This is a genomic window from Rhodococcus jostii NBRC 16295, from assembly GCF_001894825.1.
Taxonomy (GTDB): Bacteria; Actinomycetota; Actinomycetes; order Mycobacteriales; family Mycobacteriaceae; genus Rhodococcus_F; species Rhodococcus_F jostii.
On the sequence record NZ_BCWY01000034.1, the window covers coordinates 1 to 91,387 of the forward strand.

The 91,387-nt window shown below is 67.5% G+C and carries 82 protein-coding genes; 29 read left to right on the forward strand and 53 right to left on the reverse strand.

Features of this window, described 5'->3' with window-relative positions; all coding sequences use genetic code 11:
- Positions 1-86 precede the first annotated feature (86 nt).
- The 8 genes from RJ1_RS21845 to RJ1_RS21880 form a co-directional block, all read right to left on the reverse strand.
- A complete protein-coding gene (locus RJ1_RS21845) occupies positions 87-2,495 on the reverse strand; it encodes a CaiB/BaiF CoA transferase family protein (RefSeq protein WP_073363880.1) in 2,409 nt (802 codons plus the stop codon).
- Positions 2,496-2,544: 49 nt separating this feature from the next.
- Positions 2,545-3,996: an aldehyde dehydrogenase gene (locus RJ1_RS21850; protein WP_073363882.1), complete on the reverse strand. Its 1,452-nt coding sequence runs from the start codon at positions 3,994-3,996 to the stop codon at positions 2,545-2,547.
- Positions 3,997-4,024: 28 nt separating this feature from the next.
- Positions 4,025-5,209: a thiolase C-terminal domain-containing protein gene (locus RJ1_RS21855; protein WP_073363884.1), complete on the reverse strand. Its 1,185-nt coding sequence runs from the start codon at positions 5,207-5,209 to the stop codon at positions 4,025-4,027.
- Positions 5,206-5,637, reverse strand: coding sequence for a Zn-ribbon domain-containing OB-fold protein (locus RJ1_RS21860; protein ID WP_073363886.1), 432 nt, complete (start codon positions 5,635-5,637; stop codon positions 5,206-5,208). The genes RJ1_RS21855 and RJ1_RS21860 overlap by 4 nt, the downstream gene beginning before the upstream one ends.
- On the reverse strand, positions 5,634-5,951 hold the full coding sequence (locus RJ1_RS21865; protein ID WP_073363887.1) for a hypothetical protein: 318 nt from the start codon (positions 5,949-5,951) through the stop codon (positions 5,634-5,636). Before RJ1_RS21865 ends, RJ1_RS21860 begins: the two co-directional genes overlap by 4 nt.
- 86 nt (positions 5,952-6,037) lie before the next feature.
- Positions 6,038-7,525, reverse strand: coding sequence for an acetyl-CoA acetyltransferase (locus RJ1_RS21870; protein WP_073363889.1), 1,488 nt, complete (start codon positions 7,523-7,525; stop codon positions 6,038-6,040).
- Positions 7,522-8,559, reverse strand: coding sequence for an LLM class F420-dependent oxidoreductase (locus tag RJ1_RS21875; protein WP_073363890.1), 1,038 nt, complete (start codon positions 8,557-8,559; stop codon positions 7,522-7,524). Before RJ1_RS21875 ends, RJ1_RS21870 begins: the two co-directional genes overlap by 4 nt.
- Before the next feature lie 44 nt (positions 8,560-8,603).
- Positions 8,604-9,413 (reverse strand): enoyl-CoA hydratase-related protein, encoded by an 810-nt coding sequence (locus RJ1_RS21880; RefSeq protein ID WP_073363892.1) that lies wholly within the window; start codon positions 9,411-9,413, stop codon positions 8,604-8,606.
- Positions 9,414-9,547: 134 nt separating this feature from the next.
- Between RJ1_RS21880 and RJ1_RS21885 the strand changes: the two genes are divergently transcribed.
- Positions 9,548-10,363 (forward strand): glucose 1-dehydrogenase, encoded by an 816-nt coding sequence (locus RJ1_RS21885; protein WP_073363893.1) that lies wholly within the window; start codon positions 9,548-9,550, stop codon positions 10,361-10,363.
- Positions 10,364-10,428: 65 nt separating this feature from the next.
- Here the strand turns inward: RJ1_RS21885 and RJ1_RS21890 are convergent, their stop codons facing one another.
- From RJ1_RS21890 to RJ1_RS21945, 12 genes are all read right to left on the reverse strand, one after another.
- Positions 10,429-11,172, reverse strand: coding sequence for an SDR family oxidoreductase (locus RJ1_RS21890; protein WP_073364022.1), 744 nt, complete (start codon positions 11,170-11,172; stop codon positions 10,429-10,431).
- 5 nt (positions 11,173-11,177) lie between these two features.
- Positions 11,178-12,701, reverse strand: coding sequence for a class I adenylate-forming enzyme family protein (locus RJ1_RS21895; protein WP_073363895.1), 1,524 nt, complete (start codon positions 12,699-12,701; stop codon positions 11,178-11,180).
- Positions 12,702-12,815: 114 nt separating this feature from the next.
- Positions 12,816-14,966, reverse strand: a complete 2,151-nt coding sequence (locus RJ1_RS21900; protein WP_174695009.1) for a molybdopterin-containing oxidoreductase family protein — start codon at positions 14,964-14,966, stop codon at positions 12,816-12,818.
- A gap of 5 nt (positions 14,967-14,971) precedes the next feature.
- Positions 14,972-16,600, reverse strand: a complete 1,629-nt coding sequence (locus RJ1_RS21905; protein WP_073363899.1) for an FAD-dependent oxidoreductase — start codon at positions 16,598-16,600, stop codon at positions 14,972-14,974.
- Positions 16,600-18,837 (reverse strand): molybdopterin-dependent oxidoreductase, encoded by a 2,238-nt coding sequence (locus tag RJ1_RS21910; protein WP_073363902.1) that lies wholly within the window; start codon positions 18,835-18,837, stop codon positions 16,600-16,602. The genes RJ1_RS21905 and RJ1_RS21910 overlap by 1 nt, the downstream gene beginning before the upstream one ends.
- A complete protein-coding gene (locus RJ1_RS21915) occupies positions 18,837-20,966 on the reverse strand; it encodes a molybdopterin-containing oxidoreductase family protein (protein ID WP_073363904.1) in 2,130 nt (709 codons plus the stop codon). The genes RJ1_RS21910 and RJ1_RS21915 overlap by 1 nt, the downstream gene beginning before the upstream one ends.
- Positions 20,967-20,970: 4 nt before the next feature.
- Positions 20,971-22,377, reverse strand: coding sequence for an MFS transporter (locus RJ1_RS21920; protein ID WP_073364025.1), 1,407 nt, complete (start codon positions 22,375-22,377; stop codon positions 20,971-20,973).
- 40 nt (positions 22,378-22,417) lie between these two features.
- On the reverse strand, positions 22,418-23,959 hold the full coding sequence (locus RJ1_RS21925; RefSeq protein WP_073363907.1) for a class I adenylate-forming enzyme family protein: 1,542 nt from the start codon (positions 23,957-23,959) through the stop codon (positions 22,418-22,420).
- 261 nt (positions 23,960-24,220) lie between these two features.
- Positions 24,221-25,471, reverse strand: coding sequence for a CaiB/BaiF CoA transferase family protein (locus RJ1_RS21930; RefSeq protein ID WP_073363909.1), 1,251 nt, complete (start codon positions 25,469-25,471; stop codon positions 24,221-24,223).
- Complete coding sequence (locus RJ1_RS21935; protein ID WP_073363910.1) at positions 25,468-26,139, reverse strand: PaaI family thioesterase; 672 nt, start codon at positions 26,137-26,139, stop codon at positions 25,468-25,470. The genes RJ1_RS21930 and RJ1_RS21935 overlap by 4 nt, the downstream gene beginning before the upstream one ends.
- Before the next feature lie 41 nt (positions 26,140-26,180).
- On the reverse strand, positions 26,181-26,942 hold the full coding sequence (locus tag RJ1_RS21940) for an enoyl-CoA hydratase/isomerase family protein (RefSeq protein WP_073363912.1): 762 nt from the start codon (positions 26,940-26,942) through the stop codon (positions 26,181-26,183).
- Positions 26,939-28,120, reverse strand: a complete 1,182-nt coding sequence (locus RJ1_RS21945) for an aromatic ring-hydroxylating oxygenase subunit alpha (protein ID WP_073363914.1) — start codon at positions 28,118-28,120, stop codon at positions 26,939-26,941. Before RJ1_RS21945 ends, RJ1_RS21940 begins: the two co-directional genes overlap by 4 nt.
- A gap of 71 nt (positions 28,121-28,191) precedes the next feature.
- On the opposite strand from RJ1_RS21945, the gene RJ1_RS21950 reads away from it, so the two are divergent.
- Entirely contained in the window at positions 28,192-28,794 is a 603-nt protein-coding gene (locus RJ1_RS21950; protein ID WP_073363916.1) for a TetR/AcrR family transcriptional regulator, read from the forward strand.
- A 121-nt stretch (positions 28,795-28,915) separates the two neighbouring features.
- Here RJ1_RS21950 and RJ1_RS21955 read toward each other — a convergent pair whose 3' ends face one another.
- From RJ1_RS21955 to RJ1_RS22005, 11 genes are all read right to left on the reverse strand, one after another.
- A complete protein-coding gene (locus RJ1_RS21955; protein ID WP_073363920.1) occupies positions 28,916-29,518 on the reverse strand; it encodes a TetR/AcrR family transcriptional regulator in 603 nt (200 codons plus the stop codon).
- Positions 29,519-29,701: 183 nt separating this feature from the next.
- Positions 29,702-30,931 (reverse strand): cytochrome P450, encoded by a 1,230-nt coding sequence (locus tag RJ1_RS21960; RefSeq protein WP_073363923.1) that lies wholly within the window; start codon positions 30,929-30,931, stop codon positions 29,702-29,704.
- A 6-nt stretch (positions 30,932-30,937) separates the two neighbouring features.
- Positions 30,938-31,171 (reverse strand): ferredoxin, encoded by a 234-nt coding sequence (locus RJ1_RS21965; RefSeq protein ID WP_073364027.1) that lies wholly within the window; start codon positions 31,169-31,171, stop codon positions 30,938-30,940.
- A gap of 15 nt (positions 31,172-31,186) precedes the next feature.
- Positions 31,187-32,059, reverse strand: coding sequence for an SDR family NAD(P)-dependent oxidoreductase (locus RJ1_RS21970; RefSeq protein WP_073363924.1), 873 nt, complete (start codon positions 32,057-32,059; stop codon positions 31,187-31,189).
- A 228-nt stretch (positions 32,060-32,287) separates the two neighbouring features.
- Entirely contained in the window at positions 32,288-33,985 is a 1,698-nt protein-coding gene (locus RJ1_RS21975) for an FAD-dependent oxidoreductase (protein WP_073363926.1), read from the reverse strand.
- A gap of 207 nt (positions 33,986-34,192) precedes the next feature.
- Positions 34,193-35,224, reverse strand: a complete 1,032-nt coding sequence (locus RJ1_RS21980; RefSeq protein ID WP_073363928.1) for an alpha/beta fold hydrolase — start codon at positions 35,222-35,224, stop codon at positions 34,193-34,195.
- Between the two features lie 17 nt (positions 35,225-35,241).
- Positions 35,242-36,012 (reverse strand): MerR family transcriptional regulator, encoded by a 771-nt coding sequence (locus RJ1_RS21985; RefSeq protein WP_073363930.1) that lies wholly within the window; start codon positions 36,010-36,012, stop codon positions 35,242-35,244.
- Positions 36,013-36,175: 163 nt separating this feature from the next.
- Entirely contained in the window at positions 36,176-36,469 is a 294-nt protein-coding gene (locus RJ1_RS21990) for a DUF2516 family protein (RefSeq protein ID WP_012689027.1), read from the reverse strand.
- A gap of 72 nt (positions 36,470-36,541) precedes the next feature.
- The gene (tadA, locus tag RJ1_RS21995; RefSeq protein WP_073363931.1) at positions 36,542-37,366 is read right to left on the reverse strand and encodes a major lipid droplet protein TadA; all 825 of its coding nucleotides are present in this window, start codon (positions 37,364-37,366) and stop codon (positions 36,542-36,544) included.
- Positions 37,359-37,865 (reverse strand): helix-turn-helix domain-containing protein, encoded by a 507-nt coding sequence (locus RJ1_RS22000; protein ID WP_005261063.1) that lies wholly within the window; start codon positions 37,863-37,865, stop codon positions 37,359-37,361. Before RJ1_RS22000 ends, tadA begins: the two co-directional genes overlap by 8 nt.
- A gap of 104 nt (positions 37,866-37,969) precedes the next feature.
- Positions 37,970-39,241, reverse strand: a complete 1,272-nt coding sequence (locus RJ1_RS22005) for a DUF445 domain-containing protein (protein WP_083400723.1) — start codon at positions 39,239-39,241, stop codon at positions 37,970-37,972.
- A 144-nt stretch (positions 39,242-39,385) separates the two neighbouring features.
- Between RJ1_RS22005 and RJ1_RS22010 the strand changes: the two genes are divergently transcribed.
- Both RJ1_RS22010 and RJ1_RS22015 read left to right on the forward strand, forming a co-directional pair.
- Complete coding sequence (locus RJ1_RS22010; protein ID WP_073363935.1) at positions 39,386-40,120, forward strand: TetR/AcrR family transcriptional regulator; 735 nt, start codon at positions 39,386-39,388, stop codon at positions 40,118-40,120.
- A 48-nt stretch (positions 40,121-40,168) separates the two neighbouring features.
- Complete coding sequence (locus RJ1_RS22015) at positions 40,169-40,477, forward strand: DUF4873 domain-containing protein (RefSeq protein WP_073363937.1); 309 nt, start codon at positions 40,169-40,171, stop codon at positions 40,475-40,477.
- Here RJ1_RS22015 and RJ1_RS22020 read toward each other — a convergent pair.
- Positions 40,464-41,939, reverse strand: coding sequence for a flavin-containing monooxygenase (locus RJ1_RS22020; RefSeq protein WP_073363940.1), 1,476 nt, complete (start codon positions 41,937-41,939; stop codon positions 40,464-40,466). The two genes, RJ1_RS22015 and RJ1_RS22020, sit on opposite strands and share 14 nt — an antisense overlap.
- 35 nt (positions 41,940-41,974) lie before the next feature.
- On the opposite strand from RJ1_RS22020, the gene RJ1_RS22025 reads away from it, so the two are divergent.
- Positions 41,975-42,835, forward strand: a complete 861-nt coding sequence (locus RJ1_RS22025; protein ID WP_073363942.1) for a PPK2 family polyphosphate kinase — start codon at positions 41,975-41,977, stop codon at positions 42,833-42,835.
- 20 nt (positions 42,836-42,855) lie between these two features.
- On the opposite strand, the gene RJ1_RS22030 is transcribed toward RJ1_RS22025, so the two are convergent.
- Positions 42,856-43,086, reverse strand: a complete 231-nt coding sequence (locus tag RJ1_RS22030; protein ID WP_016882734.1) for a hypothetical protein — start codon at positions 43,084-43,086, stop codon at positions 42,856-42,858.
- 97 nt (positions 43,087-43,183) lie between these two features.
- Between RJ1_RS22030 and RJ1_RS22035 the strand changes: the two genes are divergently transcribed.
- From RJ1_RS22035 to RJ1_RS22040, 3 genes are all read left to right on the forward strand, one after another.
- Entirely contained in the window at positions 43,184-43,741 is a 558-nt protein-coding gene (locus RJ1_RS22035; protein ID WP_073363945.1) for a DUF2231 domain-containing protein, read from the forward strand.
- A 16-nt stretch (positions 43,742-43,757) separates the two neighbouring features.
- Positions 43,758-43,913, forward strand: a complete 156-nt coding sequence (locus RJ1_RS46805) for a DUF6131 family protein (RefSeq protein ID WP_162850336.1) — start codon at positions 43,758-43,760, stop codon at positions 43,911-43,913.
- Between the two features lie 185 nt (positions 43,914-44,098).
- The gene (locus RJ1_RS22040) at positions 44,099-45,313 is read left to right on the forward strand and encodes a glycosyltransferase (RefSeq protein WP_073363947.1); all 1,215 of its coding nucleotides are present in this window, start codon (positions 44,099-44,101) and stop codon (positions 45,311-45,313) included.
- A gap of 22 nt (positions 45,314-45,335) precedes the next feature.
- Here the strand turns inward: RJ1_RS22040 and RJ1_RS22045 are convergent, their stop codons facing one another.
- Entirely contained in the window at positions 45,336-45,647 is a 312-nt protein-coding gene (locus RJ1_RS22045) for an STAS domain-containing protein (RefSeq protein ID WP_338049566.1), read from the reverse strand.
- A 355-nt stretch (positions 45,648-46,002) separates the two neighbouring features.
- Positions 46,003-46,770, reverse strand: a complete 768-nt coding sequence (locus RJ1_RS22050; protein WP_073363949.1) for a GAF and ANTAR domain-containing protein — start codon at positions 46,768-46,770, stop codon at positions 46,003-46,005.
- Positions 46,771-46,988: 218 nt separating this feature from the next.
- On the opposite strand from RJ1_RS22050, the gene RJ1_RS22055 reads away from it, so the two are divergent.
- Positions 46,989-47,423 carry an ATP-binding protein gene (locus tag RJ1_RS22055; protein ID WP_073363951.1) on the forward strand — a complete coding sequence of 145 codons (435 nt, stop codon included), beginning with the start codon at positions 46,989-46,991 and terminating at the stop codon, positions 47,421-47,423.
- Positions 47,420-48,217: an RNA polymerase sigma factor SigF gene (locus tag RJ1_RS22060; protein ID WP_073363953.1), complete on the forward strand. Its 798-nt coding sequence runs from the start codon at positions 47,420-47,422 to the stop codon at positions 48,215-48,217. The genes RJ1_RS22055 and RJ1_RS22060 overlap by 4 nt, the downstream gene beginning before the upstream one ends.
- A 1-nt stretch (position 48,218) precedes the next feature.
- Here the strand turns inward: RJ1_RS22060 and RJ1_RS22065 are convergent, their stop codons facing one another.
- The 4 genes from RJ1_RS22065 to aceA form a co-directional block, all read right to left on the reverse strand.
- Complete coding sequence (locus tag RJ1_RS22065) at positions 48,219-49,259, reverse strand: NAD(P)-dependent alcohol dehydrogenase (RefSeq protein ID WP_073363955.1); 1,041 nt, start codon at positions 49,257-49,259, stop codon at positions 48,219-48,221.
- A gap of 96 nt (positions 49,260-49,355) precedes the next feature.
- A complete protein-coding gene (metE, locus tag RJ1_RS22070) occupies positions 49,356-51,650 on the reverse strand; it encodes a 5-methyltetrahydropteroyltriglutamate--homocysteine S-methyltransferase (protein ID WP_073363957.1) in 2,295 nt (764 codons plus the stop codon).
- Between the two features lie 123 nt (positions 51,651-51,773).
- Positions 51,774-52,670, reverse strand: coding sequence for a 3-hydroxybutyryl-CoA dehydrogenase (locus tag RJ1_RS22075; protein WP_005261077.1), 897 nt, complete (start codon positions 52,668-52,670; stop codon positions 51,774-51,776).
- A gap of 120 nt (positions 52,671-52,790) precedes the next feature.
- Complete coding sequence (gene aceA / locus RJ1_RS22080) at positions 52,791-54,080, reverse strand: isocitrate lyase (protein WP_073363959.1); 1,290 nt, start codon at positions 54,078-54,080, stop codon at positions 52,791-52,793.
- A gap of 400 nt (positions 54,081-54,480) precedes the next feature.
- Between aceA and RJ1_RS22090 the strand changes: the two genes are divergently transcribed.
- From RJ1_RS22090 to atzF, 14 genes are all read left to right on the forward strand, one after another.
- A complete protein-coding gene (locus tag RJ1_RS22090) occupies positions 54,481-54,771 on the forward strand; it encodes an FmdB family zinc ribbon protein (protein ID WP_073363961.1) in 291 nt (96 codons plus the stop codon).
- A gap of 21 nt (positions 54,772-54,792) precedes the next feature.
- Positions 54,793-56,052 (forward strand): formamidase, encoded by a 1,260-nt coding sequence (gene fmdA / locus RJ1_RS22095; RefSeq protein WP_073363963.1) that lies wholly within the window; start codon positions 54,793-54,795, stop codon positions 56,050-56,052.
- Positions 56,053-56,207: 155 nt separating this feature from the next.
- Complete coding sequence (gene ramB, locus RJ1_RS22100; protein WP_005251841.1) at positions 56,208-57,620, forward strand: acetate metabolism transcriptional regulator RamB; 1,413 nt, start codon at positions 56,208-56,210, stop codon at positions 57,618-57,620.
- Between the two features lie 270 nt (positions 57,621-57,890).
- Positions 57,891-59,144, forward strand: a complete 1,254-nt coding sequence (urtA, locus tag RJ1_RS22105; RefSeq protein ID WP_073363965.1) for an urea ABC transporter substrate-binding protein — start codon at positions 57,891-57,893, stop codon at positions 59,142-59,144.
- 44 nt (positions 59,145-59,188) lie between these two features.
- The gene (gene urtB / locus RJ1_RS22110) at positions 59,189-60,073 is read left to right on the forward strand and encodes an urea ABC transporter permease subunit UrtB (protein WP_073363967.1); all 885 of its coding nucleotides are present in this window, start codon (positions 59,189-59,191) and stop codon (positions 60,071-60,073) included.
- A complete protein-coding gene (urtC, locus tag RJ1_RS22115; RefSeq protein WP_073363969.1) occupies positions 60,070-61,188 on the forward strand; it encodes an urea ABC transporter permease subunit UrtC in 1,119 nt (372 codons plus the stop codon). Before urtB ends, urtC begins: the two co-directional genes overlap by 4 nt.
- The gene (gene urtD / locus RJ1_RS22120) at positions 61,185-62,030 is read left to right on the forward strand and encodes an urea ABC transporter ATP-binding protein UrtD (RefSeq protein WP_073363971.1); all 846 of its coding nucleotides are present in this window, start codon (positions 61,185-61,187) and stop codon (positions 62,028-62,030) included. Before urtC ends, urtD begins: the two co-directional genes overlap by 4 nt.
- A complete protein-coding gene (gene urtE / locus RJ1_RS22125; RefSeq protein ID WP_073363973.1) occupies positions 62,017-62,730 on the forward strand; it encodes an urea ABC transporter ATP-binding subunit UrtE in 714 nt (237 codons plus the stop codon). The genes urtD and urtE overlap by 14 nt, the downstream gene beginning before the upstream one ends.
- A complete protein-coding gene (locus tag RJ1_RS22130) occupies positions 62,730-63,428 on the forward strand; it encodes a GntR family transcriptional regulator (RefSeq protein WP_073363976.1) in 699 nt (232 codons plus the stop codon). Before urtE ends, RJ1_RS22130 begins: the two co-directional genes overlap by 1 nt.
- Positions 63,429-63,527: 99 nt before the next feature.
- Entirely contained in the window at positions 63,528-64,364 is an 837-nt protein-coding gene (locus RJ1_RS22135; protein ID WP_073363978.1) for an SDR family NAD(P)-dependent oxidoreductase, read from the forward strand.
- Positions 64,361-64,894, forward strand: a complete 534-nt coding sequence (locus tag RJ1_RS22140; protein WP_073363980.1) for a carboxymuconolactone decarboxylase family protein — start codon at positions 64,361-64,363, stop codon at positions 64,892-64,894. Before RJ1_RS22135 ends, RJ1_RS22140 begins: the two co-directional genes overlap by 4 nt.
- Positions 64,895-64,927: 33 nt before the next feature.
- Positions 64,928-66,367: a short-chain fatty acid transporter gene (locus tag RJ1_RS22145; protein ID WP_073363982.1), complete on the forward strand. Its 1,440-nt coding sequence runs from the start codon at positions 64,928-64,930 to the stop codon at positions 66,365-66,367.
- A 92-nt stretch (positions 66,368-66,459) separates the two neighbouring features.
- Positions 66,460-70,110, forward strand: coding sequence for an urea carboxylase (uca, locus tag RJ1_RS22150; RefSeq protein ID WP_073363984.1), 3,651 nt, complete (start codon positions 66,460-66,462; stop codon positions 70,108-70,110).
- A complete protein-coding gene (gene atzF, locus RJ1_RS22155) occupies positions 70,110-71,855 on the forward strand; it encodes an allophanate hydrolase (protein ID WP_073363986.1) in 1,746 nt (581 codons plus the stop codon). The genes uca and atzF overlap by 1 nt, the downstream gene beginning before the upstream one ends.
- 21 nt (positions 71,856-71,876) lie before the next feature.
- Here atzF and RJ1_RS22160 read toward each other — a convergent pair whose 3' ends face one another.
- Positions 71,877-72,725, reverse strand: coding sequence for an SDR family oxidoreductase (locus RJ1_RS22160; RefSeq protein ID WP_073363988.1), 849 nt, complete (start codon positions 72,723-72,725; stop codon positions 71,877-71,879).
- Between the two features lie 123 nt (positions 72,726-72,848).
- Between RJ1_RS22160 and RJ1_RS22165 the strand changes: the two genes are divergently transcribed.
- Positions 72,849-73,259 carry a winged helix-turn-helix transcriptional regulator gene (locus RJ1_RS22165; protein WP_073363991.1) on the forward strand — a complete coding sequence of 137 codons (411 nt, stop codon included), beginning with the start codon at positions 72,849-72,851 and terminating at the stop codon, positions 73,257-73,259.
- Here the strand turns inward: RJ1_RS22165 and RJ1_RS22170 are convergent.
- A complete protein-coding gene (locus RJ1_RS22170; RefSeq protein WP_073363993.1) occupies positions 73,252-73,701 on the reverse strand; it encodes a DUF5709 domain-containing protein in 450 nt (149 codons plus the stop codon). The genes RJ1_RS22165 and RJ1_RS22170 overlap by 8 nt on opposite strands.
- Before the next feature lie 112 nt (positions 73,702-73,813).
- Complete coding sequence (gene lpdA / locus RJ1_RS22175) at positions 73,814-75,226, reverse strand: dihydrolipoyl dehydrogenase (protein ID WP_073363995.1); 1,413 nt, start codon at positions 75,224-75,226, stop codon at positions 73,814-73,816.
- A gap of 123 nt (positions 75,227-75,349) precedes the next feature.
- Here lpdA and RJ1_RS22180 point away from each other — a divergent pair, with 123 nt between their 5' ends.
- Positions 75,350-77,371, forward strand: coding sequence for a prolyl oligopeptidase family serine peptidase (locus RJ1_RS22180; protein WP_073363997.1), 2,022 nt, complete (start codon positions 75,350-75,352; stop codon positions 77,369-77,371).
- A 39-nt stretch (positions 77,372-77,410) separates the two neighbouring features.
- Here the strand turns inward: RJ1_RS22180 and RJ1_RS22185 are convergent, their stop codons facing one another.
- The 3 genes from RJ1_RS22185 to ppk2 form a co-directional block, all read right to left on the reverse strand.
- Positions 77,411-78,244 (reverse strand): alpha/beta hydrolase family protein, encoded by an 834-nt coding sequence (locus RJ1_RS22185; protein WP_174695010.1) that lies wholly within the window; start codon positions 78,242-78,244, stop codon positions 77,411-77,413.
- 73 nt (positions 78,245-78,317) lie between these two features.
- The gene (locus RJ1_RS22190) at positions 78,318-79,361 is read right to left on the reverse strand and encodes an alpha/beta hydrolase (RefSeq protein ID WP_073363999.1); all 1,044 of its coding nucleotides are present in this window, start codon (positions 79,359-79,361) and stop codon (positions 78,318-78,320) included.
- 322 nt (positions 79,362-79,683) lie between these two features.
- Positions 79,684-80,613: a polyphosphate kinase 2 gene (ppk2, locus tag RJ1_RS22195; RefSeq protein ID WP_073364001.1), complete on the reverse strand. Its 930-nt coding sequence runs from the start codon at positions 80,611-80,613 to the stop codon at positions 79,684-79,686.
- A 150-nt stretch (positions 80,614-80,763) separates the two neighbouring features.
- On the opposite strand from ppk2, the gene RJ1_RS22200 reads away from it, so the two are divergent.
- Positions 80,764-80,970, forward strand: a complete 207-nt coding sequence (locus tag RJ1_RS22200) for a PspC domain-containing protein (RefSeq protein WP_073364003.1) — start codon at positions 80,764-80,766, stop codon at positions 80,968-80,970.
- Positions 80,971-81,488: 518 nt separating this feature from the next.
- On the opposite strand, the gene RJ1_RS22205 is transcribed toward RJ1_RS22200, so the two are convergent.
- The 6 genes from RJ1_RS22205 to RJ1_RS22230 all read right to left on the reverse strand — a co-directional run bounded on the left by RJ1_RS22205 (position 81,489) and on the right by RJ1_RS22230 (position 87,939).
- Entirely contained in the window at positions 81,489-82,478 is a 990-nt protein-coding gene (locus RJ1_RS22205) for an alpha/beta hydrolase (RefSeq protein WP_073364005.1), read from the reverse strand.
- Positions 82,479-82,753: 275 nt separating this feature from the next.
- Complete coding sequence (groL, locus tag RJ1_RS22210; RefSeq protein ID WP_073364007.1) at positions 82,754-84,379, reverse strand: chaperonin GroEL; 1,626 nt, start codon at positions 84,377-84,379, stop codon at positions 82,754-82,756.
- A 229-nt stretch (positions 84,380-84,608) separates the two neighbouring features.
- A complete protein-coding gene (locus tag RJ1_RS22215) occupies positions 84,609-85,163 on the reverse strand; it encodes a DUF6764 family protein (protein WP_073364009.1) in 555 nt (184 codons plus the stop codon).
- A 79-nt stretch (positions 85,164-85,242) separates the two neighbouring features.
- Positions 85,243-86,022, reverse strand: a complete 780-nt coding sequence (locus tag RJ1_RS22220) for an HAD-IIA family hydrolase (RefSeq protein WP_073364011.1) — start codon at positions 86,020-86,022, stop codon at positions 85,243-85,245.
- A gap of 9 nt (positions 86,023-86,031) precedes the next feature.
- Positions 86,032-86,925 carry a universal stress protein gene (locus tag RJ1_RS22225; protein ID WP_073364013.1) on the reverse strand — a complete coding sequence of 298 codons (894 nt, stop codon included), beginning with the start codon at positions 86,923-86,925 and terminating at the stop codon, positions 86,032-86,034.
- A 12-nt stretch (positions 86,926-86,937) separates the two neighbouring features.
- The gene (locus RJ1_RS22230) at positions 86,938-87,939 is read right to left on the reverse strand and encodes a zinc-binding alcohol dehydrogenase family protein (protein WP_205415397.1); all 1,002 of its coding nucleotides are present in this window, start codon (positions 87,937-87,939) and stop codon (positions 86,938-86,940) included.
- 146 nt (positions 87,940-88,085) lie between these two features.
- Here RJ1_RS22230 and RJ1_RS22235 point away from each other — a divergent pair, with 146 nt between their 5' ends.
- The gene (locus tag RJ1_RS22235; RefSeq protein ID WP_073364018.1) at positions 88,086-89,249 is read left to right on the forward strand and encodes a PucR family transcriptional regulator; all 1,164 of its coding nucleotides are present in this window, start codon (positions 88,086-88,088) and stop codon (positions 89,247-89,249) included.
- Positions 89,250-89,274: 25 nt separating this feature from the next.
- Positions 89,275-90,591, forward strand: coding sequence for an NAD(P)/FAD-dependent oxidoreductase (locus RJ1_RS22240; protein ID WP_338049598.1), 1,317 nt, complete (start codon positions 89,275-89,277; stop codon positions 90,589-90,591).
- A gap of 5 nt (positions 90,592-90,596) precedes the next feature.
- On the opposite strand, the gene RJ1_RS47830 is transcribed toward RJ1_RS22240, so the two are convergent.
- Together RJ1_RS47830 and RJ1_RS22250 are read right to left on the reverse strand one after the other, a co-directional pair.
- Complete coding sequence (locus RJ1_RS47830; protein WP_240319770.1) at positions 90,597-90,923, reverse strand: alpha/beta fold hydrolase; 327 nt, start codon at positions 90,921-90,923, stop codon at positions 90,597-90,599.
- A gap of 320 nt (positions 90,924-91,243) precedes the next feature.
- A partial coding sequence (locus RJ1_RS22250) for a zinc ribbon domain-containing protein (protein WP_143169560.1) occupies positions 91,244-91,387 on the reverse strand: 144 nt, incomplete at its 5' end.

Sequence of the window (91,387 nt, forward strand, 5' to 3'; positions counted from 1 at the left end):
CGGATCGACACCGAATCACGAATCGACATCGTCCGATCCCTCACCGGCGGTGGGCCGAGACTTCCCTCGGCCCAGCGTCGGTCCCGTTACGCCCCGACCCGCGACGGTTCGGCGGCGGGCGGTTGCAGGATTCCCTCTACCACCAGCCGATCGACGTCGGTGGCGGCCATTCGCAGGACGTCCTCGCAGATCTCCCGACTGTGCTGTCCCGCCACCGGGGCCTGTCGCAGTGGCGGATCGGGGATGGTCGAGAAGTGTGCGACACGGGCCGCCGTCGGCAGCGGTTTGGGAAGCAATTCGTGGTGCGTGACCGTGTAGGCGTCGCGGGCCGCGAGCTGCGGGTCGGTGAGCAGTTCGGGAAGTCGGAGCATCATCCCGGCCGGCACCCCGGCCGCCTGCAACTCCACGACCGCCGCTGCGGGTGAGCGCGTCTGCAACCACTCGCCCAGCACGGCGTCGACGTCGATGCGATTCCGGATCCGCTCGGGCTGGGTGCGGAACGCCGGAACGTCCGCCAGTTCGGGCAGGCCGATCGCGGCGCACAGTCGAACCCAGTCGTCGTCGTCCCGCACCGACACGACGCACCATTCGTCGTCGCCCGCACAGGCGAACACTCCGGAAGGCGCCGCGAAAGGGTCGGAGTTGCCGGGCGCGGACACGGTGCCCGGACGCAGCGATTCGGTCGCGAGTTGGACGCCGAGTTGGACGAGCGCCGTATCCGCCTGAGCCACCTCGAGCGCCGCCCCCGTACCCGTGCGCGTTCGCTGGATCAGCGCAGCGAGCACAGCGATCGCGGTGACGTGGGCAGCGATGTGGTCGGGATAGACAGTCGAACCGTCGCAGAGCAACTCTTCGTTGTCGGGGTACCTCCACAGGGCGGACACCCCACACGCCGCACGAACCAGCGGGCCGTATCCCAGTCGCTTGTTCCACGGTCCGGTACTGCCGAACGCGCTGCTCTCGGACACGATGATGCGTGGGTTGAGCGCGGCGAGTTCGTCGTACGAGAAGCCCATCGACGCCAGGGTTCCGGGCTTGAAATTGGCCAGCACCACATCGGCCTCGACGACGAGGCGACGGAACAACTCCCCGCCCTCCGGGCTGCGCAGATCCAGACCCAGGCTGCGTTTGTTGCGGTGTCCCCAGGCCACGGACGCGGCGAGCGCCGCACCGCGCTTCGACTGGCGGAGCCCGTCGGGGAACTTGGCGTTCTCGACCTTGATGACATCTGCCCCGAAGTCGGCGAACTGCCGGCTGAGTTCGGCGCCGAAGACGATCACGCCCAGATCGAGGACACGAAGGCCTTCGAGAGGGCGCGTGCCCGGCTGCGGTGTCCCGGAGACCTCGCGGGCCTGCGTTTCCCGCCTCGCCTCGGGCAGGGCGTCGTGTTCCCCGACCTGCGGCGCCGGCGTCCTGATTCCGAGGCGTGCGCCGTCGAACGACACGTACCCCGTCGGCACTCGGGCATGTTTCCCGGTGGCGATCTCCACGTCCGCGAGCGCACCGGCCGCGTCGAAGTGTTCGGTGGTCAGTACCTCTCCGAGTGAGAGCACGCCGCCGACCGGAACCCCCCTCGCCGCGCCCTCGGCGACGAGTTGGTCTCGGGTGCGGGTCGCGAAGAGCGCCTCGATGAGGGGATGCAGCGTGCCCGCGGCGGCGAACCGAGCCGGAATGGTGTCGTACTTCGGGTCGGCGAATTCTTCCGGCTCTCCGAGCCAGTGGAACATTCCCCGCCATTGCCGTTTGGCCAGCAGGCAGATGCGCACGTGTCCGTCGGCGCACGGGAACACCGGATAGAAGTTCGAGGCGTCCGGACGCCCGCGCGGAAAGTCGTCCGAACGTCCCGCGGCCGCGGAACCCTGCGTCCCGAATCCCGGATCGAAGCCGTGCACGAGCGCTTCGAACGCCGACAGGTCCACGACCTGGCCGCGTCCGGTACGGATGCGGTCGTAGTAGGCGAGAAGCGCCGACCAGGCGGCATGCATCCCCACGGTCTCCTCCACGAGACCCGCCGGCGGGAGGAGCGGTTCGGCGCCGGGGGCACCCGAGCGGGACAGCACACCACTGAGTGCGTACAGCACCTGCTCCGTGGCTACCCAGTCCCGGTACGGTCCGGTCTGCCCGAACGGGGTGACCGACACGAACACCAGTGACGGTGCGAGAGCGGTCAGTTCGGCCGGGCCCACTCCCCGCGCACTCAGCATGCCCGGAGCGTGCGATTCGACGAGGATGTCGGAATCCACCACCAGTTGCCGGAGCCGGTCCCGGCCGGCGGCATCGTCGAGGTCCACGACGATGCCCCGCTTGTTGGCGTTGCGCAGCGCGAACGGAACGCTGACACCGTCGACCACGGGCTCGGCGCGGCGTGAGCGGGCGCCCCCAGGACCTTCCACCTTCGTCACCTGCGCACCGAGGTCGGCGAGGTACCGGCCACACGACTCGCCGAGGCCGTCGGTGAGGTCCAGCACGCGGACACCGGTCAGCGGTAGCGTCATCGTCTGCTCCGTTCGATCAAGTCTGATAGTCGATGAAAAGCGTGATTGTTCAGCGTGTTCCGAAGTAGACGGACTTCGTGGCGAAGTACGGGTGCAGCCCTTCCGGCCCGAGTTCGCGTCCGAGCCCCGACGACTTGACACCGCCGAACGGCGCATCGAGGTCCAGGGCGTAATGGTTGACACCGACTGTCCCGCTGTGGATGCGGGAGGCCAGGGTGAGCCCGCGATCCTCGTCTGCGGTCCACACCGTGCCGCCCAAACCGTATTCGGAGTCGTTGGCGATCGCGATGGCCTGGTCCTCGTCCTCGTACGGCGTGATCGTCAGGACGGGCCCGAAGATCTCCTCCTGCGCGATGCGGGCCGAGTTGTCCACGTCCACGAACACCGTCGGTTCGACGAACCACCCGAGCGGTTGCGAATCCGGTACTCCCCCACCTGTCGTGATGCGGTAGCCCGCACTGCGCCCGTCCTCGATGTAGCCGAGCACGCGCTCGCGCTGGGCAGCGCTGACCAGCGGCCCGATCGCGGTGGCCTTGTCGAGTGGATCCCCGACGGCGAGGCCCCGGACGGTCTCGGTGACCACGTCCACGACCTCGTCGTACCGGGCACGGGGGGCGAGGATCCGGGTGCTCGCATGACAGGTCTGACCGTTGTTCACCAACGAGACCTCGGCGAGGTTCGACGCGAACACGGACAGGTCGGCGTCGACTGCCACGATCGCAGCGGACTTGCCGCCGAGTTCGAGTGTGACCGGGCGGAGAAGACGACCGCAGACCTCGCCGATGGCTCGTCCTGCCGCCGTCGAACCGGTGAACGCGACCTTGTCGACCCCCGGGTGCTGCACCAGGTATGCGCTCGCCTCGCGGCCCGCGGGCACGATGTTCAGGACGCCCGGAGGCAGCCCCGCCTCCTCCGCCGCGTCCGCGAACGCGAACGCGTCGAGCGCGGTTTCGGGAGCCGCCTTCAGGACCACGGTGCACCCGGCCGCCAGCGCGGGCGCGATCTTCATCGCGGCGAGCGGCTGCGGATAGTTCCACGGCGTGATCGCCGCGACGACACCCACCGGTTCCCGCCGGACCACGGTACGACCGCCGAACGCGCTGGGACGGACGTCCTGATGCGCCGCCTCCCGGACGAGCGCGGCGTAGTAGCGGATCATGGCGGCCGGCCCGAAACCGTTGACACCCGCGGACAGCGAGATCGGCATGCCGTTCTCGCGGGTCACCAGGGTCGCGGTGTCGCGACCACGCTTCTTCAGGGCTGACGCGAATGCGTCGAGAACGTCTGCGCGAGCGCGGTTGTCGAGTTCGCCCCACGGCCCGCGGAGTGCGTCGCGTGCGGCGGAGACGGCGGCGTCGATGTCGGCGGCCGAGGCGACGGCCGAACGTCCGAGCACCTTCTCCGTGGCGGCTTCGACGACGTCGACCGTCGCACCCTCCTGCGGGGCGACCCAACGGCCACCGATGAACAGCGCGTCGCGGTCCACAGTCATGTTGTCCATGTCGATCCTTCTCACAGAGTCGGTGGTGCTACAGGACGTCTTCGTGGGCGAAGAGCGTCGAGCTGACGAGCGGCGCCATCGGACCTCCGATGAACAGCGACGTCTTGGCGTGTGCCACGGGATTGGTCGAGGTTCCCCGGATCTGCCGCACCGCTTCGACCGCGAGGCCCATTCCGTTGACGAACGAGTCGGCGATGTTGCCACCGCTCGTGTTCACGGGGAGCTTGCCCACGCCCGCGGTGAGATTGTCGACGGTGAGGACCTCGCCGGCGGCGGGGCCGGACGGCGCCAGGCCGTGGTCGATGAGGGCCGCGACGGCGGGCCCGCTGAAGTTCTCGTACACCTGGACGACGTCCACGTCGTCGGGTCCGAGACCGGCGGCGGCCCACAGCCGGTCCGCGACGCCGGGCCGGCCCGCGGTGCCCGCGAATCCCGCTGTGGCGTACTGGTCGTCGTTGTCGATGATCGAGGAGTACCCGCCGGGAGCGCCCTGGGCGCCCGCGAGGACATAGGCGGGATCCGGTCGCAGCGACTTCGCCCGGTCGGCGGAGACCAGCACCACCGCGACGGCTCCGTCGCTCTCCCGCGAGCAGTCGTACAGGTGGAACGGCTCGGTGATCAGGCGGGACGACTCGTACGTCGCCTCGTCGAGCGGCTTGCCGTAGCCCTGTGCGGTCGGGTTGTTCTGGGCGTGCCGGTACGCCGCGAGCACCAGGGCACGCATCGTCTCCCGCGGCACTCCGTCGTGCTCGAGCAGTCGTTGTGTCCGCAATGCACATACCTGGGCCGGCGAGCCGACGCCGTGCGCGAGGAAGTGCGGACCGTAGTGGTACTTCGCGTATCCGAGCCGTCCGGTGTCCGCCTGCGCCATGGCGCGATAGACGACGACGCAGTCGGCCTGCCCTGCGGCGATGGCGACAGCGGCATTGTTGATCGCAGCGGCGACCGTTCCGCCGCCACCGCCCCACATCATGTTCGACCAGCGGACGTCGTCGACCCTCAGCGCGCCCCCGATGACCGCACCGTCGTGGCCGCCGCCCGCGTAGGACACGAATCCGTCGAGCTCACGCGGCGAGATGCCGGCGTCGGAGCACGCGGCGAGGATCGCCTCGAGGGTCATCCTCAGTTCGCCCGCCGGGGCCTCGCCGCGGCGGTAGTGCAGTTCGGACACACCGACTACGGCGGCCGCCCCGCGCATGGTGAGTGCACTCATGCCTGCGCTCCTTCCGTGGAACGACGCCAGCGCAGCAGCGGCCAGGTCGCGCCTTCGTCGTGCTCGATGTGCCCGACCACCGGGTCGCCGATGCGGACGGCGTCGGTGTCGGCGCCGGTCAGTATTCCGAGCACCCGGCGGTGCCCGGCCTCGGGAAGTTCCACGAGGACCGTCACGTACGGGACCTGGTCGGCCAGTTCGGTGATGAACGGGTACCAGCTGCGGGACCAGCTGTACACGGTGCCGACGGGCGTCACGGCCTCCCAGTTGGGGTCGAGGGCGTGGCAGGACCCGCAGACCCATTGCGGTCCCCAGATCCATGTCTTGCAGGTGCCACAACGCTGGAGTCGCAGCTCACCTCGGGTGAGCCCGTCCCAGTACGGTTGGTCGAGGCCGTCGGCGGACGGTCCCCACGGTTCGTCCGTCATGCGGGCTGCCCTTCGTCCGCGGGGAAGTTCTCGAGGGCCGCGGCCAGCCACCGGCCGTCGTGACGCTCCCAGATCGATCTGAGGCCGATGACGCCGTTCGGGGTCGTGTACACCGTCTCGCCGATGCGGCGGTCACCGTCGGCCCGGATGTCCTTGATCTCGAACCCGTCGACGTCGCCGCGGGGAACGGTGACGCCGTCGAACACGGCAGGCAGATTCGCCTGCACCATGTCGGCCAGGGCGGCCTTCATGTCTCCGGACACCACGTATCCGACATGCCGTTCATACAGCTCGCGGAAGTCTTCGACAGACATTCGAAACTCCTTTTCTCCGTGAGGCCCTCACGCCTCACGGCGGATGCTCTCATTGCCAATACCTTATGCCGTTAGGTAAACTGGAGTCAATCGTCCGTGAACCGGAATGTGCCGTCGGCTGCGACGGCCACCTCGTCCCGCGCGACGTCGACGCTGATCAGCCGGTCGAGAGCGTCCGCTTCCGTCGTAGCGGCCAGTGTGCGTTCACCGGTCCCGGTCCGCACCGCCGCGAAGCCTCGCTCCGGGGCCCCCTCCCGCCCGTGCACCACGGTCCAGGACTCGATCGAGCCGGTCCCGTCGTAGCTCGTGAGCGCTGCGGTGGTCGGTTGCGCATCGACTTCGGACTGAACGTCCTGACGCCGGAACCCGTTGCTCGGCGGCTCGGTCCGATAGACACCGAACGCGTGCTTGGTGAGGTAACCACCGTTCGCCGTGATCAGCCCGTACGTCCCGGGCGACTCGCGCAGCCGGGTGGACAGCGTGGCGATCGCGTGGGTGCTGTAGTTGTTCCACGGGCCACCCGCGAAGGTGAGGCCGCCGGTCAACGTCAGCGGGCGACCGGGATCGTCGAGCGGCAAGCCCAACTCGGCCGCGGCCACCTGGACGGCCGACGGGAAGCACGAGTACACGTCCACGTGCGCGACGTCGTCCCGACCGATCCCCGACAGTTCCAGCGCCCGGGCCCCGGCGATCCGGATGGCGGGTGACCGGTCGAGCGCATCCCGCTCGGAGATGTCGTACGTGTCGTGCGCCTCGGTTCCGGCGTGCGGGAAGACCCACCGGTCGCGCGAAATCCCGAGGCGGGTGGCGACCTCGACCGAGCAGAGCAGCAGCGCCGCACCCTGCTCCACCATGTTGTTGGAGTTCATCAGCTTGGTGTACGGCCGGCAGATCCACCGATTGTCCTCGGACGGCGTGACGATCTCGTCGGCCGTGTATTCACGGGCGGTCCAGGCATGCGGGTTCGTCGACGCCACCTTGCTGAAACCCGACCAGAGTGCGCCGATCGCCGCACGGTGATCGTCCACCGAGCGTCCCGACGAGATCCGCAGGGCCTGTTCGAACAGGGGGTACACGTACGCCGGCCGGTCGAGGCCGATCCTGGCCTGACCGTCGAAGACCATCGGAACCTCGGGAACCAGGACCTCCGCGGGGGGAACCGAATCCTCCTGCACGGTCCACTCCGGGCGAACGCCGCGAGAGCGCAGCTTCATCCGGGTCCGCCACGACTCGGCACCGCCGACGAGGACCACATCGGCGCGACCCGCCGCGATGTCCTCGGCCGCCCCGTTGACGAGGACCTGCGGGCCGCTGCCGCCGCTGCCGGTGTACCCGGTGTGCCGGACGGCCGCGCCGATGCGTTCGCCGACCAGTGCACCGGGGTCGCGATAACGCCACGACAGCATGCCGATCAACCGGACCGAGTCGACGAGTTCGAGCAGGCGGGACGATCCCGCTTCGGCGGCGGCGGCGCGGGCCGCTGCGACGATGAGATCGACGGGCTCGACTCCCCCGGTCCGCTCGTTGATCTGTCCGCCGCCGACGAGGATCGGGGTTCGCGGATCGAGTGTCACGACATCACCGCCTCGAGGATGCGTTCCCGATTCTCCGGCCTGGGCCAGCCGCCGAGGATCAGCGTCGTCAGACAGGTGGGCTTCCAGCGGTTCACGATGTCCTCACAAATCTTGTCGGCGGGTCCGATCAGCGCGACGTCCTCGACCATCTCGGTCGGAACAGCCTGTGCCGCGAGATCGGGCCGCCCGCGCAGGTACAACTCCTGGATCTCGGCACACGCGTCGGCCCAGCCCATCCGGGTGAAGACGTCGTTGTGGAAGTTGGCGCCTTTCGCGCCCATTCCGCCCGCGTACAGTGCGACGACGGGTTTGATCTTGGCCGCGGCCTTCTCCACGTCGTCGTTCTCGATCAGCCAGCACACGTTCGCGATCTCGAAGTCCGACTGCGCCCGGCGTGCCCCGTCCCGGCCGAACCCCTCGGCCAGCGCGGCGCGGTAGAACTCGTCGCTCTTGGGTGAGAACCACAACGGGGTCCAGCCGTCCGCGATCTCGGCGGCCAGCGCCACGTTCTTCGGCCCCTCGGCCCCGAGGTAGACCGGGATGTCCTCGCGCAGCGGGTGAACGATCGACTTCAGCGGCTTGCCCAGGCCGCTGCCGCCGGCGAGGGGGAGCTGATAGTGCCGCCCCTCGTAGGTCACGGGCTTCTCCCGGGCCCACACCGCGCGCATGATCTCGACGTACTCGCGGGTCCGCTCGAGCGGACGGGGATACGGTTGCCCGTACCAGCCTTCGACCACCTGCGGGCCGGACGCGCCGATACCGACGATCACCCTGCCCCCGCTGAGGTGGTCGACCGTCTGCGCGGCCATGGCCAGGGCGGTCGGCGTCCGCGCCGACATCTGACAGACCGCGGTTCCGAGCTTGATGGTGGAGGTGCGCGAACCCCACCAGGCGAGCGGGGTCAGCGCGTCCGATCCGTAGGTCTCCGCAGTCCAGAAGCTGTCCACGCCGAGCGCCTCGGCTTCGCCGAGCATGCGTTCGACGTTGCGCGGCGGTCCGGATCCCCAATATCCCGCGGCGATACCGACTTTCATCGTCGACCCTCGTTCTTGTCCCGACTCGTCACAGCTGTCACCCTTCAGTGGTTCTGATAGACCGGCGGGCGCTTCTCGAGAAACGAGTGCACGGCTTCGCGGTGGTCCTTGGTCATGGCGGCGAGGATCTGGGTCCGGTTCTCCAGGTCGATGGCGGCGCGCAGGCTCGGAACCTCGAGGTTGGACCACATCACCTCCTTGGTCATCCACACACCGAACGGGCTGTTGCGCGCGATGTTCTCCGCGGTGTCGAGCGCCGCGTCCAGCAGTCGCTCCGCGGGTTCGACCGACGACACGATGCCGACGCGCTCGCACTCGGCGGCGTCGACGGGGCGTCCGGTGAGGAGAATCTCTGCCGCCCTGGAGAATCCGATCATCCGGGGCAGCAACCAGCTGACGCCGATGTCACAGCTGGACTGTCCGCGGTTGATGAACGACGCATGCAGTGCGGCGGTGTCGGCCATCAGCCGGACGTCGGCCATCAGCGCCAACGCCATGCCTCCTCCCGCGGCGGCGCCGTTGATCGCGGCGATCACCGGCGGCCTGGCACCGCGGAACGCCTCGACGAGCGATGCGATGTGCTGCTGGACGCGCATGCCCGCCTGCGCCCTGCCCTCGCCGTCGGCCGCGCCGGGTGGGGTGCCGTAGCCGCGCAGGTCGATGCCTGCGCAGAACGCCCGCCCGTTCCCGGTCAGCACGATCGCGCGGGCCTCGGAGTCGTGGCGGACGTCGGCGAGCACCGCGTGCAGCGCCTCGACGAGTTCGACGTTCATTGCGTTCAGGGCGCCTGCGCGGTTCAGGCGGATCAGCAGAACGCCCGGCCGCGGCCGCTCGGTCAGTATCAGTTCGGACATCCGGGGCCTTCCCCTCGTGTGATTCCGACAGCCTCCACGTCGCAGTGGTGACCGTCGACTTATCAAGCTAATACCTTTAGGTTAATACCTCAAGATCCACAGTTCGAACGGACAGCGAGGAAGGACTCGGCACAATGGCAGAACTGCACGGCAAGGTCGCGGTGGTAACCGGAGGCGCGAGCGGAATCGGGGCTGCGACCTGCGCATTTCTCGCGGAGCGAGGTGCGACGGTGGTGGTCACGGACATCGACGACGAGCGCGGCGAGGCGGTCGCGGCCGCCCTCGGCGAGCACGGCGTCTACCTGCACACCGACGTCACGCGCGAGGAGGACGTCGCGGCCGCGGTCCGCACCGCGACCGAGCGCTTCGGGCGCCTCGACGCGATGGTCAACAACGCCGGGCGGGTCGGCGCCTGGACGTACGTCAGCGACACCACCGTCGACGAGTGGGACTCCTCGTTCGCCGTCCTGGCGCGCAGCGCCTTCCTCGGCACCAAACACGCCGCCCGCGTCATGCGCGAGCAGGGTTTCGGCACCGTGGTCAACGTGTCGTCGGTGGCGGGGGTGCGCACCGGATTCGGCCCGCATCCGTACGGCGCCGCGAAAGCCGCCGTGCTGCAGATGACCCGCAGCGCCGCACGCGAACTCGCGGAGTTCCACGTCCGGGTCAACGCCGTCACCCCGGGTGGGGTCGCCACCCGCATCGTCGGCCACGGCGCCGGGCTGGACGGCGGCGCTCTGGACGCCAGCGTCGACAAGGTGCGGCAGGGACTGGCGTCGTTCCAGCCGATCCCCCGCGCCGGCGAGGGCGAGGACATCGCCGGCGCCATCGCCTACCTGGTGTCCGACGACGCCACCTTCGTGACCGGGCAGAACATCGTCGTCGACGGCGGACTCACCCTCGGCAAGGCCTGGCCCGGCAACTACCGCGCCGAGGCCGACAGGCGCTGACGCACTCGTGCGCGGTTGACGAGTCCTGGGACTCGTCAACCGCGCACGAGCAGCGGAGCTGCCTCTCAGATGCCGACCGGCCCACCGAGCCAGACGCCGACCTCTTCGCCGGAGACGTGCCTGCCGTCCTCGCTGACGAGGAACGACACGGTGGACGCGATCGACTCGGCGGGGATCTTCGGCCAGTGGGCGGCGAGGGTTTCCACCGCGTTCTCGCCGCCGGAGGCGATGATGTCGGTCTCGACGAACCCGGGCATGACGGTGTTGACGGTGATGCCGCGGCGCGCGACCTCCAGGGACATCGAACGGGTCATGCCGACCAGCCCCGCCTTCGCGGCGGAGTAGGCGCTCATCCCCGGTGACGGCCGCCGTCCTCCGGAGGGGCTGCTGACGAACACGACACGTCCCCAGCCGCTGTCGTACATGGCGGGCAGCGCGGCGTGGGTGCAGTAGAAGGCGCCGCTGAGGTTGACGCCGATCACCCGGTCCCAGTCGCTCGGCGACTGCTTCCGGGCCGCGCCCGCGAGGTTCATGCCCGCATTGTTCACCAGCACGGTCGGCGCGCCGAGCTCGGCCGTCGTCGCGGCGATCAACGCCTCGGCCTGCGCAGAGTCGGACACGTCGGCGCGGATCGCCGCCGCCCGGCCACCGCCGGCGACGATCTTGTCCACCACGTCCTGCGCGTCCGCCGCGCTGGACGAGTAGTTGACCGCCACCGCGAACCCGTCGGCCGCCAGCCTTCGCGAGATCGCGGCCCCGATTCCGCGGCCACCGCCCGTCACCACCGCCACTCGGTGTTGCTGCGTCATCGCCGTCACCGCACCTTCGGGTAGGTCTGCGGGACATCGGAATACGCCTCCCGAAGGTCCCGTTTGGAGATCTTGCCGCTGGCCATCCGGGGTAGCGCGGCGTCGACGAAGACGACGTACCGCGGAACCTTGAAGTCGGCGAGATTCTTGTTGCAGTGCGCGACGACGTCCGCCTCGGTGACCCCCGCGACCTTCTTCACGATCGCGGCCGGGGTCTCACCGAACTTGTCGTCGGGCACGCTGATCACCGCGACCTCCTCGACGCCGGGCAACCGGTTGATCACCTGCTCGATCTCCGCGGGCGAGATGTTGAGGCCACCGGAGATGATCATGTCCTTGAGCCGGTCCACGAACGTGAGATAGCCGTTCTCGTCCAGCTTTCCGAGGTCGCCTGTGTGCAGCCAGCCGTCGATCAGCGCGGACCGGGTCGCGTCCTCGTTGCGCCAGTAGCCCGGCATCATGCCCGGACCCCGCAACAGAATCTGACCCACTTCGTCCGGCGCGCAGTCCTTCCCGTCGGCGTCCACGACGCGGATCTTGGTGAAGATGCCGCCGAACCCGCACTTGTCGGGGTGGTCGGACGCCTCCTGCCGGGGCATCGCGGTGGCCGAGCCGCCGATCTCGGTCTGCCCGTAGATCTGCCGCAGCTGGACGCCGCGGGCGAGCCAGGTGCCGACGAGTGCCGCCGGGACCCGGGCGCCACCGACGTGGGCGGTGGTCAGGTGACTCAGGTCCGCGTCCTCGAAGCCGGGCACGCGGGAGATCTGCTCGAACAGGATCGGCGGTCCGGTCAGGGTGGTGGCCCGGCTGTCGATCATCACCCGCAGTGCTGCCTCGGGGTCGAACCCGGGCTGCAGCAGCAGCGTGCCGCCGTGCAGCACGGTGCGGGAGATTCCCCAGATGATGCCGGCCGCGGTGAACAGCGGCAGCACGAGCAGCGGGCGCAGGCGGTTCTGCTCGATCGGCTCCATCAGCGACCACTCGTGCATCTCGCCGGCGATCGTGGCGTGAGTGAACACGACGCCCTTCGGCTTACCGGTGGTGCCGCTGGTGAACACGATCGCGGTGGGCGTGGACTGCTCCGCCACCGGGGTGCGGAAGCGCGCGTGGGTGCCGCCGCGGAGTGGCCGCACGTCCCGCTCGAACTCTGCGATGGCGAAGGTGCCACGCGCCGCGTGCACCTCGTCGAGACGAGAGCGCAGAGCCTCGGCGCAGTACACGACGGTCGGTTCGCAGTCCTCGACCAGGGTGGTCAGCTCACCGGCGAGCATCCGCTGATTGAACGGTGCCGAGATGGCGCCCACCTTCATCGCGCCGAGCGCGGCGACGCACCACTCGAGCGAGTTGACGCCGAGGTAGCTGACCCGGTCCCCGGCCGTGACACCGCGGGCGGCGAGGTCGTGGGCGACGCCGTCCGCCCAGGTGTCGAGGTCGCGGTAGGTCACCACGTCGCCGGCGAAGTCGATCGCCGGCTGGTCGGGGACGGTCCGCGCCCAGTAGGTCAGTGCGTCGATCACGGTTCCGCTCATTGAATACCTCCCAGGAAGTCGCGGCAGGTGGATGCATCCAGGGCTCCGCCGCGCAGGACAAGGAATGCGCGACACACCACGGGTGTCTCACGTCACACTCGATTAACCTAATGACTATTGGTTCTCTCCACAAGGGGAGCTCGTGGTTCGGATTACCTCGACGTTGATCCCGGTGAGCTGCGACTGGTTGCTGAGCGGGTCGTAGCCGTCCGTCCCGGTGGGTGCGAGGCGGTTGACGTTCACACCGGGGTTGCGCCGCGCGACGTCCAGACCTCGGGCCGTGCCCTGACCCCAGCCGTGCGTCATCGCCACGACGCCCGGCCGGAGGGTGTCGTCGCACACCAGCACCGCGTCGACCTCGCCGTGACGATTGCGCACGGTGACGTCGTCGCCCTCGACGAGGTCCCGGCACCGCGCGTCGTCCGGGTTCATCCACAGCGGATTGCTCTGGTGGACCCCCTGTTTGAACACCGGAAGGTTGTGCAGCCAGCTGTTGACCATGTAGTGGGTGCGCCGGGTGATCAGCTTGAGTTGGTCGGCGGGTTCCGCGGCCAGCTCCTCGAGAATGCGTTCGGCGGTCCGGTACGAGCGCTGGAACAGCGCCGGGCAGCAGTCGATCAGACCGTCGTCGTGCTGAACCGCGATGCTGAACACGTGCGAGGGATCGGCCTCCGGCAGCACCGCGGTCTGGCACGGCATCGTCGCGAGGAGATCGATGCTCAGACCCGAGTCCCGCATCACCGCGTCGACCGCGGCGAACGGATTCGGGTCCGGGTCGTCGAGCAGGGTCGGGACGCCCATCTCCTGCTGGATGCGGGACAGGATCCACCAGTCGTCGCGGCGCTCCCCCTTCGCCGGCACGACGGCGGGCGTGTACTGCACGTAGGGCTCCATCGCGACACCCATCGTGTTGAGGAAGTTGACGTCCTCCCGTTCCAGCCAGTCCGTCGCCGGCAGAACGTAGTCCGCCATCTCCCCGGTGACCGTGCGGTACAGATCGACGGTCACGATCAGGTCCAGCTGCTCGAGCGCCCGGCGCAGACGGCCGTCGCCGCCGACCGACAGCAGCGGGTTGCCCGACACCACGATCAGTGCACGGATCGGGTCGTCGGGGTTCTCGATGAACTCCGGGAGGAGCGCGGCGGGCAGGTCACCGCTCACGGTGCGCATCTCTCCGAAGGGCCCGTCGTAGAAGGGATCCTCCCGCTTGCGTTTCGAGCCCTGCACGACATCGGCGACACCGCGGGAGTAGATGTTGCCGCCGCGCCTGCCGAGGTTGCCGGAGAACAGGCTCACCATGGTGAGCATCCAGTAGGCCAGGGCGCCCTGCCGGCCCTGGTTCACACCGGTCGCCATGTAGATACTCGCGCTCGGCGCCGCGCAGAAGTCGTCGGCGACCTGCCGGATCGTGTCGGCGTCGATGCCGGTGACCGCGGCGATCCTGTCGACCGGATACTGCCGGACGAAGTCGAGCAGTTCGTCGACGCGTCGCGCGTGACGTTCCACCTCGGCCCGGTCGTACCCGATCCGGAAGACGATCTCGTGCAGAATCCCGGCGAGGAAGTAGAAGTCGGTGTCCGGCTTGATCAGCAGCACCTCACCGGTCTCCGGCGACGACGACTCGATGCGGCGCGGATTGACGAACAGCACGGTCCCGCCGCGCTTGTTCACGGCGCGGATCTTGGCCATCGGATCCGAGATGTGAATCAGCGTCATGTGCGAGACCTGCGGGTTGCTGCCGAGGCACAGGAAGTAGTCGGTGTGCAGCAGGTCGGGGATCGGATGCGCCATCGACGCGCCGTAGATCGCTTCGCTCGCCGCATATTTGGCCGACGTGTCCTGCGTTCCCGCGCTGAAGCGCATCCGGGTGTCGAAGCCGCGGGCTAGCGTGGCGGCGTTCGCGTAGTAGGCGCCGTTGAACGCCGACGGGTTGCCCTGATAGACGGCGAGGCCGTTGCGGCCGTACCTCCGCCGCACCTCCTGGAGCCTGTCGGCGATCTCACGCGCCGCGACGTCCCACTCGACGGGCTCGAAGACGCCGCGTTCCTCGCTCCGCGGATTCGTCCTCCTCAGAGGCCGGTCGAGCCGGTCCGGATCGTGGTGCACCTGGAGGTAATGCACGCCCTTGTGGCAGGAGAACCCCTGGTGCACGGGATGATCCCGGTCCGGTTGCAGCCCGACCACCTCGCCGTCCCGGACGTCGGCGAGCAGGCCGCACCCCGGCTCGCAGATTCGGCAGAACGTGTGCACCTGGGTCGATTCCATCGGACTCACCGGGCGGCCGCGCCCGCGACGACGGCCGCCTCCCCGGCGTCGACGATCTTGATGCGGGGCCGGCCCGCCTCGCGGCCGCGCTCGCGCTCGAAGCGGTCGATCGCGCGCCAGTCCGCACCACCGAGCGCGTCCGGTCGGCGTTCGCGCACCAGCGCCGCCAGGTCCGCGGAGGCCACGGTCGGTGCGGGGAGCAGTCCCGCGCGGTGATCGGCGAGGAGGACCTCGACGGTCTCCGCCGCGCAGTAGCGATTGGTGCCGATCACCCCGGTCGCGCCGCGCTTGATCCAGCCCGCCACGTAGTGCCCGGCGACGGTCTCCCCGGTGCCCGATTCGACGACGCGGCCCGACACGTTGGCGACGGTTCCGGCGGCCTCGTCGAACGGGAAGCCGGGGATCGGCAGTCCGCGGTACCCGACCGCCCGGAGGACCAGCCCGCACTCGATCCGGTCCACGGTGGCTTCGTCGGTGCCGGTCACGATCAGGGCTGCGGTCCGCCCGTCACCTGTCACCTCCTGCGGGGTGGCGCCGAAGCGCAGCACGATGCGCTTGTTCCCCGGAGTCGGCTCCCGCCGGGAGTAGTCGGCCAGGATCTGCAGCTTGGTCGGCGCGTCCGGACCCGCCGTGACCGGGCCGTCGACGAGGACGTCGATCCCGGGCAGCGAGCCGAGCGCGAGCAGTTCCGGGGTGGTGCACGCCGCGTACTCGGGTCCCCGCCGGCCGAGCACCACCACCTCCTCGATCCGACTGTCGGCCAGGGCGGCGAGGGCGTGATCGGCGATGTCGGTGCGGCGCAGGGTGTCCACGTCGGAGACGAGGATGCGGGCGACGTCGAACGCGACGTTGCCGTTGCCGACCACGACGGCGCGGGATGCGGTCAGGTCGAAGGCGCGATCGGCGTGATCGGGGTGACCGTTGTACCAGGCGACGAACTCCCGGGCGGCGTGGCTGCCCGGCAGGTCCTCGCCGGGGATGCCGAGGCGCCGGTCGCCCGTCGCGCCGGACGCGTGGATCACCGCGTGGTGGTGGGCCAGCACCTCGTCGATCGTCACGTCCCGCCCCACCTCGACGCCGAGATGGAACGTGAAGCCGTCACGCCGCGCGGTGCGGTCGAACACCCGGTCCACCGTCTTCGTGTGCCAGTGGTCGGGCGCGACGCCGAACCGCACGAGCCCGCCGGCCACGGGCAGCCGTTCGAACATGGTGACCTCGGCGGCGATGTCGCGACGGGCCAGCAGTTCCTCGGCGGCGTAGAACGCAGACGGTCCGGATCCGACGATCGCCACCCGCAGCGCCGGGGGGTCGGCGACGCCGGCGGTCGCGAGGGCGAGCGGAAGCGGCTGCACGTGCGCGCCCGGCCCGACGCTGCGTGGATTGCGCTGGAAGTACTCGGCATTGATCTCCCGGTACCGGTCGATGTCGGGGGCGGGCGCGTCGCCGGGGACGATCGCGTCCACGGGGCACACGTCGGAGCAGGCACCGCAGTCGATGCAGACGCCCGGGTCGATGTACAGCATCTCGGTGCGCTGATACTCGCGCTCCGCGGGTGTCGGGTGGATGCAGTCGACCGGGCAGACCGCGACACAGGTCGCGTCATTGCAGCAGTTCTGGGTGACCACGTACGCCATCAGGGATGCTCCTCGCTCGTGCGCGTCACCGTGACCGGGACGCCGTTGAAGATCGGGGACGCCGTCAGCGCCTCGAGGTCGGTGGTGTCGTCCACCAGGGCGTTGTAGTTGCTGCCGGGCACCGATGCCGACCGGGACGTCCGCAGGCCCGGTCCGTCGTGGCCCCACCCGTGCGGCATGCTCGCCACACCGGAACGCAACGTGTCGTCGATCCGCAGTTCGGCCGTGACCGTGGTGACCTTGGACGTGACCGCCACCCGGTCGCCGTCCACCAGGCCGCGCTCGGCCGCGTCGTGTGGGCTGACCAGCAGGGCGCACTGGCCGGTGTCCGGTTGGGGCAGCGCGTTGTGCAGCCACGAGTTCATGCCGCGCCGCTGCCGCCGGTTGATCAGCAGCAGATCCGGGGCTGCCCTCGTGACGCTCGCTCGCAGCCGCGGGAGGTCCGCGGCGATCATCTCCGGCACCAGATCGATCCGCCCGTCCGGGGTGCGCAGCACCTCCGGGACACGCGGTGCCAGCGGCCCGTAGTCGATGCCGTCCGGGTTGTCCTCCAGCAGTGCGAGAGTCAGCCCGTCCAGGTCGAGTCCGAACCGGTCGCCGTAGGGTCCGCTGCGCAGACGCAGGTCCAGCAGTCGCTGGGGGCCGCGGCGGTCGGTCACGGCGGCCAGCGCGTGTCCCTCTTCGCAACCGGCGAGTTTCGCGGCGCGCCGGGCCGCGACGGCGGCCACGTCGTCGTCCATCTCGTCGACCGGACGGTGCGGGGTTCCCTTGGCGATCGCGGCCAGCCGCAGCAGGATCTGCCATTCCGCCCGCTCGCCGTCGGCGAGGTCGAGCAGGGGCGGGGTGTACCGCGCGACGTTCCGGATCTGGAAGTGCGCCAGCGTCACATCGTGGTGGCCCCGGGTCGTCACCGGTGGCGGGGGCAGGATCACGTCGGCGTGCCGGGTGGTCTCGTTGAGATAGCAGTCCACCGACACCATGAAGTCGAGGGCGCCGAGTGCCTCCTCGATCGCGCCGCTGTTGGGCAGGGAGCGGGCCGGGTTCCCGGCGAGGGTGATCAGTGCGCGGGTGCGGCCCGGTCCCGGAGTGAGGATCTCCTCCGCGAAACACACCGCGGGCAACTCCCCCATCGCCTCCGGCAGTCCCCGCACCCGCGAGCGCCACCGGTCGAACATCAGCTTCGGCGGTCTGGTCACCGGCCAGGTGTTCTGCCCACCCGCGGGCGGCAGCGCGAACATCGCACCGCCGGGCCGGTCCAGGTTGCCGGTGACTATGGTGAGTACCTCGACGAGCCAGTTCGCGAGGGTGCCGAACTCCTGCATGCACGTTCCGATCCGCGAATGCGCGACCGCCGCAGGAGCGCCCGCGAACCCGCGGGCCACCGAGCGGATCACGTCGGCGTCGATCCCGCACGCCGCGGCGACGGCGTCGGGGTCGAATTCCGCCGCCATCGCGAGGGCGGCGTCCAGGCCGTCGACCACATCCGGCACCCGCTCGGGCCTGGCCAGACCCTCGGTCGCGATGACGGACAGCACCCCGAGCAGGAACAGGGCGTCGGTCCCGGGCCGGATCGGCACGTGCAGATCCGCGACCTCGGCGGTGCGGGTCCGCACCGGGTCGACCACGACGAGGGTGCCGCCCCGCTCACGCAGCGCCTGCAGGCGGTGGTGCATACCGGGCGCGGTGACGGTGCTGCCGTTGGAGACCATCGGGTTCGAGCCGAGGATCAGCAGGTAGTCGGTGCGGTCGAGGTCGGGCAGGCTCATACCCAGCCCGGTGCCGTACAGCAGCATGTGCGCGAGGTTCTTCGGCCAGGTGTCGACGCTGGCCGGCGAGTAGATGTTCCGGGTGCCGACCGCGCCGATCAGCTCGCCGAGGTAGAACGTCGAATCCAGATGGTGAGCAGCTGGATTGCCGTGGTAGATCGCGCAGCTGCCCGGGTCGCCGGTGACGAACTCCGGTAGCCGGCGCTCGATCTCGGCGAACGCCTCGTCCCAGGTGGCCTCGCGGAATCCGCCGCCCGCGGTGCGCAGCAGCGGTGTCCGGATCCGGTCGGGGTCGTTCTCGATGCGGCCGAGGCCGAGCCCCTTCGCGCAGCTGTGCCCGGCGCTCAAGACGTCGTCGGGGTTCGGCGCGACCCGCACGATGGCGCGGCCGTCGAGTTCGACCAGCAGTCCACAGGTCGACTCGCACAGCGGGCAGATCCGGTGCCCGGCAATCGGTTCTGCGGTGATCATCACACGTCCTGTTCGATTGCGGTGGGCTCGACCGCGACGGGAACCGCGGTCATGGTGGGCATCGCGTTGATCGTCTGGACACCGTCACCGGTTCCGGTGAGCGCGTTCACGTTCACTCCGACGTCGTCGCGCGGGTCGACGCTCCCGAAACAGTGCGTCATCGACACGGTGCCCCGGGCCAGGGTGGCGTCCGCCCGCGCGGTCGCGCGCAGGCGTCCGGACACCGACCGCACGGTCACCGCCTGCCCGTCGGCGATACCCAGGGCGGTGAGGTCGTCCGGGTGCAGGCTCGCCGGGTTGGCGCCACCGGGAACGAGCCCCGGCACGCGGGTGCCGGTGGAGTTGACGGCCTCGCGGATCCGTCGCACCGTCAACAGGAGCGGGAACCGTGTCGCGACAGCCGTGTCCGTCAGTGCTGCGCGCAGTTCGCCGCGCACGTCGTCGGGCATCAGCGCCAGGCGGTGCCCGGCAGCCTCCTCGGTTGCCGGACCCACGACGGCGCCGCTGCGCCCGGCGAGATGTCCGTGCGGGGCGTCGACCAGGTCGGCGAACGGGACGCGTCCCCGCTCGGCCATCATCGCCAGCAGCTGTTCGGAGGTCGGTGGCGCGGCGGGGTCGAGGATGCGGCCGGCGAACTTGACCGGCTGTCCGGAGGCGGCGGCGAGGTCGAGGAAGAACCGCCAGTCGTCGACGACGCCGGGCGGCGCGGTCACGACCGCGGGGGTGTATTGCGCGAACGGGCGTGGGAAGAACGGCTCCATGATCGCGGTGTGGTCGGCGCGCTCGTACATCGTGGTCGGGGCGATCACGTAGTCGGCGAGCCGTGCGGTGTCCGACATGCGCGGGTCGACGCACACCAGCAGGTCCAGTGATCGCAGCGCGCGCAACGCTTTCCCCCGGTCCGGTAGCGCCGCCGCCGGATTTCCGCCGGAGACGATCAGCGCCCGCACCCGGTCGGGGCCGGGTTCGAGGATCTCGTCGGCGAGGATGCCGGACGGCAGTTCGCCGCGGATCGCCCGCACCGCACCGATGCGACTGGCGTACCCACGCTCGTAGGCCCGGGTGGGCGGTGCGACCTCCGCTCGGGCCGGCTGGTGCCGGGTCAGGACGGCGCGGTCGTCGGCCCGCTCCCCTTCGCGCAGGTACCGGCCGCACACCACGTTCAGGGCCGCGACGAGGTGCTCCGCGAGGTTCGAGTGCGGGCCCATGCACAGCCCGGTGCCGCTGGTCGCCATCCCCCGGCTCCCGCCCGCGAACACCCGTGCCGCGTCGCGGATCCGGTCGGCGGGAACACCACAGATCCGCTGCACGACCGCGGGGGTCACGTCGGACACTGCATCGGCGAGCGAGGCCAGGTCGGCGGTGTACCGGCGGCAGAAGTCGGCGTCGTGGAGGTGTTCGGTGAGGACGACGTGGAGGAGGCCGGCGAACAGCACCGCGTCCGTCCCCGGCCGGGGCGCCAGGTGGATGTCGGCCAGGGCCGCGGTCTCGGTGCGTCGCGGGTCGACGACGATCAGCCGCAGGCCCCGCTCCCGCGCCGCCCGCAGGGTGACGGACGGGTTCTGCACCACCGCGCCGTCCCCGTCGCCGCCGTTGCCGGAGACGACGGGGTTGGTGCCCGCCAGCAACCACACGTCTGCGTCCTCGAAGCGTTGCCGTCCGCCCAGATACGCTCCCATCCGTTCGGCGACAACCCATTTCGCGGACTGGTCGATGGTCATCGTGGAGAACAGCTTGTGCGAGCCGGTGCCCCGGAACCAGGCCCGGGCCATCGGCGAGGTGAGTGCGGCGAAGTTCTGCTGCGTCCCCATGAACAGCGCGACCGCATCCGGTCCGTGCCGGTCCACGATGGCGCGCAGCCGGTCCGCGATGTCGGCGGTCGCTCGCGCCACCGGCACCGGCTCATGGGTGCCGGTGGCGGTGCGCCGCATCGAGGTGGTCAGCCGGTCCGGCCCGTGGACGAGGTCGCCGCCGCGACGCCCCTTCGGGCAGGTGTATCCACCGGAGATCGGATGGTGGGCATCGCCGAGCACCCGTGCGATCCGCCCGTCCTCGACATCGAGCAGGACGCCGCACGAGGAGGCGCACAGCCTGCAGAACGAGGTGACCCTCGACGTGACGGATCGCATCGGTTCAGTGCGCCTCGGCCGTGACGGCCGGCGATTCCGCAGCCCCGACGACGGTGCGTCCGCGGAGTCGTTCCCGCACGAACAGCGCACCGAGAGTGAGTACGGCGCAGGCGGTCGGGACGATCATCAGCAGGAAGATCGTGCGAGCGTCCATCCCGGCCGCGATCAGCGCGGCGCCGAGGGTCGGCCCTGCGATGGACCCGATGCGCCCGATTCCCATGGCCCAGCCGATGCCCGTCGAGCGTGCTGCCACCGGGTAGATCGACGCTGCAATGGCGATGATGCCGGCCGAACTGCCGGACATCCCGAATCCCACGATGCAGATCGTGATCAGCAGCAGCGTGGAGTTCGCCAGGACCATCGCGACGGCACCGATGAACAGGGCTCCGAGTGTGTAGCCGGCCATCACCACCGCGTAGGCGGCGTCCGATCCCCGGGACCGGCGCCACGCGGTGCCGACCCGGTCGGTGATCCATCCGATGGACAGCGCGCCTGCCATGCCGCCGAGGTTGAACAGCGCCGCGGCGAGGATCGCATGGGACGCGCTCTGCCCGCCCTGGCTGAACAGCGACGGCATCCACCCGAACAGGAAGTAGATCACCAGGAAGTTGATGACGAACACGACCCACAGCAGGACCGTGTCCAGCGCCCGGCCTCCGGCGAAGAGTTCCCGGATGGGCGATTTGGTGGCCACAGCGGCGTCCACGGTGAACGTCACCGATCCGGTGATGCCCGCCTCCGGGGCGATCGCCGAGAGGATCTTCGCGGCGGCGGCGTGATCGCCCCGGGCCGCGAGGAATTTGCCCGACTCCGGCAGTCCGGCCCACGCCAGCGCCGCCACGATCAGCGGGAGTACACCACCGGCCACGAAGATCGACTGCCAGCCGTAGGCCGGAATCAGTTGCGCGGCAGCGAGTCCGCCGAGGAAGCCGCCGAGCGACATGCCCGCGACGACGATGGTGACCAGGGTGGAGCGGCTGCGCGCGGGGCTGTACTCGCTGGTCAGCGCGATCAGGTTCGGGGTGACGCCACCGAGGCCGATTCCGGCGAGGATGCGCAGCACGATCAGCACACCCATCGACGGCGCGAACGCGGACGCGAGGGTGAACACCGCGAACAGCACGGTGCACAGCAGGATCACCCGGCGCCGGCCCCACCGGTCGGCGACGGGACCGAACAGCAGGCTGCCCACGACCATCGCACCGCTGCTGAGCGCCAGTAGCAGTCCGAACGAGGCCTTGGACAGGCCCCAGTCCTCGGACAGCGCGGGAATCGCGAATCCGATCAGCTGGGCGTCCATGCCGTCGAGGATTGCGAGGGCCAGGCACAACGCGATGGCACGCTTCTGGAGGGCAGACACCGGTGCGGTGTCGATGAGCTGGGAGATGTCGACTTCACGAGTTGGGGCCACGACGTGCATTCCTCTCGGGAGGGGGGAACTGCAAGGGGGGTCAGGCGGGGGCGACGGTGCCGTCGACCGCGAGTGCGTCGGCGGGCACCTCCGGGAAGCGCTGGCGCAGGGACGGCTTGGCGAGTTTGCCGGAGAAGGTGCGCGGCAGGGGCTCGCCCAGCGCGACGGCGTGCTTGGGACGCTTGAACTTCGCGAGGTTCTCGCCGGCGACGTCGGCGATGTCGGCGACGATCTCGGCGGCGGGACGCTCGCTGTGGAACACCACCATCGGCACCTCACCCCATCGGTCGTCCTTGACGCCGATGACCGCGAGGTCGACCAGGCCGGCGATGCCGTGCAGCGCCTTCTCGATCTCGGCGGGGTAGACGTTGAGGCCGCCGGAGATCAGCATGTCCTTGCTGCGATCGACGATCTTCAGGAATCCACCCTCGTCCTGCAGGCCGAGGTCGCCGGTGCGCAGCCACCCCTCTCCGAGGGTCGCCTCGGTGGCCTCGGGCTTGTTCCAGTACTCCCGCAGCACGTGCTCGCCGCGGACGAGGATCTCGCCGACCTCCCCGGCCGGGGTGTCGACTCCCGGATCACCGATCCGGATGTGGGTGCCGACCAGCGGCAGCCCGGCGAAGCCGGGGCGCGACACGGCGTCCTCGTAGGCGAGGGTCGAGACCATGCCGGAGGCCTCGGTCAGGCCGTAGCACTGGGTGAGCGGAATGCCGTGCGAGCGGTAGAAGTCGAGCAGGTCCAGGCTGACCGGCGCGCCACCCGTGCCCGCGAAGGTGAACTTCGCGAGCTTACGGGTGCCGAAGTCGGGCAGCATCGTCATCCGTTCCCAGATCACCGGGACGGTGGTGGTGGCCGTGATCTGCTCGCGCTCGAAGGTGTCGAGGGCGATCTCCGGGTCGTACTCGCGCAGCAGGACCATCGTCGCGCCGGGCACGACGACGAGCTGCATGAAGATCGACAGGATCGAGCCGGTGTACACCAGCGGGGCTGAGCACAGCACCCGGTCCCGGGCCGAGAAGCCGAACGTGATCGACTGCGAGATGCCGGGGGTCATCGCGTTGCGGTGGGTGATCAGGGCGCCCTTCTGCACGCCGGTGGTCCCCGACGTGTAGCAGATGAAGGCGGGGTCGTCGGCGTCGATGGCGACGACGGGGGCGGTCCCGGGGTCGATCAGCCGCTCGTACGGCTGGTGGGCGGTGCCCCCGATCGCGTAGGTCTCGAACTCCGCTTGCTCGGCGGCGACCTCGAGCAGCGACGCGAAGTCGTCCTCGACGATCACCACGCGCGGCGCGGAGTCGACCACCATCGGCGCCAGCTCCTTGGCGGTGAGCCGGAAGTTGAGCGGGACGCTGATGGCGCCGAGCTTCAGCGTCGCGAGGATGAGGTGGGCGAGCTCGGGGCGGTTGAGCATCATCACGGCCACACGATCGCCCTTGCGGACGCCGCGGGCCGCCAGACCGCGGGCGAGCGCATCGGTGATCGCGTCGACCTCCGCCCAGGTCTGCGACGTGTCCCCGAACACGATCGCCTGCTGCTGCGAACGCGTCTTACCCCAGAACCGGGTCAGGTCCGCCAGATTCATCTGTGCTCCTCATGTCATGTGCCGGCTCGCCGGCGTGTGTCCTGTGCCGGCTCGCCGGCGTCTCGTAGCCGAACCCTCCGGCCGCAGCGTCGACGGGTGTGATCACCCTCACTTCGTGCCCGCAAACCTAACAGTTGTAGGCGTCTGGCGCAATGCTCGATTCGAGACCCTCGGCCACCCGGACGAACTGGTTGTCCACACGAAAACGACACCCACACAGCATTTTTCGCGTGGGTGTCGTTTTGTGCGGAATGCGCCCGGTCAGCCGGCGGAAGGTGCCTCGTGCCGAGAGCTTCCCGGGTCGGCCGCCGCGGCGATCCGCGCGGCGTCGTACCGCGCCACCGTCCGCAGCACCTCCGTGGTGTCCGCGCCCACGACCGGCGGCAGCGCGGGCGCGAACTTCTCCCCGGCGACGCGCACCGGGCTGACCACGAACTCGAGCTCACCGACCCCCGGGTAGTCGACCCGGTAGGTGTTCTCCCGCGCCCGGAAGTGCGGGTCGTCGAGCATGTCGGCGACGCTGTTGACCGGTCCGCCCGCGATGCCGTGTTCGAGGAACAGCTGCACCCATTCGGCGCGGGTGCGTTGCGCGAAGATCTCCGTCAGCGCCCGCCACACCAGGTCCGCACGGGCGGGGGCACCGTCGTCCGTGCCGGTGAGGTCGACGCCGATCAGGTCCTCGCGCCCGACCGCGGCCAGGAAGTTGTGCCAGAACTTCTCCACGTGCGACCCGAACAGGATCGCCTCGCCGTCGCTGGTGCGGTAGGCCTCGAGCCGTGGCCAGTCGGGCAGTCGCCCGTCCGGCAGCCAGGTCGGACGGGGAATCGAGCGGTCCTTGTTCAACTCCGCATCCACGAGGTCCGGCATCCACGCGGCGGCGACGTCGATGCCCGCCACCTCGACGTGGCATCCGACACCGGTGGCACCGGCCTTGTGCACCGCGGCGAGCAGGCCCATCGCCCCGTACGCGCCGAGCGCGTACATCGCGATCGGCGGCGTCGTGGACCCCGCCATGCCCTCGGTCGGCGGCTGCGTGGGAGTGTCGACCTCGCGGAGCCCGGCGTACGCATCGAACACCGGGCCACCGGTGCCGAGAACACGGTATGGGCCGTCGGTGCCCATGCCCGACACCGTGCACAGCACGACCTTCGGATTCACCTGTCGCAGTTGCTCATAGCCGATATCCAGCCAGTCGAGATACCCGCCTCGCATGCCCTCGATGACGGCGTCGCACGAGCGCGCGAGGTCGAGGAAGGCCTGCTTGCCCTCGGGGCTGCGCAGGTCGAGTGCGACGGACTTCTTGCCGCGATTCCAGCGCAGATGCATGAACGCCGGCCCGTCCTCGGCTCCGACGGCACGGCTGCCACCGACGCGCACGGGGTCCCCGAGCGGGCCGGATTCGATCTTGATCACGTCTGCACCCAGATCGGCGAGATGCCCGCCGAGCGACGACGGCGCCAGCTGCGCGACCTCGAGAATCCGAACTCCGTCCAACAGCGAGTAGCCACTCACGAACTCTCCTCCGCTCCCCGGCCGATGGCCGAGATATTCTGTGTCTGATCAGGTTTCAATTCGATCCAGAGTCCGTCGACTTCGGCTACCAGGACGTCTCCGTGATACATCGCACCGCGCATGAACCGTTTGCGGCCGTCCTGGCCGGCCAACTCGGCCTCCACGCGCAATTCGACGCCGAGTGGGGCGGGAGCGCGGTAGTCGACGCGCAGGTACGCCGTTCGCGCCCACGGTCTGCCGGAACTGTTGGCGAGGCGCGCGAGAATCTCGTCGAAGATCAGCGGTGTCACGCCACCGTTCATCGCGTACCGCCCGGAATGGAATCTGCCGACGGTGACGTGCCCACGCGCTCTCGTCTCGGTCACCTCGTCGATGTGGAGGGGTGGTGTGACCGTCTGGCCCCGCCCCGGAAGATCCCAGCGTCGGCCGGAGATCTGCTCGTCCTCATCGACCTCGAACTCCGCGAGCCGCGCCGCGAGGTCACGCAGCGTCCGCGCAGCGCGGCCCGCCGCATCCGGGCTCGGGCGGCTGCGGGTGACGGCCTCCTGCACCGAGCGCAGGGCGTCGGCCAACTCCGCGAACTCGTCGAGACTGTCGGCGGTCGGTTCGAACGGGTCGTCCCAGCTGGGACTCCAGATGTCTTCGGGCGCGGCGATAGTGGCGTCCATCCGGACCTCGCTTTCCGTGGAGAGGAGTGGCGACCTGCGGGTCACTGTGCGCGGCTTCCGAAGTACGAGCTGAACATCTCCTCGACCGGACGCGGTCGAAGCGTCGTGCGCGACACGGCGTTCTCCCGGTCGTAGCGGCTCCGCAAACCGTTCCCCGGCCCCTCGAGCAGCAGAGACTTGATCTCGCGCATCGATTCCGGGGGTTGCGCCGCGATCTGTTCGGCCGCCTCGAGTGCGGAACCGAGGACGTCGCCGTCGGCCGCGTACCGGGAGACGAGCCCCATCCGGAAGGCCTCCTCGCCGGACACCGCCCGTGAGGTCATCAGCAGATCGCGGGTCTGTCCCGCGCCGATCAGGGTGTCGAGTACCCAGGTCAGGTTGGCACCGCCGTACTTCGCCGCGGTGACGGTGATGCTGGTGCCGGGACCGCCCACGCGCAGATCCGAACACACCGCCAGCAGGGTGCCGGCGCCGTAGGCCATCCCGTGGACCGCGGCGATGGTGGGTTTGGGGAACGTGAAGTACCTCCACAACAGCTCGTCCCGTTCGAGCATGCTCAGGGCGCCGGTGTCTGGGGTCATCGCGCGGAGTTCCTTCAGGTCGTATCCGGCGGAGAACGCCGCCGGACCGTCTCCCGCCAGCACCACGACCCGAACGGCCGGATCGCCCGCCGCGTCGGCGAGCGCGGCATCGAGTTCTCGTTGCAGCCCGAGCGAGATCGCGTTGTGCACGTCCGGGCGCGCGAGGTCGAGTTGCAACACGCCGGGAGCCGGCGACGAACGACGCAGGTCGCCCGACGTCACCTCACACCGCCGACCGCCGCCTCCTCGCGAGCGACCTCCTCGGCATCCCGGGTGATCATCTTGTGGAAGACCTGACCGGGCAGCTCGTTCCGTCCGTAGATCAGCTCGTCGACCTGGCCGTGTGCCGCGTTGGCCGTGATCGTCTTCGTGACGAACCAGTCCTCGGCGTGGAGTGTCTCCATGAGGAGTTCCCAGTTCTTGTCGAGGATCCGCTTCTCACGCGGGGTCTCGGGCTCCTTCGGGGAGAGGAGCCGAATGGTGCAGTACGACACGTTGGGGTCTTCGGTGTCGGGCACGATCGTCCAGATCTCGAAGTGGTTGGGCTCCGTCACGAGCATCGTGCCGGGGTAGATCGTGTAGTTCGCCAGGGAGTAGTCACGGACGTCGAAGGAGTCCGGATCTGCACCCCGAACCTCGGTGATCGACTTGCGGGCCACGACGATTCGCCACGAGCGGTCGACCAGGTCGTACGCCGTGATGTTTCCCTCGAGGTAGTTGCACACGGTCTTGGTGTGCAACTGGCAGAGGTGGTACGAGTCCTGGACACCGTCGACGGCGATCTTCCAGTTCATGTCGAGTTTCCAGGTCTCCTTCCGCACCTGGAACGACTCGGCCATTCCGGTCGCCGTCACCTCCGCGTCGTGCTTGGCGCCGAGGATCGCGGCGATGTCGAGATCGGCGCCGACCGTCGGAACAACCCAGACCAGGCCGTGCCGCACCTCGCAGGGGAACTCGACGAGCCCGTACTGCGAGCGGTCCATGCCGTCGAAGCCTTCCGCGTGCGGCATTCCCCGCAGATCTCCACCGCGGCCGTACGCCCAGTTGTGATAGGGGCAGCTGAAGATGCGCTTACAACCCGATTCGTCGAACTCCACCTTCGAGCCGCGGTGCCTGCAGACGTTGGAGAAGGCCTTGACGCTGCCGTCCGTCTGCTTCACCACCAGCAGCGGTGTGCCGATCAGCTCGGTCGTGACGAAGTCGCCCGCCTTCTTCAGCTCGTCGACGTGGGCGACGATGTGCGGCAGTCGCCGGACCACCTTGCGTTCACGTTCGGCGAGTTCCGGGTCGTTGAACACCGAGAACGGCACTCGAAGCAGGTCGTCCGCGTAGTCGGTGCTGTTGTTGTCGACGTGTGCGATCAGCCGCTCGGTGAGTGTGATCTTGTCTTCTCGCTCCATACACCGAGAGTGGCACATGAGACATTTGTTGTCTAGCGTCTCATCCAGAATTGTGGCGGTACTGTTTTCTGGTGGCTGCAAGGACTGGAAACGACCCCGCGACCGACGTCCGCTCGACGATCCTCACCGCGGCCGAGTCGTGCTTCGAACGCTTCGGAATCACGAAGACCACGATGGAAGATGTCGCGCGCGCGGCCGACATGTCCCGCGCGACCGTCTACCGGTACTTCTCCGACCGCGAGAGCCTCATCATCGAATCGGTCGCGCGACGCGCGCGGATGAACATGAAGCCGGCGCGTGCCTTCATCGCGAAGTGGCCCACCGTCGAAGAACGGATCGTCGAGGGCATCTGCCACAACGTGAAGAGCGGGCAACGCGACCCGATGGTTCACCTACTCGTCTCCCCGTCGGAGATGACCCTGGCCAACTCACTGCTGACCACCTCGGGCAAAGCCGTCGAACTCACGAGCGAACTGTGGGAGCCGATACTGCGTGAAGCGCAGGAGGCCGGCGAGATACGAGCCGACGCCGACCTGCCCCTGCTGTGCGAGTGGATTTCGGAACTCGAGATCATGTGCATCAGCCAACTCAACGGCGGCACCGGCTCGCTGGAACGATTCCGCGAGAAAATCCGGGCCTTCCTCATACCCTCACTGCTGCCGGCCGGCGACTGAGTCCGCGAGTACGACGCCGCCGGCAGTCGACCCGATCTACGTCCAGACCCCTGACACACGGAGCCTGTGCAGCACTGCAGAAATCAACCGGCAGCCGGTAGCGCCGTGCGCAATGGGGGAACTACGGCAGGAAAGCAGGTAGGACGAATTGCCTCATCATCTGCCGGTGGGCAGGGTCGCTCGGATCCGAATTATCCAGTCGCGGTGCGAGCATCAGCTGCACGAGGGTGATCCAGGAGCATGCTTCGTCCGTGTCGATATCCGCCCTCATCTCGCCGCCCGACTTTGCCTCGTCGAAGATCGGACCCCACAGTTCGGTGGTCAGACTCGTTGCGAGCGGGATCGTCTCGAGCCACGAATCCCCGCCCACGTGTTCCGGACTGACGAGGATGCGCACGATCGGATCGTTGATTCCGTCGTAGACGAGATAGATGAGGCCCTCGATCAGCCTGTCCTCGAACGTCGCGCACTCCATCAGAAATTTCCGGCCGCGTTCGAGGGTCTGGCGCGATCGCCACCGGATCAGCTCGGTGGTGAGCGTCTCGCGGTCCTGGAAATACCGATAGACGGTCGGGCGCGAGACCCCCGCCTCCTTGGCAATGTCTTCCATCGTGGTCTTCGAGATCCCGAAACGAAGAATCATCGTCTGGGCAGCCACGAGTATCTGAGACCGTGCGACATCGGCGTCCTGACTCAGCACCCCGGCGGTCTTCCTTCTTGCCATCCTCGCTCCAGACACCGTCACTTCCGACCGGCCACCCCGACCAGTCGTGATACAAATGACAATACACGTAAGATGTTGCATCGCGGTGTCGGCTACGCCCAGTTCATTACACCAAAAGAGCGAGGCGGGTTGCCCGAAGCCCCACAGGACCACGGACAACCTCCTCGAAGCTCCCAGCCGAACTCAGGACGAGGGCGTGAAGGTGATCGGGAGTCGAATGCAGCCGCGCACCTGGGTCGCGTGCAGGATCGGCGGGTCCTCCGGGACGAGACGGTAATCGGGCAGCCGCTTGTGAATCTCCTCCATGGCCACCGTGAGTTCGATTCGTGCCAAGTGAGACCCGATGCACCGATGCGGCCCGGCGCCGAAGGACAGGTGACGGTTCGGCGAGCGGTCGATCCTCAACTCGTCCGGGTCCTCGAATTCCTCGCCGTCGCGGTTCGCCGAGCAGAGCAGCACGACGAGCTGGTCACCCGCCGCGATCGTGACTCCGCCGATCTCGACGTCCCGTGTCGCTCGCCGGCCCGCGATGACGGCGGCCTCGATCCTCAGGATCTCTTCGACCGCCGCAGGGATGGTGTCGGGATCGTCCACGATCTCCTGCCGCTGCCCCCGATTGTTCGCCAGATGGATGATCCCCCAGGCGAGTGAACCCTGGACCGTGTGCAGACCGGCGATGAGTAGAAGGAAGAACATGCGGTACAGCTCTTCGTCGGTGAGTAGCCGCACCCCGTCCTCCATCTCGATCGGGGTGTTGATGATCTGTGTGGTCAGGCTTTCCGAGGTGATCTCGCCCGAGCGCACTCCAGCCACGATGGCCCCGAAGTAGCCGAAAATCTGGTTGGCCGCATCCTCGCGCGCCTTCGCGGACTCCTCGTCGGTTCCACCGGGAATACCCTGCAGTGCAATGTCCGTCGTAGTGGTGAACATCTCGGCGTCCTCGAGCGGCCAGCCCATGAGCGCCAGGAACACCCGCGTCGGCAGCTCGTGGGCGAACTCCGAGATGAACTCGGCCTCGCCTCGTGCTGCGAAGTCGTCGATCAGCTCGTTGACGACGTTTCGGATCTGGGGCTCGAGTTCCTTCATCCGCTTGGGGCTGAACAACGGTTGCAGGGCCTGCCGGTAGTACGTGTGCTCCGGCGGGTCGAGTTCGATCGGGATGAACTTTCCCTGGCCCGCGTTCACGAGGTTGTTCGGGTAGCTGGAGAACGTGTCCGGATCACGCAAGACCTGGTGGATCTCCTGGTACCGCGTCACGATCCAGTGTCCACCGTGCGCCGTCGAGTACACGACGGGACCGATGGCCCTCAGCGCTGCAGCACGTTCCTGGAACACGTCCTCGGGCATCGCCAATGTCTGGTCGTAGACGTCGAAGTCCACGATGAGCTTGTCGGGTAGATGGGTAGTCGTCACTGCTTCTCAGCCTTCCGAAGTCTGGGGTTCGACGCTCAGCGCGCGCTCCGGGCACATCTCGACGAGGGCACCCAGTTGGTCTCGTAGTTCCTCTGGAACCTGTTCGGCAACGACCACGGGGTAGCCCTGGTCGTCGCTGTCGACTATCTCGGGCGCCGCGCCGTAGCAGAGGCCGTGGCCCGCGCAGGCGGATCGGTCGACCTTCAACGACAGCGCACGGTCCTGCGCATGAATGGTCATGGACGAACGCTCCACTCAGTCGACGGACAGCGTGGGATTCGGAGCGTCCTCTTCGAACATCATCGCCACGCGCGACAGGGTGCCGCCGTCCGTCGCGGGCAGTGTCAGGCCCGAAATGTATGCGGAGTCGTCCGACACGAGGAAGAGTGCGACCTTCGCGTTGTCCACGAGCGACGGCGGACGCTGGAGCTTGAGCGGAATCGGCGAGACACCCGGATCCCACGGCCCCGCGGTCTCCTCATAGGACTGACCGATCACCGGGGTGCCTGGACCCATCAGGAAGTTCGGAGACATTCCGTGCGTGGGGGCGAGGGCATTGACGCGAATCCCGTAGCGCCCGAGATCCAGGCTGAGGCCGCGAACCAGGCCGTTGACACCGGCTTTCGTCGCCGAGTACATCGCGATGCTGTGATAGGCGGCGAAGGACGCCGCGGACGACGTTGCCAGGATGGCGCCGCCGCCGTTGGCGCGCATCGCCGGCACTGCGGCTTTGCAGGAGTACACGACGCCACTGAGGTTGACTCCGAGAACGTGCTGCCAGTCGGCATCCGTGAGGTCCTGGAATTCCACGTGCTCGCCGCCCGCCACCGACGGGACACCGCCCCGGGAGACGACACCCGCGTTGGCCCACATGATGTCGAGCTTGCCGAAGTGCTCGACGGTGGTCTCGACGCTGCGATAGACCGCGGCCTCGTCGCTCACATCGGCGGTGATCGCGATCGCCGTTCCGCCCTGTTGCTCAACCAGTTTCGCGGTCTGCTCGGCCCGGTCGCCGTCTATGTCGACTACCGCCACCTTGGCACCCTCCGAGGCGAACAACTGCGCACCCTGGCGTCCGAGTCCGGATCCACCTCCGGTGATGACGGCGACTTTGTCCTGAAGCTTCATGTGAACTCCTCTGTGATGGTTCGTCGGATGCCGGAGACTCGCGGTGCGTGGGGACATCGTCCAGCGAACTCGGGGCGAGACGGTTTCGATCCTCGACGGCGGGGCTGTCGCCGGTCGAGAGGATCGAGTGCGGGCCGCATCTCCGATCCGAATAAACCTTATACCGTTAGTCTATGAGACGTCAATCACTTTCTTCGACGCGCAGCTACCGGCACACTGCAGGGCTCCTCATGCGGAAGTTACTGCACACGAAGCGATTTCAATAATCGAGGCGGTGTCCACGAGCTTCACTCGCGGCCTGTCCGATTCCCGGCCGAGCCGCCGCTCGTACGCGTCGATCGCTTTCCACCCGGCGTAATCGATGCACTCAGGCCTTCGATGCGCGACGAGTCGGCGGAGCTCCTGACGCCCGGCCCCGGGAGCCGTCAATCGACCGGCATGGAAGTCGTCGACCAGTTTGTCGACCGTCTCTGCTGCGCAGGCCTTGTTGGTTCCGATGACGCCGGAGGGACCACGCTTGATCCACCCGACGGTATACACACCCGGCATCGGTCTACCCGAATCCGGATCCAGCACACGGCCTCCGTCGTTCGGCATCGTGGAGCGTGCACCCGCGACGGGCATACCCGCGACCGGGACACCCCGGTACCCCACCGATCGCAGGACCAGACTGCAGTCGATGTTCTCGACGACACCAGTCGGCACCGCCCTCGAACTCCCCTCCAGGTCCGGAACCAGTTCGTTGCGGACCAGTCGGATCCCCTCCACCCGGCCGTTTCCCAACACTTCGACCGGAGAGAGTAGATAGCGCAACGCAATACGCTTGCCTGCGGGCGTTTGCGGGGTTTTCGCAAACTCTGCAACGATCCTGGCTTTCATCGCTTCGATCGAGCCGGAGTGCCCACCGGGTGACGGCGGCACCGACTCGGCCGGCTCCACTTCGTCCGATTCCACCACGACATTCACGCCGGGGAGGAAACCGAGCGCAAGCAACTCCGGATTCGTGTACGCCGCTTGGGCCGGGCCCCTGCGACCGACGACGACGACTTCCTTGATCCTGCTCTCCGACAACGCCTCCAACGCGTGCGCGGCGATATCGGTCTTCCTCAACTCGGCGGCGCCGGCGACGAGCACTCGCGCCACATCCAGCGCAACATTGCCGTTTCCGATGATCACGGCACGCTCGCCCGACAGGTCGAAGCTGCGGTGCGCGTGATCGGGATGACCGTTGTACCACGCCACGAATTCCGTTGCCGAATGACTTCCGGGCAGCCCCTCGCCGGGAATCTCCAGTGCGCAGTCCGCAGGAGCCCCAACCGCGTAGATCACCGCATCGTGATGCGCGAGCAACTCGTCGTGAGTCAGGTGTGCGCCTACCTCGACATTGAGGTAGAAATCCACGTCCCTCCGCGACGCCGTCTTCTGGAACAGGGAGGCGACCGCTTTGGTCGCCTGATGATCCGGTGCGACACCGAACCGGACCAGCCCGAACGGTGTCGCAAGCTTCTCGAAGACGGAGACTTCCACGGCGGGACCGCTCCGCGACAGCAGGCTCTCCGCCGCGTAGCAACCGGACGGCCCTGACCCGACGATCGCGACTCGCAACAGTGCGCGTTCGGACAACTGGACCGCGGCGGCACCGGGTGGTTCGGCAGCCGGGGCGGGCCGTTCCCTGTTCAGGTAGTACGCCGCGTTGATCTCCTCGTAGCGTGCAGTTTCCGGAGTCAGGTCGTAGTCGGGGAGAATTGCGTCGACGGGACACGCGTCGATACATGCGCCGCAGTCGATGCAGCCGACGGGGTCGATGTACAGCATCTCCGCCCCGCCGTAGCCGGGCTCGTTCGGAGTCGGATGGATGCAATCGACGGGGCATACCGAGACGCAACTCGCGTCGTTGCAGCAGGATTGCGTGACTACGTGAGTCAACGTGGATTCCTATCGCCTAGTGAACGGACGGTGGAGCGCGCACCCCGCTTAACAGTGATACAAATTACGTTAGATGTCACGCTGATATGTGTCAAGCCTCACATTCGAGTCGACCCAGGACATCCCCGTGAACTTCTCGGGTCACGCAAAAAGTCAGGCTCACACGCCGTTGCGTGTGAACCTGACCAGGTCTGTGCAGATGACGGATCAGAGAGTGCGCAGTCGCACGATCTCCTTGTCGAATTCGTCGATGTTCTCGACGGAGCTCATGTGTCCGACGCCGGGGAGGACGATCAGCCGTTCGAGGTGACCGGCCTCGTCCAGGACGCGGGCGAGCTTGCGGGCGTGGACTGGCGGCGTCAGCCGGTCCATCGAGCCGACGAGCACCGTGGTCGGGACGTCGAGGTTGTCGAGCGCCTCGTGGATGTCGAGGCCGCTGAGTGCGGCACCCCAGCCGCCGCGGATGCGCGGCTTGCAGTCCCGGACGATGTTCTCGCAGAACTGGACTTCGGCGCGAGAGGCGTTCGGCGACATCGACACGTACTGGAGCGCGCGGGTCATCACCGGCGACGACACCAACGGGACGGGTGAGCTCAGGACGGCGCGGCCGACGGGCACCGGCACGCGCGGAAAACGATTCGGCAGCGGGATGACGGTGGTCTCGGCGATGAGGCGGTCGCAGGCGGTGCTCGCGAGGAGGACGGCCTTCGCGTACTTCTTCACCTCGTCGGGGTGCCGGCCGGCCCACGCCATGATGCTCATGCCGCCCATGCTGTGACCCACGAGCACGGCCTTCTTGTCTTCGCGCACCGTCGCCTTCAGCACCTCGGACAGGTCGTCGGCGAGAACGTCGGGGCCGAGTGCGAGCGAGCCGACCGAGCTGCGGCCGTGCCCGCGCTGGTCGTAGGTGATCACGCGGTACTCGTCCGCGAGTGCGTTGACCTGCGGGTACCAGTATTCGGTGGAGCAGGTCCAACCATGGCTCAGCACAATGGGATCGCCATCCACCGGACCGTACGCGCGGACGTACAGCGTCGCTCCGTCGTCGGTGAGGATCTCCGTCACGTCCGGGCGCAGAGTCGGGGTGCGCAGCAGCTCGTTCGGGGCCACCTCGGTCGACAACGTCAACCCGCGGGTGGCGCGCTTGTGGCGGATCGTCGCTGCCGCGGCGGCGAGTGCGCCGACTCCGGCTGCGGCGGCGAGTGCCCGGAGGGCGATGGTGCGCGAACTGCTGGTCATTCCTACCCCTGTCCTGTCTAACTTGCTCTGTGGGCGTCTGGGTTCTTCGCCGGATCCGGCGTGTCGCCGAGTTGCCGGGCCGCTCGCTCGAGCGCCTGGGAGATCTGCTCTTCCATCGCCTCCTCGAACAGCGACTGGACGGCGTCGTGTGCGAGAGGTCGCATCCGGTCGACGAGCTGTGCGATGTCCGAGACCGTCGCCTCGTCGAGTTCGAGCGGCTCACCTTCGGCGGCCAGATATCGGTCTGCGACGACACCGACGAACCGCGCCGCGACGTCCGAGAGTCCTTGCCGCACCGCCGCGGTCTGTTCGAGGACGTCCTCGAGCGGGATGCCGGCATCGACGAGGAGCTGCGCCGCCTCGACCAGCCGCGGATTGTTCACCGAATAGTCTTCGCCGGCGGGAACGAGCACGCCGAGTTCGGTGCCGCGGGCGATGTTCGCGTCGGTGGTCTGGGCACCGAACATGCGTCGCAGCTCGGCCACCGTGAGGCGGGCTGCTCGCCGTCGTTTCGTCCATCGAGTGCCCGGGTCGTCGGTTTCCAGGACGTCCTTGACCTGGAGACCGTAGTGGGCGGCGGTGAGGAGCTCACTGATGGTGGCGAACGTGTAGCCGCGATCGAGCATGCGCCCGATGAGGTGCAGCCGGGCGAGATGCGACTCGTTGTACCACCCGGTGCGCCCCTGCTTCCGCGGCGGCGGAAGCAGACCGCGGTCCTGGTAGACGCGCACGTTGCGCACGCTCACCCGCGCCTCGCGTGCGAGGTCGTCGATCCGGAATTCCTTCATCGGACGATGTGCGCCCGTCGGAGCAGCAGCTCACGCGTGTGGACGACGGACATGTCAGCTCCTCGATTGCCTTTTCACCACAATAGCATTGTCACAATGTCCATTGTCATTATCGAGGCATACGAAGTCCACGACTTCGTTGCGGAAGCAGGTGGGAGCCCGACTACCAGCGAGGCCCACGCTGCACGTCGTCGACTCGTGGACGCACGTCGACGAGATACACGCACACGGCGACGACGGCGACGATGCCGAACAACTGGACCGCGGGGAACAGCAGGAGAACGAGGAACGCGACGGCGAGAATGCTCAGCCAGATCGGTTTGCTCAACTTGTCGACAGCGGTGAACGCGTCTTTGCGCTGGCGAGCTGCGTGAAACAGCGCGAACGCCGCACCACCCAGGGCGACGATGCGAATCACCAACAAGATCACCGAGACGACGCCGTCAACTTGAATCACAGCTCCATCCTACGAGGTCGACATGCAAACAGCCCCCGCACCAACGGTGCGGGGGCCGAAAAGCGTGAAGGATCAAGCCTTCTTGACCGGAGCAGCCTTCTTGGCCGGAGCGGCCACCTTCTTGGCCGGAGCGGGAGCTGCCGCAGCCTTGGCCGGAGCAGCCTTCTTGGCCGGAGCAGCGTGCTTGGCCGGGACGGCCTGGTCGGCGCGAGCCTGGACGTCGGCCGCAGTGGCGGTGACGCGATCGGCGGCGTCCTTCGACGCCTCCTCGGCCTGATCACCCAGGTCGAGAACCTTCAGGGCAGCCTCGTCGCCGGCGTCGGCGATGGCCTCGCCGAGGCCCTCGGCGGTGTCGGAGATGCGACCCGAAGCGCGGCCCGCGAGCTTCGCGGCCTGCTCGCCCACGGCGCGCGTCTGACGGGCCACGGTGCCGAGAGCTTCCTCGGTCAGCTCGACGGCGTCACCGAAAGCGGTCTCGGCGCGGCCGATGCCCTCCTCGACGACCGGCTGCTTGCGGATGCGCTCGACCGTGTCCTCGCCACGCTCCGCGAGCGACGTGTACAGGTCGGAGGCGACCTTCAGGTACGCCTCGGCGACCTTGCGCAGCTCGTCCGCGGTGAACTTCTCCCGCAGCTCGGCAAGCTCCTCGGGCAGCTCGGACGGCAGTCCGGCGAGGCGGTCGCGCAGGTTCTCGACGCCCTCGGTGACCTCTTCCTGGAGTCCGGCGATGCGCTCCTTGGCGCCGCCGACACGCTCCTCGACGTCACCCTGGGTGGACTCGGCGCGCGAGCGGACCTGGGCGACGACGTCGGCCACGGCCTGCACCACGACGTCTCCGGCACCTACGGCCGCGTACAGCGAGGTCTTGACGCTGTCGATGGTCTTCTGGTCAGTCATCGGCTTTCTCCTGTTCAACGGTGGGGGGTTCTGGTTCCGGCGTCTGGGAATCAGAACGCTGGTGTTCTTCTGTCCGAAGCTCGGACGTCCGGGATTCGGCCGCTTCCGCCGATTCGTTCTCACGACAGAACGACTCGTAGATCTCGAGCAGCACTTGCTTCTGCCGCTCGGTGATGGCCGTATCCGCGAGCAGAGCGTCACGGAGGGGACCGTGTGGCCGCTGCTCGAGGTAACCCGCCTGGACGTACAGGACCTCCGAAGAGACCCGGAGACCCTTGGCTATCTGCCCAAGCACCTCGGCCGAGGGCTTGCGCAACCCACGCTCGATCTGACTCAGATACGGATTACTGACACCGGCCAGCTGCGCCAGCTGCCGCATCGACACCTGGGCCGCTTCGCGCTGGGCACGAATGAAACCTCCGATGTCGTGAGCGGCGTTGCTGACTACGCGAGCTGCCAGATCTCCTGCACCGGCCGCGTCGCGATCATCGCTTGCCATCAGTCCTCCGTGTTGCTGGGCAGAACCAAGCCTAAAGGAGGGTGCTAGCAATTGCAAGCACTCTGTTAGCACCCAGCTAGCGGGCCTTCATTGTGATCCGGACCTCAGCCGAACAGCAACGTCGAGAACGTGTAGATCAGCAGGCCGGCGATCGAGCCGACCACCGTGCCGTTGATGCGAATGAACTGGAGATCCCGCCCCACCTGGAGCTCGATCTTCTTCGACGCCTCCTCGGCGTCCCAGCGCTCGACGGTGTCGGTGATGATCGCGGTGATCTCGTCCGTGTAATGGACGACGATGTACCGCGTCCCGGCGAGCACCCACCCGTCGACCTTGGTCCTCAGCTCGTGGTCGTCCCGCAGCCGCTCACCGAAGCGCACCACGTTCTCGGCGACCTTAGTGCGCAGCGTGCTGTTCGGGTCGTCGACGGATTCCATGATGAGGCGCTTGGCCACCGTCCACGTCGCGGCGGCGAGGCCGGTCACTTCCTCGCGGCCCATGATCTCGGCCTTGATCTTCTCCGCCTTCTCCATGGTCGCGGGATCGTTCTGCAGGTCGTCGGCGAAGTCGACGAGGAACCGGTTGGCCGCCTGCCGCACCTCGTGCTCCGGATTGGATCGCACCTTCCAGGTGAATTCGACGAGCTCCCGGTGGATCTTCTCGCCGAGCATGGCGTCGACGAACTTGGGCGACCAGGCGGGCGAATCGCGGCTGACGATCCGGTCGATCGTCTCCTGGCTCCCGAGCGCCCACTGGTGCGCCCGCTCGGCGAGCAGATCCAGAATGGGCAGCTGCCGATTCTCGCGCAGGAGTTCACCGAGAACGCGTCCGATCGGCGGCCCCCACTGAGGCTCGGCCAGCCTGCGCACGAGCGTGCTGTCGATGATCTGCTGCACGTCCTCGTCACGCAGGATCTCGACGAAGCCCCGCAGGATAGTGGCCGTCTCGGCGGCGACGCGCGCGGCATGCTTCGGCTGCGCCATCCAGGTGCCCAGCCGCAGCGGGATCTCCGCCGCCTCCACCTTCGCGGACACGACCTCGGGTGCGAGGAAGTTCTGGCCGACGAAGTTGCTCAGACTCGCGCCCAGCTGATCCTTCTTCCGCTTGATGATCGCGGTGTGCGGGATCGGCAATCCCAGGGGATGCCGGAACAGGGCCGTCACCGCGAACCAGTCGGCCAGGGCACCGACCATGCCCGCCTCCGACGCGGCCCGCACGTACCCGACCCACGCCCCAGCGCCGCGCGATTCCTGCCACCGGCACACGAGGTAGACCACGGTGGCGAAGACGAGGAAGCCGGTCGCGACAGTCTTCATCCTGCGAAGGTCGCGGCGCTTCGCATCGTCGTCGAAGGCGGAAAGACTCAGTTGGTCCACAGACGCCATTGTGCCCAAGGTCGGCCCGGAGGCGGCCGTCCAGCAGGGGACGCGCGCCCGCACAGGCGGCGTTGTGCCGTGCGACAACGCCCGAGCACTAAGCTGGCAGGAGATCGCGACACGAAACGGATGTGAAGAGACTCAGTGGCGAACGACGACGTGAAGGATCCTGAGCAGGTGACCGAGTCGATGACGAAGACGGAGAAAGCGGCAAAGCCCGACGGGCGCAAGCGCCGCTGGCGTGAGCACAAGATCGCGCGCCGAGAGGAACTCGTCGACGGAACGATCGCCGCCATCCGCCTGCGTGGACGCGACATCGGGATGGACGAGATCGCGTCGGAGATCGGTGTCTCCAAGACCGTCCTCTACCGCTATTTCGCGGACAAGAGCGACCTGACGAACGCGACCATGGCGCGATACGTGGAGACGACGCTGGCACCGCGGATCTACGAGGCCATCGGCGGCGACCTCGACGATTTCGAGCTGACCCGCGCCACCATCACGGCCTATGTCGAGACGGTGGCGTCGGATCCCGACGTGTATCTCTACATCATGGCCAACGGTTCCGGACCAGGCCGCGACACGGTCGCCGACTCGGAGCGGATGATCGCGGAGGTGCTCTCCACGGTTCTCGGCGAGCGGTTGCGGCAGATGGAGATGGATTCCGGCGGGGCCGTCCCCTGGGCGTACGGAATCGTCGGCGGCGTGCAACTGGCCACGCACTGGTGGATCTCCAACCGGTCGATGTCGGTCGAGGATCTGATCAACTACCTCACGATGATGACCTGGGGTGGCGTCACCGGTATCGCGGCCGTCAACGGCTCGCCTGCGCGGTTCAACGCGATCCCGCACCCGCTGCTTCCGCCCGAGGCCGAATAAGCGCGATCCATTCTTGTGTAACTTTCAGTTACAGGTAAACTTGCCCGTGTGAACGAACACGGGGAAGAAGAAGAGGGCTACCGCGGCCCCGCCGACGTCGTCGTCGGCGACCGTCCCGCCGTGACCGTGCAGGTCCAGCTGGCGGGAAACTTCGAACCCATCAGCGGCCGGTACGTGTGGCACGGCCGCGTCCGCACCCTGACGGACGCCCTCGGTGCAGACACCGACCTGTCGGCAGGCACCGAACTGCAGATCGCCGGCCCGGAAGGCACGGCCACCGCCCGGATCACCGGAGTGGACCTCTGGGGCAGCCACCTCGTCGACGGAGTGACGCCCCCACCCTTCAGCCGGGTGTGAACTCGAACTCCGCCGGATCGACCGAACGCGTCCGCCTCCAATAGCGCACGGTCGAACCCGGCCAGATCGTGCGGTTGACGCCGTGCGAGTCCAGATACCAGCTGACGCACCCGCCGCTGGACCACACACCCTTCGCCAGTTTCCGTTGGATGTCGGCGTTGAAACCGGTCTGCACCGCCTGCCGGACGACCGCGGAATCGGCGCCGCGCCGGTCGACGAGATCCATCAGCCGCAGAACGTAACGAATCTGCGACTCGATCATGAACACCACCGAATTGTGACCGAGCGCGGTGTTGGGGCCGAGGAGGAAGAACACGTTGGGGTACCCCGCGACGGTGATTCCGAGATGGGTGCGGATTCCGTGCTCCTCCCATTCGTCGGCGAGGCACCTGCCGTCGACCCCGGTGAGGCGGACATTGTCGAAGCCGTCGGTGACGTGGAAGCCCGTGGCGTAGATGATCGCGTCGACCGCCCGTTCCCGCCCGTCCCCGGCAACGATGCTGTGCGGCCGAACCTCCGCGATGCCCTCGGTGATCACTTCCGACTTCGGCGAGACCAGCGCCGGGTAGTAGTCACCCGACCCCAGAATTCGCTTGCAGCCGATGCGGTACGACGGCGTCAGCTTGCGGCGCAGTTCGGGATCGGCGACGGTCTTGTTCAGGTTCTTCCGCGCCAGGTTCTCGATCGGTCGCATCAGGCCGGAGTGGCCGTTGAACCCGAGCGCCAACGACTCGTGCAACCAGTAGACGACGGCACGCACCATCCGCCGCGCCAGCGGAACCCGGCCGAACAGGCGCCGCGCCTCCGGCGGAATGTCGAAGTTCACGCGGGGTATCACCCAGGGCGGCGTCCGCTGGTACATCTGCAACTCGGCGACGTCGTCGACGATTTCGGGAACGAACTGGACGGCGCTGGCCCCCGTGCCGATCACCGCGACCCGCTTGCCGCGAAGGTCGTAGTCGTGGTTCCACTGCGCCGAATGGAACGCCGCGCCCCCGAACGTGTCCGCGCCGGGCAGATCGGGGACGTTCGGGATGTGGAGGGCGCCGATCCCGGACACGAGGAACTGTGCCACGTACTCGTCGCCCGACTCGGTGCGCACGTGCCACCGTTGCTCGTCGGCGTCCCAGTACCCGCTCGTCATCGTGCTGCCGAAACGAATGTTGCGCCGCAGGTCGTACTTGTCGGCGAGGCCGCGCAGGTAATCGAAGATCTCCGCCTGACCCGACCACATCTGGGTCCAGTCGGAATTCGGCTCGAACGAGAACGAGTACAGGTGCGAGGGAACGTCACAGGCGCAGCCCGGGTACGTGTTCTCCCGCCAGGTGCCGCCGACCTCGTGCGCCTTCTCCAGCAGGATGAAGTCGTCGCGTCCTCGCTTGCGGAGCTGGATGGCCGTGCCCAGACCGGAAAAGCCCGTCCCGATCACCAGGACACGGCAACGATGCATCCCGCCGCCCATTCCTCCATGTAACGCCCCTGTGGCACTGTTTGTACATGGCAGACGACGCACGCGGATTCTGGAAGACGCCCGCCGCCCTGGCCGTGCGGGCCAACCCGGACCAACCGGTCGCCGAACTCGAGTGCAACGGCACACCCGGATTCGTCGGCGACAAGGCGGACGGGCTCCGGCTCTTCGAGGAACGCGGGGCGGTACTGTCTTCGCTGCAGGAGAAGCTCTACGCCAACGGACGATCCGGCGACCGACGGTCGGTGCTCCTCGTGCTCCAGGGAATGGACACCGCGGGGAAGGGCGGAATGGTCCGCCACGTCATCGGACACGTCGACCCGCAGGGCGTGGATCACGCTGCGTTCGGAGTGCCCACTGCCGAGGAGAAACGGCATCACTTCCTGTGGCGGATCAACCGGGCCCTGCCACGCGGTGGGCAGCTCGGGGTATTCGACCGGTCGCACTACGAGGACGTGCTGGTGGTCCGGGTCCACGACCTCGTGCCCGAAGAGATCTGGACCGGGCGCTACGACGAGATCAACCAATTCGAGAAGGAACTCGTCCTGGCCGGCACGACTCTGGTGAAGGTGGCCATGTTCGTGTCACTCGACGAACAGAAGTCGCGGCTGCGCGAACGGTTGGAACGCCGGGACAAGTACTGGAAGTACAACCCGTCGGACGTCGACGAGCGCCAGCTGTGGCCCGCGTACCAGGAGGCGTATCAGGCGATGCTCGACAAGACGTCGACCGATTACGCGCCGTGGTACGTGGTTCCGTGCGACCGCAAGTGGTACAGCCGGATCGCGGTCACCGAACTGCTGATCGACGCTCTGGAGAAGCTCGACCTCGACTGGCCGACCGCCACTTTCGACATCGATGCGGAGAAGCGGAGGCTCGCGGAATCCTGAGCCTCCCGGAATTGCCGCAGTCAGAAGAGGTGCGGCGTTTCGTGGTGCAGCCTGTGATCGTGACGCACGGCTCCGCCGTACAGCGCCATCGCCCCGGCCAACGCGACCACGCACAGAGATCCGGAGATCACCGCCCAGCCGCCCTGCCCCGAACCTGCGGCGACGAGGAACCCGCCGAGACAGACCACCGACAACAACACGAGAGCGAAGCTGACCCAAGCAGCGAAGAGATTGAGTTTCACGGCACTCACCTCACCTTCGAGAACGTTGGTCCCGACGCTACGCCCGACCTGCACCGACGACAAGGTAGGCCGGTTTTCTTCGCGCCGCCCTGGGTAACCGGAAAACATGAAGCTCGACATCCTGTTCCGGAAAGCGGAATCCGCCGGCTTCCTCGACGGCGGTAGCCGGTTTCTGCAACAGAGGATCCAGGGGGCACTCGGTTCGTCCGACGCGGGCGCGGTGTTGCGCGGATCCTGGCTCGGGCACCCCGTGCATCCCGTTCTCGTCAGCCTCCCGATCGGGGCGTGGGTCGGCGCGACCGTCTTCGATCTGGCATTCCGCGATCACGTCGGCGCACGCAGGCTGATCGGCCTGGGTCTGCTCGCCACTCCCCCGACGTTGGTAACCGGCTGGGCGGACTGGGCCGAGCGCGACACGCGTCAGCGCCGTGTCGGCCTGATCCACGCCGAGGCCAACGCCATCGGGATCACGGCCATGCTCGCGTCCTACCTCCGCCGCAGACACGGAACGGACGCACGCGCCGTCGCCACCAGCACCGCGGGACTCCTCGCGATCGGCATCGGCGGCGCGCTCGGCGGGCATCTGACCTACGCAATGGGCGCAGGAGTCGACGGGGTGCGGGAGGGTCCGACATCGGACTCGCTCCTCACGCCGGTGGGATGAAGAATCGAGGAACGTCATGATCGTGCTCGGACTGATCTTGCTCCTGATCGGATGGCTGACCGGCCTCACGTGGCTGTGGACCATCGGCATCATTCTCGTGGTGATCGGCGCGGTCCTCTGGATTCTCGGCTCCACCGGGCGTGCGGTCGGCGGCAGGCGGCGCTGGTACTAGACACGCCCCGAATCGCAATACCAGCCGGCCGGTGCCACCCGTCCTGTGACAGAGTGCTAGCCGGTCGGTTTACAAACCCGCAGTTCGGGAATCCCCGTGGCATGACCGCCATTCATCGCGAACCGAGACCTCCCGTGTGCGGCGTGCAGCCGATGAGAACGGCTACCGTCGGCACCTCGAGACGATTGAGGATTTCGATGGTCTCGGCCAACGCCAGTCCGCTCGACATCTCGGACGGCGCCGACGTCGGGGGCCAGAGCATTCACCTTGCCGAACTGTCGGCCGCTCTCACCAGGGAGGGGCACGACGTCACCGTCTACACCCGGGCGGAGAGGGACGACGTCCCCGAACGGGTCACGACCTCGGGCGGGTACACCGTCGTGCACGTGCCGGTCGGGCCGGCCCGACGCATGCCGGAAGCCGAGATCCTGCCGCTGATGGGTGCATTCGGCAGCTTCCTGAAGACCGAATGGGAAGCCGAGCGACCCGACATCGTCCACGCCCACTACTGGATGTCGGGGATCGCGACGCAACTCGCCGCTCGCACGCTCGGCATTCCGGTGGTCCAGACGTTCCATGCGCTGGGGGTGGTCGAGCAGAGATTCGAGCACGGGGAGCCGTCGAGCACGCACAGCCGAATTCACTTGGAACAGTTGATCGCCCGCGGAGCAACGCGAGTCGTGGCGACGTGCACGGACGAGGTCTTCGAACTCTCCCACCTCGGCCTGCCCCGCTCGCGCACGTCGGTGGTCCCATCCGGTGTCGACGTCGCCGAGTTCACGCCCGACGGCCGCGCCGACGAGAAGGGCAAGCGCCATCGCCTCGTCATGGTCGGCAGACTGGCGCCGAGCAAGGGCTTCGACACCGCCATCGAGGCGCTCGCCCACTTCCCCGACACCGAACTCGTCATCGCCGGCGGGCCGGCCGCCGACGAGGTCTCCGACGATCCCGAGGCGTCGCGGCTGCTGACGCTGGCCCGTGAAGCGAAGGTGCGCAACCGGGTACAGATCGTGGGGCGTGTGCCGCGAAATGCCATGCCGTCACTGCTGCGTTCCGCAGATGCCGTCGTGTGCACCCCGTGGTACGAGCCGTTCGGCATGGTCCCGCTCGAGGCGATGGCCTGCGGAACCCCGGTGGTGGCGTCCGCCGTCGGCGGTATGCGGGACACGGTGGTCGACGGGATCACGGGACGCTTGATCTCGCCCCGCAACCCGGTCCGCCTGGCCGAGGCCCTGCGGCAGATCTTCGACGACGACGCCCTGCGCACCGGTTACGGTATGGCGGGCTGCGACCGCGCGCGGGCACGCTACTCGTGGGACCGTGTCGCCACCGACACCCTCCGCGCCTACGGGCGCTGCGTGTCGGCGCCTCCGCGCACGAGTCGAACCGGTGCCCACTGAGCGTGGGCACCGGTTCGATCGATCAGGCCGTTCTGCCGTGCCAGGCCCCGAGGGCACTGTCCACGGACGCGAAGCACGGGTAACTCGACTCCTGGCCGGCCGCCCTGAGCAGGCGGTAGACCGGACGGCCGCAGATCATCGCCCACGTCCGCCCGTCCCGGACGTTTCTCGCGTGCACGGTGTCGAGCACCGACAGACCCGCGGTACCGATGAAGTCCACCTTCGACATGTCGAGGATGAACTGCCCCTCCGGCGAAATCTGCGTGCACACGTAGTCGCGGAAGACCGGTGCACTGAACAGGTCGATCTCGCCTCGCACCCCTACCAACACCACCCCGGAACCGAGTCGCTCGGAAGTGAATTCCGCGCTCGCACAGCGTGTCGGAGCGGAACCGACGGCCGAGAGCGTTACTCTCGGCGTGTAACCGGTACCGAACTCCGTGCCCGAACACGCCAGTTCAGGTTCTGGGACCCCTGCACCAACAGACATGGCTCACCCCATCTCGAACATTGAGTAGGGAAGCGGAGCACTTGCAGACAGACCCGACCTCGGACACATGACACTGTCTGCTACGGCAGCGCTTCCCGACATCGGCTGTGTGTTCAACCTCGGTTCGAGACTACTCCCGCCTGTGATGTGTCACAAGGAAATAACAGATACTCGCGACCTCATTTGCCCAGGTGAGCGATTACAAACCGTTACGCACGGGTGCACGCCCGGAAACAGTCGCGACGACACGTTCTGCGACCACGCGCAGTTTGACGTTCTCCCGCTGCGAACGAGCAACGAGAACGTCGAACGCGGTCTCGGCGTCGAGACCGCGCAGCGCCATCACGATTCCCTTCGCCTGGTCGATGACCGCGCGTGTACGCACGGCAATGCGAAGCTGTTCGATCAGATTTCGCGCTTCGCCGTGCCGACGCGCATTGCGCACCGCGACGGCTGCCGCCTCCACGTACAACTCGAGCACGGATTCGTCCATCCGATGGAAGGCGTGCGGCAATACGCCGTACAGAGTCAGCGCGCCGGGCTGCTCCGAGCGGGGCAGCAACGGCACGGACAGATAGCTGTGCACACCGGCCTGTTCGGAACTCGCGGCGTACGCGGGCCACCTCTCGTGCGCTCCCGCGCGGTCGGCCCGCACGGTGTCGGCGGAGCGTGCCGCGTCGAGCGAAGGGCCTTCGCCGAAGCGGTGTTGTAACTCCTGCAGGCGCGCCACCTCGTCCGACGTCGCCGCCGCCGTGACGGGACCCGCCGGCCGGAGAACGGTGACCCCGGCCATCGCCGCACCCGGGAACGCCTGGACTATCTGAAGGCACAGCGTGTGCAGTACGACGTTGGCCTCGTCCTCGGTCTCGAGTAACTCGAGAACCGATTCGAGCGACGCGGTGACGGCGTCGGCGTTCGCGGTGTCGACGTCACTCGTCAACGTGTGCAGGTGAATCTCGTCAGGCATCCCGCTCGTCTCCCGTGACCACCATGCCCTGCGAGGGCCTGAGGAACGCTGATGGTGCCGCCCACACTACTCGGGCAAACGTACTGATCGGACTGGTTTGATCGGCCCTGTTCTGCGGTATTCCACCTGCGGTGTCGCCGGATCGCTACCCTGATTTCTCAGCAGCGCGAGCCGACCCACCGCCCGCGTAAGCCCGGTACGCCCGACCCGGAGGTCTCATGGCCATCGCCAAGACAATCGAACCCGACCAGGATCACACACATCCCGTCGTCGAACTGCGCGTGCGAGCAACGCCCGATCAGCTCTCCGTACTGCGCGCCCTGGCAGCAACCGTTGCCATCCACGAAGACTTCGACCTCGACTCCATCGCCGACATCAAACTGGCCATGGACGAGATCTGTACCCAGCTGATCGTCCGGGCCACACCGGACGCGGTCCTGGTGTGCCGCCTGCAATATCTCGACGGCACACTGCGAGTCGACGTGTCGAGCACCACCACGTCGGTCGACTCTCTCGGCGAGCGTTCGTTCGCCTGGCACGTACTCAACGCCCTGACCGATTCGGTCGATCTGAAACAGGAACGCGATCCCACCACCGCCGGGTTCGTGACCACCATGGAATTCACCAAGGTGAAGAACGGCCTGAGTCTGTGACGTCCCATACTCACAGTGGGGGGCACACGGCCCGTTGGCCGGACGAGTATCAGGACGTCACAGCAATGTTCGAACGGATGGCAGCCCTCGACGAGGGCGACCCCCGGCGCAGCAGACTGCGCGACGCCGTCGTGACTCGCTGCCTTCCCCTCGCCGAGCACATCGCCCGCCGTTTCGACGGCCGCGGGGAGGCGCACGACGATCTGGTCCAGGTCGCGCGTCTCGGCCTGGTCAACTCGGTAGACCGGTTCGACGTCGAGCGTGGCTCCGACTTCGTGTCGTTCGCCGTCCCCACCATCATGGGTGAGGTACGACGGCATTTCCGCGACACCGGGTGGGCGGTCCGGGTGCCGCGCCGCATGAAGGAACTGCATCTCGCACTCAGCCAGGCCGTCGCCGAACTGTCCCAGAGCCTCGGCCACGCCCCCACCGTCAGCGAACTCGCCGAGCACCTCGACCTCGAACAGGAGGAGGTGGCGCAGGGTCTTCTCGCCGGCAATGCGTATCAGACGGTGTCCGTCGACAACACGTCCTCCGATCGCGCCGGCGAGCTGTCCATGGTGGAAACACTCGGCGACTACGACGCCGCGATGGACGACGTCGAGAACCACGAAACCTTGCGCCCTCTGCTCCAATCACTGCCCGAACGGGAGCGGACCGTTCTCATGCTGCGGTTCTTCGGCAACATGACGCAGACCCAGATCGCCGATCGCGTCGGCATCTCGCAGATGCACGTCTCGCGCCTGCTGGCGAAGACATTGGCATCGTTGCGAGACCAACTCGGGGATCAGTGAGTCAGATCGTTGCCGTGTCGATCACGAATCGGTACCGCACGTCGCTGGCGACGACCCGGTCGTAGGCGTCGTCGATCTCGCCCGCGGAGATCACCTCGATCTCGGCGCCGATGTCGTGCTCGGCACAGAAGTTCAGCATCTCCTGGGTCTGAGCTATGCCGCCCACCATCGAACCGGCCAGGCTGCGACGGTTGGCCGCGAGACTGAACGCGCGCACCTCGATCGGCTTCTCCGGCAGTCCCAGTTCGACGAGGGTGCCGTTGATCGCGAGCATCGACAGGTAGGCGTCGATGTCGAGATTCACCGAGACGGTGTTGACGATGAGATCGAACTTTCCACGCAACTGCCTGAATGTGTCCGGATCGGAGGTGGCGTAGTAGTGGTCGGCTCCGAACTTCAGCCCGTCGTCCTTCTTGCCGAGGGACTGGCTGAGCACGGTGACCTCGGCGCCCATCGCGTGCGCGATCTTCACACCGACGTGCCCGAGACCGCCCATTCCGATGACCGCGACCTTCTTCCCCGGCCCGGCGCCCCAGTGTGCGAGGGGTGAGTACAGGGTGATGCCGGCGCAGAGCAGCGGCGCCGCGACGTCCAACTCGAGCCCGTCGGGGATGGACAGGACGAATCGTTCCGTCACGACGATGTGCGTCGAGTAGCCACCCTGGGTCCGCTCGCCGTCACGCCCCGTGGCGTTGTACGTTCCCGTGACCCGGTCGAAGCAGTACTGCTCCTCGTCGGCCCGGCACGCGTCGCACTCTCCGCAGGAGTCGACGAAGCAGCCGACGCCGACGCGGTCGCCGACCTGATATTTCGTGACCTCGGATCCGACCGCACTCACCACGCCCGCGATCTCGTGACCGGGGACCACCGGATACCGGGTCCCGCCCCACTCGTTGCGGGCGGTGTGGATGTCGGAGTGGCAGATGCCGGCGAAGGCGATCTCGATGAGCACGTCGAGCGGTCCGAGCTCGCGGCGATCGATGGTGGTCTTCTCGAACGGGCCTTCGGCGGACGTCACTGCGTATGCGGCTGCGGTAACCATGCTTACATGCCTACATGTTTGCGCGTCCGAACGCACGTTCGGGGCCACCGCTCACGCGGTGACCCCGAACACGGTGACGCCCGACACGCCGAGGAATCAGTCCTCGAACTCTTCCTTCTCTGCCCGGCGGCGCAGGCGCCTCGCGGCCGCCACCAGATTGCGCAGCGAGGGCTCGAGCTGCCAGTAGTGGCGGGTCTTCAGGCCACCGTCCGGGTTGGCCCACAACCGTTCCAGCGAGACCGACTCGCTGGCCTCGGTGAGCAGTTCGTCCAGCTCGTCGATATCCGGAATCCGGGCCGACCGGCTCTCGTACACACCCGGTCCGACACCGTGGGTCAGCGCCCGCTCCTTGATCGCACCGAGCACCCACGTGATGGAGCGCGTCGCCACGATCGCCGTCACGTCCGCATCGAGCCGTTCGATGGCGTCGACCACCGACGCCCGGCTCGTGTACGTGAGATGCGTGTGGATCTGCGTCTCCGGTTTCGCCCCACCCGTCGCGAGACGGAACGCGTCGACCGCCCACTCCAGGTAGGCCTCGCGGCCGTTCTCCCGCAACGGCAGCAGTTCGCGGATGGCCGGCTCGTCGACCTGGATGATCGCGATTCCCGCCGCCTCGAGGTCGGCGATCTCGTCGCGGATCACCAACGCCAGCTGGTCGGCCGTCTCGTACAGCGGCTGATCCTGCCGGACGAACGACCGCGCGATCATCGTCACCGGACCGGTGAGCATGCCCTTGACCGGCTTGTCCGTCAGCGACTGCGCGTACGCGATCCACTCGACGGTCATCGGCTTGGGCCGCGACACGTCCCCGTAGAGGATCGGTGGACGTGTACACCGCGAGCCGTAAGCCTGCACCCAGCCGTTGTGGGTGAAGGCATACCCTTCGAGAAGCTCCGCGAAGTACTGCACCATGTCGTTGCGTTCGTGCTCGCCGTGCACGAAGACGTCGAGACCGATGTCTTCCTGCAACCGGATCGTGCCCTCGATCTCGGCCTGGATCCGCTTGTAGTACACCTCCCACTCGAGGCGTCCCTGACCCAGCTCGTACCGGGCCTGACGGATCGCGTCCGTCTGAGGGAACGAGCCGAGGGTCGTCGCCGGAACCAGCGGCAGGTCGAGGCGCTCCTGCTGGGCGACCCGCCTCTCCTCGTACGGAACCCGGATGCGGTCGGCGGGCTTGATCGCGTTGACCCGTGCCCGCACGGCGTGCTTGAGCTTGAAGTGCACCGACGTCGGACGCTTGCGCCACTTGTCGGACGGCCCCTCGGTCAGAGCCTTGGCCAGCGAGACCACCTCGCCGACCTTCTGCTTCGCGAACGCGAGCCGGTCCGCGACGTCGCCCGGGATGTCGTACTCGGACAACACGTCGTACGGCACGTGCAGCAACGACGTCGACGTCGACACCACGAGATCCGGCACGACGTCCTTCAACGTGTTCAGGTACGTCAGCGTGTTGTACCGGTCGACGCGCCAGACGTTGCGGCCGTCGACCACGCCGGCGTAGATGCGCTTGCGCTTGATCCCCGGGATCTTCGCCAGCTCGTCGGCACTGAGCCGGTGACTGACGAGATCGAGGCCGAGGGCCTCGACCTTGGTGGAGGCCAGGATCGCGAGGGCCTCGCCGAGATGTCCGTACGGACCGGTCACCAGGATGCGGGGACGCAACGGCGCGTGCGACAACTTCTCGTACACGCGAGCCAGCGCGGCCAGCTCCTCCGGGGTGCGGTCCTCGGTGAACGACGGCTCGTCCAGCTGGACGCAGGTGGCGCCCGCCTTCGCGAGCTCCTCGAACAGCCGCTCGTACTCCGGCAGCAATTTGTCCAGCAGGTCGAGGGTCGAGAAACCGTGCCGCTTCGACGTCGGACCGACCTTCGACAGCAGCAGCAGCGACACGGGGCCCAGCACGACGGGACGCAGTTCGATCCCACGCGCCTTCGCCCGCTCGAACTCGTCCATCACCGTCTCCGACCGCAGCGAGAACTCGGTGTTCTCGTCCAGTTCGGGCTGACGGTAGTGGTAGTTGGTGCCGAAGAAACGCACCAGCTCGAGCGGCGGGAAGTCCGGCTTGCCACGCGCGAGTGTGAAGTAGAAGTCCAACGGGTCGAGCTGATTCTCGAGCGGAGCGAACCGCTCGGGCACGGCACCGAACAGCAACGCGTTGTCGAGTACGTGGTCGTAGTAGGAGAACGTGTTGCCCGGGACCTGGGTCAGACCGGTCGCGGCAAGCTCACTCCATGTCTCCTCCTGGAGATCCCGGGCGACGGCGACGAGTTCTTCCTTCGTGCTCGTGCCGTGCCAGTAGGACTCGAGGGCACGCTTGAGTTCGCGGCGAGGTCCGATGCGGGGATACCCCAGGATGCTGGATCCGTATGCTGCGGTGCTGGACATGCGGTCGACCTTTCTGGGCTCAGTCCAGTGGCTGAGAATGCCTCTGGGCTCGATGCACGTGTGCGCCTCCCACAACCGCCAGTGGTCGTGAAAGGCGCACAGGTGTAGTCGCCTACCTACCTACTAGCTGGCCTTCTTGCTGGCACGGCCGTTGTCGCCGTACTCGTAGAAGCCCGCGCCGGACTTCTTGCCGACCAACCCGGCCTCGACCATGCGAAGCAGCAGCGGCGGCGCCGAGTAGAGGGGCTCCTTGAACTCCTCGTACATGGAGTCGGCGATGGACTTGACCGTGTCCAGGCCCACCAGGTCGGTCAACGCGAGCGGACCCATCGGGTGTGCGAGGCCGAGAACCGTTGCCTTGTCGATGTCTTCCTTGGTGGCGAACCCGGACTCCACCATGCGGATCGCGGAGAGCAGGTACGGCACCAGGAGGGCGTTGACGACGAACCCGGAACGGTCCGCGGAACGGACGACCTGCTTGCCCAGCACATCGCTCGCGAAGGCCTCGGCCCGCTCGGACACCGACTTGCTCGTCTTGAGCGTGGTCACCAACTCGACGAGGGGAAGCACCGGCACCGGGTTGAAGAAGTGCATCCCGATGACCCGTTCCGGGGACTTCGTGGCGATGCCCAGCTTCATGATCGGGATCGACGACGTGTTGGACGCCAGCACGGCGTTCGGATCCGTGACGACCTGATCGAGCTCGGTGAAGATTTCACTCTTCACCTTCTCGTCCTCGACGACGGCCTCCACGACGAGCTGCCGGTCCGCGAAATCACCCAGGTCGGAGGTGAAACGCAGCCGCCAGGCGGCCTGCTCACGCTCGCGCTCGGTGATCTTGCCACTGCTCACGCCGCGGTCGAGCGAACGCAGGATGCGCGAACGCCCCGCCGCCGCAAGCTCGCGGGTCTGCTCGAACACCAGAACATCGACGTGCGCGCGAGCGCACACCTCTGCGATTCCGGCACCCATGATCCCGGCGCCGATCACGCCGACGCGCTGAATCTTTTCGCTGGTCACGTCAGCTCCTTTTCGTCTAGTGGAGTCGTCGCCCGGGGAGGGGCCCTGTTACAGGCCCCTCCCCGGGGTCGGGTTGATCAGGTGAAACCTTGATCGGTCGAAGCCTGTGGAGAACAAGGCCTAGTGGAACTGACCCTCTTCGGTGGAGCCCTTCAGAGCAGCCGTCGAGGTGTTGGGGTCGACCGTGGTGGCGATGCGGTCGAAGTAACCGGCACCGACCTCACGCTGGTGCTTGATGGCGGTGAAGCCACGCTCCTCGGCAGCCTTGAACTCGCGCTCCTGCAGGTCGACGAAGGCGGTCATGCCCTCGCGGGCGTAGCCGTGGGCCAGGTCGAACATTCCATAGTTGAGCGAGTGGAAGCCGGCAAGGGTGATGAACTGGAACTTGAAGCCCATCGCGCCGAGCTCCTTCTGGAACTTCGCGATGGTCGCGTCGTCCAGGTGCGCCTTCCAGTTGAAGGACGGCGAGCAGTTGTAGGCGAGCAGCTGGTCCGGGAACTCGCTACGGACGGACTCGGCGAACTTCTTCGCGACCTCGAGGTCCGGCACGCCGGTCTCCATCCAGATGAGGTCGGAGTACGGCGCGTAGGCCTTCGCACGAGCGATGCAGGGCTCGATGCCGTTCTTCACACCGTAGAAGCCCTCGGCGGTGCGAGTGCCGTCGAGGAACTCGCGGTCGCGCTCGTCGACATCGGAGGTGATCAGGGTGGCGGCCTCGGCGTCGGTGCGCGCGATGACGACCGTCGGAACATCGGCCACGTCGGCTGCGAGTCGCGCCGAGGTCAGGGTGCGGATGTGCTGCTGGGTGGGGATGAGCACCTTGCCACCGAGGTGGCCGCACTTCTTCTCCGATGCGAGCTGGTCTTCCCAGTGCGAACCGGCGACGCCGGACGCGATCATGGCCTTCTGCAGCTCGTAGACGTTCAGAGCGCCACCGAAGCCGGCCTCGCCGTCGGCGACGATCGGGGCGAGCCAGTTCTCGACGGAGGTGTCGCCCTCGACCTTGGCGATCTCGTCGGCGCGCAGCAGCGCGTTGTTGATGCGGCGCACGACCTGCGGCACCGAGTTGGCCGGGTAGAGGCTCTGGTCCGGGTAGGTGTGACCCGAGAGATTCGCGTCGCCGGCGACCTGCCAGCCGGACAGGTAGATGGCCTTGAGGCCCGCGCGAACCTGCTGCACGGCCTGGTTACCCGTGAGGGCGCCCAGCGAATTGATGTAGTCCTCGTTGTTCACGAGGTCCCAGAGGATCTCGGAACCACGGCGGGCGAGGGTGGCTTCCTCGACGACGGTGCCCTGGAGCTTGGTGACCTGCTCCGCCGTGTAGTTGCGGGTTACTCCCTTCCAGCGCGGGTTGGTGTCCCAATCCTGCTGGATTTCAGCTGCGGTCTTCGGGGTGCCGGTGGTCGACATCAAGACTCCACTCTCTTCGATCTGCTGGTCCGGTACGGATGTACTGCTTCACATCCTTGCCAGGCCCTTCGTATGTACTTACCGAGAATGACATAAGCAAAAAGTGCCGTCTACCTGTTGCTAATGCCAATCTTGGCTAGCTTTTCACAACGCATTGCAAAGACTGTTAAGAAAGATCAGCGCTTCGCCTGCCCGATCGGAGAGGAAAAATACTCGCCAGTAGCAAAACTCGCAGGTGGTGAACCAAATGCACGCAACTCGTCGTACACAGGTATCTCCTCCCCTTTCGCCCACCCTGCCCCGCCTCGGCACACCTCTCGACCTGCCCGTTGTGACTGCAATCACTGATCGGGTCGGTTACCGTGACGTCGAATGGTCTCCTCCGGCGAAGGGCACCACGATGCCGCTGTACGAATTCCGATGCGCCGCAGACTGCGGCCCGTTCGAGCGGTCGTTCCCGATGGCCGACGTGCCGCGATCGGTCCCCTGCCCCGGATGTGACGGCGACGCCGCCCGGCTCGTCTCCTCCCCGCGCCTCGGTCACGGATCGTCCCCGGCGACGAACCTCCTCGACTCCACGATGAGATCGGCCCACGAACCGGCTGTCGTCGCCGGACCTCCGCCTCGGTCCTCGGCAGGGAGTTCACCCGTCACGACGAACCCGCTGCACCGTCGACTTCCTCGTCCCTGATCGGCCACCGAAGGAGCGCACATGCCCGAACTGCTGTTTCCGCTCGATTCCGCGAAGAAGTTCACCGATCAGGCGATCGTCGGCCACAACCGCTGGCACCCCGACATCCCGGCCGCCGTCACGGTGAAGCCGGGCGACTCCTTCCGCGTGCACTGCCGCGAATGGTTCGACGGCGCTATCAACAACGACGACTCCGCCGACGACATCCTGAACGCACCCCTCACCACCGTCCACACGCTGTCGGGGCCGTTCGCGGTCGAGGGCGCGAAGCCCGGCGACCTCCTGATCGTCGACATCCTCGACGTCGGGCCCATCCCCCAGGAGGATTCCGGCCCGCTGGCCGGCCAGGGCTGGGGCTACACCGGCATCTTCTCCCGCCACAACGGCGGCGGATTCCTCACCGAGCAGTTCCCCGACGCCTACAAGGCCGTGTGGGACTTCTCCGGTCAGACCGCCACGTCGCGGCACATCCCCCACATCTCCTTCACCGGCATCGTCCACCCCGGACTGATGGGCACCGCGCCGTCGGCCGCCCTCCTGTCGACATGGAACGCACGCGAGGGTGCGCTCATCGCCACCGATCCCGGACGTGTCCCGCCCCTCGCCCTGCCTCCCGAACCGAACGACGCCGTCCTCGGCTCCCTCACCGGCGACGACTTCGACCGCGTCGCCGGCGAGGCCGCCCGCACGGCGCCACCGCGGGAGAACGGCGGCAATCAGGACATCAAGAACCTCACCAAGGGCAGCCGCATCTTCTACCCGGTGTTCGTCGACGGCGCGAACCTGTCTGTCGGCGACCTGCACTTCTCCCAGGGCGACGGCGAGATCACGTTCTGCGGCGCCATCGAGATGGGCGGTTTCATCGACCTGCGCGTCGACATCATCACGGGCGGCATGGACACCTACGGCGTGTCCGAGAACGCGATTTTCATGCCCGGCAACACGGACCCGCAGTACTCGGAGTGGCTCGCGTTCTCCGGAACGTCCGTCACCCTCGACGGGGAACAGAAGTACCTCGACTCGCACCTGTCGTATCAGCGCGCCTGCCTCCACGCGATCGAGTACCTCACCAAGTTCGGCTACAGCCCCGAGCAGGCCTACCTGCTGCTCGGCGCCGCACCGATCGAAGGCCGGCTGTCCGGGGTGGTGGACATCCCGAACTCCTGCTCGACCGTCTACCTGCCGACGGCGATGTTCGACTTCCCCGTCGCACCGTCCGCGTCGGGTCCATTCCAGATCGACCCGGGCATCGGCGCGCCGCGCTCGGCGAACAGGGCCTGACCGCGGGCGAATGTACCTTTCAGCGCCTCCCGCGCGCCCAAAGGTACATTCGCCCCGCGTCACCGCGTCACCGCGTCACCGCGTCACCGACCCGCGCGAGTAAATCTTGCGAAGGTTCCGTTCGCACATCTGACCTGCGCCGGTACCATTGCCGTATGTCCAAGACCTTCGTCGGCACCCGGTTGCGTCAGCTCCGTACCGAGCGTGGTCTGAGCCAGGCGGCGCTGGCGAAGACGCTGGAGATCTCCGCCAGCTACCTCAACCAGATCGAGCACGACGTCCGGCCGCTGACGGTGCCGGTGCTGCTGCGGATCAGCGAGGTGTTCGGCGTCGACACCACGTTCTTCTCCTCCCAGGACGACACGCGACTGATCGCGGAGATGCGCGAGGTGGCGCTGGACCAGGAGATGGGCATCGACGCGGACGCCCAGGAGATCGCCGAGATGGTGGCGTCGCATCCGGGTCTGGCGAAGGCGATGGTCAACATGCACCGCCGCTTCCGCAATACCACCGCACAGCTCGCGCTCGCGACGGAGGACCGGTACAGCGACGGCAGCGGCAGCGGCTCGATCACGATGCCGCACGAGGAGGTCCGCGACTACTTCTATCAGCGCCAGAACTATCTGCACGAGCTGGACACGGCGGCGGAGGAGCTGACGGCACGGATGCGGTTCCACCGCGGCGACGTCGGCGGTGAGATCGCCCGCCGGTTGCAGACGGTGCACGACGTGCAGATCGTCCGGCGCATCGACCTCGGCGAGAACGTCCTGCACCGGTACGACCCCGAATCCCGGCTGCTGGAGATCTCGCCGCACCTGTCGGGCGGCCAGCAGGTGTTCAAGTTCGCCACCGAGCTGGCGTTCCTCGAATACGGCGACCTGCTCGACAAGTTGGTGGCGGAGGGTGGCTTCACCAGCGACGAGTCGGTCGCGCTGGCCCGGCTCGGGCTGGCCAACTACTTCGCCGCGGCCACAGTCCTCCCCTACGGTCAGTTCCACGACGTCGCCGAGGACTTCCGGTACGACATCGAGCGGTTGTCCGCGTTCTACTCGGTGAGCTACGAGACGATCTGCCACCGCCTCTCGACGCTGCAGCGTCCGAAGCTGCGCGGCGTCCCGTTCATGTTCGTCCGGGTCGACCGGGCCGGCAACATGTCGAAGCGGCAGTCCGCGACCGGGTTCCACTTCTCCACCAGCGGCGGTACGTGCCCGCTGTGGAACGTGTACGAGACGTTCGCGTACCCCGGCAAGATCATGAACCAGATCGCGCAGATGCCGGACGGCCGCCGGTACCTGTGGATCGCCCGCACCGTCGAACGTCGTGCCCAGCGTTACGGTCAGCCCGCCAAGATCTTCGCGATCGGGCTCGGCTGCGAGATCCGGCATGCCCACCGCCTCGTCTACGGCGACGGTCTTGACCTCGACGATTCCAACCCGGGCACCCCCATCGGCGCCGGCTGCCGCGTGTGTGAACGCGTCAACTGCCCGCAGCGCGCGTTCCCGCCGCTCGGCAAGCAACTCGACATCAGCGAGCACCAGAGTTCGGTGTCCCCGTACCTGATCCGCTGATCCGCTGATCCGCCCGATGCCTCATCGGTCCAATCCGACTGAACCGGTGTGACATTGGCCGCACGGGTTGCGACGTTCGGCCGCGGAGTAGGCAGTGTGAGCGCTTGTTCACATAACCGTAATTCGCGTCACGAACACGTCACCGACAGACATTCAGGCGCAACACCGGCCGCTTAATGTTCGCCCCACGAATACACCTCTGTATACGTGGGGCGGATACATGTCCCGGGTTGCGGAGGTCCCCCAGTCCTCCGACGGAAAGGCCCGTACATGCGCACCTTCTCCAAGCGCGCCCTCGCTGCACCGACCGCGCTCGCCGCCATCGGGCTCGTGCTGACCGGTTGTGGCAGCAAGGCGTCCGACACGGCCGGCGAGTCCACCGCGGCGTCCTGCGTGGACACCTCCGGGGACACGATCAAGGTCGGGTCGCTGAACTCGCTGTCCGGGACGATGGCCATCAGCGAGGTGACCGTCCGGGACTCGATCGCACTCGCGGTCGACGAGATCAACAACTCGGGCGGCGTGCTCGGCAAGAAGATCCAGGTCGTCGCCGAGGACGGGGCCTCCGAGCCCACCGTGTTCGCCGAGAAGGCGGAGAAGCTGATCAGCAGTGACTGCGTCGCAGCGGTGTTCGGCGGCTGGACGTCGTCGAGCCGCAAGGCGATGCTGCCCGTCTTCGAAGACAGCAACTCGCTGCTCTACTACCCCGTGCAGTACGAGGGGCTCGAGGATTCGAAGAACATCTTCTACACCGGCGCCACCACCAACCAGCAGATCGTGCCCGCCCTCGACTACCTGAAGGAGAAGGGCGTCAAGTCGCTGTACCTGGTGGGCAGCGACTACGTGTTCCCGCAGACCGCGAACCGCATCATCAAGGCGTACGCGGAGGCCAACGGCATCGAGATCAAGGGCGAGGACTACACACCGCTCGGCTCCACCGACTTCTCCACCATCGTCAACAAGGTGCGCTCCGCCGACGCGGACGCCGTCTTCAACACCCTGAACGGCGACTCCAACGTCGCGTTCTTCCGCGAGTACGCGAACGTCGGCCTGAAGCCCGCCGACATGCCCGTGGTGTCCGTCTCGATCGCCGAGGAGGAGGTCGGCGGCATCGGCGTCCAGAACATCGAGGGCCAGCTGACGGCCTGGAACTACTACCAGACCATCGACACGCCGGAGAACAAGAAGTTCGTCGACGCCTACAAGGCCCGGTACGGCGCGAACAAGCCGACGTCCGACCCGATGGAGGCCGCGTACACGTCGGTGTACCTGTGGAAGAACACCGTCGAGAAGGCGAACTCTTTCGCCACCAAGGACATCCAGGACAACGCGGACGGCGTCACGTTCGCCGCACCGGAGGGACTGGTCACCATCGACGGATCCAACCACCACATCACCAAGACCGCGCGCATCGGTGAGATCCGCAACGACGGCCTGATCTACACGGTGTGGGATTCGGGCACCCCGATCCAGCCGGACCCGTACCTGAAGTCCTACCCGTGGGCCGAGTCGCTGGGTAGCTAGAACACGGTCCGACGAGCACGAGGGAAGAGAGAGGACATACATCGATGGATGTAGTGATCGGACAGCTGTTCACCGGATTGAGTATCGGATCGATCCTGTTGCTCGCGGCGCTGGGGCTGTCGTTGACGTTCGGCCAGATGGGCGTCATCAACATGGCCCACGGCGAATTCATCATGGCCGGCTCGTACACGGCATACGTGGTGCAGCAGGTGATCTCGAGTGCCACCGGTTCTCTGTTCATCTCTCTGCTCGTCGGCTTCGTGGTCGGCGGCGCGATGGGCGTCCTGCTCGAGGTCACCCTCGTCAAGCGGATGTATCACCGGCCGCTGGACACGCTGCTGGTGACGTTCGGTGTGGGCCTGATCCTGCAGCAGTTGGCGCGGGACGTCTTCGGGGCGCCGGCGGTCAACGTCGCCGCCCCGGGGTGGCTGGCGGGTGGTGTGGAGATCCTGGGCGCCGTGGTCCCGAAGACGCGCCTGTTCATCCTGGTGCTCGCGGTGGTGGCCGTCGTCGCGCTGTCGCTGGCGATGCAGAAGTCCCCGATGGGACGACGCATCCGCGCCGTCGTGCAGAACCGTGACCTCGCGGAGACCAGCGGGATCTCCAGTCGCCGAACCGATGTGACGACGTTCTTCATCGGTTCCGGTCTGGCGGGTGTCGCCGGTGTGGCGCTCACCCTGATCGGCTCGACGAGCCCGACCATCGGGCAGAGCTACCTCATCGACGCCTTCCTGGTGGTCGTGGTCGGCGGCCTGGGTCAGATGAAGGGCGCGGTGATCGCCGCGTTCGCGCTCGGCATCCTCAACTCGTTCGTCGAGTACTCGACCACGGCATCGATCGCCAAGGTCATCGTGTTCGTGGTCATCGTGGTGTTCCTCCAGGTTCGGCCACAGGGCCTGTTCGCCGTCAAGACGAGGAGTCTCGTATGAGCATCCTGACGAGTGGCCGCTACCGCGCGTGGGCGGGTTTCGCGCTGGCCGCACTGCTTCTGTTCGTCGTCGCCCCCGCCGTGCTCAGCGACTTCCGGCTGAGCCTGCTCGGCAAGTTCCTGTGCTTCGCGATCGTCGCGGTCGGTATCGGCCTGGCCTGGGGCCGCGGTGGCATGCTCACCCTCGGCCAGGGTGTGTTCTTCGGCCTGGGCGCCTACATGATGGCGATGCACCTGAAGATTGCGGACGCCGAACTCCGCGGCGACACTGTCCCCGACTTCATGCAGATCGCGGGCATCCGGGAACTGCCGGGCTACTGGGTGCCGTTCACGTCGCCGATCGTCACGGTCCTGGGCATCCTGCTGATTCCGGCGCTGGTGGCGTTCGTCCTCGGCCTCGGTGTGTTCAAGCGCCGCGTCAAGGGCGCCTACTTCGCGATCCTCAGCCAGGCGCTCGCCGCCGCGTTCGCCATCCTGCTCGTGGGCCAGCAGAGCACCGGAGGAAGCAACGGCCTCAACCGCTTCCGCACGTTCTTCGGGTTCAACCTGAACGATCCGGCCAACAAGCAGATGCTGTTCTTCATCGCCGCCGGCGTGCTGCTGGCCGTCGTCGCCCTCACCCGGCAGTTGATGAACAGCCGGTACGGCGAACTGCTCGTCGCTGTCCGGGACCAGGAGGAGCGCGTGCGCTTCCTCGGGTACGACCCGGCGAACATCAAACTCGTCGCCTACGTGACGGCCGCGTTCTTCGCGGGCGTCGCGGGGGCGCTGTTCGTGCCGATCGTCGGCATCATCTCCCCCGCCGACGTCGGGATCGTCCCGTCGATCGCGTTCCTGATCGGAGTGGCCATCGGCGGACGCTCCACGCTCCTCGGTCCCGTCCTCGGCGCGATCGGTGTGGCGTGGGCGCAGAGCGCCTTCTCGGAGTCGTTCCCGTCCGGCTGGATCTACGCCCAGGGTCTCCTGTTCATCGTGGTCGTCGGATTCTTCCCGGCCGGTGTCGCGGGGCTGTTCGCGCTGCTGAAGTGGAAGAAGAAGGCCTCGTCCGAGCAGCCGGCAGCACCCGGGCCGGAGGACGAGACCGAGGCGACGGAACGAATGGAGATGGCGCGATGACGCTTCCCACCACATCCAAGGAGCCGGTGCTCGGTGGCAACGCCGGAATGTCCAGCGAGTACCTCGAGGTGCGGGACCTGCAGGTCAGCTTCGACGGGTTCAAGGCGGTCGACGGCGTCGACCTCACCCTGATGCAGGGTGATCTGCGGTTCCTCATCGGTCCGAACGGCGCAGGCAAGACCACCCTCGTCGACGCCATCACCGGTCTCGTTCCGGCGACGGGTTCGGTCACCAAGTCCGGTGTCGAGTTGATCGGCAAGAAGGTTCACCGCATCGCCCGGCTCGGCGTGGGCCGCACGTTCCAGACCGCGAGCGTGTTCGAGGAGTTGACGGTGCTCCAGAACCTGGATATCGCCGCGGGTTCGGGCCGCTCGGCGCTCACGCTGCTGCGCCGCCGCAAGACGGTGCTCCCCGCCATCGAGGAGGCGCTCGACGTCACGGGCCTCGGCAAGCTCCGCGACACTCCGGCGGGCATCCTGGCGCACGGGCAGAAGCAGTGGCTCGAGATCGGAATGCTGCTGGTGCAGAACTGTTCCGTCCTGCTCCTCGACGAGCCGGTGGCCGGCATGAGCCACGAGGAACGCGACGAGACGGGAAACCTGCTGCGCCGCATCGGCGGTGAGCGGACCGTCGTGGTGGTCGAGCACGACATGGACTTCATGCGCGCGTTCGCGACGTCGGTGACCGTGCTGCACGCCGGAAAGGTGCTGAGCGAGGGAACCGTGGAGCAGGTGCAGGCCGATCCACGTGTGCAGGAGGTGTACCTCGGGACCGCGGCGGCCGGTGCCGCCCCCGAGTTGCAGCCCGAGGTTTCGAAGGAGGACAGCGATGCTCGAGCTTGACGACATCCGGGCCGGGTACGGCCGAACCGAGGTGATCCACGGAGTCTCGCTGACGGTGCCGTCGGACGGCGTGGCCGCGGTGATGGGACACAACGGTGCGGGTAAGACCACGCTGCTCCGGGCCGCGGTCGGGTTGATCAAGGTCAACTCCGGGCGCGTGCTGTTCGACGGCGAGGACGTGACGGCGCTGCGTCCCAGCGCCCGGGTCGCCCGCGGCCTCGCGTACGTTCCGCAGGGCCAGCAGTCGTTCGGCCAGTTGACCACCGCGGAGAACCTGCAGGTGGTGGCCGACGGTCGCAGGCGCGGAAAAGAACTCGTCGGCGAGGCACTGGATCTGTTTCCGGCGCTGCGCGGGCTGCTCGACCGGCGCGCCGGTCTCCTCTCCGGCGGGCAACGTCAGCAACTCGCCATCGCGCGGGCGCTGATCACGGAACCGAAGATGCTGATCCTCGACGAACCGACCGAGGGCATCCAGCCGTCCGTCGTCGCGGAGATCGAGCGCACCATCATGGAACTCACCCGTCGCGGCGGGCTCGGAGTCCTGTTGGTGGAACAGCACATCGGGTTCGCACTCGAATCGGCCGAGAGCTACTACGTCCTCGAGTCCGGGCGGGTCACGTCTTCCGGCGCCGGCGGTGCCGCACCCGATTCCGACGTCGGCACCGCGGTCTCCGACGTCCGCGCGGCGATGGCAATCTGATGGCACGCCGAGAACCGGCCGGCTCCCTCAGCGACCACGTGTATCTCTCGCTGCGCACCGACCTGATGAGCGGACGGATCCCTCCGGGACAGCGGCTCGGCGAGGAGCGTCTCGCCGACGCGTACGGGGTGTCGCGGACCCCGGTGCGTGAGGCGCTGGCCCGCCTCCTCGCCGACGGGCTCGTCCAGCGCGACGTGGGCGGGCTGTTTCCGTACCGCCCCCGCATCGAGGAGCTCGCCGGACTGTACGAACTGCGCATCACGCTCGAACTCCAGGGAATCGCCCGGGTCCGTGCCGACGAGTCGCTGTCGCACGATCCGAACGTCCTGGGACCGGAGCTCGACCGGTGGTACGCGCTGCGGAAGGAGAGCCCCGAGCCGGACGCCGGGTTCGTGGCGCTCGACGAGCAGTTCCACACGGTGCTGCTGCGGTCGGCCGGCAACCGGGCGTTGTCCGATGCACTCGTCAACGTGAACGCGAAGGTGCGGCCGGTGCGTATGTTCGACTACCTCACCCCCGACCGCATGAGCGCCACCATCGACGAGCACATCTCCGTGGCCGAGTTCGCACTCGACGGCAAGCTCGATACCGCGTACGACACGCTGCTCGCGCACATCAGCGAGTCGCGTGAAGTGGTCATCGAGCGCGCTGAACAGGCACTTTCCCTGGCACGGATGGCCTGGGCGATCCGCGACTGAGACGGTTGTCCAACTCGATGGGACAGTTTTCCCACCAATGCCCCGAGCGGGTGCTAGCGTCTTGCTACCGCTCGGTAACACAGGTTGGGAACTCGCTTCATGTCACGCACTCTCGAAGAGAATCTGGTCGGACGCCGCGTCCTGATCACCGGCGCAGCCCGGGGTATCGGCGCCGGACTCGCCAGACGACTTCACGAGCGGGGCGCCCGTGTCGGGTTGCTCGGCCTCGAACCCGAACTCCTCGAGCAGACGGCCACCGCCTGCGGCCGGGCCCCGTGGCGTCGGTGCGACACCCGCGAGCGGAAAGCCGTCGAGGACTCGTTCGACTACCTCGCCGACCGGCTCGGCGGCCTCGACGTCGTCGTCGCGAACGCGGGCGTGACGCCGCCGGCGCAGATCGTCGGGGGGGATCCGGACGTGATGCGGTACGCCATCGAGGTCAACGTGATGGGCACGTACCACACGCTGCGGGCAGCGGGACCGTACATCGGGCACCGCAAGGGGTACGCGCTGGTCGTGGCGTCGTCGACGGCGTTCAACTCGCTGCGCGGCGTCCACGGCGCCACGCGAGGCGGTGCGGAGGAACTCGGGGAGGCCCTGCGGGAGGAAATGAAACCGCTGGGGACACGAGTGGGCATCGCCCGGCTCGGCGAGATCGACACGGACCGGACGCTCATCGGTTTCGACGGCATCGCGGTTCCGCCACCCCGCGGCAGCGCATTGGCCCGGACCTCCTCGATCACGGTGGCGGTCGACGCCCTCGAGCGGGGGATCGCCGGGCGGAAGAATCGGATTTACGCGCCGTCTCGGGTACCCGGGTCGGATTCAATGCGTATGCTCGCACTTCGGGCCACGGAGATGACCCGTTCGATCGAACTACGCGCGCACGCAACCGTTCCTGCGAGGGGGCGAGTAGAAGGAGAGGGGGCGGCGTGACCGCACGCATTCCACCCGGACGTCTGAAGGAACTCGGCCCCGTCAACTGGGTGCTGTGGCGAATCATCTCCCGTGTCGCCGGGGTGCCGGACGCGCATCTGTTCAGCACGGTGGGCCGCGCGAAGGGCCTCTTCCGTGCGTGGTTGCGCTACTCCGGCAAACTGATGCCGGGCGGGAAGATCTCCCGGCACGAGACCGAACTGATCATCCTCCGGGTGGCGCACCTGCGGAAGTGCGGCTACGAGATGGATCACCACGTGCGCCTCGGACGCCGGGCGGGCGTCACCCCGGCGCTGCTCGAACAGGTGCTGGAGGGTCCCGACGCGGAGGGCTGGGACGCGCGCCGCCGCGCCATCCTCAGGGCCGTCGACCAACTCGTCACCACCGACAACCTCGACGACGCCGCGTGGTCGGCGCTCGGCGCGTACTTCGACGACCCCCGAATGATCGAATTCTGTTTCCTGGTGACCCAGTACGACGCCCTGGCCACCACCATCGGGACTCTGAGGATCGAACGCGACTATTCGTAGGTCTCCTATCGCGTAGAGAAGAGGAACGGCCGCATGCCATCCGCAACCGAAGAAGTCCGTTCCGAGAAGGGGCTGGCGCGGGTTGCGCAGTCGCTGGCCGGGTGGACGGAGAAATGGTTCCCGGACGCCTACGTCTTCGCCCTCGTCGGTGTCTTCGTCGTTGCGGTGGCCGCACTGGCCAACGGTTCGTCCCCGCAGACGGTGGTGGACGCCTTCGGCGACGGTTTCTGGGATCTGACCGCGTTCACCCTGCAGATGGCGATGGTGGTGCTCACCGGATACGTCGTCGCCACGTCCCCGCCGGTCGCCCGGCTGATCGATCGCCTGGCCACGGTGCCGCACACGGCGCGCAGCGCAGTCAGTTTCGTTGCTTTCCTGTCCATGTCGGTCTCGTTCCTGAACTGGGGACTGAGCCTCGTGTTCGGCGGGCTGCTGGCCCGGGCGATCGCACGCCGATCCGACCTGCGGGTGGACTACCGCGCACTGGGCGCAGCCGCCTTCATGGGCCTGGGCGCGGTGTGGGCGCTCGGCATGTCGTCCTCCGCTGCCCAACTCCAGGCCACCGCCGCGTCCTTGCCTCCGGCGCTGCTGGAGATCACCGGAGTCCTCGACTTCGGAACCACGATCTTCACCTGGCAGTCGCTGCTCATGTGCGCCATCATCATCGCCCTGACGGTGGTGATCGCCCACTTCTCGGCGCCGCGGGGCACCGCCGTCACCACCGCCCAGGACCTGGAGGTCGATCTGGACGACCGGCCGAAGGAGGTGCCACCCCGATCGCGACCGGGCGAGTGGCTCGAGTACAGCCGGATCCTGCCGGCGCTGGCCGGTCTGATGACGTTGGGATGGCTCATCTCCCAACTCGTGACCAAACCCCTGCTCACCGTCGTCAGTAGCCTGAACGCGTACCTGCTGGTCTTTCTCATGCTGGGTCTGGTGCTGCACGGGACTCCGCGCAAATTCCTGCAAGCCGTCGCTCTGGCCGTCCCGGCCACGGCCGGGATCCTGGTCCAGTTTCCGCTGTACGCCGCCATGGCCGCGATCCTCACCAAGGCAGAGGGCAGAAACGGACTCACCATCTCGGAGCACCTCGCGGAGTTCTTCACCAACATCGGCAGCGGCGGCGCCTTCACCGTCGTCATCGCCCTCTACACCGTGGTGCTGGGCCTCTTCGTGCCGTCCGGCGGTGGAAAATGGCTGGTCGAGGCGCCGTATGTCATGCAGTCGGCCACCGACGTCGGGATGAACCTGGGCTGGACGGTCCAGGTGTACAACGTGGCGGAGGCGCTGCCGAACCTGATCAACCCGTTCTTCATGCTGCCCCTGCTCGCGGTTCTGGGGCTCAGGGCGCGCGATCTGGTGGGATTCACGTTCCTGCAGTTCATGTTCCACCTCCCGGTGGTCCTGCTCCTGGTGTGGCTGCTCGGCACGACCTTCGAGTTCGTACCCCCGGTGCAGCCCTCGAGCCCGTGAGCCCGATTCGCGCGTGCCGTGAGAGGTCTTACTAACCCACGCTTTACCTCGAGAAATCTCGGTGAAACACCCCGTCCTTAGCGTATACAACCATGTCCACAGGGATGAATACGCCGCCGATCGAGTACTCCTTCGACACCCTGCTCGTCGCGAACCGGGGCGAAATCGCCTGCCGCATCATGCGAACCGCGCATCTCCTCGGACTGAAGACGGTCGCGGTGTACTCCGACGCCGATGCCGCCGCCGCACACGTCGAGATGGCCGACGTCGCCGTCCGGCTGGGCCCGGCACCCGCCCACGAGTCGTATCTGCGGGCCGACGCCGTCGTGGAGGCCGCGCTGTCGACGGGCGCGGGCGCGATCCATCCCGGCTACGGCTTCCTCTCGGAGAACGACGCGTTCGCCGCGGCGGCGGAATCTGCCGGCATCGCGTTCGTCGGCCCCACCCCCGAACAGTTGCGCACGTTCGGGAACAAGCACACGGCCCGCGAGGCCGCCCGCGTCGTCGGGGTCCCGCTCGTCGCGGGCAGCGGCCTCCTCGACTCCGCCGACGCCGCGCTGTCCGCGGCCTCCGACATCAGCTACCCGGTGATGATCAAGGCAGTCGGTGGTGGCGGCGGTATCGGCATGCAGGCCTGTTTCGACGCCGCGGAACTCCGCGAAGCCTACGACCGCGTGCAGCGCCTCGCCCAGGCCAACTTCTCCTCGTCCGGGGTGTTCCTGGAACGGTTCGTGGCCCGGGCCCGGCACATCGAGGTGCAGGTGTTCGGCGACGGGCTCGGCCGCACGCTCAGCCTCGGCACCCGCGACTGCTCACTGCAGCGCCGCAACCAGAAGGTGGTCGAGGAAGCCCCGGCGCCCGGGCTCTCCGACGAACTGGTCGACAGGCTCCTGAGCTCGTCGCGCAGTCTTGCATCCTCGGTGAACTACCGGTCGGCCGGGACCGTCGAGTTCGTCTACGACGTGGACCGCGGCGAGGCGTCGTTCCTCGAGATGAACACCCGACTGCAGGTCGAGCACCCGGTGACCGAGGAGGTCACGGGAATCGACCTCGTCGAGTGGATGCTGAGGCTCGCCCGCGGCGACAGTTCCATGCTCGACGGGCTGCCCGACTCCGGACCCGAGATCACGGGGACCGCCGTGGAGGCCCGCATCTACGCCGAGGACCCCGGCCACGACTACCGTCCCAGCGCCGGACGACTGACGGGCGTCGAGTTCCCGGCTCACACCCGGGTGGAGACGTGGGTCGACACGGGCACCGAGGTGAGCGCCTACTACGACCCGATGCTGGCGAAGGTGATCACCCGCGGAAACCGGCGCAAGGCGGCGTTCGCCGCGCTCGCCGAGGCGCTCGCGGACACGCACATCTACGGGGTCCAGACCAACCTGCCGCAGCTGCGGCGGATCTGCGTCGCCGACAGTGTCCGGAACGCCACGCACACCACGCGGTCGCTGGCCGATCTGCGACCCACCGGCCGCCGCGTCGACGTGCTCCGTGCGGGTACCATGACCACCGTCCAGGACCATCCGGGCCGAATCGGTCTGTGGGAGGTCGGAATTCCGCCGTCGGGGCCGATGGACGACCTGTCGTTCCAGCTCGTCAATACCGCCGTCGGCAATCCGGTCGGCGCACCGGGGCTCGAATGCACCCTGCACGGCCCGCGGCTCGTGTTCTCGGACGCCACCGTGATCTGCGTCGGCGGCGCCGACACCCCGGTCACCCTCGACGGCGAACCGATCCCCCTCTGGGAACCCGTCGAAGTGCCTGCAGGCTCCGTGCTCGACGTCGGCACCCCGACCGGCACGGGGCTGCGCATCTACGTCGCGTTCCGCGGCGGCATCGACGCTCCGCTGTATCACGGCAGCGCATCCACATTCACGCTGGGCGGGTTCGGCGGCATCACCGGCAAGGCCGTCGCCACCGGTGACGTGCTGGGACTCTTCGACGACTCGCTGTTCGAGAACACCGCAGGACTCGGTGCGCCGCAACTCGTCCCCGTGAATTCGCGTCCCGAGTTCACGCACGAGTGGCATCTCGCCGTCGCCGAGGGACCGCAGCCGGCTCCCACCTACTTCACCGAATCCGACATGGCGCAGTTCTACGACACCACCTGGAAGGTCCAGACGCACGCCAACCGCACCGGACTGCGGCTCGACGGCCCCAAGCCGGTCTGGTCCCGGGCCGACGGCGGCGACGCCGGGCTGCATCCGTCGAACCTGCACGACAACCCGTACAGCGTCGGCGCCCTCAACGTCTCCGGCGACACCCCGATTCTGCTCGGACCCGACGGCCCGAGCCTCGGCGGGTTCGCCTGCCCCCTCACCGTGGTCAAGGCCCACCGGTGGAAACTCGGGCAGATCCGGCCCGGCGACCGGGTACGTTTCCTCCCGGTCTCCGACGACGGCGCGCACTCGCTGCGGGCATCGGATTCGGCTCGACGACTGGATGTTCCGCCTGCGGCCACCCGGTCGACGGTATCCGACGGCGGGGTCCTCCACCGGATCGCACCCGTGCTGGACCGACCGGAGGTCGTGTACCTGCGCGGTGGCGACGACAACATCCTCGTCGAATACGGCGACCGGGAACTCGACCTCGGGCTCCGCATGCGCGTCCACGCACTGTCCGAGGCGCTGGTCCGACGCCGCGTTCCCGGCATCGTCGACATCACTCCGGGGGTGCGCTCCCTGCACCTGCACTTCGACGCCGACGAACTTCCGGCCGGCCGGCTGCTGGACATCCTCCAGGACATCGAGGAACTGCTGCCCGCGACACACGATCTGGTGGTCCCGAGCCGCACGGTCCGATTGCCGCTGTCGTTCGACGACCCGTCCATCGCGGAGGCCATCGACCGCTACCGCAGCGGTGTCCGCGCCGACGCGCCCTGGCTGCCGTCGAACACCGAGTTCATCCGGCGTATCAACGGATTGGACAGCGTCGACGACGTCCGGAACGCCGTGTTCGACGCCGAATACCTGGTGCTCGGGCTCGGCGACGTCTACCTCGGCGCGCCCCTGGCCGTGCCACTCGACCCGCGGCACCGCCTGGTCACCACCAAATACAACCCGGCGCGCACCTGGACGCCGTCCGACGCCGTCGGGATCGGCGGCAAGTACCTGTGCGTCTACGGCATGGAGTCGCCGGGCGGGTATCAACTGATCGGCCGCACCGTCCCGATCTGGTCCGGATACCGGCAGCACCGCCCGTTCGACGAGGGCAAACCCTGGATGTTCCGGTTCTTCGACCGCATCGTGTGGGAACCCGTCACCCCGGACCAATTGCGCGAGTACCGAGAGCAGGCCACGGCCGGACGGTTCGACGCGGAGATCTCCGAAGGCACGTTCGCGTTCGCCGACCACCTGAAGTTCCTGCAGGACAACGCGCGATCCATCGCGGAGTTCGACGACCGCCAGTCCGCGGCCTTCGAGGCCGAGAAGTCGGCGTGGCATGCGTCGGGCGAATTCGACCGCGTCGAACAGGCACCCACCCCCGAACCGTCCGCGCGGGGCGAACTTCCGCCCGGAGCGGTCGTCGTCGAGGCCCCCATGGTCGGGAGCGTGTGGCGCGTCGAAGTCGAGGCCGGGCAGCGCATCGAACCGGGACAGAACGCGGTGGTGCTCGAGGCGGTGAAACTCGAGATGCCGGTCGCGTTCCCGTCCTCCGGAACGGTCCTCGAAGTCCTCGTGTCACCGGGCGCGATCGTCGAACCGGGCACCCCTCTCGTCGTGATTGGAGCAGAAAACTGATGACTGTCGATGCCGTGAACCACGCACAGACCACCCTGTCGCCCACCGCCCGCGTCGAGGACGCCTACCGCCGCATCGCCGAGGTCGACCGTCCCGAGGTGTGGATCACCCTGCGGCCCGCCGAGGACGTGCACGCGGATGCCGTTGCCGTGCAGGCCCGTCTCGACGCCGGCGAGCACCTCCCCCTGGCCGGAAAGGTCGTGGCGGTCAAGGACAACATCGACGTCGCCGGACTGCCGACCTCTGCGGCGTGCCCCGAGTTCGCCTACCTCCCCGACGTCACCGCGACCGCCGTGCACCGCCTGGTCGAGCAGGGCGCCGTCGTGCTGGGGAAGACGAACCTCGACCAGTTCGCGACTGGACTGGTCGGGACGCGCAGCCCGTACGGCGCCGTCCGGTGCTCGTGGGATCCCGAACTCGTGTCGGGCGGATCCAGTTCGGGTTCGGCGGTCGCCGTCGCACTCGCCATTGCCGACATCGGAATCGGCACCGACACAGCGGGTTCCGGACGCGTTCCGGCAGCATTCAACGGCCTTGTAGGCATCAAGGCCACCCTCGGCGTCATTCCCGCGGACGGCGTGGTCCCCGCCTGCGTCGACTACGACTGTGTCACCGTCTTCGCCACCGGACTCGACACCGCCGTGACCGCGGCCCGCATCATGGCCGGCCCGGCTACCGCGGACCCCCGAAGCCGCGCCTGGCCCTCCGACGTCAGCCTCGCCGCGCCCGCACGAGCGCGCGTCGCGATTCCCTCCGACCAGAACCTGTCCCTGTTGACCCCGGACTACCGGGCGGCATTCGACGCCACGGTGGCGTCGGCTACGGACCGGGGGTTCTCCGTCGAACGGGTCGACGTCTCCCCGCTCCTCGACGCCGCGCGCCTGCTGTACGACGGCGCCGTCGTCGCCGAGCGGTACACCGCTGTCGGGCAGTTCCTCGACACGGCACCGGCGGGCGCCGATCCCGTGGTCACGGCCATCGTCGAGTCGGCGCGGACACCGGCGGGCCACGAGTTCGCCGCCGACCTCGACACCCTCACCCGCGTGAAGGCGGCGACACGGGAACTCCTGGCCGGCTTCGACGGCCTCCTGCTGCCCACCACCACCGAACACCCGACCATCGCTGCCGTGCAGGCGGATCCGATCGACATCAACCGGCGGATGGGCACCTACACGAACTTCTGCAACCTGCTCGACATGGCGGCCGTCGCGGTCCCGGGCACCCCGACCGCCACCGGCGACCCGTTCGGTGTCATGTTCGTGGTGCCCACGTTCGCGGATCAGGTGGCCGTGGATCTGGCGGCCCGACTCGTCGACGTTCCCGCGCCCACCCTCGTCGGCGACGGCGTGGAACTGGCCGTGTTCGGCGCGCACCTGCGCGGGCAGCCGCTGCATTTCCAGCTCGAGGACATCGGCGCACGGTTCGTCGACACCGTCACCACCACGGACGCGTACCGGCTCACCGCACTCGCCACGACACCGCCCAAACCCGGCCTCGTCCGCCGCGGTCCCGGCTTGGGATCCCAGATCGTCGGCGAACTGTTCCGGGTGTCACCCGCGGGCCTGGGCAGCTTCCTGGCCGCGCTGCCCGCCCCGATGGCCCTGACGAGTGTCGAATTGTCCGACGGCCGCGCCGTGGTCGGCTTCAGCTGCACCCACGACGCGGTCGACGGAGCCACCGACATCACCGAGTTCGGGAGTTGGGTCGCCTACCTTGCCGCTTCGCGCCCTGTGAGTACTTCTTAACCGCGGGCGGTTAATAAGTACTCACGGGGCGAGGGCGGTGGCGGCCGGAGTGGAGTTGCGGCCGATCAGCCTCTGCAGGTCACCGCTCTCGGTGTCGAGGGCGCCGACGGCCACTCCCGCATCGGAATCGGCGAGCATGTTCGCGACCGGCGCGGGCAGCCCGGCGCCCTCGAGTACCGCGGCGTACTCTTCCTGCGGAAGGTCCTTGTACGACACCGGCTTTCCGAGGACGACGGAAAGGACCTCGGCCAGTTCGCTGTACGTCAGGCGCTCGTCGCCGCCCAGTTCGTAGACCTTGCCGGACTGCTCGTCGGCCAGCAGGACCGCGGCGGCCGCCTCCGCGTAGTCCTTCCGCGCGGCCGCCGCGACGACCCCCGTGCCTGCGCTGCCGAACAGTGCCCCGGTCTCACGCGCGGCGGGAATGCTGCCGAGGTAGTTCTCCCAGTACCAGCCGTTGCGGAGCAGGGCGAAGTCAATTCCGGACTCCGCCAGCCGGTCCTCGGTGCCACGGTGTTCCACTGCCAGTCCGAGCGGGGTGTTCTGTGCGTCGAGGACACTGGTGTAGGCGATGAATTCGACCCCGGCGGCCTTCGCGGCGTCGATCACCTTGCTGTGCTGGGCAATCCGCTGCCCGAGGTCGCTCCCGGAAACGAGCAGCAGTTTGTCGACGCCGGCGAGTGCCTTCTCCAGCGCGGCGCGATCGCCGTACTCCGCCTGCCGGACGTCGACGCCCTTGTCGGCGAGGTCCGCAGCCTTGGCCGGGGTGCGGACCACGGCAACGATGTCGGCGGCGGGTGTGCCCTTGTCGAGCAGTGCCTCGACGACGAGGCGACCGAGGTGTCCGGTTGCTCCTGTGACGGCGATGGTCATGACGAACTCCTAGCGGGTAGTGATGCGGGTTGACGATTCAAGCTCACTTTCCATCATGCACTAATTTTTCGTAAGTGCAAATGTTCGAGTAAGTACTTCTTCTGCGTGCGGTAGACTGGACACATGTCCGAGCCCGCGCACCCAGCACAGGAAAGCGAAGACCGCACCCTCGAAGCGGACGTCTTCGCACGCGACTGCGCGTCGCGGGAGACGCTGCAGACCGTCACCGGCCGCTGGGGTGTGCTCGCGCTCGCGGCGCTGACCGAGGGAAACTACCGATTCAGCGCACTCCGCCGACGCGTCGACGGCGTCAGCGAGCGCATGCTGTCGCAGACATTGCAAGCACTCGAACGAGACGGACTCGTGGTTCGCGAAGTGCTCGAGGCCATTCCGCCGAAGGTCGAATACAGCCTCACGCCGCTCGGCGCCGAGGTCGGTTCACGGCTCATCGGCCTGATCGAACTGGTCGAATCGCGCGTCCCCGACGTCCTGGCGGCGCAGGAGAAATACGACGCCGGTCGCGGCGTCAGCTGAGTTCGTCGAGATCGGACTCTTCGTCGACGATGTGAACCGCGGCCTCCTCGGCCGACGCCGCTCCCCCGTCGATCCCGATGTCGGAAGCCACGAGGTCCTTCTCCTCGTCCTCCCCCACACCCTCGTCCTCGGCGAGCAGCCGGCCCGACCGCTGCCGTCCGACCTCGTTGTCGTCGAGGATCTCCGCGTTGTCGTCCTCCTCGAACGCCGGATCCGGTTCTTCCTCCGCGAGCCGCTGATCCAGGGTCTCCCCTTCGCGCTGCTCGGCCGCCGTCGTTCCGAACGCGTCGAGCCCGAGCGGCTTCTCCGGCGGCGAATACCCCTCGTCGAGAACGTCGTCCACACCTCTGTCGACCAACGTGTCCTCCGGCTGCAACTGGTCCTCTTCGTCCAGGCTGTACTCGCCCTCGGATCCTTCTGGCGTGCTGTCCGGCATGGTCATCTTCCCCACGATGCCACCGGAACGGACACTTCGCCATCGGATCGCGCAAGCAAACCGGTGAGAGACGAAAAGGGCCCGCACAGAGACTGTGCGGGCCTTTTCGGTGCTCGGGTCAGAAGTTGATCATGTGCCCGGCGAGGCCGTGGATGGCCTCCTGCAGGGCTTCGCTGAGCGTCGGGTGCGTGTGCACGTTGCGGGCCAGCTCGTTGACGGTGAGGTCCCACTTCTGCGCGAGGGTCAGCTCGGGCAGCAGCTCGGAGACGTCGGGTCCGATCAGGTGCCCGCCGAGCAGTTCGCCGTGCTTCTTGTCGGCGATCAGCTTGACGAAACCGGTCGGGTCACCGAGGCCGTGCGCCTTGCCGTTGGCGGTGAACGGGAACGTCGCGACCTTCACGTCGGAACCTCGGGCAGTAGCTTCTTCTCGGGCCTGCTGCTCGGTGAGACCGAAGCTGGCGACCTGCGGCTGGCAGAACGTGGCCCGCGGCATCATCCGGTAGTCCTCGATCGGCAGCGTCTCGACGCCGGCGATCGTCTCGGCGGCCACGACGCCCTGCGCCTCGGCCACGTGGGCCAGCTGCAGCTTCATCGTGACGTCGCCGATGGCGTAGATGTGCGGCACCGACGTCTGCATCGTGTCGGTGATGCCGATCGCACCACGATCGAGCTGGACGCCGGTCTTCTCGAGGCCGTAGCCCTCGACGCGGGGTGCGAATCCGACCGACTGCATGACCTTGTCGACCACGACGGTTTCGATGTCGCCGGACTTGTTGTTCTTGATCGAGACGGTGACCTTGCTGCCGTCGTCGTCGATGCTCTGCACGGCGGCACCGGTCTTGATCGTGACGCCGAGCTTCTTGTACTGCTTCTCGATCTCCTTGGAGACGTCCGCGTCCTCGTTGGGCAGCGCACGGTCGAGGAACTCGACGATCGTGACGTCCACCCCGTAGTTCTTCAGGACGTACCCGAACTCCATGCCGATCGCGCCGGCACCGACGATGAGGATCGACTCCGGGAGATCGCGGGTGAGGATCTGCTCCTCGTAGGTGACCACGTTCTCGCTGAGCGAGGTGCCCGGGAGCAGCTTGGTGGTGGAACCGGTGGCGATGATGGCGTTGTCGAACGTCACCGTCTCCGTCCCGCCCTTGGTCAGCTCGACCGAGAGGGTGTTGGCGTCGGTGAACGACCCCTTGCCGTCGTACTCGGTGATCTTGTTCTTCTTCATCAAGAAGTGAACGCCCTTGACGCGCCCGTCCGCGACCTTGCGGCTGCGGTCGAAGGCTGCGCCGAAATCGAAGGACGCCTCTCCCGAGATGCCGAACGTCTTGGCCTCTTTTGTGAAGAGATGCGCAAGTTCGGCATTGCGGAGAAGTGCCTTGGAGGGGATGCAGCCGACGTTCAGGCACACACCGCCCCAGTACTTCTGCTCGATGATGGCAGTGCTCAATCCCAGCTGTGCCGCGCGGATAGCAGCGACGTACCCACCGGGACCGGCTCCGAGGACAACGACGTCATAGTGTGAGGTCACGGTTGTTCAGGGTAGTCCCGTCCGGAATCGGTGTCTCACCTCGGTCTCGTTACCCGCCAGTAGCCTCATCCGTCCCGCCTTTGCCTCCGCGACCGGGACGACAGATCCTGCAACAATGGCGCCATGACGGATCCCTACCTCTGGCTCGAAGATGTCACCGCGGACCGGTCGCTCGACTGGGTGCGCGAGCGCAACGCCCGGACACTGGCCGAGTACACCGAGAGTGCCGCGTTCTCCGGGCTCGAGAGCCGGATCCTGGACGTCCTCGACACCGACGACCGGATCCCCTACGCCGGCATGCGGGGCGAGTACCTGTACAACTTCTGGCGCGACGGCGAACACAAGCGCGGCATCTGGCGCCGCACGACGCTGGAGCAGTACCGCACCGAGAACCCCGAGTGGGACGTTCTGCTCGACGTCGACGCGCTCGCCGAACGCGAGGGCGAGAACTGGGTGTGGGCGGGGGCCAGCGTGCTGCGGCCCGACCAGTCACGGGCCCTGCTGTCGTTCTCGCGGGGCGGTGCCGACGCGTCCGTGGTGCGCGAATTCGACATCGGGAAGCGAGAATTCGTCGGCGGCGACAACGCATTCGACGTCCCCGAAGCGAAGACCAGCATCAGCTGGATCGACACGGACACCGTGTACGTCGGGACCGATTTCGGCGAGGGCTCGATGACCGACTCCGGCTACCCGCGGATCGCGAAGCGCTGGCATCGCGGCACCCCGCTCGGCGACGCGGTCACCGTCTTCGAGGGCGAGACCACCGACGTGTCCGTCGGCGCGTCCTACGACGACACCCCCGGATACGAGCGGCACTTCGTCGGCCGGTCCATGGACTTCTACAACTCCGAACGCTACGAACTGCTCCCGGATGGGTCGAAGGTCCGGATCGACACCCCGGACGACGCGGGCTCGTCGGTGTACCGCGACTGGCTGACCATCCGTCCGCGCACCGACTGGGACGTCGACGGCACCGTCTACCCGGCCGGGTCGCTGCTCGCCGCGAAGTACGCCGACTTCCTCGCCGGGTCACGCGAGCTCACTCCCCTGTTCACCCCGGACGAGCACACGTCCCTCGAGCAGGGAACGTGGACCCGGAACCACCTCCTCCTCGTGCGACTGTCGGACGTGCAGACCAAGCTGTCGGTGCTCACCCCGAACGACACCGGGTGGGAGGAGAAGCCGCTCGACGGCGTGCCGGAACTCACGGCGAGCGGGATCATCAGCACCGACCCTCGCACCAGCGACAGCTTCTTCGTCAACTCCAGCGGATTCACGACTCCGGCGACCCTGCTGTACGGCACGGTCGGCGGTCCACTCGAGCCGGTCAAGCAGGCGCCGTCGTTCTTCGACGCGGACGGCATGTCGGTGTCGCAGCACTTCGCGGTGTCCGAAGACGGAACGGAGATCCCCTACTTCGTGGTGCGCCGCGACGATGTCACCGGCCCCTGCCCCACCATGCTGTACGGGTACGGCGGCTTCGAGAACTCGATGGTCCCGGGATACAGCGGTTCGGTCGGGTTCGCGTGGCTCGAACGGGGCGGCGCGTACGTCGTCGCGAACATCCGCGGCGGCGGCGAATACGGTCCGTCGTGGCACACCCAGGCGATCCGGGAGGGCCGCCACAAGGCGTTCGAGGACTTCGCCGCGGTCGCCCGCGACCTCGTGGCCCGGGGCATCACGACGTCGAAGCAACTCGGAATCCAGGGCGGCAGCAACGGCGGACTCCTCATGGGCGTCATGCTCACCCGCTACCCGGAACTGTTCGGGGCAATCGTGTGCCAGGTGCCACTCCTCGACATGAAGCGGTACCACCTGCTGCTCGCCGGGGCGTCGTGGATGGCCGAGTACGGCGATCCCGACGACCCGGAGGACTGGAAGTTCATCAGCGAGTACTCGCCGTATCAGAACACCAGCCCGACCGCGGAGTACCCGCCGATCCTCGTCACCACGTCCACCCGCGACGACCGCGTCCATCCCGGCCACGCACGCAAGATGACGGCGCTGCTCGAGGAACAGGGCCACGAGGTCTGGTACTACGAGAACATCGAGGGCGGTCACGGCGGTGCCGCCGACAACGCGCAGGCCGCGTTCAAATCGGCCCTGACGTTCACGTTCCTGTGGGAGAAGCTCACCCGCCCGTGAGTACTTCTCAACCGCCCGCGGTTGACAAGTACTCACGGCTCAGGTGTGGTCGTGGATCCACTCCACGATCCGGTCGACGGTGCTCGCCGGGTCGCGGATCCATCCGTTGTGGCCCAGCGGCTGCGGCTGGTGCCACAGGGTGACGTCGGCGTTCGGCAGCTTCGCGAGGAGGTTCTTCGCCGAGGACGCGGGAGCCAGATCGTCACCCTCGACGGTCACGGACAGCACGGGCAGCTTCAGCCGGGCGATGCGTTCCTCGTAGTCGATGTCGGCGCCGTCGGGTTCGATCCTGCCGGTGCGGGCGAATCGCGACCAGTCGGTGATCAGTACCTTCGACTGCCGTCCGAACCCGCCTATGTCGAGTTTGTCGCCGGGCCAGAACCCGGCCAGGTTGGCCGTCATCGACATCGCCGCAGCGCCGACCAGCAGCCGCGGGGCGTGTATCCCGGGAAAGCCGCGGTGATACGGCGACCCCGACGCGACGAGCGCGATCCCGCCGAGCCGGCCACGGATCCGCGCGGCGTACATCACACCGAGCTGACCTCCCATGCTGTGTCCCAGCAGGAACGGCGTCGCCGCGGGAAACCGTTCCCGCACCACTTCGAAGATCGCGGGAAAGTCGAGGGACACCAGTTCCTGATAGCCGTACGTGCTGGCGCTGCTCGGGCGGGGGCGACTGTCACCCTGCCCGCGGAGCTCGCCGATCGCCGCGTTGAAACCACGGGACACCAGTTCCTCGGCGAACGGTTCGTAGTAGCCGGCGGGAATTCCCAGGCCGGGAAACACCACGACTACGGGGGCCTCGTCCGGTCCGGGAAACAGGCGAACCGGAGTGGTGGTTCCGTCGGGCATCTGGATCGGTACGGTCTCCACTTCGTCAGACTAGACGGCTCGACCCCCGCAGATCCGGGATCGGCGGGGGTCGAGTCGCTTCCGAGACCGGACGCTACAGACCGATCGACGCGGCGAGCATCGGCCACGACTTGTGGAGGTCTTCTTCCCAGTACGACCACGAGTGCGTGCCGGTGGGCCGGAAGTCGAACGTCGCGGGGATCTGCAGTTCGTTCAGCTTGTCGGCCAGCGCGTGGGTGCACTGGTTGGTGGCGGCCTCGATGGCACCGCCGACGAGGATCTGGTTGGCGAGCGTGCCGACGTCGCCGTTGATCCCCGGCCCGTTCAGCTGGTCGCCGGCTCCGGGCAACCCGGATCCGTTGCTGACGTAGATGTCGAGTCCGCGCAGCTTCTCCGCGTTGATGTACGGGTCGTTGGCCACCCACCCCGGTCCGTCGACCGGTCCCCACATGTTGGAGGTGTCGCCGCCGCCGCGGCCCTCGACGACCATGCGTACATACGTACGGCCGGGGTCCGTGCTGGTCATCGCGCAACCACTGTAGGCGCCGACGCTCTTGTACAGGTCGGGAGCCGACTGCGCCAGGCTGAGCACAGAGCTACCCGCCATCGAGATTCCGGCGATCGAGTTGACGCCGTTGGTTCCGAGCGCGGAGTCGACGATCGGCGGCAGTTCCTGCGTCAGGAATGTCGTCCACTTGTTGTTGCCCAGTTCCGGGTCGGTCGCTTCCCAGTCCGTGTAGTAACTGAACGCGCCCTCCATGGGCGTGACCACGTTGACGTTCTTGTCGGCGAAGAACCCGACGACGTCCGTCTTGGCCTGCCACGTGGCGGAGTCCTCGCCGCCACCCGCGCCGTTGAGCAGATAGAGGGTGGGCCTCGGCGCGCTCGTGTCCGCGGGCGTGATCACCCGCAGCGGGATCTCCCGGTCCATCGAGGCCGAGTACACCTGCATGGTCAACTGGCGGTCGTCGATCGTGTCGGTGCTCACCAGGTGGGAGCCGCCCACCGCGACAGCGGCGCTTTCGGCGGGATCGGCGGTGGCGGACGCCTGGACTCCGAGGCAGGGAATCGCCGCTGTCAGCGCGACCGCGAGCGCCAACCGAACCCCGTACCTACCCGCTGCAGTGCGGTTGACCATCCTTCACCTTCCGTCTGGGCGCTGCTCGCACTTCCTCCGAGCACCGAACTGGGGCCCACAGTGTCGCATGTGGGCCCCAGAGTCAGTGAAGTTCGGGTCTACGCCCCCAGCGATCCGGAGAGGAGGGGCAGCACGGTCTGAATGATTTCCAGAAAGCTCAAGATTTCCGAAGAGAACATGAGAACTCCTGATCGTCGTGTTGGGTTTTGCTCCGCGCCCTTCATGACGCTTCGTCCTTTGTACCGGACGCGACGCATCAGCCAAAGAAAATTTCCATAACATTTCGAACTGTTACTCGGGCGTCCACTGTTTGATTCCCTGGTTATTCTCCAATTACCTCACTCGCACGGCCTACTACCAGGGGATCGACCGTACCGACCACGTCGATATCTTTGTTGTCGTAATCGAACAGCGACAAAACATACTTCATGCCATTGATACGCGCCCTTTTCTTATCGTTGCTCTTGATGACAGTCCACGGTGTGATATCAGTATCCGTGAAACGGAACATATCCTCTTTGGCTGCGGTATAAGCCGGCCATTTGTCCAGTGAGGCAATGTCCATCGGGGACAATTTCCACTGGCGAACCGGATCGACCTGGCGGATGGCGAACCGGGTGCGCTGTTCGAGCGGTGACACCGAGAACCACAACTTGCCCAGGCTGATGCCCTCGTCGACCAGCATCTGCTCGAACAGAGGCGCCTGGTGCAGGAACCGCGTGTACTGCTCGTCGGTGCAGAAGCCCATCACCCTCTCGACTCCGGCGCGGTTGTACCAGGAGCGGTCGAACAGGACGATCTCGCCGGCGGCCGGCAGGTGCTGGACGTAGCGCTGGAAGTACCACTGCGTGGATTCGCGGGCCGAGGGCTTCTCCAGTGCCACCACCTGAGCCCCGCGAGGGTTGAGATGTTCCATGAAACGCTTGATCGTGCCTCCCTTGCCCGCGGCGTCACGCCCCTCGAACAGGATCACGTGGCGGCGGCCCGTGTCTTTCACCCAGTTCTGGAACTTCAGCAGTTCGATCTGGAGCAGACGCTTGGCGGACTCGTATTCGTCCCGCGGCATACGTTCCGAGTACGGGTAGCCCTCTCGCCACGTGTCGACGATCAGTCCGTCCGGCGCGGTGAGCAGAATCGGATCGTCGTCGTCCTCGTCGTTGACGGTGAACACGGAGGTGTCGCGGAGATCGACGGCGGTCGACAGATCCGCGAAGGCGCTGAGGAAACCCGGACGTTCCTCGATGTCAGTCATGCGCCGAAATCTAACCGCCCCAGGCATCGTCACGGTGACGCGGACGTGAACGACGGGACGGCGCGGTGCGGAGACTCAGGGTGAAAGACCAGGGTCGAGATCGGGGTACATCCCGATGTGCGCAGCCCCCGCGCCGACCAGGATGGAAGCATGACATTCGACAGCAACACTCCCCGCCAGTTCACCCGCTCCGACAACCAGAAGATGCTCGCAGGCGTCTGCGGCGGCATCGCCGAATACTTCTCCGTGGACGTCAACCTCGTCCGGCTGCTCACCGTCGTCGCCACGTTGGTTACCGGCGGCACCGCAGCCCTCGTCTACCTCGCCGCATGGATGCTGATGCCAGCCGGGAACTGACACCGCGAGAACACCGAAAAGAACTGTGGCCGTGGAGCGGACCCACGGCCACAGCCGACACGAGATCTACCGACTCTTCAGGATCACAGAGAGCCTGTGAGAAGTGCCGGGGCGATAGCCAGAATGAGCTGAGTGAACTGGCTGATCGCTTCCCAGCCGTTGGTGATGCTTCCCATCTTTCCTCCATCATCGTGGACGCACCACGTCATCGACGTGGCGTGCGCGGTATCGGTAACGAACTGCCCCGGCAGCGCCGGGAGGTTGCGAGATCAGCTGAAGAACGTAGCGCTCTGCGCGAGCAGATCGAACGCGAAGGTGATGATGTCGGTCAGGGTCGTGCTTCCCATGAATCCTCCTGTTACTTGATGCGCAGCAACGGAATTCAGTCTCCGTTACCGTCCCTCACATTAAAGCATCAACCTCTGCGAGAACGGGCAGATTTCGAAAACTATTCTTCTGCAGCAGCTCTCGAGGCAGCGTGGGCGAAACACAGACGCGGGCACCACGACACCCGACATTCACAAGCCCATCGAATCCGCGAGCATCGGCCACGACTCGTGCAGGTCGTCCTCCCAGTAGCCCCAGGAATGTGTCCCGGCGGGCCGGAAGTCGAATGTCGCGTCGATGCCGAGTTCGTCGAACCGCGACGCCAGCCTGTGCGTGCAGCTGTCGACCGCCGCCTCGATGATTCCCCCGACGATCACCTGATTCGCCAGCATCGACGGGTCGCCGTCGACCGACCGGGCATTCAGGGTGTCGTGCTCACCGGGCAGTCCCGTGGAGGATGAGATGAACATCGCTGTGCCGCGCAGCTTCTCGGCATTGACCACCGGGTCGTTCTCGGCCCATCCGGGTCCGCCGAGTGGTCCCCACATGTTCTCCGCATCGGCGCCGCCGCGACCCTCGACCACGGTCCGGACGTAGAACTGCCCTGCCTCGGTGCTCGTTTCGGCGCATCCGCTGTAAGCACCGATACCCCGATACAGCGACGGGGCGGCGATCGCGAGGCTCAGGACCGACGTGCCCGCCATGGAGATGCCCGCGATCGCGTTGACACCGGAGGTCCCGAACTCCGCATCGATGATCGGTGGCAACTCCTGCGTGAGGAACGTCGTCCACTTGTTGCGGCCGAGTTCGGGGTCGTCGCGTTGCCAGTCGGTGTAGTAGCTGAAGGCGCCGGCGAGCGGCGTCACGACGTTCACGTTCTTGTCGGCGAAGAAGGACTCGACGTCGGTCTGGTGTTGCCAGGTCGCTTCGTCCTCACCGCCGCCGGCGCCGTTGAGGAGGTACAGGGTGGGGCGCGGGACGCCGGTGTCCGCGGGTGTCTGCACCGCCACCGGAACGACCCGGTCCATCGACGCCGAGTAGACGTGCATCGTCACGGTCCCGGAGGCCGGGTCGGGGCCGGGGTCGGCCGACGCCACCGGTAGACCGGTTGCCAGCGGCAGCACCGACAGCGCAACCAACGCCGTCCAGCGCGCGTAACGCCGCGTTTGCCCACAACGCATTCGTATCGTCCTCTTCTGTCGTGCCCACACCGCAGCGAACGAAAAGTCGTTCGCGAGGGTTACTAGTCGTCCTTTTTACCCGATTTCCCCCGGCGCCAGACCGGAATGGGAAAACGAGTTGAACAATCGACCAGTTCATGAGAACGATGCAGGTCACGGACACGAAAAGGCCCGGGACACCGTGTGGTGTCCCGGGCCTTTTCAGGCACTTCGTGCCCGTGAGTGGTGAACGAGTCCGGGGACTCCTCAGTCGCTCACAGGAGGCGTAGCCGCCTTTAGAAGTCCATACCGCCCATGCCGCCGGTCGGGTCGCCCACGGGCGCTCCGGCCTTCTCCGGCTTGTCGGCGACGACGGCCTCGGTGGTCAGGAACAGAGCCGCGATGGACGCTGCGTTCTGCAGCGCGGAGCGGGTGACCTTGACCGGGTCGTTGATGCCGGCTGCGAGCAGGTCGCCGTACTCGTTGGTCGACGCGTTGAGGCCGTGACCTGCAGGCAGGTTGCGAACCTTCTCGGCAACGACGCCGGGCTCGAGGCCCGCGTTGAAGGCGATCTGCTTCAGCGGTGCTTCGAGGGCGACGCGAACGATGTTCGCACCGGTGGCCTCGTCACCTTCGAGCTTGAGGTCGTCGAGCGCGGGAGCCGACTGCAGCAGAGCCACGCCACCACCGGCGACGATGCCCTCTTCGACGGCAGCCTTGGCGTTACGCACGGCATCTTCGATGCGGTGCTTACGCTCCTTGAGCTCCACCTCGGTGGCAGCGCCGGCCTTGATGACTGCAACGCCACCGGCCAGCTTGGCCAGGCGCTCCTGCAGCTTCTCGCGGTCGTAGTCGGAGTCGCTGTTCTCGATCTCGGCGCGGATCTGGGACACGCGACCGGCGATGGCCTCGGGGTCTCCCGCGCCTTCGACGATGGTGGTCTCGTCCTTGGTGATGACGACCTTGCGTGCCTGGCCGAGCAGCTCGAGTCCGGCGGTCTCCAGGGAGAGGCCGACCTCTTCGCTGACGACCTCGCCACCGGTGAGGATGGCGATGTCGGCGAGCTGAGCCTTGCGACGGTCACCGAAGCCGGGGGCCTTGACGGCCACGGACTTGAAGGTGCCACGGATCTTGTTGACCACCAGGGTGGACAGGGCTTCGCCCTCGACGTCCTCGGCGATGATGACCAACGGCTTGCCGGACTGGATGACCTTCTCCAGCAGCGGCAGCAGGTCCTTGACCGTGGAGATCTTGGAGCTCACGAGCAGGATGTACGCGTCCTCGAGGACGGCTTCCTGACGCTCCGGATCGGTGGCGAAGTACGCCGAGATGTAGCCCTTGTCGAAGCGCATGCCCTCGGTGAGCTCGAGCTGCAGGCCGAAGGTGTTGGACTCCTCGACCGTGATGACGCCTTCCTTGCCGACCTTGTCCATGGCCTCGGCGATGAGCTCACCGATGGACGGGTCGCCGGCGGAGATACCAGCGGTAGCAGCGATCTGCTCCTTGGTGTCGATCTCCTTGGCGGTCTCGAGCAGACGCACCGTGACGGCCTCGACGGCCTTCTCGATGCCGCGCTTCAGACCCAGCGGGTTGGCGCCGGCAGCGACGTTGCGGAGACCCTCGCGGACGAGAGCCTGGGCGAGAACGGTAGCGGTGGTGGTTCCGTCGCCGGCGACGTCGTCAGTCTTCTTGGCAACCTCCTTGACCAGCTCGGCACCGATCTTCTCGTAGGGGTCCTCGAGCTCGATCTCCTTGGCGATGGACACACCATCGTTGGTGATCGTGGGGGCGCCCCACTTCTTTTCGAGCACGACGTTGCGACCCTTGGGGCCCAACGTCACCTTGACTGCGTCGGCGAGGGCGTTGAGTCCCCGCTCGAGGCCGCGACGGGCCTCTTCGTCGAACGCGATGATCTTGGCCATTGCGAAGTGATCCTCCGGATTGGGGGTGACACACAAGGCGACCGCTAGTCGGGTCGCCTCATTTACGCCTTCGGCCGAGTTCGGTGCCCGCGACGGACGACCAGGGGTGTCTTTGGTTCCCGGTCTCACCGTCCCGACCTGGCACTCACCCGTGGCGAGTGCCAAGTGCATTTTTAGCACTCGAACAGGGTGAGTGCAAGGTCGGGACGGAACCGATGTGCCGGGGCGATCAGCGCATCGCGCAGACCTGACCGGTGTTCAGGTTGAAGGCGAGGGACAGCGCGCCGACGCAGTCCACGCCGTTCGCGTCGGAAGTCGCACCCGAACCCCAGCCGGCGATCGCGACGGTGGTGGTGCCGTCGGCCGCGCCGGAACGGGCGATGCCGCCGCCGAGCGAGACCGCGTACGCCTGGCCCGAGCCCGTCGACGCGCCGAGCGACGTTCCGAATCCATTGGCATAGGTGGTGGCACCACTGTGCCCGTTGGCGACGCTCACCGCGGTGCCGCTGTCTGCGGCCATCGCGTGGGCGACGCCGGCTTCGGTCGCCTTGGCGCCGCAGCTGGCGGTGTCCGACACCTGGACGTCGTTGGCCGACGGCGGGGAGACGCAGTTGACGGGGGCGGCACCGGCGACGCCTGCGCCGGCCACCGAGATTCCCGCCGCGACGCCCAGACCCACTGCCATCGCCGCTCCCACGCGTGCCAGCCGGCGGCCGAACAGAGTCGAGATGCGAGTACGAGATGCCGAGGCGGTCGAGGTGACGGGCGTGGAGACAGCGAGCATGGAAGCTCCTTCTGGGAACGTCGAATTGGGGATTCGCCGCGAGAGTACCCGTTCGCGGCCGGTTAGTCCCGGACTGCGGTCAGGCGAGTTGGTCGAGGAGCTTCGGGAGCTGCGCGACCGAGTCGACGACGTGGTCCGGTCGCTGCTGGGCGAGGTCCAGAATCGACTGCCGGAACTTCCCCGTCCGCACCAGCACGCCGGTGAGCCCCACCCGCTGCGCGGCCAGCACGTCGCCCGTCAGATCGTCACCGACCATCACCGTCACGTCCGGTCCCGTCCCCATCAGATCGGTGGCGGTGAGGAAAGCCGCCAGCGACGGCTTGCCCACCGACACGACGTTCGTTCCCGCGACCTCCTCCATGCCCGGAAGGTAGGTGCCCGTGTCGATGCGCAGCCCGTCGTGGGTGGCCCACGTGGTGCCCCGGTGCATCGCGACGACGGGAACGCCGTCCAGCATCAGCTCCACCACCCGGCTGAGCGCGTCGTGGGTGAATTCCGGCCCTGCGCCGCCGAGGATCACCACCTCCGGGTCCTCGTCGTCCAGTTCGATCCCCGACAGATCGGCTGTGATGTCGCCGCTGTTGAGCACCCAGGCCCGTGCCTCCGGGTACGTCGACCGGACGTACTCCGCGGTGAGCCGGGCCGCCGTGACGATCTCGCCGGAGTCGGCGTCGATGCCCGCCGACCGCAGGGCGTCGGCGATCTCGTCGCACGTGCGGGACGTCGTGTTGGTGAGGTAGGCGCACGCGAGTCCGCGCTGATGCACCTCCCGCACGGCGGCGGCAGCGCCGTCGATCGGATGCCACGAAGTAACCAGCACCCCGTCTATATCGAGCAGAACACCCTCGACCCCAGCCATGACAGGAGCCTAACTGCGGGCCCGGCAGATGAGCACCGGACACGGGGCGTGGTGCACCAGATTCTGGCTGACCGATCCGAGCAGGGCTCCCATCACCTTGCCCCGGCCGTGGCTCCCGACCACCAGTAGTTGCGCCGTCGCCGCGTGCCGCAGCAGGACGTCGGCCGGTACACCCTGCGTCGACAGCTCGTCGACCGGTACGTCCGGGTACTCGTCCCGGACGCCGGCGAGGCATTCGGACACGACCGCCTTCTCCCCTTCCTCGTAGGCGGACCAGTCCACGTATTTCGACGCGTGCGCGAGTCCGTGCTGTTTCTCCCCGCTCCACGCGTGCACCACGTTCAACCCGACCCCGAACGCCGACGCGAGCGCGAACGCCTCGTCGACCGCCTTCTCGCTGACCTGGCTGCCATCCACTCCGACGACGACCGGGCGGCCGTCCGGTGACACCGTCGATTGCGATCCCCGGACCACGGCGACCGGGCTGTGCGCGTGATTGACCGTCCGGAGCACCGTGGACCCGAGGAGGTAGTCGGTGACGGCGCCCGCACCCTGCGCGCCGAGTGCCACCATCCGCGCCGCGCGCGACAGCTCGATCAGGTGGGACGCCGCCGTTCCGGACCGGACGTCGCGCTCGACCGCGAGGCCGGGATGGTCCTGCAGGACGGCCGTGGTGGTGGCGTCGAGCATCGTGTTGCCGTCTTCGCGCAGTTCCTGGATGAACTGGGCGTCGATCATCATGGCGGTGCCGTTGTAGAACGTGGCCTCGTCCGGGTAGGTGTGGGCGAGCAGAAGTGGGACATCCAACCGGACCGCGGTCCCGGCCGCCCAGTGCGCCGCGTCGAGCGCGGCCTGGGAACCGTCGACACCGACGACCACGGGCGCCCCTGCATGTTCGCTCATATCTCTCTCCCTCTACGGCTCGAGAACTGCTGCACCGCTGAACTTTCCGCCTGCCAGGTCACGCAGGGCCCGATCGGCGCGGTCGAGTGGGTACGGATGGACGTCGATGCTCAACCGGTGTTCCGCTGCGATGCGCAGGAATTCGACGGAATCCGACCGGGTATTGGCGGTCACGCTGCAGATCTGCCGTTCCCGGAAGAGGTGCCGCTGATAGTCGAGCGGAGGAATGTCGGTGAGGTGGATCCCCGCGACGGCGAGGGTGCCGCCGTCGGCGAGCGCCTCCATCGCGACGGGCACCAGATCGCCGACGGGCGCGAACAGAATCGCGGAGTCGAGGGGCTCCGGTGGCGCGTCCCGCACCCCCTGCACGGACGCCGCCCCGAGGTGCTCCGCCAGCTCACGAGCCTGCTTCCCTCGCGTCATGACGTGCACTCGGATACCCCGGGTCAACGCGACCTGGGCGGTGAGGTGAGCGCTGCCGCCGAACCCGTAGATACCCAGCACGCCGCCGTCGGGGACCGCGGCGCGTTCGAGTGCCCGGTAGCCGATGATCCCGGCGCACAGCAGCGGGGCGAGCTCGTTGTCCGTGTAACCGTCCGGCAGACGCAGCGCGTAGTCGGCGGGGACTGTCGCGAACTCGGCGTATCCGCCGTCCGCGTCCCAGCCGGTGTACCGCGACTGCCTGCACAGGTTCTCGGCGCCCCGCAGGCAGGCGGCGCAGCGCCCGCAGGTGTGGCGCAACCAGGCGATGCCCACCCGGTCCCCGACGGCAAACGACCCGGCTGCCGAATCACCCACTGCGGCAACCTCCCCCACTACCTCGTGGCCGGGTGTCACACGGGGCCGGTGCACGGGAAGGTCGCCTTCGCTCACATGGAGGTCGGTCCGGCACACGCCGCACGCCAGGACCTTGACGAGAAGTTCCCCCGGCGCAGGCTCGGGAATCGCCTCACGCCCCCATGCGAGCGGGCTGCCCGAGACCGGGCCCGGCGCGACCACACGCCATGCGGCCATCGTCCCGGTTCCGCCCTGCGTCGCCGCCATACCCCCACAATGCCCGTGACGGGTAGCCACCGCCAGGACCCGGGGGCCCGTGTCTCGAAGACACGGCGCCGCGGTGAAGGCCGTGCCGAACCGGCCTCGACAACTAGGCTCCACACATGGACCTGCGCGGTGAAGACCTGTTCACGGTGGCGGAGTCTCTGGCGGAACTGCTCGGCGCCCCGATTACCATCGAAGACGAGAACTCGACGGTGCTGGCCTATTCGAGTGGCGAGCAGGCGGTCGACGAAGCCCGGATCGGCACGATTCTCGGTCGTCAGGTGCCGGGCCGATTCCGGCAACTCCTCGCCGACGCCGGGGTGTTCGAGCAACTGCACCGCGACACCGACGTCCACTACGTCGACCTCCGGGTGCCCGAGGTGCTGCCGCGCGCGGCGATCGCGGTGCGCGACGGCGATCGGCCCGTCGGTTCCATCTGGGCGGCGATGTCCGCACCCCCCACCCCGGAGCAGGAATCGATCCTGCGGTCCGCGGTCCCCGTCGTCGCCGAACACATCGCGGCGGAGAGGGAGCGCGTGGACGTGACCCGCAGGCTGCAGGTCGACCGGGTCCGGGCACTGATCAACGGCGGGGAGCCCGCGTTCCGGGCCGCCGACGACCTCCGGCTGGAGGGACGGCTCACGGTCGCGGCGGCCGCCCCCGTCGTGATCGGGCGGCCGTTGCCGTCCGGGTTGCTCGCGTCCCTCGGCCTGTACCTCGACACCCTGGCGGTCGACTCGGTCGCCGCGCAGCTCGACGACGTCATCTACGTGGTCATCGCCGCATCGGCGAAGGACGTCCGGCGTCTCGCCGAAGATTTCCTCGGCCGCGCCCGCAGTGGTCCCGCGTTCGTCGTCGCTGTCGGGCGCGAAGTGAACACGGCCAGTCAGGCCCACCTGTCGCGCGGCGACGCCGACCGGGTCCTCACCGTCCTGCAGCACGCCCGATCCGGCGGTGTCGTCGGGACCATGCGGGACAGTCTCGCGTCCGTGCTGGCGTTGCGGGTCGCGGACATCTTCGACGGCCTGGGCGACCTCACCCCGCTCGCCGCGCTCACCCGGCACGACGAGCAGCACGGAACCGACCTCGTGGCCACTGCCCGTGCGTTCCTCGCGCACGGCGGTGACGTCGCCGATGCGGCCGCCGCACTGCACGTGCATCCCAACACCCTGCGGAACCGGCTGCGGCGCTGCGTCGATTCGTGCGATGTGGACCTGGCCGACGCGGACACCCGGCTCATCCTGATGCTGCACCTCAAGCTGGCGGGGCTGCGGGCGATGTGACCCCTGGCCGATTGCACAGGGGACGCTGTCGCGGACTGGCCGAACGGCTACTCCCCCGGCGCCGTCGCCGACCGATGATGGAGTCATGAGCACAGTGAAGCGCCCGGACCACGTGGCGATCGTCGGGGCAGGCGTCGTGGGATTGTCCACCGCGTGGTTCCTCCAGGAGCGCGGGGTCCGCGTCACGGTCGTCGACCGGGAGGGTGTCGCGGCCGATGCGTCGTGGGGCAATGCGGGTTGGCTCGCACCGGCATTGACGCTGCCGTTGCCCGAACCGGCCGTGCTGAAGTACGGGCTGCGCGCGATGCTGAATCCGTCGTCGCCGGTCTACGTTCCGTTCACGACCGACGTGCGGCTTCTCCGTTTCCTCGTCGGCTTCGCCCGGCACTGCACGCCCTCCCGCTGGGAGGACGCGATGAAGGTGTACGCCGAAGTCAACCGGATCTCCCTGGGCGCCTACGACGAACTCGCGGACGGCGGGGTGCGGGAGCACACACATCTCGCCGACCCGTTCCTCACCGCGTTCAAGTCGGACGAGGACCGCGAAGCGCTCGTCGACGAGTTCCGCCACGTCGAGGCCGCGGGCGGAGAGGTCGAGTACGACCGCGTCGACGGGGACGAGATCCACTCCCTCGAGCCGAGTCTCGGCGACGGCGTGCACTCCGGTCTGCGGCTGCGCAATCAGCGTTTCATCGACCCGCCGCGCTTCGTGCATTCGCTCGCCGACGCCGTCCGGGCCCGGGGCGGTGCGATCGTGTCCGGCTTCGACGTGACGGCCGTGCACGATCAGGGACAGTCGGGGGTTCGGCTGGTCGCGGCCCACGGCGACGCGGTGTCCGCCGACGCCGTCGTCATCGCGAGCGGAGCACGCCTCAACGCCCTCGCCCGCCCGTTCGGTGTTCGCGCCCTGGTCCAGGCAGGCCGCGGATACAGCTTCAGTGTCCAGCCCCAGCAGATGCCGAAGAACCCGATCTACTTCCCCACCCAGCGGGTCGCATGCACTCCACTCCACGACCGTTTCCGCGTCGCCGGGATGATGGAGTTCCGCAGTCCCGACGCGCCCCTGGACCCGCGCCGGGTCCAGGCGATCATCGAGGCCGCGACGCCCATGTTCACCGGCATCGACTGGGAATCGCGTCAGGAGGAGTGGGTCGGGTCCCGGCCGTGCACCACCGATGGACTTCCGCTCGTCGGCGCCACCCGCTCGCCGCGCGTGCACGTGGCGGGCGGCCACGGAATGTGGGGCATCGCCCTGGGACCGCTCACCGGACGCATGCTGGCCGACTCCATGACCGGCGGCGAGGTTCCCGGCGTCCTGCGGCATTTCGACCCGCTGCGCTGAGCGGCTCAGGAACGGGCCGCCCAGAATCGGCGCAATTCGGTCACCAGTTCGCGCGAACGCTCGTCGGTGAAGAACAACTTGCCCCCACGGATCTCCACGACTTCCCGCGCTCCCGGGATGAGGTCGCGCAGCCAGTAGGCCCACGTGGTCCGGAAGAACACATCTCCGGTGCCCCACACCACGAGCGTGGGTACTTCGAGTGCGGCGAGGTCCGACTCGACCGCGAGCAGGTCGCGTGGGTGGAGGGACGCGATCCAGCGCTGAAAGAGCAACGCTCGGTCGCGAGTGCCGAGCAGCGGCTCGACGTACGACGCCACGACTTCCTCCGGCAACGATCGAACATTCTGATCGTTCTCCCTCGAGCTGACGGATCACGTTGCGCCACAGGTAGCCGGAGGTCCCGACGTCGTGGATGAATAACGCCACACGGCCGGTGCCGGAATCGAGGTAGCTCACCGGACCGCGGTCCGTGTCGACGGTCTTGCGGCGTGTGTCGAACTCCGCGACAGTCATGAGGACCATCTCCTGCAATCCACGGTAGTTAGTTCGCAAGGCTCGAGACTTGACGTCCTCTCGGCCGTGAACGACCGAGATTCCCCTCGAGACTCGCGTCCCGAAGTTCCTGTTTCACCGACAGTCGCCTCCCCACACTTCATGTGCGGGGAGGTCTCACACCATCTCCGCAGGCTGCCACCGTCAGTCCGACGGCCACAATGTTCTTCGCCGCGTTCACATCCCGATCATGGACGGCGCCGCATCGGCACGCCCACTCCCGCACGTTCAGCGGCATCGTCGA

Bases quoted from the DNA above. Each gene is read 5' to 3' on its own strand.
- RJ1_RS21845 (WP_073363880.1), bottom strand. From the start codon at position 2,495: ATGACGCTACCGCTGACCGGTGTCCGCGTGCTGGACCTCACCGACGGC.
- RJ1_RS21850 (WP_073363882.1), bottom strand. From the start codon at position 3,996: ATGGACAACATGACTGTGGACCGCGACGCGCTGTTCATCGGTGGCCGT.
- RJ1_RS21855 (WP_073363884.1), bottom strand. From the start codon at position 5,209: ATGAGTGCACTCACCATGCGCGGGGCGGCCGCCGTAGTCGGTGTGTCC.
- RJ1_RS21860 (WP_073363886.1), bottom strand. From the start codon at position 5,637: ATGACGGACGAACCGTGGGGACCGTCCGCCGACGGCCTCGACCAACCG.
- RJ1_RS21865 (WP_073363887.1), bottom strand. From the start codon at position 5,951: ATGTCTGTCGAAGACTTCCGCGAGCTGTATGAACGGCATGTCGGATAC.
- RJ1_RS21875 (WP_073363890.1), bottom strand. From the start codon at position 8,559: ATGAAAGTCGGTATCGCCGCGGGATATTGGGGATCCGGACCGCCGCGC.
- RJ1_RS21880 (WP_073363892.1), bottom strand. From the start codon at position 9,413: ATGTCCGAACTGATACTGACCGAGCGGCCGCGGCCGGGCGTTCTGCTG.
- RJ1_RS21885 (WP_073363893.1), top strand. From the start codon at position 9,548: ATGGCAGAACTGCACGGCAAGGTCGCGGTGGTAACCGGAGGCGCGAGC.
- RJ1_RS21890 (WP_073364022.1), bottom strand. From the start codon at position 11,172: ATGACGCAGCAACACCGAGTGGCGGTGGTGACGGGCGGTGGCCGCGGA.
- RJ1_RS21895 (WP_073363895.1), bottom strand. From the start codon at position 12,701: ATGAGCGGAACCGTGATCGACGCACTGACCTACTGGGCGCGGACCGTC.
- RJ1_RS21900 (WP_174695009.1), bottom strand. From the start codon at position 14,966: ATGGAATCGACCCAGGTGCACACGTTCTGCCGAATCTGCGAGCCGGGG.
- RJ1_RS21905 (WP_073363899.1), bottom strand. From the start codon at position 16,600: ATGGCGTACGTGGTCACCCAGAACTGCTGCAATGACGCGACCTGTGTC.
- RJ1_RS21910 (WP_073363902.1), bottom strand. From the start codon at position 18,837: ATGATCACCGCAGAACCGATTGCCGGGCACCGGATCTGCCCGCTGTGC.
- RJ1_RS21915 (WP_073363904.1), bottom strand. From the start codon at position 20,966: ATGCGATCCGTCACGTCGAGGGTCACCTCGTTCTGCAGGCTGTGCGCC.
- RJ1_RS21925 (WP_073363907.1), bottom strand. From the start codon at position 23,959: ATGAATCTGGCGGACCTGACCCGGTTCTGGGGTAAGACGCGTTCGCAG.
- RJ1_RS21935 (WP_073363910.1), bottom strand. From the start codon at position 26,139: ATGGACGCCACTATCGCCGCGCCCGAAGACATCTGGAGTCCCAGCTGG.
- RJ1_RS21945 (WP_073363914.1), bottom strand. From the start codon at position 28,120: ATGGAGCGAGAAGACAAGATCACACTCACCGAGCGGCTGATCGCACAC.
- RJ1_RS21955 (WP_073363920.1), bottom strand. From the start codon at position 29,518: ATGGCAAGAAGGAAGACCGCCGGGGTGCTGAGTCAGGACGCCGATGTC.
- RJ1_RS21965 (WP_073364027.1), bottom strand. From the start codon at position 31,171: ATGACCATTCATGCGCAGGACCGTGCGCTGTCGTTGAAGGTCGACCGA.
- RJ1_RS21970 (WP_073363924.1), bottom strand. From the start codon at position 32,059: ATGAAGCTTCAGGACAAAGTCGCCGTCATCACCGGAGGTGGATCCGGA.
- RJ1_RS21980 (WP_073363928.1), bottom strand. From the start codon at position 35,224: ATGACCAGCAGTTCGCGCACCATCGCCCTCCGGGCACTCGCCGCCGCA.
- RJ1_RS21985 (WP_073363930.1), bottom strand. From the start codon at position 36,012: ATGAAGGAATTCCGGATCGACGACCTCGCACGCGAGGCGCGGGTGAGC.
- tadA (WP_073363931.1), bottom strand. From the start codon at position 37,366: ATGACTGACCAGAAGACCATCGACAGCGTCAAGACCTCGCTGTACGCG.
- RJ1_RS22000 (WP_005261063.1), bottom strand. From the start codon at position 37,865: ATGGCAAGCGATGATCGCGACGCGGCCGGTGCAGGAGATCTGGCAGCT.
- RJ1_RS22020 (WP_073363940.1), bottom strand. From the start codon at position 41,939: ATGGGCGGCGGGATGCATCGTTGCCGTGTCCTGGTGATCGGGACGGGC.
- RJ1_RS22025 (WP_073363942.1), top strand. From the start codon at position 41,975: ATGGCAGACGACGCACGCGGATTCTGGAAGACGCCCGCCGCCCTGGCC.
- RJ1_RS22035 (WP_073363945.1), top strand. From the start codon at position 43,184: ATGAAGCTCGACATCCTGTTCCGGAAAGCGGAATCCGCCGGCTTCCTC.
- RJ1_RS46805 (WP_162850336.1), top strand. From the start codon at position 43,758: ATGATCGTGCTCGGACTGATCTTGCTCCTGATCGGATGGCTGACCGGC.
- RJ1_RS22050 (WP_073363949.1), bottom strand. From the start codon at position 46,770: ATGCCTGACGAGATTCACCTGCACACGTTGACGAGTGACGTCGACACC.
- RJ1_RS22055 (WP_073363951.1), top strand. From the start codon at position 46,989: ATGGCCATCGCCAAGACAATCGAACCCGACCAGGATCACACACATCCC.
- RJ1_RS22065 (WP_073363955.1), bottom strand. From the start codon at position 49,259: ATGGTTACCGCAGCCGCATACGCAGTGACGTCCGCCGAAGGCCCGTTC.
- metE (WP_073363957.1), bottom strand. From the start codon at position 51,650: ATGTCCAGCACCGCAGCATACGGATCCAGCATCCTGGGGTATCCCCGC.
- aceA (WP_073363959.1), bottom strand. From the start codon at position 54,080: ATGTCGACCACCGGCACCCCGAAGACCGCAGCTGAAATCCAGCAGGAT.
- RJ1_RS22090 (WP_073363961.1), top strand. From the start codon at position 54,481: ATGCCGCTGTACGAATTCCGATGCGCCGCAGACTGCGGCCCGTTCGAG.
- fmdA (WP_073363963.1), top strand. From the start codon at position 54,793: ATGCCCGAACTGCTGTTTCCGCTCGATTCCGCGAAGAAGTTCACCGAT.
- ramB (WP_005251841.1), top strand. From the start codon at position 56,208: ATGTCCAAGACCTTCGTCGGCACCCGGTTGCGTCAGCTCCGTACCGAG.
- urtA (WP_073363965.1), top strand. From the start codon at position 57,891: ATGCGCACCTTCTCCAAGCGCGCCCTCGCTGCACCGACCGCGCTCGCC.
- urtB (WP_073363967.1), top strand. From the start codon at position 59,189: ATGGATGTAGTGATCGGACAGCTGTTCACCGGATTGAGTATCGGATCG.
- urtC (WP_073363969.1), top strand. From the start codon at position 60,070: ATGAGCATCCTGACGAGTGGCCGCTACCGCGCGTGGGCGGGTTTCGCG.
- urtD (WP_073363971.1), top strand. From the start codon at position 61,185: ATGACGCTTCCCACCACATCCAAGGAGCCGGTGCTCGGTGGCAACGCC.
- urtE (WP_073363973.1), top strand. From the start codon at position 62,017: ATGCTCGAGCTTGACGACATCCGGGCCGGGTACGGCCGAACCGAGGTG.
- RJ1_RS22130 (WP_073363976.1), top strand. From the start codon at position 62,730: ATGGCACGCCGAGAACCGGCCGGCTCCCTCAGCGACCACGTGTATCTC.
- RJ1_RS22135 (WP_073363978.1), top strand. From the start codon at position 63,528: ATGTCACGCACTCTCGAAGAGAATCTGGTCGGACGCCGCGTCCTGATC.
- RJ1_RS22145 (WP_073363982.1), top strand. From the start codon at position 64,928: ATGCCATCCGCAACCGAAGAAGTCCGTTCCGAGAAGGGGCTGGCGCGG.
- uca (WP_073363984.1), top strand. From the start codon at position 66,460: ATGTCCACAGGGATGAATACGCCGCCGATCGAGTACTCCTTCGACACC.
- atzF (WP_073363986.1), top strand. From the start codon at position 70,110: ATGACTGTCGATGCCGTGAACCACGCACAGACCACCCTGTCGCCCACC.
- RJ1_RS22160 (WP_073363988.1), bottom strand. From the start codon at position 72,725: ATGACCATCGCCGTCACAGGAGCAACCGGACACCTCGGTCGCCTCGTC.
- RJ1_RS22165 (WP_073363991.1), top strand. From the start codon at position 72,849: ATGTCCGAGCCCGCGCACCCAGCACAGGAAAGCGAAGACCGCACCCTC.
- RJ1_RS22170 (WP_073363993.1), bottom strand. From the start codon at position 73,701: ATGACCATGCCGGACAGCACGCCAGAAGGATCCGAGGGCGAGTACAGC.
- RJ1_RS22180 (WP_073363997.1), top strand. From the start codon at position 75,350: ATGACGGATCCCTACCTCTGGCTCGAAGATGTCACCGCGGACCGGTCG.
- RJ1_RS22190 (WP_073363999.1), bottom strand. From the start codon at position 79,361: ATGGTCAACCGCACTGCAGCGGGTAGGTACGGGGTTCGGTTGGCGCTC.
- ppk2 (WP_073364001.1), bottom strand. From the start codon at position 80,613: ATGACTGACATCGAGGAACGTCCGGGTTTCCTCAGCGCCTTCGCGGAT.
- RJ1_RS22200 (WP_073364003.1), top strand. From the start codon at position 80,764: ATGACATTCGACAGCAACACTCCCCGCCAGTTCACCCGCTCCGACAAC.
- RJ1_RS22205 (WP_073364005.1), bottom strand. From the start codon at position 82,478: ATGCGTTGTGGGCAAACGCGGCGTTACGCGCGCTGGACGGCGTTGGTT.
- groL (WP_073364007.1), bottom strand. From the start codon at position 84,379: ATGGCCAAGATCATCGCGTTCGACGAAGAGGCCCGTCGCGGCCTCGAG.
- RJ1_RS22215 (WP_073364009.1), bottom strand. From the start codon at position 85,163: ATGCTCGCTGTCTCCACGCCCGTCACCTCGACCGCCTCGGCATCTCGT.
- RJ1_RS22220 (WP_073364011.1), bottom strand. From the start codon at position 86,022: ATGGCTGGGGTCGAGGGTGTTCTGCTCGATATAGACGGGGTGCTGGTT.
- RJ1_RS22225 (WP_073364013.1), bottom strand. From the start codon at position 86,925: ATGAGCGAACATGCAGGGGCGCCCGTGGTCGTCGGTGTCGACGGTTCC.
- RJ1_RS22230 (WP_205415397.1), bottom strand. From the start codon at position 87,939: ATGGCCGCATGGCGTGTGGTCGCGCCGGGCCCGGTCTCGGGCAGCCCG.
- RJ1_RS22235 (WP_073364018.1), top strand. From the start codon at position 88,086: ATGGACCTGCGCGGTGAAGACCTGTTCACGGTGGCGGAGTCTCTGGCG.